The 115,343-nt window shown below is 68.6% G+C and carries 104 protein-coding genes, 1 pseudogene and 1 riboswitch (2 of these 106 running past the window's edge); of the genes and pseudogenes, 35 read left to right on the forward strand and 70 right to left on the reverse strand.

What is annotated here, in order from left to right:
• The 3 genes from EV138_RS01800 to EV138_RS01810 all read right to left on the reverse strand — a co-directional run.
• Nucleotides 1-1,138 carry the 5' portion of an FtsK/SpoIIIE family DNA translocase gene (locus EV138_RS01800; protein WP_133981661.1) on the reverse strand. The gene continues 1,280 nt to the left of window position 1, outside the view, so 1,138 of the gene's 2,418 nt are visible here — the first part of the coding sequence; its start codon is at nt 1,136-1,138; its stop codon lies beyond the left edge, outside the window.
• Nucleotides 1,139-1,438: 300 nt separating this feature from the next.
• Nucleotides 1,439-1,957: a DinB family protein gene (locus tag EV138_RS01805; protein WP_133976721.1), complete on the reverse strand. Its 519-nt coding sequence runs from the start codon at nt 1,955-1,957 to the stop codon at nt 1,439-1,441.
• Nucleotides 1,958-2,049: 92 nt separating this feature from the next.
• On the reverse strand, nt 2,050-2,319 hold the full coding sequence (locus EV138_RS01810) for a hypothetical protein (RefSeq protein ID WP_133976722.1): 270 nt from the start codon (nt 2,317-2,319) through the stop codon (nt 2,050-2,052).
• A gap of 129 nt (nt 2,320-2,448) precedes the next feature.
• A riboswitch (SAM riboswitch) is annotated at nt 2,449-2,562 on the forward strand.
• A 15-nt stretch (nt 2,563-2,577) separates the two neighbouring features.
• Between EV138_RS01810 and EV138_RS01815 the strand changes: the two genes are divergently transcribed.
• Nucleotides 2,578-3,942 (forward strand): aminotransferase class V-fold PLP-dependent enzyme, encoded by a 1,365-nt coding sequence (locus tag EV138_RS01815; RefSeq protein ID WP_133976723.1) that lies wholly within the window; start codon nt 2,578-2,580, stop codon nt 3,940-3,942.
• A 16-nt stretch (nt 3,943-3,958) separates the two neighbouring features.
• Here the strand turns inward: EV138_RS01815 and EV138_RS01820 are convergent, their stop codons facing one another.
• Together EV138_RS01820 and EV138_RS01825 are read right to left on the reverse strand one after the other, a co-directional pair.
• Nucleotides 3,959-6,025, reverse strand: coding sequence for a prolyl oligopeptidase family serine peptidase (locus EV138_RS01820; protein ID WP_133976724.1), 2,067 nt, complete (start codon nt 6,023-6,025; stop codon nt 3,959-3,961).
• A gap of 27 nt (nt 6,026-6,052) precedes the next feature.
• Nucleotides 6,053-7,600: an alkaline phosphatase D family protein gene (locus tag EV138_RS01825; RefSeq protein WP_133976725.1), complete on the reverse strand. Its 1,548-nt coding sequence runs from the start codon at nt 7,598-7,600 to the stop codon at nt 6,053-6,055.
• A 135-nt stretch (nt 7,601-7,735) separates the two neighbouring features.
• Here EV138_RS01825 and EV138_RS01830 point away from each other — a divergent pair, with 135 nt between their 5' ends.
• Together EV138_RS01830 and EV138_RS01835 are read left to right on the forward strand one after the other, a co-directional pair.
• Nucleotides 7,736-8,446 (forward strand): GAF and ANTAR domain-containing protein, encoded by a 711-nt coding sequence (locus tag EV138_RS01830; RefSeq protein WP_133976726.1) that lies wholly within the window; start codon nt 7,736-7,738, stop codon nt 8,444-8,446.
• Between the two features lie 112 nt (nt 8,447-8,558).
• The gene (locus EV138_RS01835; RefSeq protein WP_133976727.1) at nt 8,559-9,638 is read left to right on the forward strand and encodes a fatty acid desaturase family protein; all 1,080 of its coding nucleotides are present in this window, start codon (nt 8,559-8,561) and stop codon (nt 9,636-9,638) included.
• On the opposite strand, the gene EV138_RS01840 is transcribed toward EV138_RS01835, so the two are convergent.
• On the reverse strand, nt 9,635-10,213 hold the full coding sequence (locus tag EV138_RS01840; RefSeq protein ID WP_133976728.1) for a TetR/AcrR family transcriptional regulator: 579 nt from the start codon (nt 10,211-10,213) through the stop codon (nt 9,635-9,637). The genes EV138_RS01835 and EV138_RS01840 overlap by 4 nt on opposite strands.
• Before the next feature lie 205 nt (nt 10,214-10,418).
• Here EV138_RS01840 and EV138_RS01845 point away from each other — a divergent pair, with 205 nt between their 5' ends.
• Complete coding sequence (locus EV138_RS01845; RefSeq protein WP_133976729.1) at nt 10,419-11,537, forward strand: YbfB/YjiJ family MFS transporter; 1,119 nt, start codon at nt 10,419-10,421, stop codon at nt 11,535-11,537.
• Here EV138_RS01845 and EV138_RS01850 read toward each other — a convergent pair.
• From EV138_RS01850 to dapA, 3 genes are all read right to left on the reverse strand, one after another.
• Entirely contained in the window at nt 11,491-12,522 is a 1,032-nt protein-coding gene (locus EV138_RS01850) for a LacI family DNA-binding transcriptional regulator (protein ID WP_238157905.1), read from the reverse strand. The genes EV138_RS01845 and EV138_RS01850 overlap by 47 nt on opposite strands.
• Before the next feature lie 92 nt (nt 12,523-12,614).
• Complete coding sequence (locus tag EV138_RS01855; RefSeq protein ID WP_133976730.1) at nt 12,615-14,309, reverse strand: ribonuclease J; 1,695 nt, start codon at nt 14,307-14,309, stop codon at nt 12,615-12,617.
• On the reverse strand, nt 14,306-15,220 hold the full coding sequence (dapA, locus tag EV138_RS01860; protein ID WP_133976731.1) for a 4-hydroxy-tetrahydrodipicolinate synthase: 915 nt from the start codon (nt 15,218-15,220) through the stop codon (nt 14,306-14,308). The genes EV138_RS01855 and dapA overlap by 4 nt, the downstream gene beginning before the upstream one ends.
• 234 nt (nt 15,221-15,454) lie before the next feature.
• Between dapA and EV138_RS01865 the strand changes: the two genes are divergently transcribed.
• On the forward strand, nt 15,455-15,964 hold the full coding sequence (locus EV138_RS01865; RefSeq protein WP_133976732.1) for a hypothetical protein: 510 nt from the start codon (nt 15,455-15,457) through the stop codon (nt 15,962-15,964).
• Between the two features lie 6 nt (nt 15,965-15,970).
• Here EV138_RS01865 and EV138_RS01870 read toward each other — a convergent pair whose 3' ends face one another.
• From EV138_RS01870 to paaA, 6 genes are all read right to left on the reverse strand, one after another.
• Nucleotides 15,971-16,804, reverse strand: coding sequence for a metal-dependent hydrolase (locus tag EV138_RS01870; RefSeq protein ID WP_133976733.1), 834 nt, complete (start codon nt 16,802-16,804; stop codon nt 15,971-15,973).
• Between the two features lie 85 nt (nt 16,805-16,889).
• Nucleotides 16,890-17,972 (reverse strand): 1,2-phenylacetyl-CoA epoxidase subunit PaaE, encoded by a 1,083-nt coding sequence (gene paaE, locus EV138_RS01875; protein ID WP_133976734.1) that lies wholly within the window; start codon nt 17,970-17,972, stop codon nt 16,890-16,892.
• Nucleotides 17,972-18,451 (reverse strand): 1,2-phenylacetyl-CoA epoxidase subunit PaaD, encoded by a 480-nt coding sequence (gene paaD / locus EV138_RS01880; RefSeq protein ID WP_133976735.1) that lies wholly within the window; start codon nt 18,449-18,451, stop codon nt 17,972-17,974. The genes paaE and paaD overlap by 1 nt, the downstream gene beginning before the upstream one ends.
• Nucleotides 18,448-19,188, reverse strand: a complete 741-nt coding sequence (paaC, locus tag EV138_RS37810) for a 1,2-phenylacetyl-CoA epoxidase subunit PaaC (protein WP_133976736.1) — start codon at nt 19,186-19,188, stop codon at nt 18,448-18,450. Before paaC ends, paaD begins: the two co-directional genes overlap by 4 nt.
• Nucleotides 19,185-19,481, reverse strand: coding sequence for a 1,2-phenylacetyl-CoA epoxidase subunit PaaB (paaB, locus tag EV138_RS01890; protein ID WP_133976737.1), 297 nt, complete (start codon nt 19,479-19,481; stop codon nt 19,185-19,187). The genes paaC and paaB overlap by 4 nt, the downstream gene beginning before the upstream one ends.
• Entirely contained in the window at nt 19,478-20,404 is a 927-nt protein-coding gene (paaA, locus tag EV138_RS01895; RefSeq protein WP_238157906.1) for a 1,2-phenylacetyl-CoA epoxidase subunit PaaA, read from the reverse strand. The genes paaB and paaA overlap by 4 nt, the downstream gene beginning before the upstream one ends.
• A 198-nt stretch (nt 20,405-20,602) precedes the next feature.
• Here paaA and EV138_RS01900 point away from each other — a divergent pair, with 198 nt between their 5' ends.
• The 3 genes from EV138_RS01900 to EV138_RS01910 all read left to right on the forward strand — a co-directional run bounded on the left by EV138_RS01900 (nt 20,603) and on the right by EV138_RS01910 (nt 23,084).
• Complete coding sequence (locus EV138_RS01900; protein ID WP_238157907.1) at nt 20,603-21,814, forward strand: DUF418 domain-containing protein; 1,212 nt, start codon at nt 20,603-20,605, stop codon at nt 21,812-21,814.
• An 88-nt stretch (nt 21,815-21,902) separates the two neighbouring features.
• Entirely contained in the window at nt 21,903-22,532 is a 630-nt protein-coding gene (locus tag EV138_RS01905; RefSeq protein ID WP_133976739.1) for a GNAT family N-acetyltransferase, read from the forward strand.
• A 21-nt stretch (nt 22,533-22,553) separates the two neighbouring features.
• Nucleotides 22,554-23,084, forward strand: coding sequence for an NADPH-dependent FMN reductase (locus EV138_RS01910; protein WP_133976740.1), 531 nt, complete (start codon nt 22,554-22,556; stop codon nt 23,082-23,084).
• Between the two features lie 160 nt (nt 23,085-23,244).
• On the opposite strand, the gene EV138_RS01915 is transcribed toward EV138_RS01910, so the two are convergent.
• Entirely contained in the window at nt 23,245-24,222 is a 978-nt protein-coding gene (locus tag EV138_RS01915) for a GlxA family transcriptional regulator (protein ID WP_133976741.1), read from the reverse strand.
• A 52-nt stretch (nt 24,223-24,274) separates the two neighbouring features.
• On the opposite strand from EV138_RS01915, the gene EV138_RS01920 reads away from it, so the two are divergent.
• Nucleotides 24,275-24,664, forward strand: a complete 390-nt coding sequence (locus EV138_RS01920; protein WP_133976742.1) for a cupin domain-containing protein — start codon at nt 24,275-24,277, stop codon at nt 24,662-24,664.
• A 54-nt stretch (nt 24,665-24,718) separates the two neighbouring features.
• On the opposite strand, the gene EV138_RS01925 is transcribed toward EV138_RS01920, so the two are convergent.
• From EV138_RS01925 to EV138_RS01945, 5 genes are all read right to left on the reverse strand, one after another.
• Entirely contained in the window at nt 24,719-25,414 is a 696-nt protein-coding gene (locus tag EV138_RS01925) for an alpha/beta fold hydrolase (RefSeq protein WP_202866594.1), read from the reverse strand.
• A 104-nt stretch (nt 25,415-25,518) separates the two neighbouring features.
• The gene (locus EV138_RS01930) at nt 25,519-25,959 is read right to left on the reverse strand and encodes a DUF5655 domain-containing protein (RefSeq protein WP_133976743.1); all 441 of its coding nucleotides are present in this window, start codon (nt 25,957-25,959) and stop codon (nt 25,519-25,521) included.
• Between the two features lie 57 nt (nt 25,960-26,016).
• Nucleotides 26,017-26,826, reverse strand: a complete 810-nt coding sequence (locus EV138_RS01935) for a hypothetical protein (protein WP_133976744.1) — start codon at nt 26,824-26,826, stop codon at nt 26,017-26,019.
• 95 nt (nt 26,827-26,921) lie between these two features.
• Nucleotides 26,922-27,437, reverse strand: a complete 516-nt coding sequence (locus EV138_RS01940) for a hypothetical protein (RefSeq protein ID WP_133976745.1) — start codon at nt 27,435-27,437, stop codon at nt 26,922-26,924.
• Nucleotides 27,438-27,681: 244 nt separating this feature from the next.
• Complete coding sequence (locus EV138_RS01945) at nt 27,682-27,972, reverse strand: hypothetical protein (protein ID WP_133976746.1); 291 nt, start codon at nt 27,970-27,972, stop codon at nt 27,682-27,684.
• A 55-nt stretch (nt 27,973-28,027) separates the two neighbouring features.
• On the opposite strand from EV138_RS01945, the gene EV138_RS01950 reads away from it, so the two are divergent.
• Both EV138_RS01950 and EV138_RS01955 read left to right on the forward strand, forming a co-directional pair.
• Complete coding sequence (locus EV138_RS01950) at nt 28,028-28,705, forward strand: TetR/AcrR family transcriptional regulator (protein WP_133976747.1); 678 nt, start codon at nt 28,028-28,030, stop codon at nt 28,703-28,705.
• A gap of 93 nt (nt 28,706-28,798) precedes the next feature.
• Complete coding sequence (locus EV138_RS01955) at nt 28,799-30,532, forward strand: alpha/beta hydrolase (RefSeq protein ID WP_133976748.1); 1,734 nt, start codon at nt 28,799-28,801, stop codon at nt 30,530-30,532.
• A 419-nt stretch (nt 30,533-30,951) separates the two neighbouring features.
• Here the strand turns inward: EV138_RS01955 and EV138_RS01960 are convergent, their stop codons facing one another.
• The 5 genes from EV138_RS01960 to EV138_RS01980 form a co-directional block, all read right to left on the reverse strand.
• Complete coding sequence (locus EV138_RS01960; RefSeq protein ID WP_238157908.1) at nt 30,952-33,387, reverse strand: ATP-binding protein; 2,436 nt, start codon at nt 33,385-33,387, stop codon at nt 30,952-30,954.
• Between the two features lie 190 nt (nt 33,388-33,577).
• Nucleotides 33,578-34,018 carry a hypothetical protein gene (locus EV138_RS01965; protein ID WP_133976749.1) on the reverse strand — a complete coding sequence of 147 codons (441 nt, stop codon included), beginning with the start codon at nt 34,016-34,018 and terminating at the stop codon, nt 33,578-33,580.
• Between the two features lie 19 nt (nt 34,019-34,037).
• On the reverse strand, nt 34,038-34,784 hold the full coding sequence (gene dapB, locus EV138_RS01970; RefSeq protein WP_202866595.1) for a 4-hydroxy-tetrahydrodipicolinate reductase: 747 nt from the start codon (nt 34,782-34,784) through the stop codon (nt 34,038-34,040).
• Nucleotides 34,785-35,252: 468 nt separating this feature from the next.
• Nucleotides 35,253-35,876: an NADPH-dependent F420 reductase gene (locus EV138_RS01975; protein ID WP_133976751.1), complete on the reverse strand. Its 624-nt coding sequence runs from the start codon at nt 35,874-35,876 to the stop codon at nt 35,253-35,255.
• A gap of 32 nt (nt 35,877-35,908) precedes the next feature.
• Nucleotides 35,909-36,643, reverse strand: coding sequence for an SDR family NAD(P)-dependent oxidoreductase (locus EV138_RS01980; protein WP_133976752.1), 735 nt, complete (start codon nt 36,641-36,643; stop codon nt 35,909-35,911).
• A gap of 138 nt (nt 36,644-36,781) precedes the next feature.
• Between EV138_RS01980 and EV138_RS01985 the strand changes: the two genes are divergently transcribed.
• Nucleotides 36,782-37,378 (forward strand): TetR/AcrR family transcriptional regulator, encoded by a 597-nt coding sequence (locus EV138_RS01985; RefSeq protein ID WP_133976753.1) that lies wholly within the window; start codon nt 36,782-36,784, stop codon nt 37,376-37,378.
• Between the two features lie 34 nt (nt 37,379-37,412).
• Here the strand turns inward: EV138_RS01985 and EV138_RS01990 are convergent, their stop codons facing one another.
• Nucleotides 37,413-37,865, reverse strand: coding sequence for an NUDIX domain-containing protein (locus tag EV138_RS01990; RefSeq protein WP_133976754.1), 453 nt, complete (start codon nt 37,863-37,865; stop codon nt 37,413-37,415).
• 136 nt (nt 37,866-38,001) lie between these two features.
• On the opposite strand from EV138_RS01990, the gene EV138_RS01995 reads away from it, so the two are divergent.
• Nucleotides 38,002-39,183 (forward strand): mandelate racemase/muconate lactonizing enzyme family protein, encoded by a 1,182-nt coding sequence (locus EV138_RS01995; protein WP_133976755.1) that lies wholly within the window; start codon nt 38,002-38,004, stop codon nt 39,181-39,183.
• A 44-nt stretch (nt 39,184-39,227) separates the two neighbouring features.
• Here EV138_RS01995 and EV138_RS02000 read toward each other — a convergent pair whose 3' ends face one another.
• Nucleotides 39,228-40,010: a FadR/GntR family transcriptional regulator gene (locus EV138_RS02000; RefSeq protein WP_133976756.1), complete on the reverse strand. Its 783-nt coding sequence runs from the start codon at nt 40,008-40,010 to the stop codon at nt 39,228-39,230.
• A 140-nt stretch (nt 40,011-40,150) separates the two neighbouring features.
• Here EV138_RS02000 and EV138_RS02005 point away from each other — a divergent pair, with 140 nt between their 5' ends.
• Both EV138_RS02005 and larA read left to right on the forward strand, forming a co-directional pair.
• Entirely contained in the window at nt 40,151-40,495 is a 345-nt protein-coding gene (locus tag EV138_RS02005) for an L-rhamnose mutarotase (protein ID WP_133976757.1), read from the forward strand.
• A complete protein-coding gene (gene larA / locus EV138_RS02010) occupies nt 40,492-41,775 on the forward strand; it encodes a nickel-dependent lactate racemase (protein WP_133976758.1) in 1,284 nt (427 codons plus the stop codon). Before EV138_RS02005 ends, larA begins: the two co-directional genes overlap by 4 nt.
• A gap of 314 nt (nt 41,776-42,089) precedes the next feature.
• Here the strand turns inward: larA and EV138_RS02015 are convergent, their stop codons facing one another.
• The 9 genes from EV138_RS02015 to EV138_RS02055 all read right to left on the reverse strand — a co-directional run bounded on the left by EV138_RS02015 (nt 42,090) and on the right by EV138_RS02055 (nt 52,931).
• The gene (locus EV138_RS02015) at nt 42,090-43,094 is read right to left on the reverse strand and encodes an ABC transporter ATP-binding protein (RefSeq protein ID WP_133976759.1); all 1,005 of its coding nucleotides are present in this window, start codon (nt 43,092-43,094) and stop codon (nt 42,090-42,092) included.
• Nucleotides 43,094-44,092, reverse strand: a complete 999-nt coding sequence (locus tag EV138_RS02020; protein WP_133976760.1) for an ABC transporter ATP-binding protein — start codon at nt 44,090-44,092, stop codon at nt 43,094-43,096. Before EV138_RS02020 ends, EV138_RS02015 begins: the two co-directional genes overlap by 1 nt.
• Nucleotides 44,089-44,982 (reverse strand): ABC transporter permease, encoded by an 894-nt coding sequence (locus EV138_RS02025; protein WP_133976761.1) that lies wholly within the window; start codon nt 44,980-44,982, stop codon nt 44,089-44,091. Before EV138_RS02025 ends, EV138_RS02020 begins: the two co-directional genes overlap by 4 nt.
• Nucleotides 44,975-45,901, reverse strand: coding sequence for an ABC transporter permease (locus EV138_RS02030; RefSeq protein WP_133976762.1), 927 nt, complete (start codon nt 45,899-45,901; stop codon nt 44,975-44,977). Before EV138_RS02030 ends, EV138_RS02025 begins: the two co-directional genes overlap by 8 nt.
• Entirely contained in the window at nt 45,898-47,505 is a 1,608-nt protein-coding gene (locus tag EV138_RS02035; protein WP_238157909.1) for a peptide ABC transporter substrate-binding protein, read from the reverse strand. The genes EV138_RS02030 and EV138_RS02035 overlap by 4 nt, the downstream gene beginning before the upstream one ends.
• Before the next feature lie 266 nt (nt 47,506-47,771).
• Complete coding sequence (locus tag EV138_RS02040) at nt 47,772-49,085, reverse strand: M16 family metallopeptidase (RefSeq protein WP_133976763.1); 1,314 nt, start codon at nt 49,083-49,085, stop codon at nt 47,772-47,774.
• The gene (locus EV138_RS02045; protein WP_133976764.1) at nt 49,082-51,313 is read right to left on the reverse strand and encodes a polyribonucleotide nucleotidyltransferase; all 2,232 of its coding nucleotides are present in this window, start codon (nt 51,311-51,313) and stop codon (nt 49,082-49,084) included. The genes EV138_RS02040 and EV138_RS02045 overlap by 4 nt, the downstream gene beginning before the upstream one ends.
• Nucleotides 51,314-51,578: 265 nt before the next feature.
• Nucleotides 51,579-51,851, reverse strand: a complete 273-nt coding sequence (rpsO, locus tag EV138_RS02050; RefSeq protein ID WP_012920573.1) for a 30S ribosomal protein S15 — start codon at nt 51,849-51,851, stop codon at nt 51,579-51,581.
• A 117-nt stretch (nt 51,852-51,968) separates the two neighbouring features.
• Nucleotides 51,969-52,931 carry a bifunctional riboflavin kinase/FAD synthetase gene (locus EV138_RS02055; protein ID WP_133976765.1) on the reverse strand — a complete coding sequence of 321 codons (963 nt, stop codon included), beginning with the start codon at nt 52,929-52,931 and terminating at the stop codon, nt 51,969-51,971.
• A gap of 131 nt (nt 52,932-53,062) precedes the next feature.
• On the opposite strand from EV138_RS02055, the gene EV138_RS02060 reads away from it, so the two are divergent.
• Entirely contained in the window at nt 53,063-54,076 is a 1,014-nt protein-coding gene (locus tag EV138_RS02060; protein ID WP_133976766.1) for an SGNH/GDSL hydrolase family protein, read from the forward strand.
• Between the two features lie 75 nt (nt 54,077-54,151).
• On the opposite strand, the gene EV138_RS02065 is transcribed toward EV138_RS02060, so the two are convergent.
• From EV138_RS02065 to rimP, 8 genes are all read right to left on the reverse strand, one after another.
• The gene (locus EV138_RS02065) at nt 54,152-55,033 is read right to left on the reverse strand and encodes an NAD-dependent protein deacetylase (protein WP_133976767.1); all 882 of its coding nucleotides are present in this window, start codon (nt 55,031-55,033) and stop codon (nt 54,152-54,154) included.
• A 56-nt stretch (nt 55,034-55,089) separates the two neighbouring features.
• Nucleotides 55,090-60,576: an ATP-binding protein gene (locus tag EV138_RS02070; protein ID WP_133976768.1), complete on the reverse strand. Its 5,487-nt coding sequence runs from the start codon at nt 60,574-60,576 to the stop codon at nt 55,090-55,092.
• A gap of 81 nt (nt 60,577-60,657) precedes the next feature.
• The gene (truB, locus tag EV138_RS02075) at nt 60,658-61,578 is read right to left on the reverse strand and encodes a tRNA pseudouridine(55) synthase TruB (RefSeq protein WP_238157910.1); all 921 of its coding nucleotides are present in this window, start codon (nt 61,576-61,578) and stop codon (nt 60,658-60,660) included.
• A complete protein-coding gene (gene rbfA / locus EV138_RS02080) occupies nt 61,559-61,996 on the reverse strand; it encodes a 30S ribosome-binding factor RbfA (RefSeq protein WP_202866596.1) in 438 nt (145 codons plus the stop codon). The genes truB and rbfA overlap by 20 nt, the downstream gene beginning before the upstream one ends.
• An 81-nt stretch (nt 61,997-62,077) precedes the next feature.
• Nucleotides 62,078-65,242, reverse strand: a complete 3,165-nt coding sequence (infB, locus tag EV138_RS02085; RefSeq protein WP_133976770.1) for a translation initiation factor IF-2 — start codon at nt 65,240-65,242, stop codon at nt 62,078-62,080.
• Between the two features lie 187 nt (nt 65,243-65,429).
• Nucleotides 65,430-65,711 (reverse strand): YlxR family protein, encoded by a 282-nt coding sequence (locus EV138_RS02090; RefSeq protein WP_112240560.1) that lies wholly within the window; start codon nt 65,709-65,711, stop codon nt 65,430-65,432.
• Between the two features lie 44 nt (nt 65,712-65,755).
• Nucleotides 65,756-66,748: a transcription termination factor NusA gene (gene nusA, locus EV138_RS02095; RefSeq protein WP_133976771.1), complete on the reverse strand. Its 993-nt coding sequence runs from the start codon at nt 66,746-66,748 to the stop codon at nt 65,756-65,758.
• Nucleotides 66,748-67,269 (reverse strand): ribosome maturation factor RimP, encoded by a 522-nt coding sequence (rimP, locus tag EV138_RS02100; protein ID WP_133976772.1) that lies wholly within the window; start codon nt 67,267-67,269, stop codon nt 66,748-66,750. Before rimP ends, nusA begins: the two co-directional genes overlap by 1 nt.
• A 132-nt stretch (nt 67,270-67,401) precedes the next feature.
• Between rimP and EV138_RS02105 the strand changes: the two genes are divergently transcribed.
• From EV138_RS02105 to EV138_RS02150, 10 genes are all read left to right on the forward strand, one after another.
• A complete protein-coding gene (locus EV138_RS02105) occupies nt 67,402-67,953 on the forward strand; it encodes a cell division protein FtsK (protein WP_133976773.1) in 552 nt (183 codons plus the stop codon).
• Complete coding sequence (locus EV138_RS02110; RefSeq protein ID WP_133976774.1) at nt 67,950-68,360, forward strand: ferritin-like domain-containing protein; 411 nt, start codon at nt 67,950-67,952, stop codon at nt 68,358-68,360. The genes EV138_RS02105 and EV138_RS02110 overlap by 4 nt, the downstream gene beginning before the upstream one ends.
• Nucleotides 68,361-68,712: 352 nt before the next feature.
• A complete protein-coding gene (locus EV138_RS02115) occupies nt 68,713-69,087 on the forward strand; it encodes a cupin domain-containing protein (RefSeq protein WP_133976775.1) in 375 nt (124 codons plus the stop codon).
• Nucleotides 69,080-70,447 carry a class I tRNA ligase family protein gene (locus tag EV138_RS02120; protein WP_133976776.1) on the forward strand — a complete coding sequence of 456 codons (1,368 nt, stop codon included), beginning with the start codon at nt 69,080-69,082 and terminating at the stop codon, nt 70,445-70,447. The genes EV138_RS02115 and EV138_RS02120 overlap by 8 nt, the downstream gene beginning before the upstream one ends.
• 4 nt (nt 70,448-70,451) lie before the next feature.
• Nucleotides 70,452-72,833 (forward strand): FAD-dependent oxidoreductase, encoded by a 2,382-nt coding sequence (locus EV138_RS02125; protein WP_133976777.1) that lies wholly within the window; start codon nt 70,452-70,454, stop codon nt 72,831-72,833.
• Nucleotides 72,830-73,204 carry an avidin-fold protein gene (locus tag EV138_RS02130; protein ID WP_133976778.1) on the forward strand — a complete coding sequence of 125 codons (375 nt, stop codon included), beginning with the start codon at nt 72,830-72,832 and terminating at the stop codon, nt 73,202-73,204. The genes EV138_RS02125 and EV138_RS02130 overlap by 4 nt, the downstream gene beginning before the upstream one ends.
• 3 nt (nt 73,205-73,207) lie before the next feature.
• Nucleotides 73,208-74,464: an ATP-grasp domain-containing protein gene (locus EV138_RS02135; RefSeq protein ID WP_133976779.1), complete on the forward strand. Its 1,257-nt coding sequence runs from the start codon at nt 73,208-73,210 to the stop codon at nt 74,462-74,464.
• The gene (locus EV138_RS02140) at nt 74,461-75,744 is read left to right on the forward strand and encodes an MFS transporter (protein ID WP_133976780.1); all 1,284 of its coding nucleotides are present in this window, start codon (nt 74,461-74,463) and stop codon (nt 75,742-75,744) included. Before EV138_RS02135 ends, EV138_RS02140 begins: the two co-directional genes overlap by 4 nt.
• Nucleotides 75,745-75,753: 9 nt before the next feature.
• Nucleotides 75,754-76,992, forward strand: a complete 1,239-nt coding sequence (locus EV138_RS02145) for an ATP-grasp domain-containing protein (protein WP_112240538.1) — start codon at nt 75,754-75,756, stop codon at nt 76,990-76,992.
• A gap of 52 nt (nt 76,993-77,044) precedes the next feature.
• On the forward strand, nt 77,045-77,716 hold the full coding sequence (locus EV138_RS02150; RefSeq protein ID WP_133976781.1) for an alpha/beta fold hydrolase: 672 nt from the start codon (nt 77,045-77,047) through the stop codon (nt 77,714-77,716).
• 3 nt (nt 77,717-77,719) lie between these two features.
• Here EV138_RS02150 and EV138_RS02155 read toward each other — a convergent pair whose 3' ends face one another.
• The 5 genes from EV138_RS02155 to hisD all read right to left on the reverse strand — a co-directional run bounded on the left by EV138_RS02155 (nt 77,720) and on the right by hisD (nt 82,879).
• Nucleotides 77,720-79,123, reverse strand: coding sequence for an alkaline phosphatase PhoX (locus EV138_RS02155; protein WP_133976782.1), 1,404 nt, complete (start codon nt 79,121-79,123; stop codon nt 77,720-77,722).
• A gap of 88 nt (nt 79,124-79,211) precedes the next feature.
• Nucleotides 79,212-79,853, reverse strand: a complete 642-nt coding sequence (gene hisH / locus EV138_RS02160) for an imidazole glycerol phosphate synthase subunit HisH (protein WP_133976783.1) — start codon at nt 79,851-79,853, stop codon at nt 79,212-79,214.
• Nucleotides 79,850-80,449 (reverse strand): imidazoleglycerol-phosphate dehydratase HisB, encoded by a 600-nt coding sequence (gene hisB, locus EV138_RS02165; protein WP_133976784.1) that lies wholly within the window; start codon nt 80,447-80,449, stop codon nt 79,850-79,852. The genes hisH and hisB overlap by 4 nt, the downstream gene beginning before the upstream one ends.
• Nucleotides 80,446-81,564 (reverse strand): histidinol-phosphate transaminase, encoded by a 1,119-nt coding sequence (locus tag EV138_RS02170; protein ID WP_133976785.1) that lies wholly within the window; start codon nt 81,562-81,564, stop codon nt 80,446-80,448. The genes hisB and EV138_RS02170 overlap by 4 nt, the downstream gene beginning before the upstream one ends.
• The gene (hisD, locus tag EV138_RS02175) at nt 81,557-82,879 is read right to left on the reverse strand and encodes a histidinol dehydrogenase (protein ID WP_133976786.1); all 1,323 of its coding nucleotides are present in this window, start codon (nt 82,877-82,879) and stop codon (nt 81,557-81,559) included. The genes EV138_RS02170 and hisD overlap by 8 nt, the downstream gene beginning before the upstream one ends.
• Nucleotides 82,880-82,970: 91 nt before the next feature.
• On the opposite strand from hisD, the gene EV138_RS02180 reads away from it, so the two are divergent.
• The 3 genes from EV138_RS02180 to EV138_RS02190 are packed head-to-tail and all read left to right on the forward strand — an operon-like array spanning nt 82,971 to nt 84,226.
• Nucleotides 82,971-83,639 (forward strand): LON peptidase substrate-binding domain-containing protein, encoded by a 669-nt coding sequence (locus EV138_RS02180; RefSeq protein ID WP_133976787.1) that lies wholly within the window; start codon nt 82,971-82,973, stop codon nt 83,637-83,639.
• A 41-nt stretch (nt 83,640-83,680) separates the two neighbouring features.
• Nucleotides 83,681-83,917 (forward strand): ribbon-helix-helix domain-containing protein, encoded by a 237-nt coding sequence (locus EV138_RS02185; protein ID WP_133976788.1) that lies wholly within the window; start codon nt 83,681-83,683, stop codon nt 83,915-83,917.
• Nucleotides 83,918-84,226 (forward strand): type II toxin-antitoxin system PemK/MazF family toxin, encoded by a 309-nt coding sequence (locus EV138_RS02190; RefSeq protein ID WP_133976789.1) that lies wholly within the window; start codon nt 83,918-83,920, stop codon nt 84,224-84,226.
• Between the two features lie 232 nt (nt 84,227-84,458).
• Here the strand turns inward: EV138_RS02190 and EV138_RS02195 are convergent, their stop codons facing one another.
• Nucleotides 84,459-85,667: a hypothetical protein gene (locus EV138_RS02195; protein WP_133976790.1), complete on the reverse strand. Its 1,209-nt coding sequence runs from the start codon at nt 85,665-85,667 to the stop codon at nt 84,459-84,461.
• 550 nt (nt 85,668-86,217) lie between these two features.
• Here EV138_RS02195 and EV138_RS02200 point away from each other — a divergent pair.
• Genes EV138_RS02200 through recQ form a run of 3 tightly spaced genes read left to right on the forward strand, consistent with a single transcriptional unit; the run spans nt 86,218 to nt 89,358 of the window.
• Entirely contained in the window at nt 86,218-87,051 is an 834-nt protein-coding gene (locus tag EV138_RS02200; RefSeq protein ID WP_133976791.1) for a helix-turn-helix domain-containing protein, read from the forward strand.
• 4 nt (nt 87,052-87,055) lie between these two features.
• On the forward strand, nt 87,056-87,484 hold the full coding sequence (locus EV138_RS02205) for a VOC family protein (RefSeq protein ID WP_133976792.1): 429 nt from the start codon (nt 87,056-87,058) through the stop codon (nt 87,482-87,484).
• A 26-nt stretch (nt 87,485-87,510) separates the two neighbouring features.
• Nucleotides 87,511-89,358 (forward strand): DNA helicase RecQ, encoded by a 1,848-nt coding sequence (recQ, locus tag EV138_RS02210; RefSeq protein WP_133976793.1) that lies wholly within the window; start codon nt 87,511-87,513, stop codon nt 89,356-89,358.
• A 20-nt stretch (nt 89,359-89,378) separates the two neighbouring features.
• On the opposite strand, the gene EV138_RS02215 is transcribed toward recQ, so the two are convergent.
• The 10 genes from EV138_RS02215 to EV138_RS02260 all read right to left on the reverse strand — a co-directional run bounded on the left by EV138_RS02215 (nt 89,379) and on the right by EV138_RS02260 (nt 103,501).
• Nucleotides 89,379-90,245, reverse strand: a complete 867-nt coding sequence (locus EV138_RS02215) for a LysR family transcriptional regulator (protein ID WP_133976794.1) — start codon at nt 90,243-90,245, stop codon at nt 89,379-89,381.
• 46 nt (nt 90,246-90,291) lie between these two features.
• Nucleotides 90,292-90,663, reverse strand: coding sequence for a VOC family protein (locus EV138_RS02220; protein WP_133976795.1), 372 nt, complete (start codon nt 90,661-90,663; stop codon nt 90,292-90,294).
• Nucleotides 90,664-90,744: 81 nt separating this feature from the next.
• The gene (locus tag EV138_RS02225; RefSeq protein ID WP_133976796.1) at nt 90,745-92,682 is read right to left on the reverse strand and encodes a DUF3352 domain-containing protein; all 1,938 of its coding nucleotides are present in this window, start codon (nt 92,680-92,682) and stop codon (nt 90,745-90,747) included.
• 49 nt (nt 92,683-92,731) lie between these two features.
• Entirely contained in the window at nt 92,732-93,340 is a 609-nt protein-coding gene (locus EV138_RS02230; protein WP_238157911.1) for a hypothetical protein, read from the reverse strand.
• Between the two features lie 116 nt (nt 93,341-93,456).
• Complete coding sequence (gene dnaE / locus EV138_RS02235; RefSeq protein WP_133976798.1) at nt 93,457-97,005, reverse strand: DNA polymerase III subunit alpha; 3,549 nt, start codon at nt 97,003-97,005, stop codon at nt 93,457-93,459.
• A gap of 342 nt (nt 97,006-97,347) precedes the next feature.
• Nucleotides 97,348-98,985, reverse strand: a complete 1,638-nt coding sequence (locus tag EV138_RS02240; RefSeq protein WP_166678468.1) for a glycoside hydrolase family 13 protein — start codon at nt 98,983-98,985, stop codon at nt 97,348-97,350.
• A 129-nt stretch (nt 98,986-99,114) separates the two neighbouring features.
• Nucleotides 99,115-101,436, reverse strand: a complete 2,322-nt coding sequence (locus EV138_RS02245) for an ATP-binding protein (protein WP_133976800.1) — start codon at nt 101,434-101,436, stop codon at nt 99,115-99,117.
• 93 nt (nt 101,437-101,529) lie between these two features.
• Entirely contained in the window at nt 101,530-102,438 is a 909-nt protein-coding gene (locus EV138_RS02250; protein ID WP_133981668.1) for an RluA family pseudouridine synthase, read from the reverse strand.
• A gap of 20 nt (nt 102,439-102,458) precedes the next feature.
• Nucleotides 102,459-103,073 (reverse strand): signal peptidase II, encoded by a 615-nt coding sequence (lspA, locus tag EV138_RS02255; protein WP_133976801.1) that lies wholly within the window; start codon nt 103,071-103,073, stop codon nt 102,459-102,461.
• Nucleotides 103,046-103,501, reverse strand: a complete 456-nt coding sequence (locus EV138_RS02260; RefSeq protein WP_198676051.1) for a TraR/DksA family transcriptional regulator — start codon at nt 103,499-103,501, stop codon at nt 103,046-103,048. Before EV138_RS02260 ends, lspA begins: the two co-directional genes overlap by 28 nt.
• 652 nt (nt 103,502-104,153) lie before the next feature.
• Between EV138_RS02260 and ileS the strand changes: the two genes are divergently transcribed.
• A complete protein-coding gene (ileS, locus tag EV138_RS02265; protein ID WP_133981669.1) occupies nt 104,154-107,306 on the forward strand; it encodes an isoleucine--tRNA ligase in 3,153 nt (1,050 codons plus the stop codon).
• On the opposite strand, the gene EV138_RS02270 is transcribed toward ileS, so the two are convergent.
• Nucleotides 107,303-107,782 carry a MarR family winged helix-turn-helix transcriptional regulator gene (locus EV138_RS02270; protein WP_133976803.1) on the reverse strand — a complete coding sequence of 160 codons (480 nt, stop codon included), beginning with the start codon at nt 107,780-107,782 and terminating at the stop codon, nt 107,303-107,305. The two genes, ileS and EV138_RS02270, sit on opposite strands and share 4 nt — an antisense overlap.
• A 46-nt stretch (nt 107,783-107,828) precedes the next feature.
• Here EV138_RS02270 and EV138_RS02275 point away from each other — a divergent pair, with 46 nt between their 5' ends.
• Nucleotides 107,829-108,329: a pyridoxamine 5'-phosphate oxidase family protein gene (locus EV138_RS02275; protein ID WP_133976804.1), complete on the forward strand. Its 501-nt coding sequence runs from the start codon at nt 107,829-107,831 to the stop codon at nt 108,327-108,329.
• 96 nt (nt 108,330-108,425) lie between these two features.
• Here the strand turns inward: EV138_RS02275 and EV138_RS02280 are convergent, their stop codons facing one another.
• The 6 genes from EV138_RS02280 to EV138_RS02305 all read right to left on the reverse strand — a co-directional run bounded on the left by EV138_RS02280 (nt 108,426) and on the right by EV138_RS02305 (nt 112,708).
• The gene (locus EV138_RS02280) at nt 108,426-109,196 is read right to left on the reverse strand and encodes a DivIVA domain-containing protein (protein WP_112240489.1); all 771 of its coding nucleotides are present in this window, start codon (nt 109,194-109,196) and stop codon (nt 108,426-108,428) included.
• Nucleotides 109,197-109,371: 175 nt separating this feature from the next.
• Nucleotides 109,372-109,677 (reverse strand): YggT family protein, encoded by a 306-nt coding sequence (locus EV138_RS02285; RefSeq protein ID WP_112240487.1) that lies wholly within the window; start codon nt 109,675-109,677, stop codon nt 109,372-109,374.
• Nucleotides 109,678-109,714: 37 nt separating this feature from the next.
• Complete coding sequence (locus EV138_RS02290) at nt 109,715-110,242, reverse strand: cell division protein SepF (RefSeq protein ID WP_112240485.1); 528 nt, start codon at nt 110,240-110,242, stop codon at nt 109,715-109,717.
• Nucleotides 110,243-110,279: 37 nt separating this feature from the next.
• Nucleotides 110,280-110,990 (reverse strand): YggS family pyridoxal phosphate-dependent enzyme, encoded by a 711-nt coding sequence (locus tag EV138_RS02295; RefSeq protein WP_133976805.1) that lies wholly within the window; start codon nt 110,988-110,990, stop codon nt 110,280-110,282.
• Nucleotides 110,987-111,718, reverse strand: a complete 732-nt coding sequence (locus EV138_RS02300; protein WP_133976806.1) for a purine nucleoside phosphorylase YfiH/LACC1 family protein — start codon at nt 111,716-111,718, stop codon at nt 110,987-110,989. The genes EV138_RS02295 and EV138_RS02300 overlap by 4 nt, the downstream gene beginning before the upstream one ends.
• A 9-nt stretch (nt 111,719-111,727) precedes the next feature.
• On the reverse strand, nt 111,728-112,708 hold the full coding sequence (locus EV138_RS02305; protein ID WP_133976807.1) for a S41 family peptidase: 981 nt from the start codon (nt 112,706-112,708) through the stop codon (nt 111,728-111,730).
• Between the two features lie 57 nt (nt 112,709-112,765).
• Between EV138_RS02305 and EV138_RS02310 the strand changes: the two genes are divergently transcribed.
• Nucleotides 112,766-113,278: an ArsR/SmtB family transcription factor gene (locus tag EV138_RS02310; RefSeq protein WP_133976808.1), complete on the forward strand. Its 513-nt coding sequence runs from the start codon at nt 112,766-112,768 to the stop codon at nt 113,276-113,278.
• Between the two features lie 647 nt (nt 113,279-113,925).
• Here the strand turns inward: EV138_RS02310 and ftsZ are convergent.
• Together ftsZ and EV138_RS02320 are read right to left on the reverse strand one after the other, a co-directional pair.
• Nucleotides 113,926-114,921: pseudogene (gene ftsZ, locus EV138_RS02315) on the reverse strand (cell division protein FtsZ); the annotation flags it as partial.
• 246 nt (nt 114,922-115,167) lie between these two features.
• A protein-coding gene (locus EV138_RS02320) for a cell division protein FtsQ/DivIB (RefSeq protein ID WP_133976810.1) crosses the window boundary here: on the reverse strand, nt 115,168-115,343 show its 3' end. 565 nt of this gene lie beyond the right edge of the window; the window shows 176 of its 741 coding nt (coding positions 566-741); its start codon lies beyond the right edge, outside the window; the stop codon is at nt 115,168-115,170.

The raw sequence follows: 115,343 nt of genomic DNA on the forward strand, positions 1-115,343 counted from the left end.
AGCCGAGTTCGACCTCGTACCGCGTGACTGTCGGGCCACGCGTGTAGCCGGTCACCTGCGCGTCGATGCCGAACTGGTCGAACACCTCGGTCAGCCGGTCCACGACAGCATCCGAGGCCTTCGTCCGGGCCTTGTGGACCGAACCAGGCTTCAGAATTTGGCCGTCCGGGAGCGTGTAGGTGATGTCGCCCGACAGGCTGAGCTGCTCGACGCGCTGCGGCAGCGGCGTGTGGGGCGGCGGCTCGGGAGCCGACTCGGGCTGAGCAGCAGGCTTCATCGCGGCCGCGACGGCACCGTAAGCAGGCGGAGCACCAGCGGCCGCGTCACCATCGACGTCGTACGGCTCCTCCTCGGCGGCCTTCTTACGACCACGCTTGGAGATCTCGCGCCCCTCGAGCACAGGTGAGTCGTACGGCTTGACGGTCGGCTCGCCGTCCTCGTCCAGAGCTGCCTTCGCCCGGCGCTCCTTGCGCGTGAGCCGGACAGTCTCGTCCGCGGCGGCCGCGACCGACGGGGCATCCGACGGCAGCTCGGTACGGCCGAGCAGTACGTCGAACGCAGCACGCACTCGCAGCGGCACCGCGTAGATCGGAGTCCCTGTGACCACCAGCGCGCCGAAGATCGACAGCAGCACCAGGAGGGGCGCCGCGACGTACTGCGTGAGTAGGTCGGACAGGAGCGAGGACACGACGTACCCGATTGCGCCGCCGGCGTCCTGGAGGCTGCCGTCGGCCGGGTTGCCCGGGCGAGGGATGCCGTTGGCGATGTGCACCAGGCCGAGCACACCGAGGGAGATCGCCGTCCAGCCGATCACCTGGCGTCCAGCCGGGCCGTTACGGTCCGGGTGACGCAGGGTGCGTAGAGCGATGAACAGAAGCATCAGCGGAACGGCCCAGCCGAGCATGCCGACGCTGCCGCCGACAACAGTCCGTACTGCGTTGCCGACCGCGCCGGGCAGCTCCCACCAGAGCGCGGCGGCCACGACGACAGCCAGGCCGATCAGGGTGAGTCCGGCACCGTCGCGACGGTGTGCCGGGTCGAGGTCACGAGCGCCGTGGCCGACGCCGCGGACGACACTGCCGAGCAGGTGCGCTATGCCGATCCAGCACTTCACGAAGCCACGCCCGAGGTACAGCATGGTGGCCGCGAACGGACCCGCGCCGGTGGATCCGGACGCGCTGGGACGCGCAGTGGTGGAGCCACTGCGCTTCTTCGCGCTCTGCCCACGCTTCTGGGCGCCTGACGGACGGGAGCGTCCACCAGCTGCCGACCGGCCCGTTCCAGGGCTGTTGGCTGCCGACTTCCGCGCCCGCGCCGGGGAAGACGTGCGGGTCGCCATATCTAGCAGGCTACCCCGACAACCTCTCGAGTCCCACGTGTCACACGCCGATCACGCCGCCCCATCCGTAGCGTCACGGCGTGCGCACGGGAGGCTGGATCAAGCGCCGGTGACCCCGTCGAGCTGTTCGCGGACGAAGTCCGCGTGCCCGCAGTGCCGGGCATACTCGCCGATCAGGTGGATGTAGATCATCCGCAGCGACGACACCTGGCCGCCGAAGGTGAACTGCTCGTCGAGCGATCGCCCCGCCGCCGCCTTGTCGGACAGCGCCCATTCCTCGATCAGACCTTCGTACTCCGACCGGGCGCGACTCGCGTCGATCAGCTCGAAGTCCGCGTCCTTGCCGAGCTCCGGGGCGAAGACCGGATCGGCCGGCGAGCCGTCGGCGAAGTGGATCCGGAACCAGATCCGCTCCACCTTGGTGAGGTGCCGGATCAACCCGAGCAGCGAGAGATTCGACGGCGGCGCGGGGCGCTCGGCCAGTTGCTCGGCGGTCAGCCCGGCGCACTTGTGCAACAGCGTGGTCCGGTAGAAGTCCAGGTAGCCGGCGAGCAGTTCCCGCTCGGGCGCCACCAGCGAGCCCTCGGGCCGGGTGACTTCGGGTGCGATCCAGGTCATCCGCGCATCCTCCCCCGCCGACACCACGCAGTACCAATCCTTATCAAGGCAACTACGACCGGCCCGCGTGCTCCTGCGGCGAGCCACCGGGGTTATCCAGCGGCGATGAACCGCAGCCCGTCCCGCAGGTAGACCCGCGGATTCGTGTCGAGGTGGCTCGCCCAGTCCGGCGCGGACTCGCCGCGCAGCCAGGCATACCTCGCCAGCCCGTAGCCGGACGGGAAGAACGCAGGCTCGGGAAGGACGACCGGGCGCTGCAGGATCTCGGTGCCGAACTCGTTGGCGAGCCAGTCCAGCCACTCCTCGATCCAGAGCTGTTCCTCGGTGCGCACCGGGCACTTCGGCTGCTTGTTCCACCACATCGTGACCACCTCCAGCTCGTCGGACGCAAAGCGCCTCCGAGAAGTTGCGTCTCAGCATGCGTCCGCAAATCTCAGGAAGCGAGATTGCTGCTGGCGCACCGACCGGCTCGTTGGTTACGGTCTTGGGCAGGTCATGAGTGTCAGCGTCAAGCCCCGGCTCGCTGGCCGGCAACCCTCCTCCGCGGTGGGGTGCCCCGGGTGAGGACCCGGCCGTTCGGATGCCCCGATCGGCAAGTGCGGACCACCGGGAGCAGAAACATGTCGATCCTCTCCATCCTCGAGCCTGCCAACGCCACCGTCGCGCGGCCGGCCGGCGTTCGGCTGACCAACGGCAGCATCCCCGCCACGGTCGGCTCCGACCTGCTGGTGCCGCTGGCCGACGGCCGCGTCACCGATTACGCCAACTTCGACCACGGCGCGAGCGCACCCTGTCTGGAGTCCGTACGAGCCGCAGTGGAGGCCGCCCTGCCCTCGTACGCGTCCGTGCATCGCGGCAACGGCTACGCGTCCCGGATCACCACCCAGTGGTACGAGCGGGCCCGCGCCGAGGTGCACGGTTTCGTCGGCGCTCGCGAGGACGACCAGGTCATCTTCACGCGGCAGACCACCGACGCTCTCAACCTCCTCGCCCGCGCAGTACCGGCCGACGCGACGGTGATCGTGTTCGAGTCCGAGCACCACGCGGCCCTGCTCCCCTGGCCGGCAGAGCGCACTGTGCGTCTAGCGGCGCCGAGCTCGACGAACCAGGCCGTCACCGCCGTCGCCGACGCACTGCGCAGCGCACCCGAAGGACCGCGGCTGGTCGTCATCACCGGCGCTTCCAACGTCACCGGGGAGATCTTTCCGATCGCAGAGATCGCCGCTGTCGCCAGGGCTCACGGTGCCCGGGTCTGTCTCGACGCAGCCCAGCTGGCGCCGCATCGCGTGGTCGACATCGAAGAGCTCGACGTCGACTGGGTCGCCCTGTCCGGCCACAAGCTGTACGCCCCGTACGGCGTGGGTGCGTTGATCGGCCGCACCGACTGGCTCGACGCCGCAGACCCCTACCTGTACGGCGGTGGCGCGACTGCCTCCGTCAACGGCAACGAGACGGTGTGGAACCAAGGACCGGCAAGGCACGAGGGCGGCTCCCCCAACGTCATCGGCGCGATCGCCCTGGCAGCAGCGTGTGCGGCGATCACCAAGCACCGCGAGGCGATCGAGCAGCACGAGTGCACCCTGCTGCCGCGGCTCCGGACCGGCCTGGCCCAGGTGCCCGGCGTCACGACGTACTCGATCTTCGGGGCCGAGGCTGATCGGGTCGGCACCGTTTGCTTCACCGTCGAGGGCATCAGCTCGACCCTGGTCTCCGCTGCCCTCGCCGCCGAGTACGGCATCGGCGTACGCGACGGCAAGTTCTGCGCGCACCCGCTGGTCGGCCACCTACTCGCCGACTCCCCCGAGCACGGTACTGCGGTGCGCGCGAGCCTCGGTCTCGCCACGACCCGCGAGCACGTCGACCGCCTCGTCAACGCCGTTCGCACCCTGGCCACCAACGGCTTGAGCCGCCGCTACGAAGAGTCCACCCACGGCTGCCAGCCTGCCGACGACCCGCGAGACCTGGTAGCCCCACGGATCTGGTGACCCGCACCCGCACCTCCTACTGCTCAGGAGGTACGAGACCTGTGTGGTGAGCAGCGAACGCCAGCAGGTCGGCCCACTCGGATGCGACCATCGCAGCGGGCTTTCCGAAGCCGTGACCGGTATCGACCTCGATACGGGTCAGGACCGGAGCAGATCCCGCCTGCGCGTGTTGCAGGGCTGCCATGAACTTGTGGCTGTGCAGTGGCACCACCCGGTCGTCGTGGTCGCCGGTGACGACCAGGGTTGCCGGGTACGCCGAACCGTCGTGCAGGTTGTGGAGTGGTGAGTAGGCCAGCAGGTCCTCGAACTGCTCGGGGTCGTCCGGCAGGCCGAAGTCCGAGGCCCAGGCGGCACCCACGGTGAAGAGGTGGAAGCGAAGCATGTCCATCACGCCGACACCAGGCAGGGCGACGGCGAAGAGGTCCGGTCGCTGCGTCATGACGGCGCCGATCAGCAACCCGCCATTGCTGCGGCCGTGGATGGCGAGCTGCGCGGCTGTGGTCACCCGCGTCTTCTGCAGGTGCTCGGCCACGGCGATGAAGTCGTCGAACACGTTCTGCTTGTTCTTGAGCCGCCCCTCCTCGTACCACGCGGTGCCGTACTCGCCGCCGCCTCGCAGGTTGGTGATCACCAGTACGCCGCCGGCCGCGAGCCAGGCGGGCCACCCCGGCCGGTAGTCGGTGAAGATCGGGACCCGGAAGCCGCCGTACCCGTACATCACCGTGGGCCGTGGCTCCGACAGGTCCAGGTCCGCCCGGCTGATCACGAAGTACGGCACCTCGCGCCCGGGCTCGACGACGCGCCGCACGGTGATCTCCGGTGCCGCGAAGGTCTCACCGGCAGGCGCCAGCGACGGCAGCGGCCGGAGATCGCCGGACGCGGCAGACACGACGTACGAGAGCGTCGGCTCCGTCGGGGACGACAGTCCGACGAACAGCTCGTCGTACTTCGCGCCGCCGGTGACATCGACCAGTCCGCCACTCGCGAGCGGCACCGAACGCGTGTTGCCGCCGTCGATGTCGTGCAACCTGAGCTCGGGCTGGGCGTCGACCAGGTAGAGCGTCGCCAGCCCGCCCGAGGTCGCATACGCCGACCGCAGCGCGTTCTCGCCCTCGGGGATCACGTCGGTGAAGTTGCCGTCGAAATCACTGCTCACCAAGCGGCCGCGCGGCGCATCCCGGTCCGTCCGCAGGATCAGCCGGTCTCCCGCCATCCGGACGAAGTCGATCTCGTCGGCGAACTCGTCGATCACCTTGATCGGATCGCCCAGCCCGTCGGTCGTGATCGGGTAGAGCCACAACCGGGTGGCGGCGTCGGTGCCTTCGTGCAGGTGCATGACGACGTACCGGTCGTCCTCGGACACCACCGGTGTCACGAAGATCCGCGGCTGGTCCGGGAAGCTCAACACCAACTGGTCGTCGGCCTGCGGCGTCCCGATCTTGTGCAGCTTGAGCTGACCACCGCCGAGCACCTTCGTCTCGGTCCCCTCACTGCGTCCGCCGGCGGGATAGTGCGAGTAGAGGTACGCCGAGGAGTCGGGCAGCCAGACCGCCTCGGAGAACTTGGCCTCGGTGACCACGTCGTCCACCTCGGCACCGGTCGCGACCTCGAGCAGCCGGAACGTGGTCCAGTCGCTGCCACTCTCGTTGATCCCGTAGGCGAAGTAGCGGCCGTCCGGGCTGACCGTGAAGGTGCCGAGCGAATCCGTACCGCCTTCGGACAGCGTGTTCGGGTCGATCAGCACCCGGCCGCCGTCGAGCAACGCGGCGAGCGTGTCGGCGACGTACACGACGTCCTGCGCCTTCGTCCCGTCGTTGCGGCCGACGAAGAACCATCCCGAGGACTGCACGGGCACCCCGGCGCGTGGCCGGCGAAGGATCGCGGTCATCGCCTGCTGGAACCAGCCGCGTTCGTCGTACTGCGTGAGCACGCTTTCGGTGAAGGCGTTCTGCCGACTCACCCAGTCCTTGGTCTCGGCGGCATCGGCGTCCTCGAGCCAGCGGTACGGATCGGCGATCTGGTGCCCGTGCAGCGTTTCGACGACACTCTCGTCGCGACGGCTCTCGGGATAGTCGGCAGTCATACCGCCAACCTAGTACGCCGAATCGGCTCAGCTCGAAGGATTTCCCCTTCCTGCCGGCTGGAGCTCCTTGCGCCACAGCACGGTGCCGTAGAGGTCGCGCAGTGAGACGGTGAACGCCCCACTGTGCGGGTCGATCTCGGCATGACCGAAGAACTGATTGCCGCCGCTCGGCGGCTGGCCGGGGAAGTCCGCCGCCTTCTGGAACTCGACCTTGGGGCCGAAGGTCGGGTCGAGCGCGTTCGGTCCGAAGGTGCCGGCGTTCACCGGTCCGGCGACGATCTCCCAGAACGGATCGAAGTCGGTGTACGCCGCCCGCGCCGGGTCGTAGTGGTGAGCGGCGCAGTAGTGCACGTCCGCGGTCAGCCAGACCGTGTTGCGCACCTTGCGCCGCTTGAACTGGCTCAGCACCCACGCGATCTCGTGCTCGCGTCCGCCCGGAGCTCCTGCCAGTCCGTTGGCAACCGCCTCGATCTCGGTACCGTCCGGGACCAGCAGGCCGAGCGGCATGTCACTCGCGATCACCTTCCAGGTTGCCTTCGACGCCGCGACCTCGCGCACCAGCCAGGCGGCCTGCTCCGCGCCGAGCATCGCGACCGGTCCGGCCACCCCGGGAGCGGGGTTGGCGCCGCGATAGGTCCGCATATCGAGGCAGAACACGTCGAGCAGCGGGCCGTGGCTCACCTTGCGATAGATCCGGTCGCGCTCCGCGGTGTGCACCATCGGGAGGTACTCGAGGAACGCCTTGCGGGCGCGGGAGGCGAGCACATCCACCCGCTTCTCGGTGTAGCGGCCGTCGGTCAGGATCTCGCCGGGATACCAGTTGTTCAGCGTCTCGTGGTCGTCCCACTGGCTGATGATCGGCACCTCGGCGTACAGCTCGCGGACGTTCTGGTCGAGCAGGTTGTACTTGTACCGGCCGCGGTACTCCGCCAGCGTCTCGGCGACCTTCGAGACCTCCTCGGTCACCACGTTCTTCCAAATGGTGCCGTCGGCAACATTCACGATCGCCTGGATCGGCCCGTCGGCGTAGATGTTGTCGCCGGAGTGCAGGAAGAAGTCGGGCCGCGTCCGGTGCATCGCCCTGTACGCGATCATGCCGCCGAAATCCGGGTTGATCCCGTACCCCTGGCCGGCCGTGTCACCGGTGAAGACGAAGCTGACCCGGCGGCTGCGGCCCGGCGTACTGAAGGAGCCCAGGGCCGTCTCACCGAGGCGGCCGGACGAATCCTCGAAGGCGATCCGGTAGTCGTAGCGCTGGCCCGGGCGAAGTCCGCGCAACGGCAGTTGCGCGGTGAAGTCGTCGTCGGCCGAGGTGACCGGGCCGCGAAGCCGGATCGCCCGGTCGAAGCGGCCGTGGCTGGTCAGGTCGACGACGAGCCGGCCCGGCCGATCCGTCCGGGACCAGACGACCGCGGAGTTCGACGTGACGTCGCCACTGGCGATCCCTGAGGTGAGGGCCGGCCTGCCCCGGCGTACGACGCTGGGCGCCGCGGCGGCAGAGCGGGTGGCAGGAAGGGCGAGCGTTGCACCCGCGGCGGTGGTGGCGGCCAGCAACTGGCGGCGGCTCAGGTTCATGCTGCCGAAGGTGCTCCACCCGGATGACCGCCCGGTGACAGCTGAGCGAACTACCTGACAACTCAGCCTGGGTGGTCGCGGCCTTGTCCGGGGACAGATGATGGAAAGACTCCGGGTCGAGAGGGAACGCTGGGAATGACACGAGAACATCGCCTGACGCAGGTGTTCATCGAGCTGGCCGACACGCTGGTCGCCGAGTTCGACCTGGTCGACTTCCTCGGCCGGCTCGCCGAGGCGACCGTCGAGCTGATCGAGGCGGACGCGGCCGGACTGATGCTCGCCGACGACCACGGCGTCCTGCATGTGATGGCCTCGTCCGACGACCAGGCCGAGCTGCTGGAGCTGTTCGAGCTGCAGCAGGACGAGGGTCCGTGCCCGGCGTGCTTCCGCTCCGGTCAGCCGGTGGTGAACGTCGACCTGCACAGCTGGCCGGATTTCGCGGCGGCGGCAGCGGCCGGCGGTTACGTCTCCGCGCACGCCGTGCCGTTGCGGCTACGCGGTCAGGTCATCGGCGCGATGAACCTGTTCCGCTCCAGCTCGGCACCGCTCTCGGCCGACGACACCGCCCTGGCCCAGGCCCTGGCCGACATGGCCACGATCGGCCTCCTTCATCAGCGCGAGGTCGAGGGCCATCGGGAGCTGTCGAGCCAGCTCCAGCACGCGCTGGACAGCCGGATCGTGATCGAGCAGGCCAAGGGCATGCTCGCCGAGCGGGCGGGACTGAGTGTGAGCGAGGCCTTCAGCGCGATGCGTTCGTACGCGCGTGGCAACGGGTGCGGACTGACCTCGGTCGCCCACAACGTGCTCGACGGATCGTTGCAAACTGATGCACTGCTGACCCGTTAGTTGCGTCTGGCGGTCGGCCGTGGTTCCGTTGGGGTATCAGCCACTTTCTCGTGGCGCTGCCCTGGACCCGGTGGCGCATCTCGACCGATGCACTCCCGGATGGGGCGTTTCCATGTCACAGCTCGTAGCGGACGGCAGACCTCCGCAAGGCCCGCAGGAGCGGCACGCAAGTCTCTACAGCGACCTTCTGAACACCGTGCGTGATCTGGGTCTGCTCAAGCGCCGTCACGGCTACTACTGGACCCGGATCGGGCTGGTTCTCGCAGCGCTGGGTGGCGTGGTGACCGGATTCATCCTGCTGGGCGACTCCTGGTTCCAGCTGTTGATGGCCGGTGCCCTCGCGCTGGTCCTGGTGCAGGTCGCCTTCCTCAGTCACGACAGCGCGCACCGCCAGATCTTCAACTCGGCCGCCTGGAACGACTGGACCGCGCGGGTGCTGGCAGGCGGCCTGGCCGGGATGAGCATCACCTGGTGGCGCAACAAGCACAGCAAGCACCACAACGCGCCGAACCAACTGGGCAAGGACCCCGATATCGACATCGGCGTCGTCGCCTTCACCCCCGACCACGTCGCCCGTCGTACCGGCCTGGTGAAGTGGCTCGGCGATCGCCAGGGCTGGCTCTTCTTCCCGCTGCTGACGCTCGAAGGACTCAGCCTGCACGTCGCGAGCCTCCAGCACCTGCTGCGTCGCAACGCCACCCGGGTCGAGCGGATCGAAGCCGCGATCGTGCTGTCCCGCCTGGGCGCGTACGTCGCCGCGCTGCTCATCCTGCTGCCGGTCGGCAAGGCCGGCGCGTTCCTCGGTCTCCAGTTGGCCGTCTTCGGCGTCGGGCTGGGCGCGTCGTTCGCACCGAACCACAAGGGCATGCCGCTGGTGCCGAAGACGATGAAGCTGGACTTCCTGCGCCGCCAGGTGCTGATGTCCCGCAACATCCGCGGCGGCGTGCTGACCGACTTCGCGATGGGTGGGCTCAACTACCAGATCGAGCACCACCTGTTCCCGAGCATGCCGCGGCCGACCCTGAAGACGGTCCGCCCGATCGTTCGCGAGTACTGCGAACTGCACGGCGTGAAGTACACCGAGGTCGGGCTGTTCGAGTCGTACAAGATCGTCATCGACTACCTCAACAACGTCGGCCTACGCGCTCGCGACCCGTTCCAGTGCCCGCTTTCCGCGCAACTGCGGGACTAGCTCTGCAGTAGTGGCAGGGCCGCGGCCAGTGCATCCTCGGCCGCGGCCCGGCCCAGTCCGTGATGGTCGGCGAGCACGGTCGCACCCTCCAGCAGCATCAGGAGCTGCCGGCCGACCCGCACGGGATCCGCCACGCCGGCTGTCGTCGCGATCTCGGTGAACAGCTCCAGATAGCGGTCGAGGTGGCGGGACACGATGGTCCGCGCCGGCTCGACGTGCCGCTGGGTGGCCGCGTTCACGATCGCGCAACCGCGGAAGTCCGGTTCGGAGTACCACTGGCCCAGCACGCCGAAGACGGCGGTCAGCTGGGCGACGGCATCGTCACCGGCACCCTCGGCAGCCGCGCGGATCCACGCGTTGACGCGATCGCTGCGAGCCTGCAGGACCGCTTCGATCAGGCCGTCCTTGGAACCGAAGTGCCGGTAGAGCGTCTCCTTGGACGCACCGACCGACGCACACAGCTCGGCGATCCCCACGCCGTCCAGACCACGCTGGTAGAAGACGAGGGTTGCGGCCCGCAGCATGTCCGCGCGGGTCCGCGCCGGATCCAGCGAACTTCCCTTGGCGACTGGCATGAGATAGATGGTACCGACCGGACCGATCTCTTGCTAGCGTTCGTCATCGTACCGATCGGTTCGATGATGACGAGAGGCCCGCCATGTACGCCAGCACACCCCCTTTGCCTGTCCCGAGCGCCGGGCCAGGAGGCCTGCACGACCTCGCCGACCCGACCGACCTGGCCGGCGTGCGCCACAGCCTCGACTTCCTGCAGCGGCAGCCATGAAGTACCGGCTGGCACTCGGCTCCGCGGTCGCCCTCGGCTTCGCGCGCTTCGCCTACGGCCTCGTGGTCCCGGCGATGCGCGAGCAGTTGGGTTGGTCGCTCGCGGACGTAGGTCTGCAGACCACCTCGAACGGCGTCGGCTACCTGGTCGGCGCGATCGTCGTCGCGACGGTGGTCCGCAGGCTCGGCACCGCCCGGACGTTCCAGTTCGGCATGGTCATCAGCACCCTCGCTCTGGCCGCCACCGCGGTCACCTCCTCGCAGCTCGTCCAGTTGTTGCTGAGAGCAACAACTGGCTGGGCCGGCGCGCTGGTCTTCGTCGCCGGCACCGTCGTCGCCGCGCGGCACGCGGATCGCTCAGCGCTCATCGTGTACTTCGGCGGCGCCGGGCTGGGCGTCGCGCTCAGCGGCTTCGCGCTGCCCCTCTTGCTCGACGGCAACTCCGGTCGGTGGCCCGTAGCGTGGTTGTTGCTGGCAACCGGTTCCTTGATCGCCACCGTGATCTCCTGGTCGGCGGTCAGCGCTGTCCCGCCGACGCCGGATGTCAAAGCAAGGTTAGGACGGCTCCGGCCGATGGGACTCGCCTACGTTCTCTTCGGCGCCGGGTACATCGTCTACCTCACGTTCCTCACGGCGTATCTCAGGGCTGAGCACAGCACCGCACGCCAGGTCGCCATCACCTGGACCTTGATGGGCGTCGCCGCGATGGTCGCACCGCCACTGTGGAACCGCCCCCTGACGACGTGGCGCAACGCCCGGCCCATGGCCGTGCTGCTCGCGCTCCAGGTGGTCGCCGCCTTGCTGCCCTTGATCAGCCGGACGACGGTGCTGGTTTCGGCGGGGGTCGTCGGCGTGACGTTCCTGAACGTTCCCGCCTCGGTCGCCGCGCTGGTACGGCGTACTGTCCCGCAGCCCGAGTGGACCGCGGTGATCGGCACGCTGACCGTGTGGTTCGCGGCCGGTCAGACCGTCGGTCCCTGGCCTGCGGGACTTCTCGCGGACCAACTCGGAGCAGGAGCCGCCCTTGGCTGGACCGCGGCGCTCTGCGCGGCCGGAGCGCTGGTTGCGATCAGCTGGACGGCGGGATCTCGCCGGAGCCGCGGATCGTCAGTTTGACCGGCACCCGCACCGTCCGGCCCGGGCGGTGCGGTTCGGGGAGCCGCTCGGTCATCAGCTGGATCGCGGTCCGGGCCATCACGTCGGCCGACTGGGCCACCGCGGTCAGGCCGGGGCTGAGCAGGTCGCCGAGCGCGAGGTCGTCGAACGACACCAGCGCGACCCGGTCCCGCCGGCCGGCCATGCCGCGTAGTACCTCGGCTGTGGTCATGTTGTTCGCCGACAGGATCGCGGTCGCGGGCTCGGGCCGGTCCAGTACTGCGGACAGGGTGATCCCGATGCCCTCGGTGGTCGGCTCCGACAGGTGGACCAGGTCCTCGTCCACGTCGATCCGGTGCCGGGCCATCGCCGCCCGGTAGGCGACCACGCGCTCGCGAGCCGTGAAGATCCGCTCGTCGTCACCGAGGTACGCGATCCGGCGGTGCCCTTGGCGGATCAGGTGATCGATCGCCTGGTCGATGCCGCCGGCATTGTCGGCGAGCACGGCGTCGGCCTCGATCCCGTGCGCCGGCCGGTCGATCGTGACGACGGCCATCCCGGCGTCGACGTGCGGCGCCAGGTACTCCTGGGTCTCGCCGATCGGCGCCATGATGAGCGCATCGGGGCGGCGGGCAACGAATTCGAGGCAGACGTCGCGCTCGCGCTCGGGGTCCTCGTCGGTCAGGCCGATCATCACGACCGAGCCGCTGGAGCGGGCCCACAGCTCGACCGCGCGGCCGAGCGAGGCGAAGAACGGGTCGCCGATGTCGCGGATCACCACCGCGATCGTGCCGGTCTTGCCGCGCCGCAGCATCCGGGCGCTCTCGTTCGGCGTGTAGTTCAGTTCCTTGATCGCGGCCTGGACCTTGGCGGTCAGCTCCGGGCTGACGTTCGGCTCCTCGTTGACCACCCGGGAGACGGTCTTGAGCGCCACGCCCGCCCGGGCCGCGACCTCTTTCATGGTGGGCCGGCGCTGCCCGGCTCCATTCACACCAGTGATGCTCACCGGTGTCCTCGCTTCGCTCCGGGCACCGGTGAGCATTTGCTGCTCTGCTTGTTGGTTCGCTCGCTTCGCTCGCTCACGTGCCCACCTTTCAATTAGCTTTCGACGACGACCGGGATGATCATCGGGCGGCGACGATGCGTGTCACTGACCCACTTGCCGACCACGCGGCGGATGACCTGCTGCAACTGGTACATGTCGTCCACCCCGCTCCCGATCGCCTTCTCGATCTCGGCCTCGATCTTGGGCTTGAGGTCGTCGAAGACGGTGTCGTCCTCGGCGAAGCCCCGGGCCTGGATCTCCGGTCCTGCCGTCAGTTTGCCGGTGACAGAGTCCATCACGGCGATCACCGAGATGAAACCCTCGTCGCCGAGAATCCGGCGGTCCTTCAGCGAGGTCTCGGTGATGTCGCCCACAGTCGAGCCGTCGACGAAGACGTACCCGCACTCCACCTTGCCCGCGACAACGGCTTTGCGGTCGACCAGATCGACCACCACACCGTCCTCCACCACCACCACGTTCTCAGCCGGTACGCCGGTCTGCCGGGCGAGCTCCGCGTTCGCATGCAGGTGCCGGATCTCACCGTGCACCGGCATCACGTTGCGCGGCTTGACGATGTTGTAGCAGTACAGCAACTCCCCCGCAGACGCGTGGCCGGACACGTGCACGAGGGCGTTGCCCTTGTGGATCACGTTCGCGCCGTGCCGGGTCAGCCCGTTGATCACCCGGAACACCGAGTTCTCGTTGCCGGGGATCAGCGAGGACGCCAGTACGACGGTGTCGCCGGGCTGGATCTGTACGACGTGGTGGTCGTTGGCCGCGATCCTCGACAGGGCCGACATCGGCTCACCCTGCGAACCGGTGGAGACCAGCACCACCTGCTCCGGCGGGTAGTTCTCCAGTTCGCGCATGTCGATCAGGGTGTCGCCGGGCACGGTGAGGAAGCCGAGATCCCGGGCGACGGCCATGTTGCGGACCATCGAGCGACCGACGTACGCGACCTTGCGGTGGTGCTTCACGGCCGCGTCCATCACCTGCTGGACGCGGTGCACGTGGGAGGCGAAACAGGCGACGATGATGCGCTGGTTCTTCGCCTTGCTGAAGACACCGTCGAGGACCGGGGCGATGTCGCGCTCGTGGGTGGTGAAGCCGGGCACCTCGGAGTTCGTGGAGTCGACGCAGAACAGGTCGACGCCCTCCTCACCGAGCCGGGCGAACGCGCGCAGGTCGGTGATCCGGTTGTCCAGCGGCAACTGGTCCATCTTGAAGTCGCCCGTGTGCAGGACCAGGCCGGCCGGCGTACGGATGGCGACTGCCAGCGCGTCCGGGATGGAGTGGTTCACCGCGACGAACTCGCACTCGAAGGGGCCGAGGCGAACGGTCTCGCCCTCGGCCACGGTCTGCTGCGGCACATTGCGGTGGCGGTGCTCCTTCAGCTTGCCCTCGAGCAGCGCCAGCGTGAGCTGCGAACCGAGCACCGGGATGTCGCCGCGTTCGCGCAACAGGTACGGCAGTCCGCCGATGTGGTCCTCGTGGCCGTGCGTGAGCACCACCGCCACGATGTCGTCCAAACGCTCCCGGATCGGCTGGAAATCCGGGAGGATCAGGTCGACACCGGGCTGGTTCTCGTCCGGGAAGAGTACGCCGCAGTCGACGATCAGCAACTTGCCGTCGTACTCGAAGACCGTCATGTTCCGCCCGACCTCGCCGAGGCCGCCGAGCGGGATGACCCGCAGCGCGCCGGGCGCGAGCGGGCCGGGAAGGTCGAGATCCGGATGGGGGTGACTCATGCAATCAGTCCTGCCGTCTTGAGGTCGGTGGTGAGGCCGTCGACCTGCACCTGCGTCGCCTCGACCAGCGGCGACCGGACGGTCGCGTGCTCGATGACGCCGGCCAGCTTGAGCGCGGCCTTCACCATGATGGCGCCCTGGGTTCTGGTCATGATCGCCTCGACGGCGGGCACCAGCCGTCGATCGATGGTTCGCGCGGTGGTCAGGTCGCCGCGCACGACCGCGTCGATCAGTTCGCGGTACGGCTCGGAGGCGACGTGGGCGACCACGCTCGCGATCCCGACCGCACCCATCGCGAGCCAGGCGAGGTTCAGCTCGTCGGCGCCGCAGTAGTAGAAGAGGTCCGAGTTGGCCAGCACCTTGGTGGTCGCCGCCACGTCGCCCTTGGCGTCCTTCACCGCGACGATCCGCGGGTGCTCGGCCAGTGCGAGCAGTGTCTCGGTCTGGATCGGTACGCCGGCCCGGCCGGGAATGTCGTACACCAGCACGGGCAGGCCGGTCGCGTCGGCGACCTGGGTGAAGTGAGCCTTGATGCCTTCCTGCGGCGGCTTGTTGTAGTACGGCGTGACGACCAGCAGCCCGTGCGCACCAGCGGCCTCGGCAGCCTTCGCCGACTCGACACTGTGCGCCGTGTTGTTGGAGCCGACCCCGGCGACGACCTTGGCGCGGTCACCGATCGCCGCGAGCACGACCTTGACCAGCTGGACCTTCTCGGCGTCGGTCGTGGTCGGCGCCTCGCCGGTCGTCCCGTTGACGATCAGCGCATCGTTGCCCTGGTCGACCAGCTGGGTCGCGACCTTCTGCGCAGCGTCCAGATCGAGCGAGCCGTCGGGGCTGAACGGGGTGATCATCGCCGTGGTCAACCGGCCGAAAGGCAGCGCCTGCGAGGCGGAGGATGCGCTTGAAGACATGGGGCTCAGATTACCGCTCCGCACGCTTCGAGAAATGAGTAGGCCTGGTAGCTGTCCGCTCGGGGGTCCGGGCAGCTACCAGGCTCACTCGTCCTATCGTGGCGGCCCCAGGAGTCGTTACAGCTTCCACCAAAAAAGTCAGAAAAACTTTCTGTAATCACTGTCGGTCGCAATCTCGCTACTTTCGGTCGATTCTGCTGAGTGATGGCACCGCCAACGGCTAGCGTTTCGGCCGTGTCCACACCGATGACTGCCCCCAAACCCGCGGCCGCGGCAAGCCTGACGATGGTCGTCACCGCCATGATGGCGGCGATCCCGATGATCACGGTGGTGATGTGGTTCGTGCTCGCCGGCGACGGGATCGGAGATTTCCCGGGCGGCTGGGCGCCGATCCTCGTCGTCGCCCTCGCAGTGGGCGCCTACAGTTTCTGCGAACTCGCCGGATTCCGCGCGCCCGCGGTGCCACCCGGTGGGCAGCCGGCCGAGGTCGAGAAGCAGTCATGGCAGAGGTTCACCTCGTCGACCTTCGTGAGGTTCGCGCTCAGCGAGGCGGTCTTCCTGGTCTCGATCACGATCGCCTTCGTCGTCGACAGCTACTGGATCGTCCTCGTCGGCGCAGTCCTGGCGTTGCCGCTGGTCGCCTGGGAAGCGTGGCCGGGCCGCCGCAACCAGCAACGCTTCGCCGCCGCGCTCGAAGCGGCCGGCCATCCGTCGTACCTGCTCGGCCGCCCGCAGGACTACTGACCTGTACTACGCCCCGCCGGCGATCCAGATCGACGTGGTCGACCAGATCGCGGCGGCGACGTTGCTCAGGGCCGCCCAGGCCCCGGGGAGGAGCAGGACGCCGCCGATGACGAGAGCTGGAGCGATGAGCAGGTTCTCCACCCAGCCGCCGGTGCGGAAGCGGAGGTGACGCGGGAGACGTATCTCGTACCAGGTCTCGCCGCGGATCGGGAGCGGCCAGAGCCATGGGCAGCCGGAGCGGGTCAGGCTGTCGCCGAGGCAGTGCACGAACATGCCGAGCGCGACGGCGACGCCGATCCAGCTGCCGATCCCGGCGAGACCGGCCTGCAAAGCTTCGGCGGCCGTCGTACCAGGTAGTGCTTCGGCTGCGGCATCCGGCAAGACAGCGTTGGCTACCGACCAACCGGCAGCGCCGAGAGCCGCGAGCACGATCCAGTCACCCAGAACATCAGCGGCCAGCACCAGACCGGTCACCGCGATCGCCAGCACCGCCCACTTACCCCCTCGCTCCCCCGCGCCCGCGGCGAGAAATCCGAGCAGCAGCGCGGCCGCGACGGTGTGAGTGGCATGCCGGTGCTTGCCGGTGCCCTCCTCGTCGCGCGGCCCCTTCGTGACGTTGTAGAGGATCCCGGAGAAGGTCCGCACCGCCCCCGACACGATGCGCGTGATCGGCCCGAGCAATCGCGACGCCTTCGCGCCCGGGTGATCGAGGTCGGGCAACAACGCATAACCGGCCGTCGCGGCGGCGAACGGCACCACCTCGGCCACCGAGGTCAGGCCGACCAGCGGCGCCACCGCAAGTCCCGCACACCAACCGGACAACGCATGCGAACGCCCCATCACGGCGCCCCACCCCCTCAGTCGTGAGCCGCCGATTCTTCCAGCGATCACCGGCAGTTTTCGGGTAGGCGCGCAGGCTGCGAGGTCAGGCGTCGAAGTCGAGGGTGACCTTCTCGGTGGTCGGGTGGGACTGGCAGGTGAGGACGTAGCCGGCGCGGATCTCGTCCGGCTCGAGGGCCCAGTTGGTGTCCATCCGGACCGAGCCCTCGACCACCTTCGCGCGACAGGTGCCGCACACGCCGCCCTTGCAGGCAAAGGGCGCATCGGACCGTACGGCGAGCGTCGCGTCCAGCACCGCCTTCGCGTGCTCGCCGAGCGGGAAGGTCGAGCGCCGCCCGTCGAGGATCACCGTCACCTCGGCGGCGTTCTCGTCGATCGCGGTCTCCTCGACGCGGGCCGTCGGTGCCTCGTCGCCCACGTGGAACAACTCCGCGTGCACCCTCTCGCGCGGAACCCCCTGCTCCAGCAGGAGTTCCTGCGCGCCGACGACCATCGCGTACGGGCCGCAGAGGAACCATTCGTCGACGGACTTCACCGGCAGCAGCGCGTCGATCATCCGGCTCAGCCGCTCCCGGTCGATCCGGCCGCTGAACAGTTCCACCTCGGTCGACTCGCGCGACAACACGTGCACCAGTTGCAGCCGTTCGGCGTACACGTCCTTGAGATCGGCCAACTCGTCCGCGAACATCACCGAGCCCGCCGTACGGTTCCCGTAGAGCAGGGTGACCCGGCTCTCCGGCTCGACCGCGAGGGTGGTGGCGACCAGCGACAGCACGGGGGTGATCCCGCTGCCGGCGGCGATGAACGCGTAGTGCTTCGCGTTCGCCGGGTCGAGCTCGGTACCGAACCGGCCGAGCGGCGTCATCACCTCGATCGTGTCGCCCGGCTTGAGCTCGTTCGCGGCGTACGACGAGAACTCGCCACCCGGGATGCGCTTCACGGCGATCCGCAGTACGCCGGAACCCGCGGGCGAGCAGATCGAGTAGCTACGGCGTACTTCGTCACCCGCACGTCGGACCGTGAGGTGCTGCCCTGCACTGAACTCGTACTCCGTGGCGAGGTCGTCCGGCACCTCGAAGGTGATCGCGACCGAGTCGTCGGTGATCGCGTCGATCGCCTGGACCTTCAACGGATGGAAGGTGGCCCGGCGGCGGGTCATCGTGGTCATCAGATGGCCTTGAAGTAGTCGAAGGGCTCGCGACAAGAGTTGCAGCGCCAGAGTGACTTGCAGGACGTGGATCCGAAGCGGCTCAGCTCGGTCGTGTCGGGTGAGCCACACAGCGGACAGCGGATAGTCAGGCTGACCGACACCGGTCCGCCGACAGCACGTGTCCCGGTAGGCGGTGCGATGCCGTATTCCTTGAGTTTCGCCTTGCCTGCTTCGCTCATCCAGTCAGTCGTCCACGCGGGCGACAACACCGTCTCGACCCGGCCGTCGACGTGCAGGGCTTGCAGGGTGAGCTCGACCTCGTGCCGGATCAGGTCCATCGCCGGACAGCCGGAGTACGTCGGGGTGATCGTCACGACCATTTGATCGCCCTCGCGACGGACGCCCCGCAGTACGCCGAGGTCCGCGATCGTCAGCACCGGCACCTCCGGATCCGCGACCTCGCCGACCGCGTCCCAGATCGCCTGCTCGGCGGTCACCACTTCGCACCCGGGTGCGAGCGAGCGATGTGCTGCAGCTCCGCGAGCAGGTAGCCGAAGTGCTCCGAGTGCCGGCCTTCCCGACCGCCGGAATGCTGGTACGACGACGTCGGCACGGTGCAGGTGGATTCTTCGATCACCTGCGTGACCCGGCGCAGCCATTCCTCCTCGAGCGTCGACGGATCGACGGCTACCTCGAGGCGCTTCACCAGCTCGTCCTGCGCGAACAACTCGGCCGTATAGGGCCACATCGCGTCGAGGCCGGCCTGCATCCGCCGGTGACTCTCGTCGGTACCGTCGCCGAGCCGCAGCACCCACTGGGTCGCGTGATCGACGTGGTACGCGACCTCCTTGACGGCCTTGCCCGCCACCCCGGCCAGCGTCTCGTCGGCACACCCGCGCAGCTCTTCGTAGAGGAGATGCTGGTACGTCGCGAAATACAGCAGGCGGGCCATCGTCGCCGCGAAGTCGCCGTTGGGCAGCTCGACGAGCTGCACGTTGGTGAACTCGCGCTCGTCGCGGAAGTAGGCCAGGTCGTCCTCCGACCGGCCCGCGCCTTCGAGCTGTCCGGCGTACTGGAGCAGGGACCGGGCCTGGCCGAGCTGGTCGAGTCCGATGTTGCCGAGGGCAACGTCTTCCTCGAGCTGCGGGGCGGCCGCGATCCACTCGGCGGTGCGTTGCGCCGCGATCAGCGCGTCGTCACCGAGCCGGAGTGCATAGGCGAAGAGGTCGTTCACAGATGGTCCACGCCTTCTGGCACCTGGTAGAAGGTGGGGTGCCGGTAGACCTTGTCGGCGGCCGGGTCGAAGAACTCGTCCTTCTCGTCCGGGCTGGAGGCGGTGATGTCGGCGGCGGGCACGACCCAGATCGACACGCCTTCCTGGCGGCGGGTGTAGACGTCGCGGGCGTTGCGGAGGGCCATCGTCGCGTCCGGCGCGTGCAGGCTGCCGACGTGCACGTGCGACAGCCCGCGGCGGGACCGGACGAAGACCTCCCACAACGGCTCGATCAAGCTGCGCGACTCACTCATGCGGCACTCGCCTTCTTAGCGGCCTGCTTCTCCGCGTACGCCGCCGCGGCCTCGCGGACCCAGGCGCCGTCCTCATGGGCCTTCACCCGGTGGGCCAGGCGCTGCTCGTTACACGGACCGTTGCCCTTGACAACTTCATAGAGCTCGGTGAAGTCCGGCTGGGTGAAGGAATAGTGCCCGGTCTCCTCGTCGTACCGCAGCGCGTCGTCGGGCACCCGGATGCCGAGCACGTCTGCCTGCGGCACGGTCATGTCCACGAACCGCTGCCGGAGCTCGTCGTTGCTGTGCCGCTTGATGCCCCAGGCCATCGACTGCTCGGAGTGCGTGGAGGCCGCGTCGGGCGGCCCGAACATCATCAGGCTCGGCCACCACCAGCGGTCCAGCGCGTCCTGCGCCATCGCCTTCTGCGCCTCCGTGCCGTTGCACAGCGTGTGCAGGATCTCGAACCCCTGCCGCTGGTGGAACGACTCCTCCTTGCAGACCCGGACCATGGCCCGTGCGTACGGCCCGTACGAACAGCGGCAGAGCGGGACCTGGTTGACGATCGCGGCGCCGTCGACCAGCCAGCCGATCGCGCCGATGTCGGCCCAGGTCAGCGTCGGGTAGTTGAAGATGCTCGAGTACTTCTGCTTGCCGGCGTGCAGCAGGTCGAGCAGGTCGGCCCGGTCGACGCCGAGCGTCTCGGCCGCGGCGTACAGGTAGAGCCCGTGGCCGGCCTCGTCCTGCACCTTGGCCATCAGGATCGCCTTCCGGCGCAGGGACGGCGCACGGCTGATCCAGTTGCCCTCGGGCTGCATGCCGATGATCTCGGAGTGGGCGTGCTGCGCGATCTGCCGGATCAAGGTCTTGCGGTACCCCTCGGGCATCGCGTCGCGCGGCTCGATCCGGCCGTCGGCGTCGATCGTCGCCTGGAAGCTGTCCATGGCCGCCAGCATAGCCCAGTTGTGACACTTCGTCTGCAAAATCGACGAGAAGTGTCACAACAGCGGACAGGGGCCCGGGGGCTGGTGGTGCTAGCACCACCGCGAGTGGGGGCTCAGGCCGCTGGGGCCCGACAGCGGGCACCGGCAGGATCTTCAGTAACAGCTCAAGCCCGACACAGTTTCCCGGAAGGAACTCCCGTGACGCAGCTCGCCACCTCAGCCCCGGCCGCGCCCGACCATCGTGGTCCGGTCCGCGGCGCCGAGCGGGCGCTGGCGCCCGACCTGATCCGCGGCGCGATGCTGCTGATGATCGGGCTCGCCAACGCCGCCAACTTCGCCTTCGCCGGCAGCCCCGGCCTGAACGGAAATCCGCACGGCCTCGAGCGGATCCTCAACTTCGTCAAGATCACCCTCGTCGACGCCAGGGCCTACCCGGTGTTCGCGGTGATGTTCGGCTACGGCCTGGTCCAGCTGGCCCGGCGCCAGCGGAACTCGGGTGCGACACCCGGCGCAGTACGGAAGATCCTGCTGAAGCGCAACAGCTGGCTGGTCGCCTTCGGACTCGTCCACGCGACACTGCTGTACTTCGGTGACTTTCTCGGCGCCTACGGCATCGTCGGCGTGCTCTGCACGCTTCTCCTCCTCAACCGGGGCGACAGGTTCCACAAGATCGTGCTGTGGATCTGGGGCGCCCAGGTCGTCTACACGATCGTCGTAGCCGTCATGACCGCACTGGCCGTCGTTGGCTCGTCTGGTCCTGCGCACGGCATGACGAACGACCCGAACCCGTCGCTGGGCGCGACCAGCTACTTCGCCAGCATGGTCGACCGGCTGCACGAGTGGCCCGCGCACACGGCGTACGTGCTCGGCTTCGTGGTGATCGTCTGGCTCGGCATGTGGGCCGCACGCAAGCAACTGCTGGAGAACCCGCAGGCACACCGGGCACTGCTGACCCGCGTCGCCGCCGTCTGCATGAGCATCGTCGTACTCGGTGCCCTGCCGCTCGCTCTGGTCGCCGCCGGATGGCTGAAGGTCGACGACGCCGCGCTCAGCTCGATGAACTTCCTGCACAACATCAGCGGTCAGTTCGGCGGACCTGGGTACGTCGCGCTGTGGGCCCTGCTGGTCGACAAGCTGATGACTCGCCGGCAGCCGTTGAGCAAGCCGGTGGTCGCGATCTCCGCCCTCGGACAGCGCTCGATGACGGGGTACCTGTTCCAGTCGGTGTCCTGGATGGTGCTGCTGGCGCCGTTCACGCTCAACCTCGGCGACCGGCTCGGCAACACCGCCTTCACCGCGGCGGGCGCGGCGATCGCGGTCTGGACGATCTCGGTGATCGCCGCCTACCAGATGAAGATGCACAACTACCGTGGTCCCGCCGAGACCCTGCTGCGGCGACTGACCTACTGATCCCACCGGCCGATTCCTGGAGCCGCCGCTCGGCAGGACACCTCCCCGACGGGTGTCCTGCCGAGCGGCATTTGAAAGGATGGGCGGTATGAGCGACGACTTCGGCGTACCGGAACCCGACCACCTGTCGTCGATGGGCGCCACCGAAGACCCGATCGCCGAGTCGAGTGTGCGGTTGGCGCTGCCGGCCGAAGCGGACGCGATCGGGCAGATCCAGGTCGCCGCGTGGCGCCGGGCGTACGAGGATCTGCTGCCGGCCGACGTACTGGCAGACCTCGACCCCGCCCAGTTCGCCGCTCAGTGGCGGGCCGCCCTGCTCGTACCGGGCGAAGCGCGCAACCGGGTGATGGTGGCGCTGTCAGGTCGCACCTTGGTCGGCTTCGCCGCGATCACCGCCTCGGACGACCCGGATGCGGACCCGCGCAACGACGCTCTCGTCGCCGAACTGGCGGTCGACCCCGAAGCGACCCGCGCCGGCCACGGCTCCCGCCTGCTGAACGCGGTCGTCGACACGATCCGCGCCGACGGCTTCAGCCGCGTCACCGTCTGGGTCAACTCCACCGACGACGTCCTCCGCGCCTTCTACACCGACTCCGGCTGGGCTCCCGACGGCGCCAGCCGCGAACTCGACCTGTACGGCGACGGCACCACCCGCGTCAAGCAGGTCCGCCTGCACACCGACCCGAGCGAGCGCACGGAGCTTGACCTTGCCCCCTAGGGGAAGCTTTACGGTCCAGCGATGCACCTTCTCCTGATCTCGGGTAGCACCCGCGCCGCCTCGACCAACACCGCCGTACTGCGAACGGCGCAGCAACTCGCCACCGTCGAAACGACCTTGTACGGCGAACTGTCGGCCCTGCCGGCGTTCAACCCCGACGACGACCGAGAACCCTTGCACCCGGCAGTGACCCGGCTGCGGGAACAGGTCGAGGCGGCCGACGCGATCCTGTTCTGCACCCCCGAGTACGCCGGCGCGCTGCCCGGGAGTTTCAAGAATCTCCTCGATTGGACCGTCGGCGGCACCGGCATGGACCGCAAGCCCGTCGCCTGGATCAACGTGTCATCAGTCGCCGCCCCCACCGGCGGAGCCGACGCCCACGACTCCCTCCGCAAGGTCCTCGGCTACCTCAACGCGAGCATCGTCGAGGAGGCCTGCGCCCGCCTTCCGATGACCCGCCAGTCGGTCGACGCCGACGGCCTGGTCTCGGCACCCGCAGTAGTCACCGGGATCCGCCACACCCTCGCCGTCCTGGCCGGCTCCGTCGGCTGACCTTCGCCTCGACCACCCGCCCCGCCTCGGGGTAGGCATCTCTTGGGTTGGGCGTCCCGACGGACAGGTAGTGCACAGCGCGTACGCCGTACATGGTGTCGGAGTGCGCTCGAGTGCACTAGGTGCGAGCTGCTACCTCCTGTCCGTCGGGTCGTGTTGGTCAGGACCGGGGTGAGGTGAGGGCGAAGCGGCGGCGGTACTCGCTGGGTGGGAGGCCGGTACGGCGGCGGAGTTGGGTGCGGAGGTTGGTGGCCGTGCCCAGGCCGGTCTGGCGGGCGACCGCATCGAGGCGGACCTCGCCTGCCTCCAGCAGCCTGCAGGCGAGAGCGACCCTTTCGCTTGTCAGCCACGCCAACGGCGTCGTCCCGAGCTCCGCCTGGAAGCGGCGGTGCAAGGTGGCCTGACTCATCGCCGCATGCTCCGCGATGTCGCCCACGGTGAGTGGACTCGCCAGTTCGCTGCGGATCCATGCGAGCAGCGGCGCGAGCGACGTGTCGGCGACCACCGGCACCGGCCGGTCGATGAACTGCCGCTGACCGCCCTCGCGATGAGCGGTGTAGACGAGCCGGCGGCTGACCACGTTCGCCACCTCGGCACCATGGTCGCGCCGGATGAGGTGCAGGCCGAGATCCAGCGCGGCCGCACTCCCCGCCGCCGTCAGAACGTTGCCGTCGTCAACGAACAGGACGTCCGGCTCCAGCTTCACCGCCGGGAACAGCCGCTCGAACAACCCGGCCCACCGCCAATGCGTCGTCGCTCGCCGCCCATCGAGAACTCCCGCCGCCGCCAGGGTGAACGCACCCGTGCAGAAGCTGACCAGCCGAGCCCCGCGCGCGGCAGCCCGGCGTACGGCGATCAGAACCTCGTCGGTCGGGGGCACCTCGGGATCGGGGCGGTTCGGCACGATCACCGTGTCGGCGTCGTCGACCGCGTCGATGCCTGCAACGTCGGTGAGCGTGAAGAAGCCCGAATGCATCCGGGTCGCGCCACCCGGCGTACAGAGGGCGAAGTCGTACCAGGGGCGGTCGAGTTCGGGGCGGCGCAGGCCGAAGAGTTCGGTCGCCACGCCGAGCTCGAACGGGTTCGATCCCTCGTCGACGATCGCGACGACCTTGTGCTGCGAGGATTCTTGCGGCATGTGCTATTCCTAGCACTCACGTCCTGGTGACGCACCCCGCCACGATGGGGAGGTGACCAACGAACCGATCGACCTGCGCGCAGTACTGAAGACCTTCGACGAGCTGTGGAGTCCGCGGATCGCCGCGCGGATCAACGACTACGACGTCCGCGTCACGCACGTGGCCGGCTCGTACATCTGGCATGTGCACGAAACCACCGACGAGTTCTTCCTCGTCCTGGAAGGCGAACTCAGCATCGCCCTCCGCGACCCCGACGAACGCGTCGTCTCCCTGACACCAGGCACGGTTTTCGTCGTACCGCGCGGCGTCTACCACCGCCCGTTCTCCGACGCCGGCGCCGACATCGTCGTCATCGACCCAGCCGGCACCCCCACCACCGGCGACACCCACGACACCCTCCCCGACCACATCCGAACCAGCACGGGAATCCCGCTCGACTGACCTCCCGTACTGCGAAACGTCCGCCCCCGGTCGCGACAGCCGGCTCGGGAATCGTCAGTTGCCGCCGGGACCGTCAGCGCCGAAGCGGGCGTGGACGGCGGCGAGCAACTCAGCCGGCCGCGTGCGTTGAACGGCGTGGCCGGCACCCTCGATCGTGGTCAGCTTCGCATCGGGGACGAGATCCACGACCTTCGCCAGCAACTCCTGCGGAACCGGGCTGGTCGAACCACCACCGACAACGAGGGTAGGCACGGTGATCGCGGGAAGCTCGGCCCACCATGCGGGATCGGGATCGGCCAGCTGGGCGAAGATCGCCACCACCACCTCCCAATCGAAGCCGAGCTGTTCCTCGGGCTTCGGCGGGACGGTCCAGTCTCCCTGCCCATCGGGCGGCGGGCTGTCGATGAGGATCAACCCCGACAAGCGCTCGGCGTACTTCTCGGCGAAAAGTGCCGCGACCGTGCCGCCCATCGAATGCCCGCACAGCAGGAACTTCTCCAGCCCGAGCCCGTCCACGAACTCGAGCAGATCCGCACGCATCAGCTCGAACGAGTACGACGAAGTGCGCACGCTCCCGCCATGACCGCGTTGATCGAGCGCGATCACCCGCCTCGACCGAGCCAGCTCCGGCGCGACGGCGGCCCACGTCGACCCGTCCGTGTGCGACCCATGCACCAACACCATCGCCGGAGCCGACGCATCGCCGTACTCGACGTACCGGAACTCACCGGCCGTCAACCTGATCTTCACCTACCGCTTCCCCTCACTGTCCCTGCAGCCAGCCAACAACCACGACGAGCTTTGCGGCAACCGCTTTGACGATCGTTGAAATCAGCGGCTGAGGATCGCGGGAATCAGCGGCGATGGAGTTGGCGGCCCACGGCGTACGCGCGGGTGAGCCAGTCGATGACCTCGGCGTCGACTTCCGCGGGATCGCGGAAGCGGAATGCGTGCAGGACGTTGTGCGGCGAGTAGACCTCGATCTTGGTGAACCGCTTGCTGTCGAGCTTCTCCGCAAGAACGACGTGACCGTCGAGCCAGTGGATCCGCGGAATGAAGGCGGCGAAACTCATCCGGGCGTGCAGTGCGATCCGGGTCTTCTCGGCGAGGACATCCAGCGGGCCGAGCTCGCGCACGATGCCGACGATGCGGTCGAAGGTCTCGCGCACGGCCGGGTCCTTGCCGTTGAAGTGCGCATCGAGATCGCCGAGCGGGCGGCAGGTGTGCGACTGGTTGCGGTTGGCAAAGGTCCGGGCACACCGCGGGCATCGCCACAACCCGGACCGTTCGGCCATCGCGCCACCCGTCTCAGCTGATCCGACCTTAGGACGGGCTGCAGACAGTTTCCACTGTCAGGACAGGTCGACGGCGAGGCCGGTCGCGTAGATGATCAGGTCCTCGTCGGTGGCGGTGCGGCCGGTGGGTTTGATGCTTTCGGTGAAGGTGACGACGATGCTGCCGCGCTGGACGGCGCAGACGCGCACCGGTGCACTCGGGCTGCCGTCGCCACACCATCCGCTGCCGACCTTGGTGAGGTTGTTGCGGGTGGTGATCGCGTCCTTCGCCTTGGCCAGCGGGCCGTACACGGTCGCGACGTACACCGGCGTCTTGTTGTCGAGCTCCGCCAGCGGCTTGGTGGCGTAATACTTCGCCACCACCCAGTCGTACTTCGCGCCGCCGACCTTGAAGGTCGCCGGATCCCCGTTGTCCAAGCGATACAGCCCGGCACTGGTCGCCGGGAACTCACTCGGCGGCGGCACCGACGGCACCCCCTTCGCGAACGGCCCACCGTCGATCACACCGACCCGACTCAGCACGACAACAGCCACCAACACCACCACGACGGCGACCCCGACCAACGCCAGCGCCACCCCACCGCTCTTCCCCTTCCGCTGCGGCACCCCGTACTGCGGCCCGCCGTACTGCGGTTGCCCAGGCCCTCCCCCGTACGGCTGCACCCCTTGCTGCGGCGGGAACCCCTGCGGCGGCACCCCCTGCTGCGGCGGGACTCCCTGCGGCGGCATCCCTGGCATCCCTTGCTGCGTGGGGACTCCTTGCTGCGCAGGGAATCCTTGCTGGGGCGGCGGGTAGCCCTGTTGCGGTGGGTAGCCCTGTGGGGGTTGGCCGTACGGCGGCGGCTGGTTGTTGCCCGGGTAAGACATGCTGCACCTCTCCGACGGCTCGACTCCCCCATCGGCGGCTACTAAACCACACCGGCCTAGACCGCCACACCACCTCCCGGACAGCGTGGCGCAGATCAGGAGAGCGTGTCGGCGAAGGCTGTCGCGTAGCCGACCAGTCCGTCGTCGGTGGAGACGCGCCCGGCCGTTCCGATGTACTCCACCACGGTGGCGACGATGCTGCCGCGCTGCACAGCGCACTCGCGGATCGGTCCCGCCATGTCTCCGTCAGCGCAGACACCGGCGCCGACCGGCACGATGTTCTTGCGAGTCGGGATCGCGTCCTTCGCCTTCTTCAACGGGCCATAGATCGTGACGACGTAGACCGGCGTGTCGAAAGCGCGCTCCCCCGGCGGCTTCGGCGAGTAGTACCAGGCGACGGCCCAGTCGAACTTGGCGCCGTCCGGCTTGTACGTCGCCGCATCGTCATCCAGCCGATACAGCCCACCCGCCTGCGCCGGCATGATGCTCGGCGGCAGCACGGACGGCACCTTCCGCGCGAACGGCCCACTGTCGATGACCCCGACGCGACTCAGCCCGACGAAGGCCGCCAGCCCAACCGCCACGGCCACCCCGACCACTGCCAGAACCACCCCGCGCCTCTTACCCGGTTCCGCCGAGTAGACCGACGGCGGACCGCCCTGAAGGGGTTCGCCATACGGTGGGGGCTGATTGTTGCCCAGGTACGACATGCTGCACCTCTCCGACGACTCAGCCCCCATCGGCGGCTACTAAACCACACCGGCCTAGACCGCTCGCGGATCGGCGCGCATCGCACCGGCCGACAACCGCCTGCCGCCGCCGGTGCTGTCGACCGGCGGCGGCAGACCAGGCCGGTCAGCGTTCGTCGACGAGGTCCAGGCGCTCCTCCGTCGCGTCGCGGATCATCGCGAACGCTGCGCCCGCTTCAGGCATCGTCGGGGCGACGGCGACGGCGGCAGCCAGTGCTTCCGCCGACTCCCACGTCCACAGATCCAGCCACGTCTCGTCGTCCACCCGTGCCAGCCGCGTCTCCGTCAACCCCGGCACCTTGGCGCGCACGGCGTCGATCAACACGGCGCGGGTGGCGAGCATCTCGTCCACCCGTCCCGCATCCAGGCCGAACCGGGTCAATCGCAGAATGGTCATCCCAAACTCCTTGTAGTTGAACTCTAGTGACTGACTCTAGAGATATACTACAAAGATGAACCCGGTCAAGAAGCTTCCCGAGACAAAGAAGCCGGACGGGCGGGCGGCGAAGGCCCAGCTGACCCGCGCCCGGATCCTCGACGCGGCCGGCGAGCTGTTCGTCCGGAACGGGTACGGCGCGACCTCGTTGCAGGACATCGCCGATCAGGCGGAGGTCGCCGTGCAGACCATCTACTACGGCTTCGGCAACAAGCAGTCCGTGCTGAAAGAGGTAGTCGACCGCACGATCGCCGGCGACGACGAGCCGGTCGCGACACTCGACCGGCCCTGGTTCCAGCAGGCACTCGCCACCGACTCCGCCGCCGCGCATCTCGAGGCGCACCTCGAAGGCACTCGCGAAGTACTGGACCGCGTCGCACCGATCATGAAGATGGTCGAGGCAGCCGCAGCCACCGATACCGGGATCGCCAAGCTCTGGCCGGACGAGCAGAATCCACGCCTCACCGTGCAAACGGCCGCGGCGAAGAGTCTCCTGTCCAAACCCGGCGCCAATCCCGGCATCACCGTCGAGCACGCCGCCGACGTCCTGTTCGGCCTGTTGAGCCCCGAGCTCTATCTGCTCTTCGTCAGCGAGCGCGGCTGGACACCGCAGCAATGGCAGGCCTGGACCTACGAGACGCTGCACGCCCAGCTCTGCGCGCCTCAGACCGGCAGCCCCTTAGCAGGCGGATGATCGGACGCCGGGCCGGGGGTGGTGCTCGACCGCGCACAGCTGACATGACAGATTGCGACGGTCCGAACACGCTTGGCCATCCCTGGAGAATGTATGAAGTTCCGTACCCTGGCCGCCGGCCTCGGTATCTCCGCCCTCTCCGCGACCGCGCTGCTGGTGGTCCCCGGATCGAGCGCGACGGCATCGCAGCAGCAGGCGGCCGCCGTACAGACCGGCCCGAACCGGATCGCCCAGCGATATCTGGACCAGAAGCCGGCCTGGCGGATGTGCGGTGATCCGGAGCTGAAGACGTCCTGCGCCAAGATCGTCGTCCCCCGCGACTGGTCGGACCAGGCGCGGCACGTCGACATCCAGCTCGCGATCAGCAAGGCCGGCGGCCCGGCGAAGGGCAGGGCCGGTCGCGTCGTGTTCGGCAATCCCGGCGGCCCGGGTGGCGCGGGACTCGGCATGGCGCCGTACCTGGCCAGTCAGAAGGCACTCACCAAGGACCACCTCGCGATCGGCTTCGACCCGCGCGGCACCGGCGACAGCGCGAACGTCACCTGCCAGGGCGCCCCCGGCTTCACGATGGACGCCCGCGACCGCGACCCGTGGAACCTCGACCTCATCGCGGAGGCGTCGCAACTGACCCTTCCGTACTGCGAGGGCCAGTCCCGCGGTCTGCTCCCGTTCGTGAACACGGTCCAGACCGTGCAGGACATGGACCTGATCCGGCAGCTCCTCGGCTACGACAAGATCGACTACGTCGGGTACTCCGCCGGCACCTGGCTGGGCGCGTACTACCAGACCTACTACCCCACCCACGTCGGCCGGTTCGTGCTCGACTCGAACACCGACTTCACCGGGCCGTGGCTGAACACGTTCATCGCCCAGCCGCAGGCGTTCGAGCGCCGGTTCCGCGAGGACTTCGCACCCTGGGCCGCGAAGTACGACGCTCAACTGAAACTCGGTGACTCGCCACGCTTGGTGATCAGGACGTACGAACGACTGCGGGCCGCGCTGAAGAAGGAGCCCGCGGTCGAGGAGTTCATGGACGGGTCGGTGAAGATCAGCTACGACCAGAACACGCTGGACAATATCGTCACCGGCGACCTGTATACAAAGGTGGATTTCCATTCGCTGGCGATTGATCTGGCATTCCTGCGCGGCCTTTCCGAGGCACAGAGCAAAAGCGGCGCCCGGGCGGCGCAGCGAAAGGTCGACGAACTCCCGTTGGCGCGCCAGCAAGAACTCGTCCAGCGAGCGACCCGGCGTACGGTCGGCATCACGCCCTTCGGCCGGCCTTTCGCCGACGACGCGGAGAACGCGACCTTCACCGCCGTCACGTGCAACGACACGGAATGGCCGCAGGGCCGCGAGTACGGCGAGGTGCTGTCGGCTCGCCTCGGCCCGCGCTACCCGCTGCTCGGCTGGTCGATGAGCGAGAACCCCTGCGCGTTCTGGGACCGCCCCAATCTCGACCTGCGCATCCCTACTGGTAAAGGCTTGCCGACAACGCTGATGGTGCAGTCGGTGCACGACCCGGCGACCAACTTCTCGCTGGCCGCGGCGGCCCACAGCCGGTACGCCGGTTCGCGGCTCGTCACCATCACCGGCGAGGGCGACCACGGCATCTACGGCGGCGTGAACAAGTGCGCCGACAAGATCGTGAACACGTTCCTCGCCACCGGCAAGGCGCCCGCCAGGGACACCACCTGCGCCGGCGAGGGGATCCCCGCGCCGTCGTCGGGCGGGACGGACCCGAACGACGACGATGCCGTGAACGCCCGCGCACCGCTGACGCGCATTGCCGGATTCACGAAAGCGGTTTCCGGATATCTACGCTGATCCACCGGCTACCCAGCGCGCCATTCCGGCGGGATTCGGCGGCAATTTCCGGCCGAATTCCCGCACGGAGTGAGAACACGCCATCACATTCGGCGATATCGCGGCGGGACGTTCGTTGTCAGCACCCGGTTGTCAGGGCGATGTCAGGGTTGCGTCCCTGTGCGACAGAGCGTGACCAAGCCAATCTTGAGTCAGCGCGGGAGAACCGAAACACCGACCGGGAGGGCTCGGTGGGCCGGGGAACATCGCCGACGTGGCTTCGGCCGGCTGTGGGGTGGGGGGACTGCCTGGGGGGTCAGACAGAGACACAGCCGGCCGGGTCCCGTAAGCCGCAGGGCCTCCCGCCCGCAGATCCCTCGCGGGGTACCTTCGATCCCCCAGGTCGTGGTGCCTCGCGAGGCTCCATTTGTGCTCGCACTTCACAGGCGGGTGGAGCGGTCCGGACTGGCGGACGGGCCCGGGTAGCCATCGGCCACGGCGGCGAGCGGAGCCGCGCGGCCTGCTGACCAGGCGGCCCGGAACGCGCGGCGATCGAGAGCCTGCTCGATGGCCTGTTTGGTGCCCTGCAGATCGGCTTTCTCGATCTCCGGCACAGGTGCCCCGATCACCTCGCGGATACCGTCGGCCGCGCCGAGGAGGAAGGCCGCGTACTCCGTCCGGTTCCGTTGCTGGGCGACCGTCGCGAGCTCTTCCAGCACACTCGCCGACCGCCACCTGTCGCCGAGATCGCGATGCTCGGCAAGGCTTTCGTCGAGGAAATGCACGGCCCGTTCGGTCAGCCCGCGGCGCCGCTCGACGATGCCCAGTTGGTTCAGCGACCAGGCCACACCTTCGCGGTACCCGAGCCGCTGCGACAGCGCCAAACTCTCCTGCAGCAACTCTTCGGCCTCAGCCAGCTCACCGCCGTACTGCGCGATGGTGCCGAGGCTGATCAAGGACCATGCGAGCCCTTCGCCGTCGCCGAGCACGCGGAAGCTGTCCCTCGCCCGCTTGCAGCGCCGGGCCGCGATCTCCAGATCGCCGCGCAACCACGCGACGAACCCGAGCTGGTTGTGCGCCCACGACATCCCCGACCGGTCCCCGAGACTCTCGAACAGGTCGTAGCTCTGGCAGTGCAGGTTCTCCGCGGTCACGTAGTCGCCGCGCTCGCGGGCCACTCCCCCGAGTCGCTGCATGACCAGCGCAGTACCGGCTGTGTCGTCCAGCGCCTTGTACTGCGCGAGGGCCGACTCCAGTCGCGTGGTCGCCGCGTCGTACTCGCACTGCAGGAACGCCAGCATCCCCGCGCCAAGACAAGCCTTTGCCTTGTACGGCGCAAGCTCGGGGCCGCCTGCGTCGGCCAGCTTCAGCGCACGCTCGAGCCACTCGCCACCTTCGGCGTAGTGGCCGCGGAGATAGCAGAACAGCCACAATCCACCAGCGAGCCGGACGGCCTCGGTCATCGCCTCGGTGCGAAATGCCCACGCCATCGCCGCCCGCAGGTTGTCCAGCTCACCGTCGAGTCGGTCGAGCCAGTCGCCCTGATTCGGCCCACGGAGATGGCTTTCGGCCTCTTCGGCCAGCGCGATGTAGAAGCCTGCGTGGTTCCGTGCGGTCTCCTCGTCGGTGCCGGCCACGGTCAGCTGTCCCGCCGCGAACTCCCGGATCACGGCGAGCATGTCGTACCGCGCGATGCCCCGATCGCGCGACACCCGGATCAACGACTTGTCGACCAGCCGGCTGGTCAGGTCGAGTGCCGTGGCACGCTCCAGCGGCCCTGGCACGAGCCGGCCGGACAGCACTGCCGCGGCCGCGTTCAGACTCCACCCGCCCGCGAAGATCGACAGCCTCGCGAACAGGTCCCGCTCGGACGGTGTCAGCAGGGCGTGACTCCAGCCGATCGCTCCGAACAACGACTCCTGCCGCGAACCACCTGTGCTGGAACCCCCGCCGAGGATCGCGAAGGAGGAGTCCAGCTCGGCCGCGAGCTCCTCGACGGTCAGCACGTTCGTCCGGGCGGCGGCGAGCTCGATGGCGAGCGGAATCCCTTCGAGCCGGCTGACCACGCGGGCGACCTGATCGAGCTGCCCGGTCGGCGGACAGCCCCGGGCAGTCGCCCGATCCACGAACAACCGGACCGCAGGCGAACTGGCCGAGTCCTCGTCGTCGGTGGGCAACGCCAGCGGCGGTACGACGTACACGCTCTCGCCGGGCACTCGCATCAACTCGCGGCTGGTGGCGAGCACCGTCAGATTCGGGCAGTACTCCAGCAGCGTCGACACGACCCCGGTAGCGCCGGCAAGGACGTGCACGCAGTTGTCCAGCACCAGCAAGAGGCTGCGCCGACCGATCTGCTCCGCGATCTCCTCGGTGAGCCGCGCGCCGTCGAGCGGATGCAGCCCGATCGCGGTGGCGATCGCGGGTGTCACCGCGGCCGGTTCCAGCACGGGAGCCAGCGGGACCCAGCAGACGCCGTCCTCGAACCGATGCGCGACCTGCGAGGCCACGGCCAGCGCGAGCCGGGTTTTGCCCACGCCCGCAGGGCCGCTCAAGGTGAGCAGCCGGGTCGCGCGCTCGCTGATCAACCGGGCAGCCTCTTCGACCTCTTGCGAGCGGCCGATCAACTCGTTCGGAGCGACCGGCGGCAGCCGCAGTACAGAGCGGGTGGTGTCGGCGTCGCGGCGGGCGGCAGCGGTCAGCTGGGCGCGATCAGGCGCCCCCAGCCGCAGTGCGTCACCCAGCAACCGCAATGTGTGCGGCCTGGGCGCACGACGGCGTCCCCGCTCCAACGCCGCGATCGCGTCGACGCTGAGGCCGGCCAACTCCGCCAGCTTCTCCTGGGACAGTCCGGCGTCTCGCCGGTGCCGTCGGAGCAAGTCACCGAAGCCAGTGCCCTGCGCGTCGTCCGAGCCGCGGCGAGACCCGTCTGATGGCAAAGGACGGCCCACCCAGTCTCCGACCTGTCGACGTGGCGGTCGCCACGCTGATCCGAAGGTATCCCGTTCCCGACCGGGTTGTCAGGCTGAACCGGTCGTTCCCAGCCAACTCACAGCAAACTCTCCGGAATCAGGCCCGGTCGTGGTGGGCGATCGCCGTCCGCATGGAGGACCGCGCCCGCTTACGGTCACCGGCCGCGTCGTACGCCGTGGAGAGCCGGAACCACACCCGCCAGTCCTCCGGCGCCGCCTCGGCCTCTTCCTTGTACTGCGTGAAGGCGGCGTCGGCCGCGGCCCGCTCGACCCGGCCCGACGGGCGCCGGGGCAGGTCGTCCACCGGCAACTCGCCTGCTTCGGCCAGTTCGCGCGCGAGCGCCTCGGTCCGGCGGCCGAACTGGATCTCCCGCCAGACCAGATACAGGCCGAGCAGCGGGATCACCAGCACAGCGATCCCCAGCCCGATCGCGACCGGGTCACCGGTGCCGATCAGCAACACGCCGCGCCAGCCGAGCAGTACGGCGTACGCGATGAACACGACCGCGATCACCACCACGGCCCGCTTCGCTGTCACGCGCGTCCTCTGGTCGTCATCAGTCCAGGTCGAGGAAGTTCTCGAGGCCGACGGTCAGGCCAGGAGTGTCGACGACCCGCCGGATCCCGACCACGACGCCGGCCATGAACGACTCCCGATCCATCGAGTCGTGCCGGATCGTCAGCGTCTCGCCGACATCGCCGAACAGCACCTCCTGGTGCGCGATCAGCCCGCGCAACCGGATCCCGTGCACGCGGATCCCTTCGACCTCGGCACCGCGCGCACCGTCGAGGGCCGTCGTGGTCGCATCGGGGATCGGCGCCGCATCGGCCTCCTGCCGGGCAGCGGCGATCAGCTCCGCCGTGCGCCGCGCAGTACCGGACGGTGCGTCGACCTTGTTCGGGTGGTGCAGCTCGATGATCTCGACCGACTCGTAGTACTTCGCGGCCTTCGCGGCGAACTGCATCATCAGGACGGCACCGATGGAGAAGTTGGCTGCAACCAGTACGCCGGTGTCAGGGCTCGCGGCGAGCTGCGCGCGCAGGGTGTCGAGCCGCTCCGCGTCGAACCCGGTCGTGCCGACCACCGCGTGAATCCCGTGCTCGATGCACCATTTGAGGTTGTCCATCACCACCTCGGGGCGGGTGAAATCCACCACCACCTGAGCACCGGCCTTGGCCAACTGCTCCAGGTCGTCACCCTGGTCAAGCGCGGCCACCAGTTCGAGCCCGTCGGTCCGCTCGACCGTCAGACAAACCTGGGACCCCATCTTCCCCTTGGCCCCCAACACCCCAACCTTGACCATCCACACCCTTCCTCGTCCTGTCCGCCCAAGGATGTCATTCTCTCGCGAGGTCCCCCACGCCGGCACCACGCTCACTCCTACGTCGCTCAGCCGGTGCTGAGCTCCCACCCACCCTCAACGCGAGCTCCTCCGTCGCCCGCTGAACAAACCAACCCACGTCGTTGGAACACCAGGCTTGCTCAATCTCCAGCCTCGCGCCGTCCGATCGCGCGCACCCCACGCAGGCGGCCTCGCTCGCTCCTACGTCACTCACTCGACGCTGAGCTCCCACCCACCCCGAACGCGAGCTCCTCCGTCGCCCGCTGAACAAAAGCAACCCACGTCGTTAGAACACCACGCCTGTTCGGGCCCCAGCCTCGCGCCGTCCTATCCCGCGCACCCCACGCGGCCTCCGTCGCCCGCTGAACGAAGGCACCCCACGTCCTTGGAACACCACGCCTATTCGCCCCCTCCAACTCTCGCGCGCGCTTAGTTGATGAATTCGTTGACGCCGAGGGCGAAGTCCCAGTGGCCGACGCCGTTGCCGGCGAGGCCTACCGTGACCAGGCCCATTCCTTCGAGCCAGTGCGCCATCTTCAGGCTGCCGACGTCGAGCGGGCGTAGGCCGAGGCTTTCGATGAATGTCGCCACGGTCGTCTTCGCCTGGGCGTCGTCGCCGGCGAGGAAGACGTTGGGTCGGCCCTTCTCCAGGACGTTGCGGAAGATGGTGTTGAACGCCTTCACCACGCTGGTGCCGGCCGGGGCGACCTTGGCGACTTCCTGGGCGACCGAGGTCTCCTCGCTGTGGGCGAGTCCGTCGAACGTGGCGTTGAAGGGGTTGCTGATGTCGACGATCACCTTGCCTGCGAGGGCCTCTCCGTACTTCGCGACGACCGGAACGACACCGTCGTACAACAGGGCCGTGATGACGATGTCCCCGACTGGGACCGCGCCCCACTCCCCTGTCGTCGCGCCGCCGCCCAGAGCGTTGGCCAGGTTATCGGCCTTGGACTGATCGCGTCCCATGACCTCGACGGTGTTGCCGCCCGCTACCGCGAGCGTGCCGATGGTGCGGGCCATGTTCCCCGTACCGATGAGGGTGATGCTGCTCATGCGTGTGCTCTCTTCTTGTTCGAGGGAGTGGGTCAGATGGCCGTGGTACCGCCGTCGGCGACCAGTTCCAGGCCGTTGACGTAGCTGGAATCGTCGGAGGCGAGGAACAGGGCGACGGTGGCGATTTCTTCGGGGCGGCCCATCTTTCCGCGCGGAATGAGGGACTCGAAGGCGGCCTTGGTTGCCTCGTCGAACAGTTCTTCCTGTTTGGCGGTGGCGACCTGGCCGGGGGTCAGAACGTTGACCCGGATGTTGCGGTCGCGCAGTTCGTTGAGCCAGACGCGAGCCCAGGCCTGCTGGACTGCCTTGCTTCCCGCGTAGAGGCTCCAGCCGGGGTAGGCGCCGAGGGAGGCGCTGGATCCGGTCATGAAGATCGAGCCGTTGTCGTTGATCAGCGGCAACGCCTTCTGCACGGTGAACAGGGTGCCGCGCACATTGAGCGAGAAGGCGCGGTCGAACTGTTCCTCGGTGATCTCGCCGAGGACGCCGGGTTCGCCCATCCCGGCGCTGGCCCACAGTACGTCGATCGAGCCCATCTCCTGCTTGACGGTGTCGTACAAGCGGTCCAGATCGTCCAGATCGGCCGCGTCCCCCTGAACGGCGGTGACGTTGCGGCCGATCAGCTTCACGGCGTCGTCCAGGGCCTCCTGCCGCCGTGCCTGGATGAAGACATGTGCTCCTTCCTCGACGAACAGCTGGGCTCCGGCCAGTGCCATGCCGGTGGATCCGCCGGTGATCACCGCGACCTTGCCATCGAGCTTTCCCACGATCACTCCGTTGAGTTGAGGGGTATCCGGAACAGCTCGGTGCTTATATAAACCAAACTGTGTACTTAACGTATCCGGCCCTCGCTCGGAGTGCAAGCTAAGTACACCGATCAGTACCGCACGAGCTATGCTGGCGGTATGACGGAGTTGGAGAAGGGCCCTCTGGGGCGGCGCCGCGGCAGGGGCGCACGCGAGCGCATCCTCAGCGCGTCACAGCAGTTGTTCCGCGAGCAGGGCATCAACCGCACCGGCATGGACCAACTCTGCGCCGTGGCCCAGGTGTCGAAGCGCACGGCGTACCAGCATTTCCCGAGCAAGGACGAACTCGTGGCCGAATACCTGCGCCGATTCGATCCCGAGGTCATGCCCGGCGTGTTCGATCGCACCGACCTCACGCCCCGCGAACGGCTCCTCGCCGCCTTCGACGTTCCCGCGTCCATGCCTCTGTGCCCCTATATCGGGGCGGCCGTCGAACTCCACGACCCCGAACATCCCGCATCGCAGTACGCACGCGACTACAAGACCGCCATCGCCGAGCGCCTCACCGAAACCGCCCGCGAAGCCGGCGCCACCAACCCCGAACAGCTCGGCGAACAACTGGCACTGCTCATCGACGGCGCCTCGACCCGCACCCGGGTCCTCAACAGCGAATCGTTCCCCACCGCCGCCGCCATCGCCGCCGTCCTCATCGACAACGCCATCCCCGCGTCATCTCATCCGCAGCCCCAACGATGACGGCGGAAGTACCAGACCAGATGTTCGTGGTGCGTCAGAGGGTTCGGTTGGCGTCTAGGTAGATGGTGGTGTTGGCTGCGCGAGCTTTGAGGGCGGCGGCAAGGCGAGCCCGGCCTCGTGCGGAGTGCTGACCGATCGCGTCGGACGGTTCCAGCCAGAACGCGGCGGTAATTTCGTCGTCCTGGAGAACCAGCGGCGTGGAGGCGTCGATCGGGTCGGTGTCGAAGACGTACAGGATGGTGTCGGCGTCGGTGATGCCTGGGCGGTAGTGCACCGCGAGAAGGCGGGTGACGGTCAGCTTGAGGCCGATCTCCTCGAACGTCTCTCGCTCTGCCGCGTCTGCGAGGCTCTGCCCCGCTTCCACCATCCCGCCTACCTGCACGAGCTCTTTCCGGTAGGGATTGGAGACGAGCAGCACCCGTCCGTCGAGGTCGGTGATCAGTACGCCGACCGCCGCACGATGCACCGGGGCCGCATGACGATTCATGCGGCCCCACAGTAGCCAGGCCGAGGGCCGCGGGTAGGCGCAAGGCGCGGCAATGGATCGCTGCACTGGACGTCGCTTCGGACATACGTATGATGTTTGCGGCGATCGGGGTCGGGCTTGCGAAGGAGAACCGCGGATGAAGGTCACTGGATACCGCAGCCTGAGCACCGTGCACGACTGGGGACGAGTCACCGGTGACGTCAACGGGGTGCAGAGCGGTGAGACCACACCGGTGCCTGTCCTGATCCTGGAGACGGATGTCGGCATCGAGGGCGTCGGTCTCGGCTCCCATTTCGACATCGCGAGGGTGTTCCCCGCCATCGACGGCGAGGATCCGCGATCGGTGGTGGCGCTGTACGACCGGATGCTCGACTGGGTGTTCAAGGCCGGTCATGCCGGCCCCGTGTTCGGCACGATCGGGGCCGTCGACATGGCTCTGTGGGACATCAAGGCCAAGGCGGCCGACGAGCCGCTGTGGCGGACCCTGGGGGCACGCGAACGCTTCGTTCCCGCCTACGCGTCAGGCCTTGAGTACGGCCTGACCGACGAGGAACTCGCCGGACTCTACGGACGGTTCGCGGATCGCGGGTTCAAGGCAGGCAAGCTCAAGGGCGGCCGCGATCTGGACCGGGATCTGCCCCGGCTGGAGATCATGCGAGAGGTGCTCAGCCGCAATTCCCGCCGGCCCGCGTTGATGTTCGACGCCAACGAGTCGTGGAACCAGGCGCAGGCAGCCCGCTATGTGGCTGCCATCGAGGAGCGCATGGACCTGACCTGGGTGGAGGAACCGCTGCGTCGATGGGACGCCGCCGGAATGGCCGTACTGCGAGGGAAGGTCCGCGCGGCCATCGCGAGCGGCGAGAATCTGACCGGGCTCGAGCAGTACCGCCCTCTGCTCGACGCCAAAGCCCTCGACATCGTGCAGGTGGGCAACGTCTGGGGCATCACGCACTTCCTTCGGGTCGCGGTGCTGGCGCATGGTCACGACCTGCCGGTGAGCCCGGTCGCCTACAACGCGAACCCGGTCGCGCACGCGGCCGCCGCCGTACCGAATCTGCTGACCTGCGAGCTGCAGGATCTTCATTTCCCCGTCGGTCTCGATGTGGACCAGCAGTTCGACGACGGGGGAATCATCCTGGGCGACCGGCCGGGCATCGGCATCCTGGTGAACGAGTCCCAGTTGTCCCCGGTCAACTCAGCGGCCGCGATCCCGGCGTCGACCGGACCACACATCCGGCCCGAGCGCGCTGCTCTGCGGTTGGTGGCCGAGCCGGACGTGATCGACGATCCCGCCGTACCGCTGAGGCCGGTCTCGTGACGCGCGAGCCCGACCGCGCGGCCTTCGTACCGCGCCGCCGAGCCCTACTTCTTCTTGCGACCCCGCCCTTTGCCGCGGGGCCGGGGAGCGTGGTCGGACAGGCGGCGACGCTCCCACGACCCGTGGATGTGGTCGTACATCGACTTCTCGGCGGCGACGGCGTCCTTGCGTGCGATAGCGTCGACGATCGCCTCGTGTTCCTTGAGGGTCAGCGCGACGGCGTCCGGCGGGTTGATGCCCTGATAGCGGCTGGACTCGACGGCTCGCCGGTAGATCTGCTTGGCGATGTTCTCCGCCAGCCGGTTGCCGGAGATCTCCATCAGCGCGTAATGGAAGATCACGTCCGCCTGCCGGAACGAGTCCGTTTCCGACTCGCTCTCGCGCATGGCCGTCAACGCGTTCTCCAGCCGTCGCAGTTCCTCCGCGCTGTGCGATCCGGCCACCGCGCCCGCCATCGCCGACTCGAGGCTCGCCCGGACGACCGTCAACTCGTCGAGCACGCCGAGGCTCTCGTCGTTGTCGATCAGGGCCGACAGCACCACCGGGTCCAGCATGTTCCAGTAGCCGGGCGCGCGGACCTGGGTACCCCGGCCCTGCGAGACGGTTACGAGCCCCTTCTCCTCGAGCCGCTTCACCGACTCGCGCAACACCGTGCGACTCACGCCGAACTGCTCACTCAGCGGACCCTCCGGCGGCAGCAGGTCACCTTCCTGCAATCGCCCGGTGACGATGAGATCGACGAGCTCGGCAACGACTGCGACACCGAGCCGGCCGACCGGCAGACGCCGCGGAATCAGCCCTGCCGCGTCACCCCGGTCTTTCGCCATACGTATGATCTTATCGCCGGCCGGCGGCCCGACCGCCGCCTTGTCGCCCGCACACGCCATCGACTCAAGGACCTCGTGGCCGTCGCAGAGACCTGGCCGAGGACCGCTCTACTCGACAGACTCGACAGAGGGGCAGGCTCATGATCGTTGCACTGCATTCCGTTCTGCACGAAGGCGCGGAGGAGCAGTACGACCGCGACCATCAGCGCATCCCGGCCGACCTGGAGGCGAGTTTCGCTCGTCTCGGCATCCACGAGTGGTCGATCTGGCGAAGTGGGCGCAACTTGTTCCATTTGGTCGACTGCGATGACTGGCTCGGTGCGACCAAGGCTCTCGAAGACGACCCCGCGAACTTGGCCTGGCAGGCACACATCGGACGGCACGTGGCCTACTTCGTCGGGGAAGAAGGCGGTGCGGCCGGGCAAGTGTTGCCACACGTCTACAGCCTGCGCGCCCAGAGGTCGGCTGACGGGGCGGCGGATTGAGTACCGAGGTCCGGCTGGCGTACGGCGATTCCGGGCTGTCGCTGGCGGTAGATCCGGAGGTGACGACGATTGTCGAGCCGGTACGCAGTACGGCGGCCGCCAGTCAGTCGGGAGCCCTTCGCGCGGCGCTGCGCGAGCCCGTGGCCGGGCCGCCGTTGCGCGAGCGGGTCCGCCCCGGCCAATCGGTCGCCATCTCGGCCTGCGACGGGACGCGGCCACAGCCGCGGCAGCTGATGATCCCTGCCATCATCGAGGAGCTGGAAGGGATCGTGGCTCTGGACGACATCGTCGTTCTGGTTGCCACCGGCACCCATCGGGGGAACACCGAAGCCGAACTCCGGGCCATGTTCGGTGCCGAGGTCGCCGACTCCGCGCGCATCGTCAACCACGACGCCCGGGATTCGTCCCAGCTGGTGTGGCGCGGCACGCACGGCAACGGCGTACCGGTGTGGCTGAACCGGGAGTGGACCGATGCCGACGTCAGGATCACCACGGGTTTCGTCGAACCGCACTTCTTCGCGGGCTTCTCCGGAGGCCCGAAGCTGGTGGCGCCCGGGCTTGCCGGCCTGGAGACGGTCCTCGTCCTGCACGACGCCTCGAGGATCGGGGACTCGAGGGCGACTTGGGGGGTCACGAAGGGAAACCCGGTTCACGATGACGTCCGGGCGATCGCCGAGGCGACCGGAGTGACGTTCGCCCTGGACGTCGTACTGAATCGGGACAAGGACATCGTCGCAGCGTTCGGCGGCGATCTCCTGCCGATGCACGAAGCCGCCGCGGCCTTCGCTCAGGAGATCGCGATGCGGCCCGTCGACAGGCGCTTCGACGTCGTCGTGACCACCAACTCCGGTTTCCCGCTCGACCAGAACCTGTACCAGGCGGTGAAAGGCATCTCGGCCGCCTACCAAGTCGTCCGGCCGGGCGGCACGATCATCTGCGCGGCCGAATGCCGGGACGGTTTCCCGGACCACGGCCTGTACCGCGCGACGCTCGAGGCGGCCCCTTCACCACAAGCGTTGCTGGCTGAGATCGCCGCTCGCTCCGTCACCGTTCCCGACCAATGGCAGATCCAGATCCAAGCCAAGATGCAGTCGGCGAACCGCGTCATCATGCACACCGGCTACCTGACCGACGCGGAGCTGGCCGCAGTACAAATCGAGCAGACGCACGACATCTCAACCACCGCGGCAAAGCTCCTCACCGAGGCTGGACCCGGCGCAACAATGTGCGTCCTACCGGAAGGCCCACAAACGATTCCGTACGTGGTAGAAGCGCACTAACTAGCTCGGAGGGAAGCCCAGCTCCGAGCGAGCGACGCAGGACCAAGCCAGGCGACCACGTGGGTCAACCGAACTCACCCGGTGCCTCCCCCAGACACCAGCAGCTCGACCAAGGCACCGCCCGCGTGGTCACTCGAACTCACCCGGCGTCACCCGCTCCCCCGGTACAACAGCAGCTCGACGACCAAGGCGGCCTCGCGACCTGGTCGCCTTCGCCGAGCGGGCGACGGAGGAGCCCGCGACCCCGGGCGGGTGGGAGCCCAGCGCCGAGTGAGCGACGCAGGAGCGAGCCCGGCGCCAGCGTGGGCGGAGTACTAGGCCGTGAGGGTTGCTGTGAAGGTGGATTGGGCGTCTTCGGCGAAGTGGCAGGAGACCTCTTGGCCTGAAGGGATCGTGCGGAGTTCGGGGACTTCTACTGAGCAGCGGGGTTCGGCTCGGAGGCAGCGGGTGTGGAAGCGGCAGCCTGCGGGTGGGTGAACTGGTGAGGGTGGGTCGCCGGCGAGGATGATGCGTTGGCGGCCTTTGCGGGCGAGGCCTGGTTCGGCCGAGAGGAGTGCCTGGGTGTAGGGATGGGCCGGTACGTCGTACACCTGGTGGTGCTCACCCAGTTCGGCGACGCGGCCCAGGTACATCACGGCTACCCGGTCCGAGACGTGCCGGACCACCGACAGGTCGTGGGCGACGAAGATGATGCTGAGACCGAGTTCGCGTTGCAGGCGCATCAGCAGGTTCACCACCTGCGCCTGGACGGAGAGGTCGAGCGCCGACACCGGCTCGTCGCACAGCAGCACGTCGGGGTTCAGTGCGATCGCTCGCGCGATACCGATCCGCTGGCGCTGGCCACCCGAGAACTGGTGCGGGAACTTGGTCTCGTCCTCGGGACGCAATCCCACCAGCTCCAGCAGTTCACGCACCCGGGTCCGGATGTCCAGCCCCTTCGACACATCAGGGTGCACCTCCAGCGGCTCGGCGACGATCTCGCCGACGCGCAGCCGGGGATTCAAACTCGAGTACGGGTCCTGAAAGACCACCTGGACGTTCCGGCGCCACTTGCGCAGCTCCTTGGCGCGGAGCTTGCTCACATCCACGCCGTCGTAGAACAACGAGCCCGACGTCGGCTTCTCCAGAGCGGCGAGCAGCCTGACCAGCGTGGACTTCCCGCAGCCGGACTCGCCGACGATGCCGAGCGACTCGCCCTTGCGCAGTACGAGATCGACCCCGTCGACCGCGCGGACCAGTGTCTTCTGGCCGAAGGAGAACGCCGGGCTGATGTCGTAGTGCTTCACCAAATCAGTTGCCACCAGCAACTCTGACGACATCAGACTGCCTCCTTCGCGGAGATCGTGGTACGCCGGATGCAGGCCGCGTCCCGCCCCGGGGCCACCGTCAGCAACGGAGGCACCTCCAGGGCGCACTCCGGTACTGCGATCGGGCAGCGGGTCCGGAACGCACAGCCGGACGGAATCGCCCGCAGTGAAGGCGGCGTCCCGGGAATGGTCGGCAACTCCTGCCCCTTCAGATCCGCTGAAGGCATGGAGAGCAGAAGCCCTTCTGTATAAGGATGAACGGGGTTCTCCAACGCCTCGGCAGTGGCGGCCCGCTCGACCACGTGTCCGGCGTACATCACCACGACGTTGTCGGCGACATCAGCCACCACACCCAGGTCGTGCGTGATCAGCACAACGCCCATGTCGCGCTCCGCCTGCAGGTCCGCGATCAATTCGAGGATCTGCGCCTGCACGGTCACATCGAGCGCCGTCGTAGGTTCGTCCGCGATCAGTACGTCGGGATCGAGCGCGAGCGCCATCGCCAGCATCACCCGTTGCCGCATCCCGCCGGAGAACTCGTGCGGGTAGTCGTTCACCCGCTTCGCCGCGGCCGGGATCCGCACCTGGTCGAGCATCTCGGCGGCCCGCTTCATCGCGTCGGCCTTCGAGAGACCGCGATGGACCCGGTAGCACTCGGCGATCTGCTTGCCGACGGACTGCACCGGGTTCAGCGCGGACAACGAGTCCTGGAAGACCATCGTGATCCGGTCGCCGACGATCTTGCGCCGCTCGCGGGTCGTCATCGCGATCAGGTCCTGCCCGCGGTACTCCGCGGTGCCGGACACGATCCGCCCGGGCGGCATCTCGAGGATGCCGGTCAGTGCCTGCGTGGAGACGCTCTTGCCCGAGCCGGACTCGCCCAGGATCGCCAGCGTCTCCCCCGCCCGGACCTGCCAGGACACGCCGTCCACGGCCCGGACGCGGCCGTGCGGGGTGTCGAACTCGACGGTCAGATCGTCGACCTTGAGGAGTACTTCGCCGGAGCTCATCGGATCAACTTCGGGTCCAGGGCGTCTCGGATCGAGTCGCCGATGATCATGAACGAAATCGTGGTGGTCGAGATGAAGATCGCCGGCCAGATGAACAGGTGCGGGCTGTCGCGGTACGACGCCGCGACGCCGAACTGCGATCCCCAGGAGATCGACGGTGGTTGCAATCCGACCCCGAGGAAGGTGAGCACGGCCTCCAGGCCGATCAGCCCGCCGATGCCCAGCGTCGTCATCGCCAGCAGCGGAGCCATCGCGTTCGGGAACACGTGTCTGCGCAGGATCCGCAGCGGCGGTACGCCGATCGACCGCGCCGCCAGCACGTACTCGCGGTTGCGCACCGAGAAGACGGTCGACCGCATCACCCGCATACCTTGCGGCCAGCCGGTGACCAGGATGATGCCGACGATGATCCAGATGCTCCGGTTCGGCACCGAGTTGAGAATCACGATCAGCGCGATCAGACCGGGCAACGCGAACAGAACATCGGCGACCCGCGAGATGATCGTGTCGACCGCGCCCGGGAAGTAGCCGGCCAGCAGGCCGAGGATGCCGGCCACCGCGAACCCGCCGAAGCCGGCCACCAGGCTGACCAGGACGGACGGCCGGGCACCGTAGATCACGTTCGCGAAGTAGTCGCAGCCCTGGATGTCGAAACCGAACGGGTGCCCGGGCTCGCGACCCCGTTGGCTCTTGCCCAGCTCACAGAAGCGCGGGTCGACCGAGGTGAACAGCCGCGGGAAGGCGGCCATCAGGAAGACGGCCACCACCAGCAGGACACAGATCACGAACTGCGGCTTCTTCAGCAACGCCCGCAAGAGCTCGCGGTTGGACAGGGTCCGGCCTTCGAGGTCCTGCGTCTCCGACTCGAAGACCTGTTGTGCCTCAGACATTGCGCACCCTCGGATCGATGAGGCCGTAGACGATGTCGACGACGAGGTTGATCGCGATGAACATCACGAACGCGAGCGTGGACAACAGCACCACCACCCCGCCCTCGTGGAACCTGATCGACTGGAACAGGAACTGTCCCAGCCCCGGCAGGTTGAAGATGCTCTCGGCAAGGACCGCACCGGCGAAGATGCCGGCGAAGTCGATGCCCATCAAGGTGACGACCGGCAGCAACGCGTTCGGTAGCACGTGACGCCAGAGGATCCGCTGCTCCCCCAGTCCTTTGGCCCGGGCCGTCTTGACGAAGTCGGCGTTCGCCGTGTCGACGATCGAGGTCCGGGTCAGCCGTGCCATCCCGGCGAAACCGGTGATCGCGATACAGGTCGCGGGCAGCAGGTACGCCAGCGGGTAGCCCTCGGTGATCCCGGAAACCGGCAACCACTTGAGTTGTACGCCGAACAGGAACTGGCCCGCGAAGTAAAGGACCAGCCCGGGGACGGCGAGCACCACGAGCGTCGACAGCAGCAGCATCCGGTCGACGACCCCGTTGCGCCGGAACCCGGCGTACAGGCCGAACAGCAGCCCTGCGATCCACTGCAGCGCAAGGCTCAGCGTCGCCAGCTTCAGCGTCACGGGGATCCGCAACCGGAGCTGGGAGGCGATGTCGGCGCCGGCGAACGTCGTACCGAAGTGGCCGGTGAACATGTCCTTCATCGACAGCAGGTACTGCACGATGAAGGGATCGTCGAGGTGGAACTGGGCCCGCTTGGCGGCCAGCACGGCCGCCGGGATCGGCTTGTCACCGGCCAGTTCGCGCAAGGGGTCTCCGGGCATCGCGAACACGAGCGCGAAGACCCCCAGCGTGACGATCAGGCCGATCGGGATGGCCGCCAGGATCCGGCGGAGGACGAACCGGGTCACTTGAACGTGGAGTAGAGCGCCTGGACGCCGGTGTACTTCGAGACCCGCGGCATGATCTTCGCCGAGTGCAGATACGCGTTCTGCTTGGCGTACAGCGGAATCAGCGGCATGTCCTCGAGCGCGATGTCCTCGGCCTGCTGGTAGAGCTTGATCGCCTTCTCCGGGTTCGGTTCGGCGTCGCCCTGGGCCAGCACCTTGTCCAGTTCGGGGTTGTTGTAGCCGGAGAAGTTCGCGTCACCGTTGGACTTGAACATCGGGGTCAGGTAGTCCTCGATCGACGGGTAGTCGTGGCCCCAGCCGCTGAACCGCAGGCCGTCCAGCTTGCGGGTGTCGGCCAACTGGGTGATCTCCGAGCCCTGCTTGCCGGTGTACTTGACGGTCAGCCCGAGGTTCTGCCGGAGCATGTTGCCGATCGCCTCGGCGAAGATCTGGCCGGTCGCCGACGTCGTGTTGTAGTTGATGTTCACCGCACCGGAGAAGCCGCCGGCCTCGGCCAGCAACTGCTTGGCCGCGGTCGGGTCGAAGGTGCAGTACTTGCAGGCGTCCGGCCGGTACCCGTCCATGTCCGGTGAGACCAGCCCGTTCGACGGGGTGGCCAGGCCGACCAGGTCCGCGAACGCCTTCCGGTCGATCGCCATCGAGAACGCGTGCCTCAGCTTGGGGTTCTTGTACCGCGGGTCCCAGGCGGGCATCGTCAAGTAGTTGGCACCGGAGCTCGTGGCGGTCACCCAGCCGTCGGGCGCGTCGGTCTTGAAGGTCTTGATCTTGGTCGGCGGTACGTCGACGAAGTCCACGTTGCCCGCCAGGAATTCGTTGTACGCCGTGTCCGCGTTCGGGATGAACCGGAACGTGATGGCGTCCGCCTCGGGGGCGTTCGGGCCCTTGTAGCCGTCCCACTTGACCAGCTTGATGTCGTCCCCGGGGTTCCAGGCGCCGTCCAGCTTGAACGCGCCGTTGCCGATCGGCTTGCGCTTGTAGGCGTCCGGGTTCTTCCGGACCTCCTCCGGCAGCGGGGCCAGGCCGAGGTACTGCAGGGTCAGCCCGAACTGGGAGAACGGCACCTTCAGCTTCACCGAGAAGGTCAGGTCGTCGATCTGCTTCAGGCCGCTCAGCGTCTTGACCGAGGTCGGCTTCGGGGTGGCGCCGTCCGGGGTCGGCGGGTTCATCGCGTCGTAGCCCTCGACCTTGGAGAAGAAGCCGTTGTTCTTCCACGCGGTCGAGCCCTGCGCGGTCAGGTTCCAGCTGTCGACGTAGTCCTTGGCCGTCAGCGCCTGCCCGTTCTGGAAGGTGTTGCCGGACTTGAGCTTGATCGTCCAGGTCTGGCTGGTCTTGTCCGGCGTGACGGACTCGGCCATCACGTTCACCGTCTTGCCGGTGTTCGGATCGGTGGCCACCAGCGGCGCGAACACCGCCTGGGCGACCTGGATCCCCGGGCTGCCGTTCTCGTTCAGCGGGTTGATGTAGTCGAGCGGGTCCGCGGCGATCGCGATGACCTCGCTCTTGGCACCGCTACCGGCGCCGCCGGAGCTCTTGCCGTCTCCACAGGAGCTGAGCACCAGGGCGAGCCCGAGTGCCACCCCCAGAACACCAGTCGCACGTCGCACGGTCGAAACCAACTTCCTCGGCGGGAGGGCCGGTAGGCGGAATAGCCGCCATGTTGGCTGGTCGAAACTGCGCATGTCAACGTTGTCAGCGCCAAATTGTGGCCGCGTTATCTTTCCGAGACCTCAGAGCACCTGTACCCGCAGAGGGCCCTTCGGTCACGATAACGCCGACACAACCCCAAGTCATCAGATGTCAACGGCGTCTGACCCCAAAAAACGGACCATCCGCACACAGCGTGCGAACGGTCCGTGGAGTGAGCGCGTGATTACAGGGTGAAAGCGCCTGCGTCCTCGTCGAAGGGCCCCATCACGGTCAGCGCCGGGTCGCCCGCATAGAGGTCGGCCGCGAGTTGGCTGACATCGTCGAGGGTGACCGCGTCGATGCGGCGCAGGATCTCGTCGACGGTCGGCAGTTCGCCGTACACGAGTTCGGCCTTGGCGATCCGGGTCATCTTGGCGCCGGTGTCCTCCAGGCCCATCACGACCGAGCCGCGCATCTGCCCCTTGCCGCGGAGCAGTTCGTCGGCCGTGATGCCGCCCTTGGCGATCGTGGCCAGCTCGGCCCGGATCACGTCGAGCACCTCGGGAGCCTTCTTCGGCAGACAGCCCGCGTACACACCGACCATGCCGGAGTCCGCGTACGCCGAACCGAAGGTGAAGACCGAGTACGCCAGACCGCGCTTCTCCCGCACTTCCTGGAACAGCCGCGACGACATGCCGCCACCGACGATCCCGTGCAGCACGCCGGCAACGAATCGTCGCTCGTCGTTGCGCACGAGCCCCGGCATCCCGAGCACGAGATGCGCCTGCTCCACATCACGGTGGTGCACCTGCACACCCCCGTACGTCGGAACGCGGCGCGCCGACCCACGTCGTACCGGCGTCGGCTCGGCCTCGCCGGTGGCCCAGTGCCGCTCGAACGCCTTGCGGACCAGCTTGACGACGTCGGAGTGCTCCACGTTGCCGGCGACGGAGACGACGATGTTCTCCGGGCGGTAGCGGCGGCGGTACCAGCCCGTCACCTGGCGCCGGGTCAGCGCGGCCACCGACTCCGGCGTACCGGTGATCGAGCGGCCGAGCGGCGACGAGCCCCAGAGCTGCTCGGCGAACAGGTCGTGGATGTGGTCCGACGTCTCGTCGGCGTGCATCGCGATCTCTTCGTCGATGACGTCGCGCTCACTCTCGACGTCTTCCTCGGTCAGCGTGGCCGAGGTGATCATGTCGCAGATGACGTCGACCGCGAGCGGCAGATCGGAGTCCAGCACCCGGGCGTAGTAGCAGGTGTACTCCTTGCCGGTGAACGCGTTCATCTCGCCGCCGACCGCGTCGATCTCCGCGGAGATCTCCAGCGCGTCACGGCGCTCGGTGCCCTTGAACAGCAGGTGTTCGAGGAAGTGCGTCGCACCGGACAGCTGGATCGGCTCGTCCCGCGATCCGACGCCGACCCAGAGACCGAAGGTGACCGAGCGGAAGCCCGGTACGGACTGGGAAAGCACGCGGAGCCCGGAGGGCAGGACGGTCCGTTTGACCGGACCGCCCGCCTCCGAGCTCAGCAGCGTGCTGGTGATGGCACGTGTCACTCGGCGGGAGCGACCTCTGCGTCGTCACCCTTGCTGTCACCCTTGGCCGCGTCCTCGTCGAGGACCGGGATCAGCGACAGCTTGCCGCGGTCGTCGATCTCGGCGATCTCGACCTGGAGCTTCTGGCCGACGGACAGGATGTCCTCGACGGCCTCCACCCGCTTGCCACCGGCCAGGCCGCGCAGCTTCGAGATGTGCAGCAGACCGTCCTTGCCGGGGAGCAGGGAGATGAACGCACCGAAGTTGGTCGTCTTCACGACCGTGCCCAGGTAGCGCTCGCCCTTCTCCGGCATGGTCGGGTTGGCGATCGCGTTGATCATCGCGCGCGCCGCGTCGGCCGAGGGGCCGTCCGTCGCACCGATGTACACCGTGCCGTCGTCCTCGATGGAGATGTCGGCACCGGTCTCGTCGGTGATCTGGTTGATCATCTTGCCCTTCGGGCCGATGACCTCGCCGATCTTGTCGACCGGGACCTTCACCGAGATGACCCGCGGCGCGAACTCGCTCATCTCACCCGGGGCGTCGATGGCCTTGGCCATCACGTCGAGGATGGTCAGGCGGGCTTCCTTGGCCTGGGTCAGCGCGCCGGCCAGGACGTGCGCCGGGATGCCGTCCAGCTTGGTGTCCAACTGCAGGGCGGTGACGAAGTCCTTCGTCCCGGCGACCTTGAAGTCCATGTCGCCGAACGCGTCCTCGGCGCCCAGGATGTCGGTCAGCGCGACGTACTGCGTCTCGCCGTCGACCTCACCGGAGATGAGGCCCATCGCGATACCCGCGACCGGTGCCTTCAGCGGCACACCGGCCGACAGCAGCGACAGCGTCGAGGCGCAGACCGAGCCCATCGAGGTGGAGCCGTTGGAGCCGAGCGCCTCGGACACCTGACGCAGCGCGTACGGGAAGTCCTCCCGCGACGGCAGCACGGGCACCAGGGCCCGCTCGGCCAGCGCGCCGTGACCGATCTCGCGGCGCTTCGGCGAACCGACCCGGCCGGTCTCACCGGTCGAGTACGGCGGGAAGTTGTAGTTGTGCATGTAGCGCTTGCGCGTCTCCGGGGAGAGCGTGTCGAGCTGCTGCTCCATCCGGAGCATGTTCAGCGTGGTGACACCCATGATCTGGGTCTCGCCGCGCTCGAACAGCGCCGAGCCGTGCACCCGCGGGAGCACCTTGACCTGCGCCTTGAGCGGCCGGATGTCGGCCAGGCCGCGACCGTCGATGCGGACCTTGTCGGTCAGCACGCGCTTGCGGACCAGCTTCTTGGTGAGCGAGCGGAAGGCTGCGGACAGCTCCTTCTCGCGACCCTCGAAGTCGGCGGCCAGCTTGTCGACGACAGCGGCCTTGACGGCGTCGGTGGCCTCTTCGCGGTCGTGCTTGCCCGCGATGGTGAGCGCCTGCGACAGCTCCTCGGTGGCAGCTGCCTCGACAGCGGCGAACGCGTCGTCCTGGTAGTCCGGGAACAGCGGGAACTCACCGGTCGGCTTGGAAGCCTTCGCGGCCAGCTCGGACTGCGCCTCGACCAGCGTCTTGATGAACGCCTTGGAGGCCTCGAGGCCCTGGGCCACGATCTCCTCGGTCGGCGCCTGCTTGCCGGCGGCAACGGCGTCGAAGGTGCCCGGGGTGGACTCGGCCTCGACCATCATGATCGCGACGTCACCGGTGTCGGTGACCCGGCCCGCGACCACCATGTCGAAGACGGCGTCCTCGAGCTCGGTGTGGGTCGGGAACGCGACCCACTGCTGGTCGATCAGGGCGACGCGGGTGGCGCCGATCGGACCGGAGAACGGCAGGCCGGCGATCTGGGTGGACATCGACGCGGCGTTGATCGCCAGCACGTCGTACAGCTTGTCCGGGTTGAGCGCCAGGACCGTGATGACGACCTGGATCTCGTTGCGCAGGCCGGACACGAACGACGGCCGCAGCGGGCGGTCGATCAGCCGGCAGGTCAGGATGGCCTCCTCGGAAGGACGGCCCTCCCGGCGGAAGAACGAGCCCGGGATCCGGCCGGCGGCGTACATCCGCTCCTCGACGTCCACCGTCAACGGGAAGAAGTCGAACTGGTCCTTGGGCTTCTTGCTGGCCGTGGTGGCCGACAGCACCATCGTGTCGCCGTCGAGGTAGGCGGCGGCGGAACCGGCGGCCTGCTGGGCCAGCCGGCCCGTCTCGAAGCGGATGGTACGGGTGCCGAAGCTGCCGTTGTCGATGACTGCTTCAGCGAACTCTGCGCCCTCCATGGGCGCGTTTGTGGTTCCCGACACGGGATACCCCTCTCGTCACTTGAGACGACTGTGAGGCGCGAACTCTCCGGGGGTGTGCCGGTCTTCGATCGAGGCCCGCGGGGGCAGCTGAGCTGTCCCGAAGGCCACTACCGAGGACCGGTCGTCGGCCCGGCACGCAAATCGCGTCGTCTCGTTGTCGTTGATTATTCAGTTGTCCCACGCCAGGCGTGGATACGCGAGAAGCGGCCACCCCAGAGTACGGTGGCCGCTTCTCACGACGTCATCGGCGAAGGCCGAGCCGCTCGATCAGGGACCGGTAGCGGTTGATGTCCTTCTTCGCCAGGTAGTTCAGCAGGCGGCGGCGCTGGCCGACCAGCAGGAGCAGACCACGACGGCTGTGGTGGTCGTGCTTGTGCTCCTTCAGGTGCTCGGTCAGGTCCGCGATGCGGTGGGTCAGGAGCGCGACCTGGACCTCGGGGGAACCGGTGTCGCCCTCGGTCAGGGCGTACTCGCCGATGATCTTCTTCTTCGCCTCAGGATTGGCTGACGACACGTGCGATCCTCTCGATGTCCGTTGCGCGGCGCACCGGGGCTTGGGTCACCCGGGCACTCTCGATCCGCGGCCGTTCAGACGGCAGCGTCCACGGTACCAGTCCGTGGACGCGTCACCCTAATTCTGGGTAAGGATCCGGCGGGCGTTGTCGACATCGAGCTTCATCTGGACCAGCAGGTCGTCGATGGTGTCGAAGCGGATCTGGGTGCCGCGGAGGCGGGCGACGAAGTCCACCGCGATCCGCGAGCCGTACAACTCCAGGTCGTCACGGTCGAGCACGTAGGACTCGACCCGGCGGTCGACGCCGTCGAAGGTCGGGTTGCTGCCGACGCTGATGGCCGCGGGCAACGGTTCGCCGTACCGCGGGGTGCCGGGTGCGGGCTCGATCACGGTCAGCCACCCGGCGTACACGCCGTCCAAGGGGACCGCGGCGCCTGTCAGGGCAGGGATGTTGGCCGTCGGGTAGCCGAGTTCGCGACCGCGCTTGTCGCCCTCGATCACGGTCCCGGTGACCCGCAGCGGCCGCCCGAGCGCGACGGCCGCGCCCTCGACGTCACCTTCGGCGATCAGGTTCCGGATGTACGTCGAGGACCACGGCTGGGCGTCGCCCGCGAGGGAAAGACCCTCCACCTCGAAGCCGGCGGCGGCACCCGCCTCGACCAGGGTGTCGACGTGCCCGGCCGCCCGGTGGCCGAAGCGGAAGTTCTCCCCCACCACGACCGCCTTGGCGCGCAGGGTGACGACCAGGACCCGGTCGATGAACTCCTGCGGCGACCACACCGCGGTCTCCTTGTCGAACGGCAGGATCAGTACGGCGTCCGCTCCGGCCGCCCCGAGCAACTCGGCCCGCTCGGCCGGCTCGCTGATCGTCGCCGGCGCGTGGCCGGGCCGTAGTACCGCCATCGGGTGCGGGTCGAAGGTCATCGCGACGACCGGCAGGCCGCCGAGCGCCTCCGCCCGGGCCCGGGCGTGCGCCAGCACCTCCTGGTGACCGCGGTGCACTCCGTCGAAGTTGCCGATGGTGACGACCGAGGGGCCGAAGTCGGCGTCCACCTCGTCCAAACCGTGCCAGACACGCATGGCAGCAGGATTCCATGCCGGTCCCGTCCCCCGATCGGCAGGGACCCCGATTGCTGGTTGGTCACCCCTTGTAATCGTTCGGTGACTCGACCTAAGGTGGCCGCGGCATCTGGTCGACCTTCGGAGGACCCGTGAAGATTCACCGCCTCATCGCTGCCTGCACCGCCGCGGCTCTTCTCGGCACGTTGTCGATCACGGCTCCCGCGACCGCCTTTGCCCCGGCCGCGCAGTACAAGAAGTACGTCGCGCTGGGTGACTCCTACACATCGGCGCCGTTGGTGCCGCTGCCCGAACTGCTCTCGCTCGGCTGTCTGCGCTCGATCGGGAACTACCCGAAGCAGCTGGCCGCGCGGCTCCAGGTCACCTCGTTCACCGACGTGAGTTGCGGCGGCGCGGACACCACCAACATGACCCAGCCGCAGAGCACCCCGCTCGGCACCTTCCCACCGCAGTTCAACGCGCTCACGGCCGACACCGACCTGGTCACCGTGGGGATCGGCGGCAACGACTTCGGCGTCTTCGGCGACATCACCAGCACCTGCCCCGGACTGCGCGCGAGCGATCCGGCCGGCGCCCCGTGCAAGGCGCACTTCACCGTTGACGGCAAGGACGCCCTGGCCGGCAAGATCGCGCAGACCCAGGTCCGGATCACCGAGGTGGTCAACGGCATCAAGCAGCGCTCACCGAAGGCGACGATCGTGCTGGTCGGCTATCCGAAGATCGCGCCGGAGAAGGGCACCTGCCCGGACATCCTGCCGTTCGCCGACGGCGACTACGCCTACCTGTACTCGATCGAGCAGAAGCTCAACCAGGCCGTCGAGAACGCGGCGGCGGCCGGCGGCGCGACGTACGTCGACACCTTCGGACCGTCCACCGGTCACGACGCGTGCGCCCCGGAAGGGCAGGCCTGGATCCAGGGCAAGGACATCAACCTGCTCCGCGCCCTGAACTACCACCCCCGCTTCGAAGGTCAGGCCGGGGTCGCCTCGCTGACCTTCAAGAAGCTGACCGGTGCTCAAGAGACCGTCACCGCCGCCGAGCAGGCGAGGTGGGCCGCCGAGGCCCGCACGCTCAGCGCGAAGGCTGCGAAGGACCCGGCCGTCAAGGCCGCCATGAACCGCCTACGGACCGGCGCGCAACGCTGACCCTTTCCAATCCGTACGGCGGACGCCGGGCCGGCCCCACTTCACGCGTGGACCGGCCCGGTGCCTTTTGCTGGATCAGACGGCGGCCGTGAGCTCGGTGAGCGCCTGGCCGAGCGGCAGGTTCACCCGGTGGGTCGCATACGGATCGCCCCGCGTGATCCCCTGGTTGACGATCAGCACTTCCTTGCCGGCTTTGGCGGCGTACCGGACGAAGCGGAAGCCGGACATCACGGTCAACGACGAGCCGAGAACGAGAACCGCACGCGCCTCGTCGATCAAGGAGTAGCACCGCTCCACTCGCGGCTTCGGGACGTTCTCCCCGAAGAACACCACGTCCGGCTTGAGCAGAGCCGACCCGCAGCTCTTGCACGGCACCAGCCGGAATCCACCGACGACATCCTCGGGCAGCTCGACGTCACCATCGGGGTTGATCCGCGTCGCCACGCCCTCGAAGGCCGGATTGGCTTCGCGGAGACGGCGATCCAGCTCCTCGCGCGGCGTCGTACGGCGGCAGTCCAGGCAGATCACGCGGTCGAGATTCCCGTGCAGCTCGATCACGTCCCGCGCCCCGGCCGCCTGGTGCAACCCGTCGACGTTCTGCGTGATGACGCCGGTCAGGAACCCACGCGCCTGCAGTACTGCGACCGCCCGGTGCCCGTCGTTGGGCGCGGCGCGCGCGATCGTCCGCCAGCCGAGGTGGCTGCGAGCCCAGTAGCGCTGCCGGCCCGTCTCGCTGCCGACGAAATCGGCGTACGTCATCGGGGTGTGGGTGCGCAGGCTGCCGCTCGCGCCGCGGTAGTCCGGGATTCCTGACTCGGTGGAGATCCCGGCGCCGCTCAGCACGACCACTCCCCCGTCGGCCACGACCTCGGCGACCGGCGCCACATCCGCGATTCCCGGGGCAAGCGACAGCACGTCAGGACCGGGAGTCCAACTCAAGGTGGGGCGAGAACGCACCCACCAAGAGTAGCCAGCAACCCCAGGCACGCCTCGGAAAGGGCGAGGCGACCTGGTCAGGACAGGCCGGCCTCCAGTGCTGCGATCAGCTGGGGCCGGAGCTCCTCGGGCCGGATCACGGCGTCCACCGAGCCGACTGCCACCGCCCGGTGGATGTTGTGCACCCGGTCGAATTCGGCCGCGACCTCGCCCAGTTTCTCGGCCCGCACGGCCGACCGGAGCTCGGTCAGCTCGTTGGTCAAGGTGGCCCGCTCGGCTCCCTCGGCCGCGGCGAGCCGGGCCGCGACGGAAGCGACGCGCGGGTCGGCCGACGTACGGGTGTCGACCTCGCGGGAGAACACCACGGCCGCCGCCGGTGCGCCGCCGATGACCGAGGCGAACGAGCCCTCGACCGCCAGCACGGTCATCCGCGGGTTCAGCGCCTTGGAGAAGACGACGAACGCGCCACCGTGGTACCGCGAGACCACGCAGAAGACGATCGGGCCGTCGAAGTTGACGATCGCCCGGCCGATCTCCGCGCCGTACTCCAGTTGCAGGTTGCGCATCGAGTCCGGTGAACCGTCGAAGCCGGACAGGTTCGCCAGCACCACCAGCGGACGGTTGCCGCTGGCACCGTTGATCGCGCGGGCCGCCTTCTTCGACGAGCGCGGGAACAGCGTCCCGCCGGTGTAGACGTCCGGGCCGTCCGTCGGCGAGAGGCCACGCCGCGGTACCGGCTTGGACTCGATGCCGAGCAGGCATACCGGCAGGCCACCGAGCCGGGTGTCGACGACGACCGCGGTCTCCGCGTCGGCCATCCCCGCCCAGCGCTCCAGCATCGGGTGGTCCTGGTCGGCCACCGACCGCATCAGCGTGCGGATGTCGAACGCCTTCTTGCGATCCGGGTTGGTCGTGTCGGAGAAGATCCCGCCGACGGTGGTGAAGCCGCCGTCGGCCGGATCGTGCGGGTACGCCGTGACGTCGCGGTCGTGCGGGTCGGTGGTCGGTGCCCGCCGCGGCCCGGGCTCCCCCGGTACGACGTACGTGTGGTCGTAGTGCGCCATCAGGATGTCGCGTGCACCGGCCAGGTCGGGCGCCCAGTACTGCGCTTCGCCGTTCGGCCCCATCACCCGGTCGTAGCCGCCGATGCCGTAGTTGTCCTCGGCCGAGACGCCACCGGCGAAGTCGAGCGTCTCCTTGCCGGTCAGCACCATCGCCGAGTCGGGCGTCATCACCAGGATGCCCTTGGTGTGCATCAGCATCGTCGCTTCGGCGTTCCAGTACGGCTGGGCGCCGACGTTGATGCCCGCGACAACGATGTTGATCTCGCCGCCGGCCTGGGTGAACTCGACGATCCGCTTGAGCGCCTTGGCGACCCAGTCCATGTTCTCGGTGCCGGAGTCCATCGAGATCCGGGCGCCGGCGGAGACCGCGAACCACTCGACCGGGACCCGCATCTTCTCGGCCAGGTGGAGGGCGGCGATGATCCGGCCGCACTCGGCTTCGGCGACCGCGCCGAGCGCCTTGGTCGGGTCGCCGCTCAGCACGACCCGCGTGATGCCCTCGGGGTGCCGGCGGGTCGGCGTACTGATGACGCCGGCGATCAGGCCGGCCTTGTTCAGGCCGCGGGGCCGGTCGACCGGGACCAGCGTGCCGGTGTCGTCCAGGTCGTACTCGACGTAGCTGCCGCCCGCGCCGGCGACCATCCCGGCCACCTCGTAGGGGTAGACGGTGTTGCGGCGACGGGCCCGGAGCACCTTCTGCGCATAGTCGTCGAGCGGCTTGAGCGGCTCGGTCGCAGGCCGTTCGACGGCCGTCACGACGCCCGCGCCGGGCTGGTAGTAGAACCGGCCGACGACCGCGAACGGTACGCCGTTGGTGCCCATCACCCGGCCGGCGACGCTGACCTCTTCGATCCCCGCGCCGGAGGTCAGCGGCGCGATGTTGCGCTTGAGCGCCGTCAGCTCGGCGACCTCGGCGTCGAGGACCGGCCAGATCGTCACCCAGACGTGGTTCATCTCCAGCTTGGCCCCGGCGGCACCGCGCGCGGTGCGGGCCCGGCGGATGCCTTCGAGGCAGTTCGCGATCGCGCGCTCGACGTGCGGCAGCGCGGTGATCTTGCCGTCCTCGTCGCGCACAGCGGCGAACTGGCGGACCTGGGCCAGCGCCACCAGTCGTTCGTCGGCTTCGTTGTCACGGGCAACACAGTGGTAGAGCAGCACGTCCTGCGGCGCGTCGAGCCGGGTGATCCGGAAGTCGCGCAGCCGCCACAGGTTGAGCCGCCGCCCGACCATCGGGTGGACCCCACGCACGTTGTCGTCCTCGACGGCGCCCTGGGTCGACAACCGGTAGGTGAAGTACCAGACTTCGCGGCCACCGCCCGGTACGACGGCGATCGCCACCCGGCGTACCTGCTGCTCGAACAGCAGCGGGGCGACGATCTCGCACAACCGGTCGGACGCCTCCTGCGGGGACTCCGGCGTCTGCGGCCAGGACAGGTAGAGGTCGGCCACTGTTTCATGGCCGGCCGGGCGAGCGGCGAGCTCGGCGGACAGGTCGCGCACCAGCGAGCTGCCGGGGTCGGCCACCTCATCGACCGTCCCGATCGTCGTGACCAGATGCGTCGGACGCGCGTCGACGGTGTAGTCCGCCGTCGTGAAAGCGCGACCGTTCACCGTGGCGTTGCGCAGGCCGTGCAGCTCGTACTCGAGGTAGTGACGACGGACCAGGACTTCCAGCATCGGCTCGGTGCCGTTGACCCCTCGTTCGAGCCGCTCGGCCAGGAAGCGCACGATCTGCTCGGGAATCGTCGCGAGCGCCTCGACGCGCTCGGCGTGACCAGGAGCCTCCGGGTCCAGCGAGAGCGCGGCCAGCTCGTCACCGACGCCTGCCAGCACCTCCGCGCGCGCCTGATCCACCTGCGGCTGGTCGAACCAGCGGAACCGCACACTGCGAGCCAGGTCGCCGATCACCGGGAACCGTAGCTGCGTGGCGAGCACCAGGTGCTCCAGTACGGCGTACGCCTCGGCGTCCAGTGGTGCCTCGGGCTTGTCCTCGACCAGCCACTGCTCCAGCAGCGACGTCACCAGCCGTACGTCGGGAGACGTGCGCTGCTGGGCCAGGAAGATCCGGAACACCGCGTCGGTCAGCTCGTCGGTGCGGTCCAGGTCGGTGACACCGTAGTGACCGAGCACTCGCGCCAACCGCTCAGTGAACTCCGCCGGCAGCCCGGCACGCTCGGTGTCGAGCGTCTGCAGGTACGTGTGGAAGTGCTCCTTGGGGCTGTGCACCCGCAGCTCGGTCCGCAGGTCCTCGCTGGCCGGCCGGTTCCGGCTCAGCTCGGCCAGGTCGGCGAAGAGTCGCAGTACGCCGATCTCCTCCGCCACCGGAGGCTCGGCCAGCTCGGCCCGGGCCGACAGGTACTCGCTCAGCGTCCGGCTCTCGTCGACCGGGTCGATGTCGAACCCCAGCAACATGCTGCTCAGATCGTCCAGGCCACGGGCCGCTCGCTCTGCCGCGGTCGCCTGTTCGGCCGGCTCGGGCAGCTCCAGATCGACGTTCTCGCTCGTCTCGACGACAGCGTCGGCGTCACCGATCGGCTCCAGCAGCACCAGCGGCGCGCCGGTCTCGACCTGGCTGCCGGTCGACACCGGCAGCTCACGCAGGATCGCCTTGAACGGCGCGTGCAGCACCGTCTCCATCTTCATGCTCTCCAGCACGAGCACCGGCGCCCCGGCCTCCACCTCGGCGCCGACCGCGACCGGAGTCGCGACGACCAGGGCCGGCGACGGCGCGCGCAGGAAGCCGCCCTCGTCCCGGCTGACCCGGTGCGTGACTCCGTCGACCTCCACCAGGTGCACCGGCCCGTGCGTCGCGGTGACGAGACGGAACCGGTGACCGGCGACGACCAGGCGTACGTCGTACTCGTCCAGGCGCTCGTGCTCGACATCCAGGGACCGCACGCCGTCGCCGATCGCCACGCCCACGCGGTACCGGCTTGCGCCGATCCGCGCGACGGTCACCTTGTACGACGCCCCGCGCAGCTTCAGCGCGATCGCCCGGCCGACCTCATGTTGCACCTGGGGACGCCCGCCACGGGCGGTCTCCAGCAGCCGCTGCCGCTCGACCCGCTCGGCCTCCTGGTACGCCTCGATCGCAGCGGCGATCAGAGCGACGCCGGAGTGCCGGCTCGACACCAGCCGGCCCTCGCCGCGGACCCGGTCGATCCAGCCGGTGTCGGCGCTGCCGTCGATCACCTCGGGCTGGTCCAGCAGGTCGAGCACGAAGCTCTTGTTGGTCGCGCCGCCCTCCAGTACGACGACCGTGTCGGCGACCGCACGCCGGAGCCGGCCGAGGGCCTCGTCGCGGGTCCGGCCGTACGCGATGATCTTCGCGATCATCGAGTCGAAGTCCGCCGGGATCGAGTCGCCCTCGCTGACCCCGGTGTCGACGCGTACGCCGGGACCGGTGGGCAGCCGCAGCCGCGCGATCCGGCCGGGTGAGGGGGCGAAGTCGCGGTCCGGGTCCTCGGCGTTGAGCCGCGCCTCGATCGCGTGGCCTTGCTCGACCGGCTGCGTGCCGACGAGACGGCCGCCGGAGGCGACGTGCAACTGGGCCTTGACCAGGTCGAACTCGGTGGTCACCTCGGTGATCGGGTGCTCGACCTGCAGGCGGGTGTTGACCTCGAGGAAGGCGAACAGCTTGTCGCCCGGGTGGTACAGGAACTCGACGGTGCCGGCGCCGCTGTAGCCGACGGCAATGGCCAGCCGCTCGGCGGAAGTCTTCAGCTCGGCGACCTGGTCGGGAGCGAGGACCGGCGAGGCCGACTCCTCGATGACCTTCTGGTTGCGCCGCTGCACCGAGCAGTCGCGGACGCCGAGCGCCCACGCCGTACCCTGCCCGTCCGCGATGACCTGCACCTCCACGTGCCGGGCGCCGGTGACGAGCCGCTCCAGGAAGAGCACACCGCTGCCGAAGGCGCGGGCGGCCTCGTCGCTGGTCCGCTGGTACGCGTCGCGCAGGTCGTCGTCGTCATGGATCACCCGGATGCCGCGGCCGCCACCACCGGCGGTCGCCTTCAACATCACCGGGTAGCCGATCCCCCGCGCCGACTCCAGCGCCGCGTCGAGGGACTCGACCGCACCCCGGCTCCAGGGTGCCACCGGTACGCCGACCTCCTCGGCGATCAGCTTCGAGCCGATCTTGTCGCCGAGCTTGCGCATCGCCTCCGAACTCGGCCCGATGAACGTCACGCCGATCCGCGCGCACAGGTCGGCGAACGTCGGATCCTCCGCGACGAAGCCCCAGCCGACCCAGGCGGCGTCGGCGCCGGATTCCACCAGCGCCCGCTCGAGCTTCGCGTGATCCAGGTACGGCCGTTCCGAGGCCGGACCGAGCGGGTAGCTCAGGTCGGCCTCGCGCACGAACGTCGCAGTGCGCTCGGCATCGGTGTACAACGCAACCGTCTCGACGGTGCTGCCCGTCTCGGCGTTGAGCTCGCGGACCGCGTTGATCAGCCGCATCGCGGCTTCACCCCGGTTGACGATGGCGATGCGGTTGAACACCGGGCGGCACTCCTGTCGTTGGACTCCAGCTGTCACCGCACACATTCCCAGGCAGCCGGGGCTACCGTCGAGTCGGGTTGATCAGCTCACGAAGACTGCGGTGGGTTTGGCGAGCGGTCCGTGCGGCTCGTAGAGCGCCAGGAACTGGCCCGTCGGATCGAACATGGCGGTCTGTCCCGCCGCCAGTTTCAGGCCGGGAAGCGGCCGGCCGGTACGAATAGCGGCCGCCTGCTCCGCGTCGGCGTCGTACCGCGGGAAGGTGTCCGCCGCGACCTCGGCGATCGGCAGATAGCTGAACGACTCGGCCAGCTCTTCCAACGTGTGCGCGGCAGCCATCCCGAAGGAGCCGACCCGCGTCCGCCGGAGCATCGTCAGATGGCCCCCGACGCCGAGTTCGGTGCCCAGGTCGCGGGCCAGCGCGCGGATGTAGGTGCCGCTGGAGCAGTCGACCGAGATGTCCACCTCGATCCCGGCAGGGCCGGGCCGTACGTCGAGGACCTCGTACCGGCTGACGGTGACGGAACGGGCCTTGAGCGCGACCTCTTCGCCGGCCCGGACCCGCTCGTAGGCGCGCTTGCCGTCGACCTTGATCGCGGAGACCTTGGACGGCACCTGCGAGATCTCACCGCGGAACCCGGCGACGGCCGCCTCGATCCCTTCGACGGTCACCTCGGCGAGCGCCTCCGCCGAAGCGGTGGTGACGATCTCGCCCTCGCGGTCGTCGGTACTGGTCGAGGCGCCGAGCAGGATCGTCGCGTCGTACGACTTGTCGGCCAGTTGCAGATGGCCGAGCAGCCTGGTGGCGCGGTTGAGCCCGACCACCAGGACCCCGGTGGCCATCGGGTCGAGGGTGCCGGCATGGCCGACCTTGCGGGTGCCGGCCAGCTTGCGGATCCTGGCCACCACCGTGTGCGAGGTCAGCCCGGCCGGCTTGTCCACCACAACGATGCCGTCGGCAACGATCATGGCTGCGGCGAGCGGGTCACTCGTCGTCGGAATCATCGTCCTCGCGGTGCTTGTAGGGGTCGGCGTCGCCGGCCGGCTTGGCCCCGGCGGCGGCCTTGGCCACCTCGGCGTCGGCCTGGCGGGCCTTCTCCAGCAGCTCCTCGATCTGGCCGGCCGTCTCCGGGATCGCGTCCAGGTAGAACGCCAGACTCGGCGCGCGCCGCAGCCCCAGCGCCTTGCTGACCTCGCTGCGGATCAGGCCGCGGGCCGACTCCAGGGCCGCCGCGGTCGACGCGCGCTCCTGCTCACCGCCGTACACGGTGTAGAAGACGCTCGCCTCACTCAGGTCTCCGGTCAGCTTCGCGTCCGTCACCGTGACGAAGCCCAGGCGGGGATCCTTCACACGGCGCTCGAGCAGTTCGGCCACCAGAACCTGGATCCGGTCGGCCAGTTGCTTAGCCCTTGCTTCACCCATCAGGGCTCACTCCTTCATTCAGACATGAACAACGTCCGGAGCGGCGGCTTCCACCGCCACTCCGGACGTTACTAGAGGCAGTTAGCTCCGCGGCTTCTCGCGCAGCTCGAACGCCTCGACGACATCGCCGATCCTGATGTCGTTGTAGTTCTGCACGGTCAGACCACACTCGAAGCCCTCGCGGACCTCGGACGCGTCGTCCTTGAACCGCTTGAGCGACGACAGGTCGCCGTTGTCCACGATCACCGCGCCGTCGCGGATCAACCGGATCTTGGCGTTGCGGCGGATGACCCCGGTGGTCACCCAGCAACCGGCGATGTTTCCGACCTTCGACGAGCGGAAGATCTCCCGGATCTCCGCCTGGCCCAGCGAGACTTCCTCGTAGACCGGCTTGAGCATGCCCTTCAGGGCCGCCTCGATGTCGTCGATCGCCTGGTAGATGACCGAGTAGTACCGGACATCCACGCCCTCGCGCTCGGCCAGGTCACCGGCCTTGCCGGCCGGCCGAACGTTGAAGCCGATGATGACGGCGTCGGAGGCGATGGCCAGGTTGACGTCGTTCTCGTTGATGGCACCGACACCACGGTCGATCACCCGCAGGTTGACCTCGTCGCTGACCTCGATCCGGACCAGCGCGTCTTCCAGCGCCTCGACCGAACCGGAGCCGTCGCCCTTGAGGATGAGCAGCAGTTCCTGGCTCTGCCCCTTCTCCATGGAGGCCATGAAGTCCTCGAGCGTACGACGTGCGCGCCGCTTCGCGTTGGCCGCGGCACGAGCCCGGGCTTCCCGCTTCTCGGCGATCTGGCGAGCCATCCGGTCGTCGTCGACGACCAGGAACTTGTCGCCCGCTCCTGGTACCGCGGTCAGACCGAGTACCAGCACCGGACGCGACGGCAGCGCCTCCTGCAGCGAGTTGCCGTGCTCGTCGAGCATCGCCCGGACCCGCCCGTACGCCGGACCGGCCACCATCGAGTCGCCGACCTTCAGCGTTCCGCGCTGCACCAGCACGGTCGCCACCGGTCCACGGCCCTTGTCCAGGTGCGCCTCGATCGCGAGACCCTGGGCCGGCATGTCCGGGTTGGCCCGGAGATCCAGCGCCGCGTCCGCGGTCAGGATGACGCCCTCGAGCAGGCCGTCGATGTTGATCCGCGACTTCGCCGAGACGTCGACGAACATCGTGTCGCCGCCGTACTCCTCGGGCACCAGGCCGTACTCGGTGAGCTGACCGCGGACCTTGGTCGGGTCCGCCGCCGGGACGTCGATCTTGTTCACCGCGACCACGATCGGGACGTTCGCGGCCCGGGCGTGGTTCAGTGCCTCGATCGTCTGCGGCATCACGCCGTCGTCGGCCGCGACCACCAGGATGACGATGTCGGTGGCCTGCGCACCACGGGCACGCATGGCGGTGAACGCCTCGTGACCGGGGGTGTCGACGAAGGTGATGGCGCGTTCCTGGCCGTCGACCTCGGTCGTCACCTGGTACGCACCGATGTGCTGGGTGATGCCACCGGCCTCGCCGGCCACGACGTTCGCGTGCCGGATCGCGTCCAGCAGCTTCGTCTTACCGTGGTCGACGTGACCCATCACGGTCACCACCGGCGGCCGGGCCGCCAGCTCGCCCTCGCCACCCTCGTCGGTGCCGAAGTCGATGTCGAAGGACTCCAGCAGCTCGCGGTCCTCGTCTTCCGGCGAGACGACCTGAACGTCGTAGTTCAGCTCGGTGCCGAGCAGTTCGAGGGTCTCCTCGTTGACCGACTGGGTCGCGGTCACCATCTCGCCCAGGTGGAACAGCACCTGGACCAGCGATGCCGGGTCGACGCCGACCTTCTCGGCGAAGTCCGTCAGCGAGGCGCCACGGGCCAGCTTCACGACCTCGCCGTCACCGTGCTTGACGCGCACGCCGCCGACGGCCGGAGCCTGCATGTTGTCGAATTCCTGGCGCTTGGCGCGCTTGGACTTGCGACCACGACGGGCCGGACCACCCGGACGCCCGAAGGCACCCTGCGTTCCGCCCCGGCCCCGGTTGCCCGGGCCCGGACGACCGCCACCGCCACCACCGGGCGGGCCGCTGGGGCCACCACCCGGACGGAAGCCGCCGCCACCGCCGCCGCCACCCGGACGCGCACCCGCGCCGGGACCGCCGGAACCGCCGCCGGGACGGCCACGGCCGCCACCCCCGGCACCCGCGCCACCGCCGCCGCCCGGACCGGACGGACGACCGGTGAACGTGCCGGCCGAGGACTTCGGCATCATCGCCGGGTTCGGACGCGGTGCGCCCGGCACTCCGCCGGACGGACGCGGCCGGTCGGTGCCACCGGTACGGGCCTGGGCAGGCCGCGGCGGCATACCCGCCGGCGTTCCACCCGGGGCCGGTGCCGCCGGAGCGCCACCACCCGGACCAGGACGGGCGCCACCGCGCTGCATGCCCTGGGTCGAGCTGAAGGGGTTGTTGCCCGGACGCGGAGCGCCCGGACGGCCGCCCTGGCCGCCGTCACGCCCACCCGGAGCACCCGGACGGGGCGATCCACCCGGACGCGGCGCACCCGGACGAGGGGCGTTGCCACCCGGCCGAGGAGCGTTGCCCGGTACACCGGGACGCGGCGCGGGCCGGGCCGGAGCATCGGCCGACCGCGGCGCGGCCGGAGCCGGGCTCGGTGCGGCCGGAGCCTGTGCTGCCGGGGCCTGCGTCGCGGGCGCATCGGCCGGAGCCGGTGCCGCCTTGGCGGCGGGCGCCTCGAACGCGGGCTGCGCGGGCGAGGACGGAGCCTCGACCGCAGGGGCCTCGGCGGCCGGGGCCGGCGTGGCCTCGACGCGCGGACCTGGCTTGGGGCCAGGACGCGGACCCGGACGAGCCGGCGACGGCGCGGACGTTCCCGCTGCCGGCGCGGCCTTCTCGGTCACCGTCGGCTCGGCGGCGACCGGAGCCGCCTGGGCGGCCGGCGCGGTGCGCTCGGTCTCCACAGCCGGGGCCGGAGTCGCCGCGGCCACCTCGGGTGCGTTGTCCGCCGGCGTGACCGGCGCTGTTGCCTGCGCGGTCGCAGGCGAAGTACTTGCGGCGGCCTTCTTGGCCGCGCGCTTCTTCGGCGGGTTCTTCTCGAACTCCTCCGCCAACCGTCGTACGACGGGTGCCTCGATCGTCGAGGACGCCGATCGGACGAACTCTCCCATGTCGTTCAGCCTGGTCAGAACGACCTTGCTGGTAACTCCGAGCTCTTTCGCGAGCTCGTAGACCCGGACCTTTGCCACTACTCTCCCTCTGGTCCGAGCCTGGGGCGCGGACCGTTAATCGACGTACATGCTCATCGCATTGCACTCATCGCTGTGTATCCATCACTTTTGGACACTCATCGAGTAGTCATGAGTCGATGACCCGCCTTCATGTCGTCGCGACGGTTGTCGCGGGCGGCCCTGGTGACCGCACTTTGTCCTGCTGTTACTGCTGCCGCTCGACCAGTTCCCGCACGAGCGTGATGTCCAGCGGTCCCGCGACCTTGAAGGCCCGTGGGAACGCTTTCCGTCGCTCGGCGAGGTCGAGACATCCGGTCGCCGGGTGCAGGTGCGCCCCACGGCCGGGTGCCCGATGCTCGGGATCCGGGAGGACAAGTCCTCCGGACACCGTCATCCGCAGCAGATCGGTCGGACTGGACCGCTTCCGACACCCGATACAGGTACGCTCCCGAACCTTCTCAGGGCGCGCGTCTGCAGTTTGGATCACTGTTCCTCAGGGTGTGGTGACGACTCAGTCGACCGACCGAATCACTAGTCTACCTTCTCGTCCTCACGAGTCACATCCGTATCCGGCCGGATGTCGATCCGCCACCCGGTCAGCCGGGCCGCGAGGCGGGCGTTCTGCCCTTCCTTGCCGATCGCCAGCGACAGCTGGTAGTCCGGTACGACGACCCGCGCGGCGCGAGCCGCGGCGTCGACGACCTCCACAGAGGAAACCTGCGCCGGCGACAGCGCATTCCCGACGAAGGTGGCCGGGTCGTCGCTGTGGTCGATGATGTCGATCTTCTCGCCGTGCAACTCGTGCATGATGTTGCGCACCCGCTGGCCCATCGGGCCGATGCAGGCGCCCTTGCCGTTCACCGACGGGTTCAGGGTCCGGACCGCGATCTTGGTCCGGTGCCCGGCCTCGCGCGCGATCGCGGTGATCTCGACGGTGCCGTCGGCGATCTCCGGCACCTCGAGGGCGAACAGCTTCTTCACCAGGTTCGGGTGGGTCCGGGAGACGGTGATCTGCGGACCCTTGAAGCCCTTGCGGACACCGACGACGTAGACCCGCAGCCGCGAGCCGTGCTCGTACTTCTCCCCCGGCACCTGCTCCGGGGCCGGCAGTACCGCCTCGATCTTGCCGAGGTCGACCATCACCGAGCGCGGGTCGCGGCCCTGCTGGATGACGCCGGACAGGATGTCGCCCTCCTTGCCGGAGAACTCGCCGTACCGGACCTCGTCCTCGGCGTCGCGCAGGCGCTGCAGGATGACCTGCTTGGCCGTGGTCGCCGCGATCCGGCCGAAGTCGGCGGGCGTGTCGTCGAACTCGCGCGCCACCGTGCCGTCCTCGGCGAGTTCCTTCGCGTACACCGTCACGTGCCCGGTCTTGCGGTCCAGCTCCACCCGCGCCTGCTGCTGCGCTCCCTCGGTCCGGTGGTAGGCCACCAGCAGGGCCTGTTCGATCGCCTCCACGACGATGTCGAACGCGATGTCCTTCTCGCGTTCCAGCGACCGCAGGACGGCCATGTCGATATCCATCAGTTCTCCTCTACCGCGCCGTCAGCGGCGGATTCATTGTCGTCGGTGCCGGCTGGCCGGTTGAACTCGATCTGGACCTTGGCCTTCTCCACGTCCGCGAACGCGATCGTCCGGGTCTGGCCCCGGACGTCCAGCTCGGCCGTGTCGTCGGTGGCGGACTTGATCCGCCCGGTCACCTTGTGGCCGCCCGCCAGCGTGACGGCGACCAGCCGGGTGACGTTGCGCCGCCAGTGCCTCGGCAGCGTGAGCGGCCGGTCCACCCCCGGGCTGGACACCTCCAGCGTGTACGCGCCGTCACCCATCACGTCGTCGGCGTCCAGGGCCTTGGAGATCGCCCGGGTCACCTCAGCGACGTCGTCCAGGCTGATGCCACCGTCGCGGTCGACCAGGACGCGCAGCAGTCGCCGCTTGCCGGCCGGCGAGACGTCGGCGGCCTCCAGGTCACAGCCGAACTGCTCGACGATCGGCCGCAGGAAGTTCTCGAGGCTCGTGGGGTCCGTGTGGTCAGTCTTTCGGCTCACAGGTAGACCTGCCTCTCTCCAGTTGTGTCACCCGTTGCGCACCTCGGCGATCCGGCCGAGAGCAGTAGCCCACCTTATCCGGCCCGCCGGGTGGTCCGGCCATGCGCCTCGGTCCGGGATATCGTTCGGGCCGTGCAGACCGAGCCTCCTCGACTGTCGCGACGTGCTGTTCTCCGGAGCGCCGCCGTCGTGGCGGGTTCGGCGACCCTGCTGACCGGCTGCGAGGACGAGAAAGACCACAGCGGTACGCCGGGCGCCACCGAAGGGCCGGACGGTCCTACCCCACCGCCACCGAGCACCGACCCGGTCGTCGTCGCCGCGCTGACCACCGCCGCCACCCAGGTCGCGCAGCTCTCGCTCCGCTACAGCCAGGTGCTGCAGGGCTATCCGAAGCTCCGTGCCCAGCTCGCGGCCGGCGTGAAGAACCATGCGGCCCAGTTCGCGAAGCTCAAAGAGGTGGGCGGCTTCGAGCCACCCCAGCCCGGCAAACTCCCCGCACTCCCGGGCACCGCCGCCGCGGCCCTGGCGGAGCTGGCCGGCCGGGAGCAGAAGCTGTCCGTCAGTCACGCGACCGCTGCCGTGAAGGTGTCCGGCGAAGCGGCCCGGCTGCTCGCGATGCTGGCCGCGGCCGAGAGCCAACTCGCGGCGACGTTGACCGTAGGCAAGAAGAAGGCGGCGTCATGACCGAGAAGGAAGCCCTGCAGGCCGCACTCGCCGGCGAACACGCCGCCATGTACGGCGTCGGCGTGGCCGGCGGCAAGCTTTCCGGCGCCCGGTTCGCCCAGGCCACGGCAACCTTCGGGGTGCACCGCAAACGCCGTGACCAACTGGCCGACCTGCTGGCCGACGACGGCGAGACCCCGGTCGCCGCCGAACCGGCGTACGACCTGCCGCAACCTGTCACCAGTACGGCGTCGGCGGTGGCGCTGGTGCTGCTGATCGAACGGCGACTGTCGGCCGTCTATGCCGACCTGGTCGAGGCCGCGGAGAAAGAGCCGGTCCGGACCTTGGCGATCCAGGCCCTGATCGCGACGTCCCGCGCCGAGCTCAGCTGGGGCGGCACCCCGCAGGCGTTTCCCGGTCAAGGCTGAGCCGGGACTTGCGGACCATACCGGTTTCGCTGCGTGCCCGGACGTTCACCGACCGCTGACAAATCTCTGCCATAACGAAGGATTTCCGGCCCGGTTACGGGTGATCTGAAATTCGTTGCGTACTCCCCTTTACTCGGAGCGCGACCTTCCCTATATTTTCGGCCACGGAGACTGGGGGGTCGCCGGGTATTCACCAACGCAGCAACGAAGTTCTGGTCCCGATGGTGGTCGGGAGCCACTGCCGCGTGGGTGATCGTCCAAGGCTGAATCAAAGCGTCTGACCGTGCCTTCAGTGCATTTTCACTCAACTTCTTGAGCCGCGTCGCGGATCGGCTACGGAGGGTAGCGAAGCATGCGTACATTCGATTTGATCACCGGCGAGAGCCTGTTTGTGAAAGACCTCCGGGTCGTTCGCTGGGAGCAATACGAACTCGGCGGGCAAATGCCTTTCCAGGCAATGTGGTACAGCGTTCCGCCCGGGTCGGAGAGCCCGATCGACCAGCACCCCGAACTGGAGTTGTCGATCGTCGTCGCGGGGACCGCGCACGTTCTGGTCGGCGGCGCGGAGCACGAGATCACCCACGGCAACGCGTTCCTGCTCAGCAGCACCGAGGCGCACGTCGTCCAGAATCGTTCGGACGACGAACTGCTGACCGTCTTCAGCGCGTACTGGATGCCTGTCACCGGTGAAAGACCGGTCGAAGCCGTGACGGCCGACCATGCTTGACCAGGATGGGATTGAACCGGTCACGGTGATCACCTTCCCGCAGCCGACCGTCAACGGGCCGCTGCACCTCGGGCACCTGGCCGGTCCCTATGTCGCCGCCGACATCGCCGCCAGGGCCGCACGGGCCAGGGGCGAGCGAGTCGTCGTCACGACCGGCTTGGACGTCCACCAGAACTACGTGCTCACCCGGGCCGAACGCGAAGGCATCGAGGTCGGCGTGATGACGGCGGATTTCCGCGCCGACATCAAGGAGACCTACGAACTCGCCCGGATCGGTTACGACCGGTTCAGCGACCCGCTGACCGACGAGCACGCGCCGATCATCCGGCAGCTGATGAACCACCTGGTCGCCAGCGGGGCCACGCCGATGCGCGAGGTCACACTGCATGCCTGCAGCGACTGCTCGCGCACCCTGCACGAGTCCTACCTGGTCGGTCTCTGCCGCGGTTGCAAGGCTCCAGCGGCAGGAGGCGCGTGCGAGCAGTGCGGGGCGTTCACCTACGTCGACTCGATGATCGATCCGGTCTGCGGCCGGTGCGGCGGCGAGCCGAGGCCCTTCCAGGCAACGGTTCCGGTACTGCGGATGGAGGATCACCGCGAAGCTCTCACGGCGATGTGGTTGCGGGCCGAGCTGCCGCCGTCGGTGCGCGCCCTGATCGGCCGGCAACTGGCCGACGGCCTGCCGGAGATCGCCCTGGCCTACCCGACGAACTGGGGTATCGAGGGCGACGCGGCCTTGACCGGGCTGCGGATCGGCCCCTACACCGAGGTCGCGTTGACCGATCTCTACAACGTCGCCAAAGCCGTCGATCCGGACGCCGGCGATCTGCCCGGATACCTGGCCGCGCTCGGCCGGGTGGGAAACCTCTGGCACTTCCTCGGCCTCGACAACGCGTACTGGTACGCCTTGTACTGGCAGGCCATCTGGGCCGCGGCCGGAGTGAATCCCTTGCCGGTTTCCGGTCTAGTCGTGAATGAGTTCTATCTGCTGGACGGAAGCAAATTCTCGACCAGCCGCAATCACGTCGTCGGAGCGAACGAAATACTCCGCGACGAGGACCCGGGAATGGTCCGGCTTTACCTCGCCTGGGACCGCCCGGACCGTTATCGCAGCGACTTCAGCTGGAAAGCGTTCCGCGCTTTTGCCGACCGGATCGGCCCATTGCTGGACGGCACCCGGACCTGCGCCGAGCCGCTCCACCCGGTGCTCGCCGAGATCGAGCTGGCCCGGGCACAGGACGCGCTCCGGCCGTCGGGTTTCGACCCGGCGCTGGCCGTCCGGATCATGATCGACCTGCTCGCCGCCGGAGTCCGGGACACCGGGTCGCTGCGCGCGGCCCTGACCGGGGCAGGCGAGTAGCGCGATGCGGATCTGCGTGATCGGTGCCGGTATCGCCGGCACCCTGTTGGCCAGGCGGCTGACCAGCTATCCGGGCGTCGAGGTCGACCTGGTCACCGGCGTACCGGGCACCGATGCCACGGCGGCGTCGGGTGGCGGCGTGCGAGGCTTCGAGACGCACCCCGAGCAGCGGCGGCTGGCGGCCGAGAGCCTGGCGGAGCTCTTCGAGACCCCGGACCTGCTCGATCAGGCCGGCTACGTGGAGACCGGCTGCACCTACCTGCTCACGCCGTACGCCGGACTCGAGGCCGCCGTCGCCGAGGTGGAGCAGTTGCACCCCGGCTCGACCGAGATCGTCGACGCGAGCGCTCTGCGCGGCCGCGGCTGGCACGGGCTGCCGGACGGCACGGTCGGCGTACTGGAGAAGCGGGCCGGGTTCATCCGGCCGGATCAACTTCGCTCGCTGGTGATCAGCGAACTGGCGAGTGGAAAGAACAGCAGGGTCGTACCGGGCCCTGTGCTCGGTCTGGTTCCTCATCCCGACGGGTCGGTCAGCTGCCGCACACCAGGTGCCGGCGGCCGGTACGACCTCGTCGTGGTGGCCGCCGGACCGTGGACGCCGGGACTGCTCGCGGGCAACGCGTTGCCCGCCGAGCCCTACCGGACCAAGGCGATCCAGGTCGCCGTGTACGACGTGGACGGCGCCCTGCCGACCATGTTCATCGACGAGACCAGCGATCTGTACGGGCGCCCGACCGCCGACGGAGGCCTCCTCCTCGGCGTCGACACCCACCGCTGGTCGGTACCACCAGGCAGCAGCCAACCGGTCCCGGACCTGGCCACCGAGGCCGTCCGGATCGCGGCCGAGCGGCTGCCGCACCTCAGGCTGCTGGGGACCAGGCACACGGTCTCCAACGCCGACTGTTATGCCGATCCGCCGGTACTGACGCTCTGGTCGGTGCTCGGCAGCACACATCGGCTCTTCACTTTCACCGGTGGGTCCGGCGGCAGCGTGAAAACCGCGCTGGCCGCGAGCCGGACGGCAGCGAGCGACCTGCTCGGGCCGCTCGTCACCGGGGAATCCACGCGCACCACCACTTCGCGGACGGAGAACAAGCGCATGACGAATTCGGAACGAGGCAACGGCCACCCGCCCAGGTACCACACGATCGGCATCGGTGCCGGTCCGTCGAACCTGTCGCTGGCGGCCCTGTACAAGAACGTCACCACCGAGAAACTGGCGCTGTTCGACTCCCGCCCGGTGGCCGGCTGGCACACGCCGCTGCTGTACCCCGGGGTGCGGATGCAGACCGGCTGGATGAAGGACCTGGTCTCGCTGGTCGATCCACGGCACGAACTGACGTTCCTGAACTACCTGGTCACGTCCGGCCGGCTCTACGCGCTGATCAACTCCCAGTTCGACGCCCTGCCCCGGATCGAGTACGAGCGCTACCTGGCCTGGGCCACCGAGCGGCTCGGCGTGGTCAACTTCGACTGCCGGGTGGACTCGGTCTCGATCACCGACGAGGGCTTCCAGATCTGCGTGGACGGTACGCCGGTCGCGCTGTCGGAGCACCTCGTCCTCGGCCTCGGCACCCGGCCGGTGTGGCCGGAGTACGTCCGCGGGCTGGACTCCGAGCGGGCGTTCATCGCCGACGAACTCGGCGCGCGGCTGCCCGCCATGGACGCCGACAAGGCCGACCCGGTCGCGGTGATCGGCGGCGGCCAGACCGGCCTGGAATGCGTACTGCGGTTGCTCGGCTCCGGCTTCACCGACATCCGCTGGATCGGCCGCAACCAGTGGTTCCGCAGTATCGACGACTCCCCGATGGCCAACGAGCTGTACCGGCCGTCGCACATCGAGTTCCTGCAGGGACTGAACCGGTCGAAGCGCCGCGAGATGATCGTGGACTCCCGCTACTCCGGCGACGCGATCACCCCGGGCGGCCTGAAGGCCCTGTACCAGGGCAACTACGACGGCCTGCTCACGCTCGGCCGGTTCCCGGTCACGCTGCTGCCCGGCCGCGACGTCACCTCGGCCGAACAACTTGCCGACGGCACCATTCGCCTGCGCTGCACGACCCCGGCGATGCCGGAGGAGCACGAGGTACGCCGGCTGGTGATCGCCGCGGGCCGCGAGCACGTGCAGGCTCCGTTCGACGACGACCTGCGGGAGCGGATCGACTACGACGACGACGGCGAGATGCTGGTCGAGCCCGACTACTCGGTGCGCTGGAAGGGCATGAACGGCCACCGGATCTTCTCGTTCAACGCGAGCCGGTACAGCCACGGCCTGACCAACGCGGGCCTGACGCAACTCCCGGTCCGGGCCGCGATCGTGCTCAACTCGATGTTCGACCGGGAGATCTACCCGATCTCCGACGAGCTGTGCGCGGTGAAGTGGTGACCGCCGCTGCTCCGGAGCCTTCGGCTGTTCCCGATGTCGACGGCGTCTGGTTCCAGCTGGTCGCCGAGGACGGCGCGAGTACGCCGTACGGGCAGTACCACCGCGAGGACGACCTGGTCTGGGCCGAGTTCTACGCGGGTGGATCGTTGCGCAGCGGGCGGCTGGTCGGCCGGGTGCAACCGGACGGGACGATCAGGGGCGCCTACTGCCTGCTGACCGCTGACGGTGAGCTGGTCAGCGGCGAGTGCCGCAGCATCCCCGAGTACGACGTCCGCGGCAACATCCGGATCACCGACCACTTCCGCCGCAGCGACGGCACCCGGGGGGTCTCCACCATCGAGCAGATCCCCGCTCCGATCAGGGAGGTCTGACAGATGACGGCAAGACCGCACCTGCTGGTGGTGGCGACCGGAATGCGGCTGTTCCGGGAGTACATCCTGCGCTCGATCGCGCCGCAGTACCGGATCCACATGTTCCTGCACGCGGAGCCGACCTGGGAGAAGGAGTACATCGAGGGCTGGACCGTGCTGGAGAGCACGCTCGACGCCGAGGCGCTGGTCGTCGCGGCGACGAAGCTGCACGCCGACCAGCCCATCGACGGCGTGCTCTGCTGGGACGAGGCGCGCATCCTGCAGACCGCGCACGTCGCCGAGGCGCTCGGCCTGCCAGGCGGCGACGTCGAGATGATCAACCGCTGCCGGGACAAGCACCTGACCCGTACGGCGCTCGCCGAGCACGGTGTCCCCCAGCCGGTCTCCGTGCTGGTGGAGACCGTCGACGAGGCCATCGAGACGGCGGACAAACTCGGCTACCCGGTGATCCTGAAGCCACGGGCGCTGGCCGCCAGCCTCGGCGTGGTGAAAGTGAACTCGGCGGCGGAACTCAAGGACAACTGGGAGTTCGCGCACGACACGACCGTGCCGGAGGCGCCGCACTACGACGTCAAGGTGCTGGTCGAGGAGTTCGCCGACGGCTACGAGATCAGCATCGACTCGGCGATCTTCCACGGCCAGGTGACGCCGTTCTGCCTGGCCCGCAAGGAGATCGGCTACCCGCCGTACGCCGAGGAGATCGGTCACTTCGTCGACGCGGCCGACCCGCTGCTCGCCGACCAGGAGCTGATGCAGGTGCTGGCCGACGCGCACGCGGCGATCGGGTTCACCGACGGCGTCACGCACACCGAGATCATGATCACCGCCGACGGCCCGAAGGTGATCGAGATCAACGCCCGGATCGGCGGCGACATGATCCCGTACCTCGGCCTGCAGGCGACCGGGGCCGACCCGGGCCTCGCGGCCGCGGCGGTGGCGTGCGGCCGCACCCCCGAACTCGTGCCTGACCGGGCGATGGTCGGGGGCGTCCGGTTCTTCTACGTCGACGAGAACGACACCGTGCTCGACTCGGTCGGCTTCGACGAATCGGGGCTGCCGGCAACGATCGACCAACTGGTCGTGCTGATGGAGGCCGGCGCCACCACCAGTCCCCCGCCGATCGGCACGCTCTGGGGCCGGATCGCGTACGCGACCGTGGTGGCCACCTCGCTGGAAGACTGCCGGGCCGGGCTGGACGCGGCCGAGCAGGCACTGCGCTGGTCCGGCCACCCCAAGGAACCCGAAGAGGCGACACCATGAGTTCGACGACCGACGAGAGCACCGGCATCTGGGCGACCATCAAGGGCGCCCCGCTGCCGGTGAAGGCGCTGCTGGTCGGCGTCTTCGTGAACAAGCTCGGCTGGTTCCTGCAGGTCTTCCTGGTGCTGTTCCTGACCACCTCGAAGGGTTTCACCGACGTCCAGGCCGGTACGGCGCTGGGCATCTACGGCGGCGGCTCGGTGATCGGCCTGATCATCGGCGGCTCGCTGTCCGACAAGGTCGGGCCGCGGGCCGCGGTGATGATCAGCATGTTCGGCATGGCCGCGTTCGTACTCGGGATCGCCTACGTGCCGAGCTACACCGCCGTTCTGATCGTGGTGGCGCTGGCCGGTGCGGTCGGCCAGTTCTACCGGCCGGCCTCGGCGGCGCTGCTGACCGAACTGACCCCGAAGAACCGCCAGGTGATGATCTTCGCGGTCTACCGGCTGGCGATGAACCTCGGGACGACGGCAGCTCCGCTGATCGGTGCCGCCCTGGTCGCGATCTCGTGGAACCTGCTGTTCATCGGCGAAGCCCTCGCCGCGTTGGCCTACGCGACCGTGGCGATCATCGCGCTCCCCGGCCGAAAGCCGCCGGCGGTCGCTGACGACACGGTCGACGACACGGCCGCGCCGGAACCGAAGGGCGGCTACCTCGCCGTACTGCGGGACTACAAGTACGTGCTGTTCCTCGTGTGCATGTTCATCAACGCGGCGATCTACATGCAGTACCTGGCCGTCCTTCCGCTGCACATGAAGTCGGAAGGGCTGTCCACCTGGTGGTTCAGCGCGGTCGTCGCGCTGAACGGCTTCATCGTGATCACCTGCGAGTTGCTGGTGACCAAGGTGGTCCAGCACTGGCCGGCCCGGATCGTCGCGATCATCGGCTTCGTCCTGCTCGGCGGCGGACTCGCGTTCTACGCGCTGCCGGGCGGGGTGGCGATCTTCGTGATCGGCACCCTGTTGTGGACGCTGGCGGAGATCATCGCCGGTCCGACCATGTTCGCCTACCCGGGCATGGCCGCCAGGCCGAAACTCCTCGGCCGGTACGTCGGGTCCGCGCACGCCATGTTCGGTCTGGGCTCCGCCCTCGGTCCCTTTCTCGGCGTGTGGGTCTGGAACAACGCCGGGACCCGGGTCTGGGTCTGGTGCGGCGTGGCCGGCGCGATCGGCGTCGTCCTCGCGTACTTCGGAATGTCCAGTGGAGCCGACACGGCCGCCGAGGAACCAGCAGTCGACATCACCCCGGCCAGCGAGCCGTTGCCGAGCGAGAGCTCGTAGGAGGGCCTCATGTCTAGCTACACGATCATCGTGGATCCGTTGTCCACTGGTCAGGAGTACCCAGCGGCCTTCAAGGAGGCCGGGCAGGTGCCGGTTGCGGTACTGAGTGGGCTCGAGCCGCCACCGGCGTACACGACGAGTTGGCACCCGGAGGACTTCGAGCACGTGCACTACTTCACGGGTGACGTGGAGGCGCTGGCGGCTGAGTTGCGGGTGTACGAACCGGAGTACCTGGTGCCGGGGGCGGAGAGCGGGGTCGAGTTGTGCGACCAGCTCACCGAGATCCTGGTACCGGGCAGCGGGAACGTTCCTGAGCTCGCGTCGGCGCGGCGCGACAAGTGGCAGATGGCCCAGGCGCTTTCTGCTGCCGGTGTTCCGAGGCTGCGGCAGTTCCTGACGTCCGATCCGGCCGAGGCCGAGCACTGGCTGAAGGAGAACGACCTGCTCGGCAAGCGACTGGTGATCAAGCCGCCGAAGAGCGCCGCCGGCGACGAGGTCTACATCGTTTTCGAGGACGGTGACTGGCGGGAGCGGTTCGACCAGGTGCTCGGCCGGACCAACAAGATGGGCATCACCAACGACGCGGTCCTGATCCAGGAGTACGCCGAGGGCACCGAGTACCTGGTGGACAGCTACTCGGTGGACGGGGTGCATTCGCTCGTCGACGTCTGCCGGTACACCAAGGTCAGCCGGGGCGACAAGATCGGCATCTACCACCGGATCGACTTCCTGGCGGCGGACGACCCCGAGGTACTGGCGTTGTGGCCGTACACCCAGCAGGTGCTCGATGCCGTCGGCATCCGGGTCGGGTGCGGGCACTCCGAGGTGATGATGACGGCCGACGGACCACGGCTGATCGAGGTCGCGGCCCGGCCGGCCGGCGGCGGTCACCAGATGGTCAGCGAACTGGCCACCGGCGACAACCACATCAAACGGACCGTCGCGCACCGGGTACGCGGCGAGGTGCGGGACAGCTTCGACCTGGTCCAGCACCTGCGCGGCATCTTCATCTCCGCGGTCCGGGAGGGGTACTTCCGCAATCGTGAGGTGCTGGCTCCCGCCGAGGAGCTGAAGTCCTTCCACTGGATGAAGATCCTGCACGAGGAAGACGCGATCGTCCCGGAGACGGTCGACCTCTTCACCTGCCTGGCCTGGGTGATCCTCATCCACAGCGACGCGGCCACCCTCGACGAGGACTACCAGCGCGTCCTCGAGATGGAGGCCGCGATCGTCATCGACGCACCCTGACTCCCAACCTGCGGTAGACAGTGTCTACGCAGATCGTGTAGACACTGTCTCCGTGACTGAAGAGTTGAAGGACCTGGTCTGTCTGCACGCCGCCGGGAGTGCACCGGCGACGTGGGACGGCGTGCGGGCCGGCCTGGAGGAGGCGGGCTATCGGGTGCACTGCCCGACGCTGGCTGGTCATCGCGGGGCGGCTCGGCGTACGGCGTACCGGCTGGATGATTTCCGCGACGACGTGGTGCGGGAGTTGGACGAGCTCGGGCTGGAGCGAGTGACGCTGGTGGGGCATTCGCTCGGGGCGTTCGTGGCGAGTCTGGTTGCTGTGCAGGTGCCGGAGCGGGTTGAGCGGTTGGTGCTGGAGGAGCTGCCGGTGCCGCCGCGATATGCCGGTGGCGGACCGCCGAGTGGAAAGGTGGGAACGGGCGCGGCGCTGCGGGTGATGGGGTTCCTCGGACGCAAGAAGTTCGATCCGCGGATGTTGCGTGAAGTCGTGGCGGAGTTGCGGAAGCCGCAGCCCGCGTGGTGGGACGGGCTCATAGCGGTGCCGGCACCGACGCTGCTGCTGGCGGGTGGACCGAAGAGTCACCTCGACCAGTCCCGCTTCGAGCTCATCGCGAAGCAGATGCCTTCGGCAACCATCGTGACGGTCGACGCCGGCCATCGGATTCACCGGCGTGCGCCGCAGAGGTGGCTCGCCGCGGTCACGAGCCACCTCCGGGGCGCCTGAGCTCTAGCGGCGGCGGCGCCAGGGGCCAGTGATGGCGTAGGTGATGCCGGGCGTGTAGACGTTGAAGAACATGGTGCGGCCGTCGGCAGAGAAGCCGACGCCGGCCAGTTCGCCGTACTCCGGGGCTTCGGGCGTGCCGTTGTTGACCGCGTTGCGGGCGAACTTGAAGACCTGGCCGTCCTCGGTGGTGCCGAGGATGTGCTGCTCGCCGAGGCCGTCCTCGCACATCATCAGGCCGCCGTACGGCGACATGGTGATGTTGTCGGGGGCATCGAACTCGGGGTCGTCCGAGCCGGGCTTGGGCCGGGTGAAGATGACCATCAGCTTCAGCGTCTTCGCCCGCGGGTCGTAGCGCCAGACCTGGCCGTCGTGGTCGACCTTGGGGCCGAGTTCGGTGCGCGCGAACGACGACACGAAGTACACGCAGCGGTCCAGCTGGCCCCACCAGCAGCCTTCGAGTTTGTACCCGCCGGTGGTCTGCTTGCCGTAGTCCTGGGCGCGGACCGACTCGGTCGTCGCCAGCGGGTCGGGCACCTTCACCCATTCGACGCCGTGGAAGACGGTGCCGGCCTCCTGCACCACCGACAGGTCCGGCAGGTCCGGGATCCGCATCGCCTGGAGTTCGCCGCCGGCCCGCAGACTCCCCCAGCCGCCTCGTGGGCGATTCGGCAGGAACCGGTAGAACCCGCCGAGCGGGGCGACGAAGGCGTCCTCGGTCTCGTAGACGATGCCCGTCGCCGGGTCGATCGCTACCGCCTCGTGCTGGAACCGGCCCATCGCCGTCAGCGGAGTGGGGTGATTGTTGCGACGGTCGTCGTACGGGTCGACCTCGAAGATGAAGCCGTGGTCCTTGGTGTAGCCGCTCTGACCGGCCTTGAGTTCGGTCTCCTCACACGTCAGCCAGGTACGCCACGGGGTGATGCCGCCGGAGCAGTTGATCGCCGAGCCGCCCAGGCTGATGTGCTCGCTGGTCTTGTGGTTGTGCCGGTCGACGACCAGCGTGCTGGTGCCGCCGGCGCCGGCCGGGTCGTACGTCCGCTCGGGCGGCGCGACCACCTTGATCTTCGCGGTCGGGCTGCACTCGTGGTTGCGAACCAGCCGGTTGCCGCCGAAGCGGTCGGGGAAGGTGCCCATCCCGTCGAACCGGGACGGCGTCGGCAGGCCGTCCGGCCGAACGGTGCCTTCGCGGGAAACGATCTGGTAGCTGAATCCCCGCGGCAGGTCGAGCATGCCGGCCGGGTCGGGGATCAGGGGGCCGTAGCCGATCTTCGGGCCGGACGTCCCGAGCGCGGGCTCTGCCGTGTAGAGGGCCTCGACGGATCCCACCACGCTGACCGCGACACCGGCCGCGGCGGCACGGGCGACGAACTGGCGTCTGGACAGGGCATTCGACTCTTCAACGGACACGGGCGGTCTCCTTGTCAGCACAAACAGTGGTCGCCAGTGAACGTACGGTAAACAACAACCGAACAGCAAGAGCACGCGTGTCAGGTACTTACAGCGAGCGCACCCAGTTGGCCAGCAGTTCCGCGCCGGCGTCGCCGGACTTCTCGGGGTGGAACTGGGTGGCGGTCAGCGGGCCGTTCTCGACCGCGGCGACGAAGCGGTCGCCGCCGTAGGTCGTCCAGGTGACGGCCGGCGCCACCGAGGCGCGAGCGTCCTTGAGCTCCCACTCGCGGACGCCGTACGAGTGCACGAAGTAGAAGCGTTCCTTCTCCATACCGTCGAAGAGAACGCTGCCCGAAGGCACCTCCACGGTGTTCCAGCCCATGTGCGGAACCGGCTCGCCACCCGTGGGCCGGAGCCGCTCGACGACACCGGGCCACTGGTCGCAGCCCTCGGTCTCGACGCCGTGCTCGATGCCCCGCGCGAACAGGATCTGCATACCGACACAGATCCCGAGCACCGGGCGGCTGGCGGCGAGTCGACGGTCGACCACGACATCACCGCGGACCGCGCGAAGTCCCGTCATACAGGCTTCGAACGCGCCGACGCCCGGGACCAGCAGGCCGTCCGCGTTCAACGCGTCCTCGAAGGACGACGTCACCGTCACGTCGGCGCCGACCCGTTGCAGGGCACGCTCGCCCGAACGGATGTTGCCCGAGCCGTAGTCCAGCAGGACGACCTTCGGGCTCACAGAGCGCCCTTGGTCGACGGGATGCCGGGCTGGCGCGGGTCCAGCTCGGCCGCGTCGCGCAACGCCCGGGCGAACGCCTTGAACTGCGCCTCGACGATGTGGTGCGGATCCCGGCCGGACAGCACCCGGATGTGGATGCAGATCGCGGCGTTGAACGCGAGAGTCTCGAAGACGTGCTGGGTCAGCGAACCCGCGTAGTCGCCGCCGATGATCGCGTACACCTGACCGTCGGGCTCGCCGGTGTGGACGCAGTACGGGCGGCCGGACAGGTCCACCGTGCAGTGCACGAGCGCCTCGTCCAGCGGCACGGTCGCGTCGCCGAAACGCCGGATGCCGCGCTTGTCACCCAGCGCCTCGCGAAGCGCCTGGCCGAGACCGATCGCGGTGTCCTCGACGGTGTGGTGCGCGTCGATCTCGAGGTCGCCGACGGTGTTCACGTGCAGGTCGAGCAGCGCGTGCTTGGCCAGCGCGTTGAGCATGTGGTCGTAGAAACCGACGCCGGTACTGATGTCGGCGCGGCCGGTGCCGTCCAGGTCGAGCTCGACCAGCACCTTCGACTCGCTGGTCTCCCGATCGATCCGGGCAGTCCTCGTCATAGCGTTCTTCCTACCTCTGTCTTGAGCACCTTCTCCAGCGACCCGCGGAACGCGGCCATCTCGGCGCCGGTGCCGATCGACACCCGCAGCCAGCCGTCCGGTCCGGTCTCGCGGATCAGCACACCGTCGTCCAGCAGCGACTGCCAGACCGCGTGCCGGTCGGCGAAGGTGCCGAACAGCACGAAGTTCGCATCCGAGTCGACCGCGCGCAAACCCTGTGCACGTAGCCATTCCACCGTCTCGTCCCGCTCCACCCGGAGCTGGTCGACCCGGCTGAGCAACTCGTCCGAGTGCCGCAGTGCGGCCCGCGCGACCGCCTGGGTCACCGCGGACAAGTGGTACGGCAACCGCACGATCCGCAGCGCGTCCACCAGTTGCTTGCTCGCGGCAAGATAACCGACACGTCCACCGGCGAGGGCGAACGCCTTCGACATCGTCCGCGCCACCGCCAGGTTCCCGTACGCCGGCAGCAGGGTCACCGCGCTCGGCGTACCGGCTCGGCGGAACTCCGCATAGGCCTCGTCCACCACCAGCACCGCCCCGATCGCCTTGGTGCGGGCGGCAACCGCCTCCACCAGGTCGATCGGCAGCGCGGTACCGGTCGGGTTGTTGGGAGAGGCGAGCAGTACGACGGAAGGCCGGTGTCGTGAGATCGCCGCGAGCGCCTTGCTGGGGTCGAGGGTGAAGTCGTGCGACCGGCGTCCGACGACCCAGCCCGTGTTGGTGTCCCGGGCATACTCCGGGTACATCGAGTAGGTGGGCGCGAACGACAGCGCAGTACGGCCTGGTCCCCCGAATGCCTGCAGGAGGTGCAGCATCACCTCGTTGGAGCCGTTGGCCGCCCACACCTGCTCCGCGACCAGGTGCGCGCCCGACTCGCGGCCCAGGTACGCCGCGAGGTCGGCCCGCAGGTCGAGGAACTCGCGATCCGGGTAGCGGTTCAGCCCGCGCGCCGCCTCGGCCACCGACGCGGTGATGTCCGCGACGGTCGCCTCGCTCGGCGGATACGGGTTCTCGTTGACGTTGAGCAGGAACGGTACGTCGAGTTGCGGCGCGCCGTACGGCTCGAAGCTCTTCAGTTCGTCGCGGATCGGCAGACCGTCGAAGTCAGCCATTGCCGGACTCCCCCGGGAAGCGCGCGGTCACGGCCGCGGCGTGCCCCGGCAGATCCTCGGCGTGCGCGAGATCGACGACGTGCTGCGCGACATCGGCGAGCGCCTGCTGGCTGTAGTTGATCACGTGCACAGCCTTCAGGAAGCTACGGACAGAAAGGCCGGACGAGTGGCACGCGCAACCGGCGGTGGGCAACACGTGGTTCGACCCCGCGCAGTAGTCACCCAGCGACACCGGCGACCAGCCGCCGACGAAGATCGCGCCCGCGTTGTTGATCAGCGCGGCCCGCTCCTCGGCATCGGCCGTCTGGATCTCCAGGTGCTCCGCGGCATACGCATCCACCACAGCGGTCCCCTGATCGAGGTCGTCGACCAGTACGACGGCCGACTGCTGGCCACCGAGTGCTTCCTCGACCCGCTCCCGGTGCTTGGTCTTCGCGACCTGCTTGGGCAACTCCGCCTCGACGGCCGCGGCCAGCGCCTCGCTCGGCGTCACCAGCACGCTGGCAGCCATCGGGTCGTGCTCGGCCTGGCTGATCAGGTCGGCCGCGACGTGCACGGCGTCCGCGGTGTCGTCGGCCAGTACGGCGATCTCGGTCGGGCCTGCCTCGGAGTCGATCCCGACCTCGCTCTGCAGGAATCGCTTGGCCGCGACGACGTAGATGTTGCCCGGTCCCGTGATCAGGTTGACCTTCCGGCAACCCTCGAAGCCGTACGCGAACCCGGCGATCGCTTGCGCGCCGCCCATCGCGTACACCTCCTCGATCCCGAGCATCGCGCAGACCGCCAGCACCGTCGGGTGCGGCAGGCCGTTGAAGTCCTTCTGCGGCGGCGAGGCAACAGCAAGCGACTGCACACCGGCAACCTGAGCCGGTACGACGTTCATCACGACGCTCGAAGCCAGCGGTGCACGACCACCCGGCACATAGAGGCCCACGCGCTGCACGGGCACGAGCCGTTGGGTGACCCGGCCGCCCTTCGCCGGCTCGGACACGACGTCCTCGCCGCGCTCGTCCTCGCTCACCTCGCGGACCCGGCGGATCGACTCCTCGAACGCGGACCGCACCGACGGGTCGAGCTCCTCCAGCGCCGTCTTCAGCGCCTCGGCCGGGACCCGCAGGTCCGCCACGGCCACATGGTCGAACTTCTCGCCGTACTCCCTGATCGCCTCCAGGCCCCGATGACGGACGTCCAGGCAGATCGGTCGGACGACGTCGAGGGCGGCCTCGACGTCGAAAACGGCTCGGGGGACCAGGGCTTGGAGGTCGAGAACCTCTCCGGCTGCCACTCGGCCCCGCAGGTCGACGCGGCGAATCATGGTCGCCAGTCTAGTGGTCGGCCCCGCGCTCCCCCGCGCGCCGTCTACTGCGCGGACCACGACCGCCGACCGATAGCACTAGGCTCGACTCATGGATTCCCGCCTGCCCCTCCTCACCGTCGACACGGTGATCTTTCCCGGGCTGGTGCTTCCCATCCCCGTGACCGACGTCCAGGGCCGCGCGGTGATCCGCGACCTGGTGGAGAACGGCGGCGAACTCGTCTGCGGCGCCGTCGCCGTACGGGACGGCTACGAGCTCGGCGACCGGGTGTTCCGGTCGCTCTACGGCACGGGTTGTGCCGCGACCATCTCCGAGATCGCCCTCGACGCCGCCGACGACGGCCCGGTCGAGATCACGCTGACCGGCAACCGCCGCTTCAAGGTCGCCGAACTGGACACCGAGGGCGACTACCTGATCGCCGACGTCGAATGGCTCGCCGAGGACCCGGGCGACGATCCCCTCGGTACGGCGAACGTCGCGGTGCAGCGCTTCCACCGGTACGCCGCCGCCGTCACCGAGATCAGCCAGCCCGGCTTGCACATCGGTTCCCTCCCCGACGACCCGAGCACCTTGTCGTACCTGATGTCGGCCGCGATGACCCTGATGACCCCGGACCGGCAGAAGCTCCTCGAAGCCGCCGACACCACCACCCGCCTGGCCCACCTCGTCGGCCTCCTCGACACCGAGATGGCCGCCATCAAAGCCCTTCCGTCCCTCCCCGCAGTAGACCTCAGCTGGTCGGACATGGCCCCGAACTGAGCAGAAGTTCGTCGCGCATCCCACGGTGGTATGGTTCTGGTATGAGTAAGCAGATCACCGTGCGGTTGCCGGACGAGCTGGTCGACTTCATGGACCAGCTGGTCGGCGACAACAAAGCTGCCAGCCGGGCGTCGGTCGTCGCCCGGGCGATGGAGCGCGAGCGCCGTCGGGAGCTGGCCGCACGCGATCTCGCCATCCTCACCGACCACGGCGACTACCCGGACCTCGACGGACTGGCCGACGCCGCCGCCGGGACCGTGCTGTCCGACCTCGACTGAATGCGCCCGATCCACATCGCAAGGCTGGACAAGCCGCGCCCGGTGGTCGTGCTCACCCGCGAACTGATCCGCCCGCGCCTCACCAACGTCACCGTCGCCCCGATCACCAGCACCATCCGTGGCCTGTCCACCGAGGTCCTGGTCGGCACCCGCAACGGTCTCGACCACCCCAGCGCGATCAGCTGCGACAACATCCAGACCATCCCCAAACTCCAACTCGGCCGCCTGATCGGCTACCTCTTCCCCGACCAGGAACCAGCCCTCACCGAAGCAATCACCCTCGCCTTCGACCTCGAGGACGAGGTCTGACACAGCTCCTCAGTCCGATCCCCGACGACGAAAGAGTCGGGGACGTTTCGGTGGTACTGCGGGCTCGGCCGGCTGTGGGTCGAGGATGTCGCGGGCCAGGTCGGCTACTACGCCGAGCAGGTCGTCCCTCGGCTGAGGGCCATGCGGGTGAAGTTCCCCCCGCACCGGCGAGGCGTCCGCGCGGGCCGGAGACCCGCGCGGACGCCCCGCCGCGTCGCTTCTGGACGGCTGATCAGCCGTTCGTGGCGTGCAGGGTCAAGGTTTGCGTGATGAGGCCCGAGGTGGGGTTGTTGTCACCGACGGCCCACATACTCGTCGTCCCGCTGCGGGTGATGCCTTCGAGCGTGTTCCCCCGCGCACCCAGCGCCGGCGTGCCGCTCGTGCTCCAACTGCTGCCGTCCCAGTGCTCGACAAAGGCACGGCCTGCGTTGTTCCCCACGCCCCAGACGTCGTTCGGCGAGAGGGCAGTGACCCCGGTGAACGCGAATGCCGCACTGGGCGTCGCCGGGGCCGGTGTTGCGACCTCGGCCCATCGCGTGCCGTCCCAGTGGATGGCGAACGGCTGCTGGGAGGAGGACGTGCCGTCCGGGCTGGTGACACCCACTCCTCCGACGGCCCAGACGTCATTGCCCGAGACGGCAGTCACCGCGACGGGAAAACCGTTCGACTCGCCTTGGTTCAGCACCGCCGGCTGGGACAGCGACCAGGCGGTGCCGTTCCAGTGCATCAGCAGCGGACTATGCGGGCTGACGCCGCCCTGGTCGAACTCGCCCACGGCCCAGATGTCGTCGGCCGAGACGGCGGTGATCGCATGCAGGACGTTGGAATCGGAGACCTGGCGCGGCACGTTCGGCACGACCGACCACCTGACGCCGTCCCAGTGCTCGATCAGCGGCAGCGTCAGGTCGTTGGTGGAGAATTTGCCGACGGCCCACGCGTTGCCGGCGGAGAGGGCAGTCACTCCCTCGACCCGGGCACTGATCGCTCCAGTGGGCATGGGCATCGTCACTGAGCGCCAGGCGCTGCCGTTCCAATGTTCGGCCAGCAGACTCTGGCTGCTCACGACGTTCCCGACGGCCCAGGCGTCGTTGGCCGCATCGGCGCTGACCGACGTGAGCACGGCGTTCTGCGTACCCGTGAGCGACACGCTCCAGGCGGTGCCGTTCCAGTGCTCGATCAGAGGGAAGGCCCCGCTCAGGTTGAAGCCCGTCTTGCTCTCCAAGCCGACGGCCCACACATCGGTGTCGGAGACGGCGGCCACACTGAGGAGACTGTTGGTGGACAAGGTGCCGGTGGTGACGTTGGGACTGTTCACGACGGACCAGACGTCGCCGGTGGCGGCATCGGCGGCCGATGGCGCCATCAGCAGGGCCGTAGTGATCACGGCGGCGCTCGCGGCGAGGACCGATTTCCTCCAGCCGGCATTTCCTCGGTACGACATACTTTCCCTTCTTCGGACATGAGTGATGAGCCGGCCGGATCGGCCGGATCAGAGACAAACGAATTCCGGTGGCTTCGCGATTCGGCGCCGGAACTCAAACCAGCGGCGAGAGCGCGTCCGGTAACTGCGATTGGATGAATCGTGGTGGGCTGTCCCCCGGCGGCAACCCATGATCCGCAGCAGGGCCGCGTTCCAGTCCAGGATCACGTCGCCGGAATCATGCCCGCCGGCGACGCCGCCGACCACCCGGCGGCCAGTACCCCCACGCTGCTGCCGGCCAACACCAGCAAGCTCCTGCGCGGTAAGCCCTCAATCGTCATTCCTCTCCCGAGCGGTCGAAGATCCTCACCAGGTGGTCGATTCACACCTGGAAATACGAGCGGGGGTTACACGACCCGCAGGAGGTTCGTGGAATCCGGCCGCCGGAGGTCGCGGCGCTGGTGCGGGCCGGCCATCCTGTTCGGTGCAGGCCTTCGCTGGGCTGAATGCGTCGCGCTCGACCTGGACGACTTCCGCTCGGCCAAGAGGCGAAGGGATCTAGCCTGGAGACATGGCGGGGTTCGAGCATCACGAGCGACGGGTACACCCTGCGTTGCGCCCGTACCTCGGCGATTTCATCGGCTATGCGTACGGCGGTGAGCCGCCTGAGCTTCATCGGGGGCTGCCGTCGCAGTATCTGACGATTGTGATCACGCTGGACGAGCCGTTGGGGCTGGCCGTTGCCGGCGAACCGGTGGAGAAGTTCAGCACGTTGGCGAGCGGACTGCATTCCACAGCTGTCCGGATCGGTGGTTCGCCGAATCGCTCGGGTGTCCAGCTCGCCCTCACCCCGGCGGGTTGTCGTGCCCTGTTCGGTCTGCCGGCCGGCGAGCTCGCGGCGACCACGGTCAATCTCGACGAGTTGGTCGGTCAGGCGGCGGCCGAACTCGGTGAGCGGCTTCGGGAGACGTCCGAATGGGAGCAGCGGTTCGACATCTTGGAGCAGCTGTTCCTCGAGGCCTGGCGTGACGAGCCCGTGCCCGAGGCACGCGCCGAGCTCAGCTGGGCCTGGCAGCGGTTGCGTGAGACGGCCGGCGGCGTCGGCGTACAGGAACTGGCCCGGGAGGTCGGGTGGAGCCGGCGGCATCTGAGCGAGCGGTTCCGGGCGGAGTACGGGTTGTCGCCGAAGGTCGCGGGCCGGGTACTGCGGTTCGAGCAGGCCGTTGCGACGTTGAAGCGCCGGCCCACCACCCGCCTTGCGGATCTGGCAGCAGACCTCGGGTACGCCGACCAGGCGCACCTCACCCGCGAATGGCACTCCCTTGCCGGCTGCTCACCGCGGCAGTGGATGACCGAAGAGCTCCCAATCGTCCAAGACCCGGAGGCCGCCCCGGCAGCAGGCTAGGGGCATGGATACGAAGAACGTCACCGGAGTCTGGCCGACTTTGGTCTATGCGAACGGCCAAGCCGCACTGAAGTTCCTCACCGAGGGGCTCGGCTTCACCCTGACAGCCTCGTACGCCGGTGCGGCACCCGAGTCGATCGCGCACGCCGAGCTCGCCTGGCCGACTGGTGGTGGGGTGATGGTGAGCTCGGCCGACGCCAAGGACACGTCCGACGAGTTCAGCGCCTTCGCCGATCGCACCCAGTCGGTGTATCTCGTCCACGACGACCCCGACCGGGTCTTTGCGACGGCGACCGCGGCGGGAGCGACCGTAGTACGGGCCATGCGTGAGGAGGACTACGGGTCGCGAGGGTTCACGATCGCCGATCCGGAAGGGAATCTGTGGAGTGTCGGAACCTATGGCGGCGAGTTGTCCACAGGGGTCGAACAGTGAGGTGGCGATTTCCGTAGGATTGCCGGGTGGCTGCTGCTGAGTTCCCCGAAGACGATCCTGCGAGCGAGGCTGCGCAGGTCCTGCACCGGGTCTTCGGATACGACTCGTTTCGTGGGCAGCAGCAGGAGATCATCGACACCGTCGTCGCCGGTGGTGACGCGCTCGTCCTGATGCCGACCGGTGGCGGCAAGTCGCTGTGCTACCAGATCCCGGCGCTCGTGCGGTCCGGCGTCGGTGTGGTGATCTCGCCACTGATCGCGCTGATGCAGGACCAGGTCGACGCGTTGACCGCGCTTGGCGTGCGAGCGGGATTCCTCAACTCCACGCAGGACTTCGAGCAGCGCCGCGAGGTCGAGCAGGCCTTCCTGTCCGGCGAACTCGACTTGCTGTATCTGGCGCCCGAGCGGCTCCGGGTCGAGGCGACCACGCGGCTGCTCGACCAGGGCAAGATCTCGCTGTTCGCGATCGACGAGGCGCACTGCGTCTCCCAATGGGGACACGACTTCCGGCCCGACTACCTGATGCTGTCGCAGCTGCACGAGCGCTGGCCCGACGTACCGCGGATCGCGCTCACGGCCACCGCCACCGAGGCGACCCACCGCGAGATCGCCACCCGGCTGAACCTCACCGAGGCCAGGCACTTCGTCGCCAGCTTCGACCGGCCCAACATCCAGTACCGGATCGTCTCGAAGGACAACCCGCAGCGGCAGTTGCTCGACCTGCTCCGCACCGAGCACGCGGGCGACGCCGGCATCGTCTACTGCCTGTCCCGCAACAGCGTGGAGAAGACCGCGACCTTCCTGACCCAGAACGGCATCGAGGCCGTCCCGTACCACGCGGGTCTGGACAGCCGTACGCGCGCGAAGAACCAGTCCCGCTTCCTGCGCGAGGACGGCCTGGTCGTGGTCGCGACGATCGCCTTCGGGATGGGGATCGACAAGCCCGACGTGCGTTTCGTCGCGCACCTCGACCTGCCGAAGTCGGTCGAGGGCTACTACCAGGAGACCGGTCGCGCCGGTCGCGACGGCCTGCCGTCGACGGCCTGGCTGGCGTACGGACTGCAGGACGTCGTCCAGCAACGCAAGATGATCGACACCTCCGAAGGCGATGCGGCCCACCGCCGGCGGCTCGGCACCCACCTCGACGCGATGCTCGCGCTCTGCGAGACCGTCCAGTGCCGCCGCATGCAGCTTCTCGCGTACTTCGGCCAAACGGGCGAAGCGTGCGGGAACTGTGACACCTGCCTGACCCCACCGGAGTCGTGGGACGGCACGATCCCCGCGCAGAAGCTGCTCTCGACCGTCTACCGGTTGCAGCACGAGCGGAACCAGAAGTTCGGCGCCGGTCAGGTGGTCGACATCCTGCTCGGCAAACCCACCGAGAAGGTGAAGCAGTTCCGGCACGACGAGCTGACCGTCTTCGGCATCGGCACGGAGTTGAAGGACACCGAGTGGCGTGGCGTGATCCGCCAGTTGCTCGCCCAGCGCCTGCTCACCGTCGAAGGTGATTACGGCACCCTGCTGCTCACCGAAGACAGTGCCGAGGTGCTCGGCCGGCGTCGCGAGGTGATGATGCGCCGCGAGCCCGAGCGGTCCGGCCGGGCATCGCGCTCGTCGTCGGCGGGCAAGAAGAAGGCCGCCGTCGCCGATCTGGCGCCCGAGGCAGTCGAGGTGTTCGAACGCCTCCGCAGCTGGCGGGCCGCGACCGCCAAGGAGCAGGGCGTACCGGCGTACGTCATCTTCCACGACGCGACCCTGCGCCAGATCGCCACCGAGCTTCCGGGCACCCTCGCCGAGCTCGGCACCATCAGCGGGGTCGGCGAGAACAAACTCGCGAAGTACGGCGAAGGTGTCCTGGAAGCGCTGGTGGCCTGACAGCTGTCAGGAGGTTCGGGTCACGTCCAGGTGAGGCCGGCGGCGAGGTCGGCGAAGGCGTAGACGATGCGGGACCGGCGGGCCGCCGACCAGGCCAGGTGGACGTGGTTGGGACCGATGTCCTCGATCGGCACCCTGACCACATCGGGACGGCTGTAGAAACGAGCCGTGGACAGCGGCAGCACGGAAACACCGTTGCCGATGGCAACGTGCTCGAGCTTCTCCTCCACACTGTGGAAGACCGGCAACCGGCCGGTCTTGCCTTCGCGCAACTCGACGGCGACATCGCGCCACTCCGGCACGGCGTCCGGCGGCTGCAGCAGGTGGTCGTGGGCGAGATCCTCGATCCGGATCACCGGCTTGCCCGCCAACCGGTGATCCGCGGGCAGCATCGCGACCCGCGGTTCGTCGAAGAGGGGTCGCACGGTCAAGCCCTGCTGATCGATCGGCAGGCGGACGATGCTGACGTCCGCGCGGCCGTCCCGCAGTACCTCGGTCTGATCGACCCACGACGTCCGGAGCAGTTCGACGGTCAGGTCCGGGTACTGCGCGGTCAGTGCCCGGACCGCCGGCGTGACCGTGATTCCGGGCATGAAGCCGATCGTGAACGTCTGCGGTCCCTTGGCTGCCTGGGTCACCCTTCGCTGGGCCGCACCGGCCGAGGCGAGCAGCGGCCGCGCGTCCTCGAGCAGTTGCCGGCCGGCCGCCGTCAACGCGGTGGCCCGTTTGTCGCGGACGAACAACTGCACCTTGAGCTCGTCCTCGAGCGCCCGGATCTGTCGCGACAGCACCGGCTGCGCGATGTGCAGCCGCTCCGCCGCCCGGCCGAAGTGCAGTTCCTCGGCGACCGTGACGAAGTACCGCAGCTTCCGCAGATCCAGATCCACCTGCCCACCTCCTGATACCTCCAGGGTATGACCCGTGCGGCGGCGGTCAGCTCTGGCCGGCGAAGAGCTTGTTGTGGTCCGGGTCGTAGAAGGTGAACATCGGCGGTACGCCCGGCCAGTTCAGCAGCGCGTCCGCGATGACGCCCTGGCCCGTCAGCGCGGCGTGAGCTGCGGCGGCATCGTCGGTCGCCAGCCGGATCCCTGTGTCGGTACCGGCCGGGAAGGCGTCGGTGGCCGGGATCAGGGCGATCGACGTACCGCCACCGGGAGGCGCCACGACCAGCCAGCGGCCGCCGAGTTGCGGCAACGGCGCATCCAGCTCCGTCACGAACCCCAGTGTGTGGACGTAGAAGTCGAGCGCCCTGTCCTGGTCGGCGACCGGGACGGCGACTGTACGGATGCCAGTGAAGTGGTTCATCTCGTGCTCCTCAGAAAGTGTGCTGACACCCTGAGGTAGAAGCCGCCGCCCGGTTTTCGACATCACCGACGGGTTTCGTCGCTACTTGGCTACGACTCGCAGCGTGAAGTCCGCTTCGCCGTCGCCGGTGACGCGGGTGCTGAACCCGGCCGAGCGGAGCGCGGCGTAGTCCTTGTCCGAACTCACCTTGCTGCTCAGCGACCCGATCGCCTCGAAGTCGACGTACCCGACCAGTACGGCGCCCTTCGTGTCCGGCACCGCCTGCTTGAAGTTCTCGGTCTGGCCGAGGTTGCCACCCTTCAGCACCTGCTCCGCGTAGCCCTGGTCGGTCGCGATCACCAACGTGTCGTCGTCCTTGGCCTTCTTGACCGGGACGTTCGCCGTGGTGCGGCTGTGCATCAGATTCAGCAGCTTGTCGACGACCTCCTCGGCCTTGCCGGGGTCGGTCTCCATCCGGGCCGCGATCTTGGGGCCGTCGGCCTTGTCCTTGTCGATCGCGAGCGCCAGATTCTTGCCCAGCAACGGCTTCAGGTCGTCCGGCAACGCGATGCCGTACTCGTCGGTGAAGTTCTTGGTCAGGTCACCGAGGTTGATCCCGGCCTGACCGGACGACTTCTCCAGCTGGGTCCAGATGGTGCCGACCAGATTCGCACCGTCCGAGAGAGCGAGCGCACCCGCCGTGGTGTCCGGGAGTTTGCCGATCACGTCGCCCGCGTCCTTGGTACCGACCTTCAGGCTCTGGTCGCCGTGCACGACGCCCTTCAGTTCGACGTACTGCGCATCGAATCGCAGAACGGCGGCCGCGCTTCCCTCGGGCAACGCGGCGCGCTGCTGCTCGGTCATCTTCTTGCCGGCCGCGAGCGCCAGGCCCTTCGTGTCCGCCCAGAAGGACGCGAAACCCTGCTCACCGAGCGCGGACATGTCCTTGCTGAACTTCTCGTTGTCCTGCAGCGAGGATCCCTTGCTCGCGGCAACGGCCGAGTCGAGCACGGACTGCTCGTCGGACAGCAGCACATACTTCCCGGCGAAGGCACGCTTCGGCGCGTGGTCGTCGCCGGCGAACAACTTGTCCAGGCCCTTGGTGGCCTTGCCCTGGTTCTTCACCTCGACAGCGACCACGGCCTCGGCCTTGCCGTCGTCGGCCGGTACCGCGGCCACGCCGGCGCGATCGCCGAGCCACGGCTTGACGTCCTTCTCGAAGTCGACGTCGGCGAGGTCGTCGCCGGCGTCCTTCTTGATCAGGTCGAACAGCTTCTGCCGCAGATCGTCCTTGTCGCTGGTGAGCCCGATCTTCTCCTTCGCGGACGGGAACTTCATCAGGAACCGCAGCGCGGCGACCCGCTGGCCGGCCGACGGGTTCAGGTCGATCCGCGCATAGGCGACCGAGTTCGCCGGGAGCACGCTCGCCGGCTGGTCACCCCCGTTGAGCTTCGCGTAGGCGAAGATCCCACCGCCGCCGATGACAGCCAGCACGGCCAGCACCGCGATCAGCGGGACCAGCTTCGTGCGCTTCTTCCGCGGCTCCGGCTGCCACTGCTGCACCTGCGGCTGCCCCCCGAACGGCGGCTGCCCACCCTGCCCGTACTGCGCCTGCCCGTACTGCGGCTGCCCACCCTGCCCGTACTGCGGTCCCTGTGGGTAATCCGCCGCTCCCGGCTGAGGCCAAAGCGCCCCCGGATTCCCCTGCCCCGGCACCTGCCCGTACTGCGGCCCGGACTGCCCCTGCGAACCGCCATAACCCGGCTGGCCCTGCGCACTCCCGTAACCCGGCTGGCCCTGCGAACCGCCGTAACCCGGCTGGCTTTGCGGACCGCCGGAACCGGGCTGGCTTTGCGGACCGCCGTAACCAGGCTGGCCCTGCGGACCGCCGGAACCGGGCTGGCTTTGCGGACCGCCGGAACCGGGCTGGCCCTGCGGACCCCCATAACCCGGCTGGCCCTGCGGACCGGCGTGCGGGCCCTGCGGGGCGCCGTACGGGTTGTGTGGGCCGCCCTGTGGCGGGTTGGTGTTGTCAGACATCTATGTCCCCCTCACGTCGCCGGTGGCCTCACCACCGGGCCGGGACAGGTTAGTGCACCTGCGGCGATCCTTCTGACGCGGCAGGCAGCGCGTCGGTTGCAACCGGTTCGCTGCGCCAACTCGCAGCGGCGATGACAGCCGCAGCCAACGCTGCACCGACGAGCCATGCCGCGATCGGCGTCCACGTGTGCAGTTCCAGCGGAGCGTCCAGCACATCTCCCGGTTTGGCGTGCTCGAGCCGCGGCTGCAGCGGGTCGTGCCCGAGCAACATGCCGATACCCCAGGCGACACCGCCACCCAGCACCGATCCGACCGTGATGATCCCCACCACCCACGGACCGTAGTTGCGCAACCACCAGAACAGCGCGGCACCCAGCACCAGCGCGGTCAGGAACCCGATCGCGGTGAACGTACCGTCCGGACCGAAGACCTTCGTCATCTGCTCTTCGCCGAGCGACCCACCGCGCTCGTCCACCGTGTACTGCGCGAGCGGCGAGAACCGCTGCCAGGCCCAGCCGGCGATCGCACCGGCGACCAGGAACACCGCCACGGTCACCGCGATCGCCTTCGCCCACGGCAGTCGCGGCTGCGGCTCCGGCGGCACCCCGAACGGAGTGCCGAAAGACTGGTACGGCTGCGGCTGATCTGGCTGACTCACCGCCCCAGTGTGGCTCATTCCCGCCGACGCCGGCCCACCGACCCGCTCAGCCCGCCAGACAGCCGGGCCGAGCACCGCAGGTCAGCCCGTCAGGCAGACCGGCCGAGCAGCGCAGGTCAGCCCGCGAGGCACGACGGGCCGAGCAGCGCCTTCAGGTCCGCCATCAGCGACGAGGTCGGGGTGACCCGGAACCGGTCGCCGATCCGCATCACCGTGGTCTTGCGGCTCGCCTGCAGCCGGAGCTGGACCTCTGTCATCCCCGGGTGCGACTTCAGCACGTCACGCAACTGGTCGACGACCGGCGGCGTACACCGGTTGATCGGCATCGTGATCACCACCGGACCGCTCGGTCCCTCGGTCAGGTCGGGCACCGAGACCTCGGAACCGCTCAGCTCGACCCGGTCCTCCCGGCGCCGGATCCGGCCCTTCATCAAGATGATCGCGTCGTTGGCGAGCAGATGCGCGGACAACTGGTACGCCGAGGAGAACATCATCACCTCGATCGAACCTTCCAGGTCCTCGATGGTGACGATCGCGTAGATGTCGCCGCGCTTGTTCACCTTGCGCTGGACCGCCGTGACCAGGCCGCCGATCGTCACCTGGGTGCCGTCGGGTCGGTCCTCGTCGGCGAGCAGCTGACCGATCGTGCAGTCGGTGCCGTTGGTGAGCACGTGCTCGACGCCGAACAACGGGTGGTCCGAGACGTACAGACCGAGCATGTCGCGCTCGTGCGCGAGCTTGGTCGCCTTGTCCCACTCCTCGATCTCGGGCACCCGTACCGTCAGCCGACTGTTGCCGTCGGCATCGTTCGCGTCGTCGTCGCCCATGCTGAACAGGTCGAACTGGCCGTGCGCCTCGTTCCGCTTGAGATCGATCGCCTCGTCGACGGCCTGCTCGTGCACCGCGACGACCGCGCGCCTGGCGTGGTTCATCGAGTCGAACGAGCCGGCCTTGGCCAGCGACTCGATGACGCGCTTGTTGCAGACCGGCAGCGGCACCTTGTCGATGAAGTCGACGAAGTCGGTGAACCGTCCCTCGGACTCGCGGGCGGCGACGATCTCCGCCACCACGTTGACGCCGACGTTGCGGATCGCGGACAGCCCGAACCGGATGTCGGTGCCGATCGGGGTGAAGTTCGAGTCGGACTCGTTCACGTCCGGCGGCAGCACCTTGATGCCCATCCGGCGGCACTCGTTCAGGTAGATGGCCATCTTGTCCTTGTCGTCCTTCACCGACGTCAGGACGGCGGCCATGTACTCGGCCGGGTAGTTCGCCTTCAGGTAGGCGGTCCAGTACGAGACCAGCCCGTACGCCGCCGAGTGGGCCTTGTTGAACGCGTAGTCGGAGAACGGCACCAGCACGTCCCACAGCGCCTTGATCGACTGCGCCGAGAAGCCGTTCGCCTTCATCCCCTCGGAGAAGCCGACGTACTCCGCGTCCAGCACCTCGCGCTTCTTCTTGCCCATCGCCCGGCGGAGCAGATCCGCCTTGCCGAGCGTGTAGCCGGCGAGCTGCTGGGCGATCGCCATCACCTGCTCCTGGTAGACGATCAGCCCGTACGTCGTACCGAGGATCGGCTCCAGCGCGTCGGCCAGCTCGTCGTGCGGGTAGCTGATCTCCTGCTGCTTGTTCTTGCGGAGCGCGTAGTTGGTGTGGCTGTTCGCACCCATCGGGCCGGGCCGGTAGAGCGCGCCGACGGCCGAGATGTCTTCGAAGTTGTCCGGCTTCATCAGCCGCAGCAGAGCCCGCATCGGGCCGCCGTCGAACTGGAAGACGCCGAGCGTGTCACCGCGGCCGAGCAACTCGAAGGTGGGCTTGTCGTCGAGCGTCTTGGCCAGCTCGTCGAGGTCGAGCTTGATACCGCGGCTCGCCTCGACGTTCTTGACCGCGTCGTCCATGATCGTCAGGTTGCGCAGACCCAGGAAGTCCATCTTGACCAGGCCGAGCGTCTCGCAGCTCGGGTAGTCGAACTGGGTGATGATCTGGCCGTCCTGGTCGCGGCGCATGATCGGGATCAGGTCGATCAGCGGCTCGCTGGACATGATCACGCCGGCCGCGTGCACACCCCACTGGCGCTTCAGGTTCTCCAGCCCGCGCGCGGTGTCCACGATCTTGCGGACGTCCTGGTCCGACTCGTACAGCTGGCGGAACTCGCCGGCCTCGGAGTACCGCTTGTGGTTCGGGTCGAAGATGCCGGACAGCGGCACGTCCTTGCCCATCACCGCGGGCGGCATCGCCTTGGTGATCCGGTCGCCCATCGCGAACGGGTAGTCCAGCACCCGGCCGGCGTCCTTGATCGCCTGCTTGGCCTTGATCGTGCCGTAGGTGACGATCATCGCGACCCGGTCGTCGCCGTACTTCTCGGTGACGTAGCGGATCACCTCGGGCCGGCGGCGGTCGTCGAAGTCGATGTCGAAGTCGGGCATCGACATACGCTCCGGGTTCAGGAAGCGCTCGAAGATCAGGCCGTGCTGGAGCGGGTCGAGGTCGGTGATCCGCATCGCGTACGCGCACATCGAGCCGGCACCGGAACCACGGCCCGGACCGACCCGGATGCCGTGCTCCTTGGCCCAGTTGATGAAGTCGGCGACGACCAGGAAGTAGCCCGCGTACCCCTTCGAGGTGATCACCTCGATCTCGTACTCCGCCTGCTTGCGGACATGGTCCGGTACGCCGGCCGGGTACCGCTTGTGCAGACCGGTCTCGACCTCGGCGACGAACCAGGACTCCTCGTTGTGGCCGTCGGGGCAGGGGAAGCGCGGCATGAACCGGCCCTCGCCCTCGGTGAAGCTCACATCGCACTGCTCCGCGATCAGCAGGGTGTTGTCGCAGGCCTCCGGGTAGTCCTTCCAGACCTCGCGCATCTCGGCGGCGGTCTTCACGTAGAACTCGTTGGCGTCGAACTTGAACCTGTTCGGGTCGGACAGGGTCGAGCCGGACTGCACGCACAGCAGCGCCGCGTGCGCGACCGCGTCCTCGGGCTTGGTGTAGTGCAGGTCGTTGGTCGCGACCAGCGGCAGCCCGAGCTCCTTGGCCAGCTTCAGCAGGTCGCCCTGGATGTCGCGCTCGATGCCGAGCCCGTGGTCCATCAGCTCGCAGTAGTAGTTCTCCGCGCCGAAGATGTCGCGGAACTCCGCGGCCGCCTCGACGGCCTCCTTGTACTGCCCCAGCCGGAGCCTGGTCTGCACCTCGCCGGACGGGCAGCCGGTGGTCGCGATCAGGCCCTTGCCGTAGGTCTGCAGCAGTTCGCGGTCCATCCGGGGCTTGAAGTAGTAGCCCTCGAGACTGGCCAGCGACGACATCTTGAACAGGTTGTGCATCCCCGACGTGTTCTTCGCCAGCAGCGTCATGTGCGTGTACGCACCGCTACCGGAGACGTCGTCGCGGCCGCTGTTCGCGTCGCCCCACTTGACCCGCTTCCGCTCACTGCGGTGGGTGTGCGGGGTCAGGTACGCCTCGACGCCGATGATCGGCTTGACGTCGTACTTCTTGGCGGTCTTCCAGAACTCGTACGCCCCGAAGACGAACCCGTGGTCCGTGGTCGCGATGGCCGGCTGGCCCATCTCCTGGGCCGTTTTGAACAACTCGTCGATCCGCGCGGCGCCGTCCAGCATGGAGTACTCGGTGTGCACGTGAAGATGCACGAAACTGTCGCTGGACGCCATGTCTTCGCAGACCTCCCAGAGGCGTGAGTGAGCGGGACTGCCACAGCCTATGCGGGCCCACCGACACTCCTGGAATCGCATCGCCGGACGCTGTCCCGGCCGCCCGATATCCGGTCGTGGACCGGACCACCAGCACACCAGTTCGTGCCGTCCGGGAGGAGGTGCTCCACTCTCTCCGCCCGGAGGAGACGGAGAGAGTGGAGCGGCGGACCCGGGGCCGGGCAGGGGGGTTCACGGCCGGGTCCGCCGGTCTTCAGCGATCCCGCAGATCCCGCGCGATGTCGCGGGCCATCAGAATCATCAGCACGCTGGTGACGAGGATCAGCGCCCACATGCCGGGGATCACGACTCGTCCCTCAGCAGGAACCATGCAGCGCTGTCGGGCGGGAGCTTCTCCCCCGCCTCCGGATCGCTGGCGATCACCAGGTCGCCGTCGACCGGAGTACAGACAGGCTTCGACGAGCAGTTGACGACACAGGCGACCCCGTCGCCGCGGGTGAACGCTAGGACGCCCGGCTCGGTCGGCAGCCAGCGGAAGTCGCCCGCGGAGAATGCCGGAATCAGGCGCCGCAGGGCGATGGCCTCGCGGTACAGGTGCAGCATCGAGTCGCCGGAGTCGAGCAGGTAGTCGACGGCGTGCTGCGCGAACCAGCCAGGCTGGGGCAGCCACGGTGTCGAGGACGCGGTCGCGGAGAACCCGAAGTGATCCGCCCCGCTCGCCCAGGGCAGCGGCACCCGGCAGCCGTCCCGGCCCCGCCGTACGCCGTTACTGCGGTGGAACATCGGATCTGCCAGCACCTCCTCGGGCAGATCGGTGACCTCCGGCAGGCCCAGCTCCTCGCCTTGGTAGAGGTAGACGGATCCTGGCAGCGCGAGCATGAGCAACGCTGCCGCCCGGGCCCGGGCCAGTCCGACCTCGACATCTCCCGGACCGGCGCCGGGCGCTCCACCGGCGTACCGGGTGACCGACCGGGGCATGTCGTGGTTGTTGAGCACCCAGGCGACGGCGGACCCGGAAGCGGCGATCGTCCCCAGGCCGCGGTCGATCACGTCCGACAGCGTCCGGTCGTCGAAATCGGCGCGGAGGAACTCGAAGAAGAAGTTCTGATGCAGTTCGTCCGGACGCTGGTACTGCGCCACCTGCTCCGCGTCGAGCACGCCGACCTCACCGACCAGAACCCGCTCCCGGCCGGTCCGGGCGGTGTACTCCTCCGCGATCGCTCGCCAGCTTCGCCACACATCGTGAACCTCGGGTTGGTTCCAGGCATGCGGATTGACCGGATCGCCGGTGAGTTCGTCGTGGCCGGCCTGCTCGTGGTCGGGCAGCCCGGCGCGCTTGTGCAGCCCGTGCGCGACGTCGATCCGCAACCCGTCGACGCCACGGTCGAACCAGAACCGCAGTACCTGCTCGAAGTGTGTCGCCACGTCCGGATCACGCCAGTTGAAGTCGGCCTGCTCGGCGGCGAACGTGTGCAGATACCACTGTCCGTCCGGCACGCGGTGCCAGGCGGACCCGCCGAAGATGGAGCGCCAGTTGTTCGGTGGCAACTCGCCGTACGGTCCGCCGCCGTCGGCGAAGTGGAACCGGGCCCGTTCCCGGCTGCCGGGTCCCGCGGCCAGTGCCTCGGTGAACCAGGGGTGTTCGATCGAGCAGTGGTTGGGGACGACGTCGATCATGACCTTGAGGTCCAGCCGGTGCGCGTCACGGACCAGCCGGTCGAAGGTGTCGATGGTTCCGTAGTCCGGGTGGACCGCGCAGTAGTCGGACACGTCGTACCCGTGATCGTGCTGTGGCGACGGGTAGAAGGGATTGAGCCAGATTCCGTCGACACCGAGGCTGCGCAGATACGGCAACCTGGCCCGGACACCACTCAGGTCCCCGATGCCGTCGCCGTCGGCGTCGTGGAAGCTGCGCACGTAGACCTGGTAGATCACCGCGTTTCGCCACCATCCTGGGCCGGCGTTCGGTTCGGTGTGCATGAAGAGCCTCGTCACGATCTGTCTGTCGTTGTCAGCGCAACGATCCCGGTTGCGGGCCGTCCGGGGCATCCGTAGACCTACGGGTTTGTCTACGGACGTGGGAGCGTGCCCACGCCGCGGCAGGTGACGTCAGTCGGTGCGTGTTTCGGCGATCCAGCGGGCGACCTGCGCCCGGGAAGTGAACGCGAGCTTGCCGAGAACGTGTTCGACGTGGGTCTCGACGGTGCGTTGGCCGATCACGAGCCGGGCGGCGATCTCCTTGTTGCTCAGCCCTTCGCTGAGCAGTACCGCGATCTCGTGTTCGCGGCGGGTCAAGCCGCCGGTCCGGCCCGGCCGGGCGGCGCCCCCGCGCTCCGTGTCCTTGCCGAGCGCCAGCGACACCGCCTGCTCGAACGAGTACGCCGCACCCTGCTCGAAGGCCTGCTCGAAGGCGGCATCGCCCAGCGCGGCCCGGACCCGCTGCCGGGACTGCTCGTCGAACTGGCTGTACGGCGTGGTCTCGTCGACGTGGGCGCCGCTCGAGCGCCAGACCGCCCGGGACGCGCCCATCAGCCGGGCAGCGAGTTCGTTCGGCGCCGCCGTACTCGCACACCACGACAGTGCCTGGACGCAGAACCCGATCCCGGTCCGGTCGTTCAGCGGCAGCCACAGCCGGATCGCTTCGCGGAAGGATCGACCGGCCTGCTCGGCATCGTCGTGATCACGCCACTGGACGATCCCCAGCGTCCAGAGGGCATAGGCCTTCGACGACGCCGCGCCGTGGCTGTCCGCGAGCTCGAACGCCTGCCGGCTGAACTGCTCGACCCGTGGATCACCGAGGAAGAAAGTGGCCGCCGCGAGCAGGATCAGAACGTCGAACTCGCCGAGATGGTTGCCGACGGCCCGGAATCCCGCCAGGCCCTCCTCCAGCCGTGCCACCGCGGCCGGGAGTTCGCCGGCGTAGTTGAGTGCATGACCCGAGACCTCCGCGATCCGCGCCCGCAGCAGGTCGTCGCCGAACCGCTCGGCCAGCACCTCACACTCGGCCAGGAGCCGGCTCATCTGCTCCGACTCACCGAGGAACATGGCCAGATAGCTGGCCGCCCACAGCGCCTCGGCGCGGGCCGGCGTCGGCTCCGGGGCGAGCTCGAGGGCCCGGACCAGATAACGGTGGCCCTCGCGGAGGAACCCGGCGAACCAGAAGTTCCAGATCGGCGCGGCGATGTCCAGTGCGGCCGCTGCCTCGGCGGGTTCGGACAAGCAGAAGTCCAGCGCGGCCCGGAAGTTGTCGTGCTCGCGGCGCAGCCGGATGAACCAGTCGGCCTGGCGGGGGCTGAAGCTGTCCGCCTCCCACTCCGCGGCCATCCTCCGGTAGTAGTCGCGGTGTCTCGTCCGCAACGCCCGCGCCTGGCCCGCCGCGGTGAGCCGATCCACGCCGTACTGGCCGATGATCCCGAGCATGTCGTACCAGGCGACGCTGTGATCCGTCATCGCCTTCCGCGTGATGATCGACTTGTTCATCAGGCCGGCGATCAGCTCCAGCACCTCGGCGCGGTCGATGCCGTCTCCCGAGCAGACCTCCTCGGCGCCTTCGAGGTCGAATCCACCGGCGAACACCGACAGTCGTTCCCACAGCGCCTGCTCGGCCGGCGAGCAGAGGCCGTAGCTCCAGCCGATCGCGGCGTCCAGGGCCTGCTGTCTGGCCGGCGCGGCCGGTTTACCCGTGGCGAGCAGCCGGAAGCGGTCCTCGATCCGGTCGAGGATCTGCGCCGGCGACAGCGTCCGCATCCAGACGGCCGCCAGCTCGATGGCCAGCGGTATGCCGTCGAGACGCCGGCACAGCTCGATCACCAGCGGGCGGCCGGCCGCGTCGAGCTCGAACTCCGGCGACACCGACCGGGCGCGATCCGCGAAGAGCTCGATCGATTCGTACCGCCCGGCGTCGTCCGGCGTCAGCTCGGTCTCCGGTGGAGTGGACAACGGAGGCACCGGGAAGATCTGCTCCCCTTCGACCCCGAGCACGTGCCGGCTGGTGGCGAGGATCCGCAGCTGCGGGGCCGCCGCGAGCAGCTTGCTCACCAGCACGGCGCACGCGTCCGCCAGGTGCTCACAGTTGTCGAGCACCAGCAACAGGTGCTTGTCCTCCAGGTATTCCGCGAGGTCGGCGGTCGGGTTCGCCGAAACCTGGCTCAGTTCGAGCGCTCCCGCCAGCGTGTGCCCCAGCAGCCCCGAGTCGTGCAGGGCGGCGAGCTCGACGAACCAGACGCCGTCCGCGAACGTCCGCCGTACCTCGGCGCACAGCCGCATCGCCAGCCGGGTCTTGCCGACCCCACCGACGCCGGTCAGGGTCAGCAGGCGGGTGCTCGCCAGCAGCCGCCTGGTCCCGGCCAGCTCGCGGCGCCGGCCCACGAAACTGGTCAACTCGGCCGGTAGCTTGCCGCGAGTCGTTGCCGTGGGCTTCGTCTCAGCCATGCCGATCGCTTCCCCGCCTTCCCGGGTCTGTCCCAGGGTAGGCCGGTTCGGCAGACTTCCGGGAGCACCCGCGGCGCCGGAAGCCGTCGCCGGTTACTGGGCGTCGGCGAGTTGGTCGAGGGCGCTGTCGAGGTCTTCCGGGTACGCCGAGGTGTATTCGACGTACTCGCCGGAGCCGGGGTGGGTGAAGCCGAGGAGCATGGCGTGCAGCCATTGGCGCTTGAGCTGGAGGCGCTCGGCGAGGACCGGGTCGGCGCCGTACGTCGTGTCGCCGCAGCACGGGTGCCCGATGGCGGCCATGTGGACGCGGATCTGGTGCGTCCGGCCGGTCTCCAAGGTGATCTCCAGCAGCGTCGCGAACCGGAACGCCTCGAGCGTCTCGTAGTGCGTGACACTCGGCTTGCCGCCCGCGACGACCCCGAACTTGTAGTCGTGATGCGGGTGCCGGTCGATCGGGGCGTCGACCGTTCCGCTGAACGGATCGGGATGGCCCTGGACCAGCGCGTGGTAGATCTTCTTGACCGTGCGCTCCTTGAAGGCGCGCTTGAGCACGGTGTAGCTGTACTCCGTCTTCGCCACCACCATCAGCCCCGAGGTGCCGACGTCGAGGCGGTGCACGATCCCCTTGCGCTCGGCGGCACCGCTGGTGGAGATGCTGAAGCCGGCTCCGGCCAGGTGCCCGATCACGGTCGGTCCGGTCCAGCCCGGCGACGGATGCGCCGCGACGCCGACCGGCTTGTCGACGACCACGATCTCGTCGTCGTCGTGAACGATCCGCAGGTTCTCGACGGTCTCCGGTACGACGGTGACCTCGCCCGGCGGCGGGGGAAGTTCGACGTCGAGCATGACGCCGGCCGAGACCCGGGTCGACTTCAACGCGGCCGCCCCGTCGACCTGCACCAGGCCCGACTCGATCAGCTCGGCGGCCTTCGTCCGGGAAACCCCGAACAGCCGCGAGAGCGCCGCGTCGAGCCGCTCCCCGGCCAGCCCGTCCGGCACCATCACCGTCCGCGAATCCCCACTCACTTCTTGGCCACCTCTTTGGTGCCGTCGAGCTTGACGCCGCGGAGGGTCTGGATGACCAGCAGGAGAGCTGCCGAGGTGACGGCCATGTCGGCGACGTTGAAGATCGCCCAGTGCGGCGTCTGCAGGAAGTCGACCACGTGTCCGTGGAACGGCGACGGCTCGCGGAAGATCCGGTCGGTGATGTTCCCGACCGCTCCGCCGAACAGGAAGCCGAACGCGATCGCCCAGCCGATCGAGCCGAGGCGTCGCGACAACCACACGACGCCGACCGCCACGACGATCTGGATCGCGCTGATCACCGGCGTGTAGCTCGTGCCGAGGCTGAAAGCGGCTCCAGGATTCCGGATCAGGTTGAACTTCAGCAGCGAGCCCACCACGTTGACCGGCTCGCCCGGCGTCAGATGCTGCAACGCCAACACCTTCGTCAACTGATCCAGCCCCAGCACGACGAGCCCGACGAGCGCGAACAGCACCACCATCCGGTGCCGTGGGCGCGAAACAGAGCCGGCCGACTCGGCGTCGGCCGACTCTGTGGAGTCTTCAGCTGTGACGTCCGCCGGTGGGGTGGACGCTTGCTCTTCGCTCAGCGGCGTTCTTCGCGTTCTTTGCATGACACGCACAGTGTCGCACGCGGGAACGCCTGCAACCGACCTTTGCCGATCGCCTGGCCGCAGCTCTCGCAGACGCCGTAGGTGCCGTCGTCGATCCGGGACAGCGCCCGCTCGATCTGGTCCAGCATGTCGCGGGCGTTGTTCGCCAGTGACATCTCGTGGTCGCGCTCGAGCGTGGTCGAGCCGACGTCGGCCTGGTCGTTGCCCGCCCCGTCACCGCCGTCGCGGAGCAGTCCGACGATCTCCTGCTCGGCGTCGCGGATCTCTTCCTTCAGGTGCACGGCGTCGGCTTCGAGCTCGGCGCGCAGCTCCTCCACCTCGGCGGCGGTCCACGGCGTCTCGCCGTCCTTGACCTTGAACGAAGTGGGCGACTTCGCGGGTGCCTTGGCCGGCGCGGTCGCCGGGGTCCTGTTCTCGTTCGTCTTCATGGCCACCCTCTTCGTAGGTGTCTGCTTGGCAGGGGTCTTCTTGGCCGGGGCCTTCGCTTCTGAAGCCTTCGTGGCCGGTTCGGTGGATTTCGCGGCGTTCTTCCCGACCGCGGTCTTGCGTTGGGGGGCGGACTTCTTCGGAGCCGATGTAGCCATCTTTCGACTACCCCCTGCCTTCGTCGGAGACTGAAGCGGACTGGTCGCAAGACAGTAGGGCACGCGAACCCCTCGTGCCAGCCCGACGCGCAGACCGTGGACATACGGTAGTCGGTTCTTCAAGCCCGCTCGATGTTCCGCGCGTCACAACCACATCCCTGACACGCGTTCAGGCAAGCAATTGCTTCACCCCAGCCGCCACCGCAACAGAATTGTCATGGACGAACCGCGCCGCGGCCAGTGATTAACGATTCGTAGCGGAGTGGATCGGAGTCGTACACTTCACACGCGCCACCGCAAGGCAGTGATGGGGCCATCACCCCGGAGCCGCCGGAAGAACAGCCCGACCGGGCCTATTAGAACCGGCAGCGGAGCCGAACGAAGTGGGTGACCTCGTGTCACCAAGGAGGGTGGTACCGCGGAGCCCGGCGACAGTGCCGGCGCCTCGTCCCTTCGTCACCGAGACACCAGGTTCGTGAAGACGAAGGACGAAGAGATGGCCGAACACCCCAGCACCGGTTGGCAGCAGGTCCCGGCTCAGGTCGACCTGCCCGCGATCGAGCGTGACGTGCTCGAGCACTGGGACACCCACGACACCTTCGCCAAGAGCCTCGCGCAGACGGCCGACGGGCTGCCCTGGACCTTCTACGAGGGCCCGCCGACGGCGAACGGCATGCCCGGCACCCACCACATCGAGGCGCGCGTCTTCAAGGACGTGTTCCCGCGCTACCGGACGATGAAGGGCTTCTCGGTCGAGCGCAAGGCCGGCTGGGACTGCCACGGTCTGCCGGTCGAGGTCGCGGTCGAGAAGGAACTCGGGTTCAACGGCAAGAAGGACATCGAGGCGTACGGCATCGCCGAGTTCAACGCGAAGTGCCGCGAGTCCGTACTGCGGAACGTCGACGCCTTCAACGAGCTGACCAACCGGATGGGCTACTGGGTCGATCTGGAGCACCCGTACAAGACGATGGACCCCGAGTACGTCCAGTCCGTCTGGTGGTCGCTGAAGCAGATCCACGACAAGGGCCTCCTGGTCGAGGACTACCGCATCACGCCGTACTGCCCGCGTTGTGGCACCGGCCTGTCCGACCACGAGCTCGCCCAGGGCTACGAGACGGTCGTCGACCCGTCGGTCTACGTCCGCTTCCCACTCACGTCGGGACCGCTCGCCGGCAAGGCGTCCCTGCTCGTCTGGACGACGACCCCGTGGACCCTGGTCTCCAACACTGCCGTCGCCGTGCACCCGGACGTCACCTACGTCGTCGCCACCGACGGCAGCGAGTCGCTGGTGGTCGCCGAGCCGTTGCTGTCCGCGCTCGGTGAGGGGTGGACGGTCACCGAGCAGTTCAGCGGCCGCGAGATGGAGCGCTGGACGTACCAGCGTCCGTTCGAGCTGGTCGAGTTCCCCGAGCCGGCCCACTACGTCGCCCTGGCGGAGTACGTCACCACCGAGGACGGCACCGGTCTGGTCCACCAGTCCCCCGCCTTCGGCGCCGACGACCTCCTGGTCGCCAAGGCCTACAACCTTCCGGTGGTGAACCCGGTCGAGTCCGACGGCCGCTTCGGCGCCGACGTACCGCTGGTGGGCGGCCAGTTCTTCAAGAAGGCCGACTCCGACCTGGTCAAGGACCTCCAGGAGCGCGGCGTCCTCTTCAAGCACGTCCCGTACGAGCACCCGTATCCGCACTGCTGGCGCTGCCACACCCCGGTCATGTACTACGCCCTGCCGTCCTGGTACATCCGTACGACGCAGGTCAAGGACGCCCTCCTCCGCGAGAACGAGAAGACCAACTGGTTCCCCGACTCGGTGAAGTGGGGCCGGTACGGCGACTGGCTGCGCAACAACATCGACTGGGCCGTCTCCCGCTCCCGCTACTGGGGTACGCCGCTGCCCATCTGGCGCTGCGCCGAGGATCACCAGGTCTGTGTCGGCTCGCTGGCCGAGCTCGGCGAGCTCGCCGGCCGCGATCTGTCCGCGACCGATCCGCACCGGCCGTTCGTCGACGACATCACCTTCGCCTGCCCGACCTGTGGCGAGGAGTCGCGCCGGGTCGCCGAGGTGATCGACGCGTGGTACGACTCGGGCTCGATGCCGTTCGCGCAGTGGGGTTACCCCTGGGCCGAGGGCTCGAAGGAGAAGTTCGACCAGGCCTACCCGGCCGACTTCATCTCCGAGGCGATCGACCAGACCCGCGGCTGGTTCTACACGCTGATGGCGATCGGCACGCTGGTGTTCGACCAGTCGTCGTACAAGGACGTCGTCTGCCTGGGCCACATCATGGCCGAGGACGGCCGGAAGATGTCCAAGCACCTGGGCAACATCCTCGAGCCGATCCCGCTGATGAACAACCACAGCGCGGACGCGGTCCGCTGGTTCATGGCCTGCTCGGGCTCGCCGTGGAAGGCCCGCGGCATCGGCCCGAACGTGCTGAACGAGATCGTCCGCAAGGTGCTGCTGACGTACTGGAACACGGTCGCCTTCCACGCGCTCTACGCCCGGCTGGCCGACTGGTCGCCGACGGCCGACGCGCCGCCGGTCGCCGAGCGCTCGGTGCTGGACCGCTGGCTGGTCAGCGAGACGCACCGGCTGGTCCGGGAGACCGACGTCGCCTACGCGACGTACGACACGCAGAAGCTCGGCGTCCAGATCAGCCAGTTCATCGACGTGCTCTCCAACTGGTACGTACGGCGTTCGCGCCGCCGGTTCTGGGCGGGCGACGCCGGCGCGCTGGCCACGCTGCACGAGACGCTCGAGGTGCTCACCCGGCTGATGGCACCGCTCACCCCGTTCGTCACCGAGCGGGTCTGGCAGGACGTGTTCCGCCCGGTCACGCCCGGCCTGCCCGAGTCGGTGCACCTGAGCGCCTTCCCGCAGTACGACGAAGCGCTGATCGACGACGCGCTCGCGACCCACGTGTCGATGGCCCGCCGGGTCGTCGAGCTGGGCCGGTCGGCCCGGGCCGAGGCGAAGGTCCGGACCCGGCAGCCGCTCAGCCGCGCGCTGGTCGGCTCGGCCGCGATCGCGGACCTGGACGACGAGTTGCTCGCCGAGATCGCCGAAGAGCTGAATGTCGGCGCCGTCGAGCCGCTGTCGTCCGCGGGCGCGGACCTGGTCGAGTACTCCGCGAAGGGCAACTTCCGCGAGCTCGGCAAGCGGTTCGCCAAGCAGACCCCGGTGGTCGCGGGCGCCATCGCAGCGGCCGACGCCGCCGCCCTGGCCGCCTCGATCAAGGCCTCCGGTACTGCGACGGTGGTGGTCGACGGCGAGAACGTCGAGGTCGCCGCGGCCGAGGTACTGCTGTCGGAGCGTCCGCGCGAGGGCTGGTCGGTGGTGAACGAGCAGGGTGAGACCGTCGCGCTCGACCTGGAGGTGACGCCGGAACTCAAGCAGGCCGGTCTCGCCCGCGAGGTGGTCCGGATGCTGCAGGAGGCCCGGAAGAACGCCGGCCTGGAGGTCTCGGACCGGATCAGCGTCTGGCTCGCCGCGACCGATGCCGAACTGGCCGATGCCCTGGGCAAGCATGCCGACCTGATCGCCCGCGAGGTGCTCGCCACCGAGCTGACCCAGTCGGCGCCTTCGGCAACCACCGACCTGGCCACCGGCACCGACGAGGACCTCGGCCTCACCTACTGGCTGGCCAAGGTCTAACGGGGCGGGGAGACCCGGCGTTCACGAAGTGTGGGAGTGACACCCAGATGGTGGAGGGTGTCGACCAGCAGGGTCCGAGCGGCCTCGATGCGGTCGGCACCCAACGCCTCCCGTAGCTCGGCGTCCACCTCACCTCGCAGCCGCCGGGCCGCCGCGATCACCGCCTCACCCCGAGCAGTCAGTACTACGAGCCGCGCTCGGGCGTCGGCAGGATCGGCTGCGCGACTCAGGTAGCCACGCTTCTCCAGGTCGGCCACCGACTTCGAGGCTGCTTGCTGGGTCACGCCCAGTCGCTCCGCCAGCGCACCGATCGTCAGCGGTCCGCCGATCAGGTGCTGGAAGACCACTCCGTCGGCGAACCGGGCGTCCGCGAAACCGTCCGCCGCCAGCCTGCGCTGCAGTTCATCGGCGAGCGCCCAGCCGGCGAACAACGAGGCGAGCGAGAGATCCGCCTGCGCGGGATCGAAGTCCGTCACGCCGAAGACTATACAACCAGGGTTGTGCATCAGCTAACCTACAACCATGGTTGTGCAAGAGGAGTTCAGGGACAGAGCCCATGAGATCGTCTGGTGCACGGTCGCGACGGTCGGAGCCGATCACCGGCCGAGAAGTCGCATCCTGCACCCGATCTGGGAACTGACCGACAGCGAACCGTTCCCTCGCGATGCGACCGGCACCGGTGCCGCGGCTGGGCTGGTCGGCTGGATCGTGACGCGGGCGTCGCCGGTGAAGGCGCGGCATCTCGCGTACAGCCCGTATGTGAGCTGCAGTTACTGGGAGCCCGGGCATCAAGTCGCGGTGGCGGACTGCCACGCGGCGTGGATCGAGGACGTGGCGACCCGGCAGCGCGCCTGGGAGTTGTTCCGGGATGCCCCGGCGCCGCTCGGGTACGACTTCTGGAGTGTGTTCCCCACGGGTCCGGCCGGGGAAACGCCCTCGCTGCTGCGGCTCACGCCGTACCGGCTGCGGATGTTCGATGTCGACACCCTGACCGGCAAGAAGGAGCCGGCTGCCTGGCCCTGACAGCGTGTCACCGGGACGGGACCGTGTGTCAAAAGTGTCCAGACATGACGAAGAGGCGGTGCTGCCGGATTAGCACCGCCTCTGTGTCAGGTGTTTTTAGACGCCGTGGCCGTGAGCCTGGGCGCGGGCCTCCGGGCGGAAGCCGTTGCGCGGGCTCAGCGTGTCATCGCCGTTGCCGAGTGCCTTCAGCTGCTCGGTGAAGTACGTCTTCAGCCGGCTGCGGTACTCGCGCTCGTAAGCGTGCAGGTCGTCGATGGTGCGCTCGAGCTGACCCTTCTGCTTCTCCAGCGTGCCCAGCATCTGGGCGCGGCGCTCGGCGATCTCGCCGTCCAGCTTCTCGGCGCGGGCACGGGCCTCGCCGGTCATCCGGTCGGCCTTGCCACGAGCCTCGTTCTCCAGTCGCTCGGCCTTGGCGCGGGCCTCGCCGATGATCTTGTCGGCGGTGTCCTTCGCCTCCTGGACCAGGTCGTCGGAGTGCTTGGTGGCCATCTCCAGCAGCCGCACGGCGGAGCTGGAGGCGTCGCCGACGGTTCCAGCTGCAGCAGCAGCCCCCGCGGCGGCTACCGGAGCAGCTACGACCGGCGGTGGCTTCTCCTCCGGCTTCTCCACAACGACGGGAGCAGGCTTGGGCTGCTGGACCACGGGCGGCAGCGCGGCGGTCTGGTCGACCACCGGGCGCTCCTGCCCCGATCCGGCCCGCTGAGCGGCGGCCAGCTTGGCCCGCAGCTCCTCGTTCTCGGCGAGAAGTCGCTCGAGCTCGGCCTCCACCTCGTCGAGGAAGGAGTCGACCTCTGTGACGTCGTAGCCCTCCCGCAATCGGACGGGCGTGAACTGCTTCGAGCGGACGTCATCCGGCGTCAGCGGCATCTTTCACCTCGTTTGTCTGTGTCTTGGCGGAGTCCCCGTGGTCTGCACCTCGGCGACTCAGTAGATCACGTTATCGCTTCGTTGTGTTCCGGCGGAATCCGGGCGGTCGATAACGCTCCCCGACGCACCTGTGTCGGGGCCTTCATACCCACTCCCATCCTGCTCACTCTTCGGTTCACAGCGAGTTGATCGCGGTCGAATTGATCGACATCGCCACCGAGACGAGCACGAACAGCATCAGCATCGACAGGTCGATCCGGATGCCGCCCGCGCCGATCGGGGGCAGGATCCGCCGCAACGGGCGCAGGAACGGATCGGTGACGGAGTAGATCAGTTCGAACAGCAGCAGCAACGGCCCTTTCGGGTGCCACTGTGGCGCGAACATGACGATCAGACTGAGGACGAAGCGCGCCACCAGCATCAAGAAGAAGGCGAGCAACACCCAGCTGAGAACACTGAGGACGAACCCGAGAGCAACCATGTCAGGAAGAGTGTAGAAGACCGGGGCCAACCGGCCGTCAGCTCTGGTTGTAGAACCCGTCCGCGGCGATCTTTTCCTTCTCCTCCGCGGCCACCGTCACGTTCGGCGGGCAGACCAGGAACACCTTGGTGGTGATCCGCTCGATCGAGCCCCGGCAGCAGAAGATCAGGCCGGCCGCGAAGTCCACCAGCCGCTTGGCGTCGGCGTGGTCCATCTCGGTCAGGTTCATGATGACGGGCGTGCCGTCGCGGAAGTGCTCACCGATCACGCGCGCCTCGTTGTAGCTGCGCGGGTGCACGGTGGTGATGCGGGCCAACTCGGTAACCTCCGGGGAAGATGCGACTCCACGCCGATCTGGGAACTTGCTGACCGTGCCGACCTGCTCGTCACGAGCGGACTCGCGGACCGCCGGGACCGGCTCGGTCTCGTGGGACTCCCCGTCGACGGCCTCGTCCTCGTACTCGTCGTAGCCGTCGTCGTACTCGTCGTCGTAGCGGGCGTTGTAGCGCTCGCCGTCCTCGACCAAGCCGAGGTACACACCCATCTTGCGCAACGCGCCGCTCATGGCCCTCCAGCCCTTCTGTCGAGTATCGATGTCGACACTAGCCCAGAGGAGTACGCGTTCCGAGTAATGCGCGCCCGAGCCGAACGTGTGTCGCTCCGTGCCTGATCGCGGCTTCCAGATCGCCGGTCATCCCGGCCGAGATCCAGTCGGCGCCCGGATGTTCGGAGCGTAATCGGGAGGCTACATCCGCCAGCCCCGCGAACGCCTCGTCGGGGTCCGCCCCCAGCGGGGCAACCGCCATCACCCCACCGAGCTCGAGCCAGTCGGCCGCCGCGACCTCCGCGGCGAGTGCCGGTACGTCGGCCGGCTCGACTCCGCCGCGATTCACACCCGTGGCCGCATCGGCCGGTCCGTACGCCGCCAGGCTCACCTGCAGCAGGCATCGCAGTACGCGGCCTTCGTCCACGGCCGCCTTGGACAACGCGGTGACCAGTGAAAGCCGGTCGACCGAGTGGACCACCTGGGCGTGCCGGGCGACCGAGCGCGCCTTGTTCGACTGGAGCTGGCCGACGAAGTGCCAGACCAGGTCGGGGCATTCCGGAGCCTTCACCTTCAGCTCCTGCTCGCGGTTCTCCCCCACCTCGGTGACGCCCAGGTCCGCGAGAGCCCGCACATCGCTGACTGGGAAGGTTTTGGTGATCGCCACAAGGGTCACCGACCCCTCGGGCCTCCCGGCCGCCTGACAGGCCGCCTGGATCCGTTCACGGACGTTTCGGAGATTCTCCCGGAGTTCGTCCTCGCGGCTCACGGCTGCAACCTGACCAGTCCGGCCATCCGGCCGCTGACCGCGCCTTCGCGCCGGTACGAGTACAGGTCGGCCGACTCGATCGTGCAGCTCGTCGCGTCGATCACCTCACAGTCGAGGTCGGCCAACTGCGCGACAACGCCGGCGGCCACGTCGATCGACGGTGTCCCCCAGCTCGTCTCGGCGTACGACGCAGGCACTCGCTCGGCGACCTCGGCGCGCATCTCCGCCGGCACCTCGTAGCACTTGCCGCACGCATACGGCCCCAGTACTGCGGTGATCCGGCCTGCGCCGAGTTCTCGCATGGCCGCCACGGTGGCCGGTACGACGCCGGCGTACATCCCGCGGCGTCCGCAATGAGCGGCACCGACGACGCGGTGGCCCTGATCGGCCAGCAGCACCGGCAAGCAGTCCGCGGCCCGGACGCACAGGGCCACATCGGTCCGAGTGGTCACGAGTGCATCCGCTTGCGGCATCGGCCGGACCGGCACCTCGTCATCCGGCCCGACCACGTGAACGTCCCGCCCGTGCACCTGACTGACTCGCACGACGCCGTCCGGACCGACCCCGAACTCGGCCGCGATCCGCCGGTAGTTCTCCGCGATCGGCTCCTCGCCCTCGCCGGACGGGCTGCCGAGGTTCAGCTCGCCGTACGGCGGCCGGCTGGCCCCTCCGAACCGATCGGTGAAGGCGAATCGGACACCATCGAAGACCTCGTCGTAGCCGAACACCCCTGAAGGCTATCCAGCAATCACCAGCGAACCGAGTTCCGCGCGCGCCTCGTCGGTCACACTCCGGCGCTCCAGTCCGGCCGGCAGCGCCGCGACGTGCTCCAGTGCCCGCCGATAAGCCTCCGCGAAGGCGTCGGCCGCCGGGACCTCGACGTCGGGCAGCACCCCCACGCCTTCCCAGTTGGTGTGCGACACCGGATTCTCCGCGCGCTTCACCGGCACCGTCGCCTCCAGGTGCGGATGGACCTTGAAACCGTCCCGCGGGTGAGCTCCTCCCCCGGTGCGCTCACCGATCACGGTCGCCCGGCCGAGCTGTTGCAGGTCGTAGGCCAGCTCCTCCGCGCCGGAGAACGAGGCCGAACTGGTCAGCACCCAGATCGGCTTGCTGCCGCCGAACCGCGGACCGGGCAGGTACGGCGTCGTCCAGAACTGCCGCCGGGTGTCGTCGGCCGGACTGACCAGATCGTTCAGGTGCACCGGCTCGCCGTCGAACAGGTGGCTGCACAGGAAGGCCACCATGTCCGGCGATCCGCCGAGGCACCGGCGCAGATCGATCAGCAGCGCATCAGTTGCCGAGAGCAACGACATGGCCGCGCTCACCTGGGCGCCGGCGTGAGTTGGATCGAACAGCAGCGGCCGGATCTCCAGCAGGCCGACGTTGCCCGGCAGCCGCTCCACCCGGGCCATTCCCCCGCCGGCCAACTCGGCCCGGGCCGCCCAGGCAGCCTCCTCCGCGACCGGGTCGGTCTCGTCGACCACCTCGTCCAGGTGGTACTTGAGCCGCAGGTGTTTGTCACCGTTGCCCACCTGCAGGTCGGCCGTCACCCGGGCGGCCAGCGACGCGGGGTCGGACAACTCGTCGTACCGGCCGTCGGCGGTGGCGGCCCGCAGTCGCTCGGCGATCTCCGCCCCGGTGCCGGGAAACACGTAGTACTTCGCGACCAGCACCGCGAGGCGCTCGGTCACCTGCCTGATTTCGTCTGCACGCATGCCGCAGAGTGAATCACCGATCTTGACAAAGCGTCAAGAACTCTTGACGCTTGATCCATGACCGATCAGGGTTCGGAACCTGCCGACCGGCTGGAGATCTCGTCGGCCGAGCAGTTCAAGGCGCTCGGGCACCCGCTGCGGCATCGGCTGCTGTTCGCGCTCGGTCAGGAGGCGGCGACGATCAGCCAGCTGGCGACCGCGCTGGACACCCGCAAGGGCAACATCGCCCACCACCTCGGCGTACTGCGGGACGCGGGCATGGTGCAGCTGGCGGGGACACGGCAGGTCCGGGGCGGCACCGAGCAGTACTACCGGCGCAGCGCCAAAATCTTCGACTTCACCGGCGAAGGCCGGCGGGCGAACACCGGCGTCGCGTTGCAGGCCGTGGCTGCCGAGCTGGAGGGTGCGACCGGCGAGCCGCTGCTGAACCTCCGCAACATCCGGCTCACCGAACGCCAGGCGAGCGAACTGATGGAGAAGCTCGACGGCCTGGTCGACTCCCTCGAGGACGCGGGCCCCGGCGAGGCGCGGTACGGCGTACTGGTCACCGTCTACCGGCCGCGGCAATGAGAAGGAGCCAATGAGAAACGGGAGCCCGAAGGCTCCCGTTCCCTGGTGATCTACTTCAAGAAGTCCGGGATGTCTAGATCGTCCTCGTCGTTGTCCGGCTTGCGGGGCTGCCGCTGCGGCGGCTGGTGCGTGGCCGGCGAGGTGCTCGGGCCGGTGGTCGGCCAGGAGTGCTGCGTCGGCGCCGGGGTCGCGGGTGCGGGCGGCTGGTTGGTGGACGGCTGGTGCGCCGTACGCACCGGCTCGCCTGCCTGCGGACGGGCGGAGTGGGTCGTGCCGGACCCCGGCCGCCCCTGGTCGGTGTTCGGCACCGGCACGGTGTCGTCCGTCGGCGTCCCGGCCGGGATCTGCGTCGCACCCGACTGCCCGCGCTGCAGACCACCCTGCTGCGCGCCCTGACCACCATCCGCCTGGCCGGCACCGGGCTGACCGACGCCCGACTGACCAACACCTGGCTGGCCGGCGCCCGGCTGGCCCGCCGGGGTGGACATCGGCGCGCTATACGGCGCTTGGCTCTGCTGGCCGGTCTGCTGCGGGGCACTCTGCGCCGGCTGCTGCTGCGCCTGCTGCTGGGCAGCCTGGGCCGCGGCCTGCTCGGCACTGGACCGGGGCACGCCCTGGGTGGCGACGTCGCCGCCCGCGGCGGGCAGCCGGTTCTGCGGCCGGGCCTGGTTCATCGCCTGCTCGCGGCGCTTCGGCATCCCGCCGTCGAAGCCGGCCGCGATCACGGTGACCCGCACCTCGTCGCCGAGCGCGTCGTCGATGACCGCGCCGAAGATGATGTTCGCGTCGGTGTGCGCGGACTCCGAGACCAGCTGGGCCGCCTCGTTGATCTCGAACAGGCCGAGGTCCGAGCCGCCCGCGATCGACAGCAGTACGCCGTGCGCGCCCTCGATGCTTGCCTCCAGCAACGGAGACGAGATGGCCGCCTCGGCCGCCGCGACCGCGCGGTCCTCGCCGCGGGACGAGCCGATGCCCATCAGCGCCGACCCGGCGTTGGACATCACCGCCTTCACGTCGGCGAAGTCCACGTTGATCAGGCCGGGGGTGGTGATCAGGTCGGTGATGCCGGAGACACCCTGCAGCAGCACCTGGTCGGCCTGCTTGAAGGCGTCCAGCACCGACACGGCGCGGTCGGAGATGGTCAGGAGGCGGTCATTCGGAATCACTATCAGGGTGTCGACCTCTTCACGGAGGGTGGCGATGCCGTCCTCCGCCTGGGTCGCGCGCCGCTTGCCCTCGAAGGAGAACGGCCGGGTCACCACACCGATGGTCAGTGCGCCGAGCGACCGGGCGATCCGGGCCACCACCGGCGCGCCGCCGGTGCCGGTACCGCCGCCCTCGCCCGCGGTGACGAAGACCATGTCGGCGCCCTTCAGCGCCTCCTCGATCTCCTCCGCGTGGTCCTCGGCGGCCTTCTGCCCGATCGCCGGGTTCGCCCCGGCGCCCAGACCGCGGGTCTCCTCGCGGCCGATGTCGAGCTTGACGTCCGCGTCACTCATCAACAGCGCCTGCGCGTCGGTGTTGATGGCGATGAACTCAACGCCCTTCAGACCGTGCTCGATCATCCGGTTCACGGCATTGACGCCGCCTCCGCCGATGCCGACGACCTTGATGAGTGCCAGGTAGTTCTGCGGTGCCGCCACGTCCGCGCCTCTCGCCTCGTTCTGTTCCCGTTATGGCCGGTTGGCCGTCCGAGCTGCGCCTGCTCCCCGGACACACCCTGTGCACCGGTCTCCACCGGTCCCCGAGCTCGGGAACCCCAGTGGATCGAGGGTTTTAACCCTCAAGTAGATGGTTAGAGTTATGTCAACTTTAGATTACGCCAGACGCTACGGAGCCTATCCGGCAAAGTCCACGCGCCTCGCCGCCGCGTACCAGGATGTGACGCGTCACTTCTTTTCGCCTTTGGTGACAGGAAGATCGGGCGCCGACACGTCGTAGGTCCTCGCCTGCCGCTTCATCAGCACGCTCAGTACTTCGGCCTTGCGCGCGGAGTCATCGGAACTGCCCCAGACCACCTTCACCCCGGACCCGAGGTTGAGCGTGATCGAGTCCGGCGAGGCCG

It is taken from the genome of Kribbella voronezhensis, assembly GCF_004365175.1.
GTDB classification, from domain to species: Bacteria; Actinomycetota; Actinomycetes; order Propionibacteriales; family Kribbellaceae; genus Kribbella; species Kribbella voronezhensis.

Bases quoted from the DNA above. Each gene is read 5' to 3' on its own strand.
- EV138_RS01805 (WP_133976721.1), bottom strand. From the start codon at position 1,957: ATGACCTGGATCGCACCCGAAGTCACCCGGCCCGAGGGCTCGCTGGTG.
- EV138_RS01810 (WP_133976722.1), bottom strand. From the start codon at position 2,319: ATGTGGTGGAACAAGCAGCCGAAGTGCCCGGTGCGCACCGAGGAACAG.
- EV138_RS01815 (WP_133976723.1), top strand. From the start codon at position 2,578: ATGTCGATCCTCTCCATCCTCGAGCCTGCCAACGCCACCGTCGCGCGG.
- EV138_RS01820 (WP_133976724.1), bottom strand. From the start codon at position 6,025: ATGACTGCCGACTATCCCGAGAGCCGTCGCGACGAGAGTGTCGTCGAA.
- EV138_RS01825 (WP_133976725.1), bottom strand. From the start codon at position 7,600: ATGAACCTGAGCCGCCGCCAGTTGCTGGCCGCCACCACCGCCGCGGGT.
- EV138_RS01830 (WP_133976726.1), top strand. From the start codon at position 7,736: ATGACACGAGAACATCGCCTGACGCAGGTGTTCATCGAGCTGGCCGAC.
- EV138_RS01835 (WP_133976727.1), top strand. From the start codon at position 8,559: ATGTCACAGCTCGTAGCGGACGGCAGACCTCCGCAAGGCCCGCAGGAG.
- EV138_RS01840 (WP_133976728.1), bottom strand. From the start codon at position 10,213: ATGCCAGTCGCCAAGGGAAGTTCGCTGGATCCGGCGCGGACCCGCGCG.
- EV138_RS01845 (WP_133976729.1), top strand. From the start codon at position 10,419: ATGAAGTACCGGCTGGCACTCGGCTCCGCGGTCGCCCTCGGCTTCGCG.
- EV138_RS01855 (WP_133976730.1), bottom strand. From the start codon at position 14,309: ATGAGTCACCCCCATCCGGATCTCGACCTTCCCGGCCCGCTCGCGCCC.
- dapA (WP_133976731.1), bottom strand. From the start codon at position 15,220: ATGTCTTCAAGCGCATCCTCCGCCTCGCAGGCGCTGCCTTTCGGCCGG.
- EV138_RS01870 (WP_133976733.1), bottom strand. From the start codon at position 16,804: ATGGGGCGTTCGCATGCGTTGTCCGGTTGGTGTGCGGGACTTGCGGTG.
- paaE (WP_133976734.1), bottom strand. From the start codon at position 17,972: ATGACCACGATGACCCGCCGCCGGGCCACCTTCCATCCGTTGAAGGTC.
- paaB (WP_133976737.1), bottom strand. From the start codon at position 19,481: ATGAGTGAGTCGCGCAGCTTGATCGAGCCGTTGTGGGAGGTCTTCGTC.
- paaA (WP_238157906.1), bottom strand. From the start codon at position 20,404: ATGGACAGCTTCCAGGCGACGATCGACGCCGACGGCCGGATCGAGCCG.
- EV138_RS01905 (WP_133976739.1), top strand. From the start codon at position 21,903: ATGAGCGACGACTTCGGCGTACCGGAACCCGACCACCTGTCGTCGATG.
- EV138_RS01910 (WP_133976740.1), top strand. From the start codon at position 22,554: ATGCACCTTCTCCTGATCTCGGGTAGCACCCGCGCCGCCTCGACCAAC.
- EV138_RS01915 (WP_133976741.1), bottom strand. From the start codon at position 24,222: ATGCCGCAAGAATCCTCGCAGCACAAGGTCGTCGCGATCGTCGACGAG.
- EV138_RS01930 (WP_133976743.1), bottom strand. From the start codon at position 25,959: ATGGCCGAACGGTCCGGGTTGTGGCGATGCCCGCGGTGTGCCCGGACC.
- EV138_RS01935 (WP_133976744.1), bottom strand. From the start codon at position 26,826: ATGTCTTACCCGGGCAACAACCAGCCGCCGCCGTACGGCCAACCCCCA.
- EV138_RS01945 (WP_133976746.1), bottom strand. From the start codon at position 27,972: ATGACCATTCTGCGATTGACCCGGTTCGGCCTGGATGCGGGACGGGTG.
- EV138_RS01950 (WP_133976747.1), top strand. From the start codon at position 28,028: ATGAACCCGGTCAAGAAGCTTCCCGAGACAAAGAAGCCGGACGGGCGG.
- EV138_RS01955 (WP_133976748.1), top strand. From the start codon at position 28,799: ATGAAGTTCCGTACCCTGGCCGCCGGCCTCGGTATCTCCGCCCTCTCC.
- dapB (WP_202866595.1), bottom strand. From the start codon at position 34,784: ATGGTCAAGGTTGGGGTGTTGGGGGCCAAGGGGAAGATGGGGTCCCAG.
- EV138_RS01975 (WP_133976751.1), bottom strand. From the start codon at position 35,876: ATGAGCAGCATCACCCTCATCGGTACGGGGAACATGGCCCGCACCATC.
- EV138_RS01985 (WP_133976753.1), top strand. From the start codon at position 36,782: ATGACGGAGTTGGAGAAGGGCCCTCTGGGGCGGCGCCGCGGCAGGGGC.
- EV138_RS01990 (WP_133976754.1), bottom strand. From the start codon at position 37,865: ATGAATCGTCATGCGGCCCCGGTGCATCGTGCGGCGGTCGGCGTACTG.
- EV138_RS01995 (WP_133976755.1), top strand. From the start codon at position 38,002: ATGAAGGTCACTGGATACCGCAGCCTGAGCACCGTGCACGACTGGGGA.
- EV138_RS02000 (WP_133976756.1), bottom strand. From the start codon at position 40,010: ATGGCGAAAGACCGGGGTGACGCGGCAGGGCTGATTCCGCGGCGTCTG.
- EV138_RS02005 (WP_133976757.1), top strand. From the start codon at position 40,151: ATGATCGTTGCACTGCATTCCGTTCTGCACGAAGGCGCGGAGGAGCAG.
- EV138_RS02015 (WP_133976759.1), bottom strand. From the start codon at position 43,094: ATGTCGTCAGAGTTGCTGGTGGCAACTGATTTGGTGAAGCACTACGAC.
- EV138_RS02020 (WP_133976760.1), bottom strand. From the start codon at position 44,092: ATGAGCTCCGGCGAAGTACTCCTCAAGGTCGACGATCTGACCGTCGAG.
- EV138_RS02025 (WP_133976761.1), bottom strand. From the start codon at position 44,982: ATGTCTGAGGCACAACAGGTCTTCGAGTCGGAGACGCAGGACCTCGAA.
- EV138_RS02045 (WP_133976764.1), bottom strand. From the start codon at position 51,313: ATGGAGGGCGCAGAGTTCGCTGAAGCAGTCATCGACAACGGCAGCTTC.
- EV138_RS02055 (WP_133976765.1), bottom strand. From the start codon at position 52,931: ATGCGTGTCTGGCACGGTTTGGACGAGGTGGACGCCGACTTCGGCCCC.
- truB (WP_238157910.1), bottom strand. From the start codon at position 61,578: ATGATTCCGACGACGAGTGACCCGCTCGCCGCAGCCATGATCGTTGCC.
- rbfA (WP_202866596.1), bottom strand. From the start codon at position 61,996: ATGGGTGAAGCAAGGGCTAAGCAACTGGCCGACCGGATCCAGGTTCTG.
- nusA (WP_133976771.1), bottom strand. From the start codon at position 66,748: ATGGATATCGACATGGCCGTCCTGCGGTCGCTGGAACGCGAGAAGGAC.
- EV138_RS02110 (WP_133976774.1), top strand. From the start codon at position 67,950: ATGACCGAGAAGGAAGCCCTGCAGGCCGCACTCGCCGGCGAACACGCC.
- EV138_RS02115 (WP_133976775.1), top strand. From the start codon at position 68,713: ATGCGTACATTCGATTTGATCACCGGCGAGAGCCTGTTTGTGAAAGAC.
- EV138_RS02120 (WP_133976776.1), top strand. From the start codon at position 69,080: ATGCTTGACCAGGATGGGATTGAACCGGTCACGGTGATCACCTTCCCG.
- EV138_RS02125 (WP_133976777.1), top strand. From the start codon at position 70,452: ATGCGGATCTGCGTGATCGGTGCCGGTATCGCCGGCACCCTGTTGGCC.
- EV138_RS02135 (WP_133976779.1), top strand. From the start codon at position 73,208: ATGACGGCAAGACCGCACCTGCTGGTGGTGGCGACCGGAATGCGGCTG.
- EV138_RS02140 (WP_133976780.1), top strand. From the start codon at position 74,461: ATGAGTTCGACGACCGACGAGAGCACCGGCATCTGGGCGACCATCAAG.
- EV138_RS02145 (WP_112240538.1), top strand. From the start codon at position 75,754: ATGTCTAGCTACACGATCATCGTGGATCCGTTGTCCACTGGTCAGGAG.
- hisB (WP_133976784.1), bottom strand. From the start codon at position 80,449: ATGACGAGGACTGCCCGGATCGATCGGGAGACCAGCGAGTCGAAGGTG.
- EV138_RS02170 (WP_133976785.1), bottom strand. From the start codon at position 81,564: ATGGCTGACTTCGACGGTCTGCCGATCCGCGACGAACTGAAGAGCTTC.
- hisD (WP_133976786.1), bottom strand. From the start codon at position 82,879: ATGATTCGCCGCGTCGACCTGCGGGGCCGAGTGGCAGCCGGAGAGGTT.
- EV138_RS02180 (WP_133976787.1), top strand. From the start codon at position 82,971: ATGGATTCCCGCCTGCCCCTCCTCACCGTCGACACGGTGATCTTTCCC.
- EV138_RS02185 (WP_133976788.1), top strand. From the start codon at position 83,681: ATGAGTAAGCAGATCACCGTGCGGTTGCCGGACGAGCTGGTCGACTTC.
- EV138_RS02190 (WP_133976789.1), top strand. From the start codon at position 83,918: ATGCGCCCGATCCACATCGCAAGGCTGGACAAGCCGCGCCCGGTGGTC.
- EV138_RS02195 (WP_133976790.1), bottom strand. From the start codon at position 85,667: ATGTCGTACCGAGGAAATGCCGGCTGGAGGAAATCGGTCCTCGCCGCG.
- EV138_RS02200 (WP_133976791.1), top strand. From the start codon at position 86,218: ATGGCGGGGTTCGAGCATCACGAGCGACGGGTACACCCTGCGTTGCGC.
- EV138_RS02205 (WP_133976792.1), top strand. From the start codon at position 87,056: ATGGATACGAAGAACGTCACCGGAGTCTGGCCGACTTTGGTCTATGCG.
- EV138_RS02220 (WP_133976795.1), bottom strand. From the start codon at position 90,663: ATGAACCACTTCACTGGCATCCGTACAGTCGCCGTCCCGGTCGCCGAC.
- EV138_RS02225 (WP_133976796.1), bottom strand. From the start codon at position 92,682: ATGTCTGACAACACCAACCCGCCACAGGGCGGCCCACACAACCCGTAC.
- dnaE (WP_133976798.1), bottom strand. From the start codon at position 97,005: ATGGCGTCCAGCGACAGTTTCGTGCATCTTCACGTGCACACCGAGTAC.
- EV138_RS02240 (WP_166678468.1), bottom strand. From the start codon at position 98,985: ATGCACACCGAACCGAACGCCGGCCCAGGATGGTGGCGAAACGCGGTG.
- EV138_RS02245 (WP_133976800.1), bottom strand. From the start codon at position 101,436: ATGGCTGAGACGAAGCCCACGGCAACGACTCGCGGCAAGCTACCGGCC.
- EV138_RS02250 (WP_133981668.1), bottom strand. From the start codon at position 102,438: ATGGTGCCGGACGGGCTGGCCGGGGAGCGGCTCGACGCGGCGCTCTCG.
- lspA (WP_133976801.1), bottom strand. From the start codon at position 103,073: ATGCAAAGAACGCGAAGAACGCCGCTGAGCGAAGAGCAAGCGTCCACC.
- EV138_RS02260 (WP_198676051.1), bottom strand. From the start codon at position 103,501: ATGAAGACGAACGAGAACAGGACCCCGGCGACCGCGCCGGCCAAGGCA.
- ileS (WP_133981669.1), top strand. From the start codon at position 104,154: ATGGCCGAACACCCCAGCACCGGTTGGCAGCAGGTCCCGGCTCAGGTC.
- EV138_RS02275 (WP_133976804.1), top strand. From the start codon at position 107,829: ATGGTTGTGCAAGAGGAGTTCAGGGACAGAGCCCATGAGATCGTCTGG.
- EV138_RS02280 (WP_112240489.1), bottom strand. From the start codon at position 109,196: ATGCCGCTGACGCCGGATGACGTCCGCTCGAAGCAGTTCACGCCCGTC.
- EV138_RS02285 (WP_112240487.1), bottom strand. From the start codon at position 109,677: ATGGTTGCTCTCGGGTTCGTCCTCAGTGTTCTCAGCTGGGTGTTGCTC.
- EV138_RS02290 (WP_112240485.1), bottom strand. From the start codon at position 110,242: ATGAGCGGCGCGTTGCGCAAGATGGGTGTGTACCTCGGCTTGGTCGAG.
- EV138_RS02305 (WP_133976807.1), bottom strand. From the start codon at position 112,708: ATGCGTGCAGACGAAATCAGGCAGGTGACCGAGCGCCTCGCGGTGCTG.
- EV138_RS02310 (WP_133976808.1), top strand. From the start codon at position 112,766: ATGACCGATCAGGGTTCGGAACCTGCCGACCGGCTGGAGATCTCGTCG.